This is a genomic window from Kutzneria sp. NPDC052558, from assembly GCF_044547355.1.
Classification (GTDB): domain Bacteria; phylum Actinomycetota; class Actinomycetes; order Mycobacteriales; family Pseudonocardiaceae; genus Kutzneria.
In genome coordinates this window covers 127,968-239,207 of sequence record NZ_JBIUAG010000009.1, presented here as the reverse complement: position 1 = coordinate 239,207, position 111,240 = coordinate 127,968, and the positions used below count along the sequence as shown (strand labels likewise).

Here is a 111,240-nt window from a genome sequence, read left to right as displayed (position 1 = left end):
GCTGGAGCACGAGGACAACCGCAACGACGTGGTGATCCTCAAGTCCTCGGCCAACGAGGTGCGGCTGCCCACGTACCACTTCGCGCACGCCGTCGACGACCACCTGATGCGGGTCAACCTGGTGATCAGGGCCGAGGAGTGGATCTCCTCGGTGCCCACCCACCTCCAGCTGTTCGCCGCGCTCGGCTTCGAGCAGCCGACCTACGCCCACATCGCCCCGCTGATGAAGCAGATCACCGGCGGCAAGCGCAAGCTGTCCAAGCGCAAGGACCCGGAGGCCTCGGTCGACTTCTACATCGACGAGGGCTACCCGGCCGACGCCGTGCTGTTCTACCTCAAGGGCCTGGCCAACGGCCGCATCGCCGAGATGCCGCTGGCCGAGGCGCTGGCCGCGCCGATCAACCTGGACGAGATGGGCCTGGCCGGGCCGCTGATCGACATGGCCAAGCTGGACGACATCAGCGCCAACCACATCGCCACCCTGTCCGGCGCGCAGATCGTGGCCGCGGTCAAGCAGTGGGCCGCCTCGCGTGACGCCGAGCTGGTGACCGTGCTGGACGCGCACCACGAGCTGGCGCTGGCCGCGCTGGCGGTGGAGCGCGAGGGGGTGGAGAACCCGCGCAAGGACCTGCGCAAGTGGTCGGATTTCCGCACCGCCTATGGCTTCTTCTTCCCCGAGCTGTTCACGCCGGTGACCGCGGACGACTCCCGGATCGAGGGCGTGACGCCGGAGCTGGCCCGGGCCTTCGCCGCCGACTTCGCCGACGGCTACCAGCACCTGGACGACGGCCAGGAGTGGTTCGGGCAGATCCGCGAGCTGGCGGCCAAGCACGGCTACGCCAAGAACGCCAAGGAGTACAAGAAGGACCCGGACGCCTACCCGGGCTCCATCCGCGAGGCCTCGCAGATCATCCGGGTCGCGCTGACCGGCTCCACCCGCAGCCCCGACCTGCACGCCGTGGCCACCACCCTGGGTGAGGCCGAGGTGCTGCGCCGGATTCGCGCCGTGGCTGGCTGAAACCCGGCGGAGGTTGGCAAGGCGGCTCCTTCTTCGATGCGGCGGACGCGATTAGCGTTCGCCGCATCGTCGTTGTCCGGGAAGGAAGTTCCGCCGATGCTGGTGCAGGTCGTGTTGTTCGACGGGTTCGACCCGCTGGATGTCGTTGCCCCGTACGAGGTTCTGGCCGCCGGTCGGCTGACTGCCGAGCTGGTGTCGGCCGAGGGGGCTCGGGACGTGCCCAGCGGCATGGGCCTGCTGTCGTTGCGGGCAGTGTCGCGTTTGGACCCTTCGGGGGCCGATATCGTCGTTGTGCCAGGGGCTTTGGGCTCGATCCCCGACGGCATCACCGAGGCCCTCGGCCGCACCCTCGGCACGCCGCTGCCGGGGCTGCTGGCCGAGGCGCTGAACCGGCCCGATGTCACCGTGGCCACCGTGTGCGGGGGATCGATGATCCTGGCGCTGGCCGGCCTGATCAAGGGCCGCTCGGCCACGACCCACTGGATGGGGCTGGAAGCGTTGGCCGCCAACGGGGTCCAGGTCGTCGACGCCCGGGTGGTGGACGACGGCGACCTGGTCAGCGCCGGGGCCGTGACCTCCGGCCTGGACCTCGCGCTGTACCTGCTGGAGCGGGAATTCGGGTCCCAGGCCGCGATCGAGGCCGAGCGGCTGATCGCCTACGAGCGGCGGGGCACGGTCAGCCGGCGAGACTGAACTTCTCGGCGTGCACCTGGCGGTCCGGCACCTTCAGCTCGCGCAGCCCGGCCAGCACCGCGTTGGTCATGCCGGCCGGGCCGCACACGAACACGTCGCGGGCCCACACGTCCGGCACCAGGTAACGCAGGCTCTCCGGGGTGAACTGCCCGGCCGACGGTCCACTCAGGACACGCATCACCGGGGCCAGGGCGTGGAGTTCGTCCAGCAGCACGGCATCCCGCTCGTCGCGGACCCGGTAGAGCACGACCACGTGGCCCTTGATCTCCTCCAGCAGCGCGCGGATCGGCGTGACGCCGACGCCGCCGGCGATGAGCAGGGCGTGCGGGTGCACCTGGTTGGCCGTGGTGAACGCGCCGTAGGGGCCTTCGGCGTAGACGCGCGTGCCGACCTTGAGGTCGCGCAGGGCGGCGCTGGCGGCGCCGACCGCCTTGGCCGTGAGCCGCAGGTAGCGGCCGTCCGGCGCGGCCGACAGCGAGAACGGGTTGGCGCGGTGCCACATTCCCTTGGCCAGGAACCGCCACACGAAGAACTGGCCGGCCCGGGCCGGCAGTTCGTGCAGGTTCCGGCCCTCGATGTAGACGGAGACGACGTCCGGCGACTCCTGCACGATGCCCGCCACCCGCAGCTGGAAGCGGCGGTTGCGCAGCAGCGGGCGGATCACCCGGCCGGTCAGCAGCACCCCGATCGCCGTGCCCCACAACAGGATCCAGTAGATCCGGCCGCCGGTGGAAGCGATGGTCGTGCCGGAGATGAACTGGTGGGTGAAGGCCAGCGCCACGATCGCGTAGGTCAGCAGGTGGATCGCGTGCCAGGTCTCGTACGGCAACCGCTTGCGGGCGATCCGGGCCGAGGTCGCCCCGACCACGACCACCAGCGCGAAGGCGATGATGGCCAGGAACACTCCCGTGAACGACTCGGAGAGCACGAAGATCTCGGCGATGACGTCGTGGGCGTCGTGCTGGGCGTAGCCGGCGATGATCAGCACCGCGTGGGCCAGCAGTGCCCACATCAGACTGATGCCGTTCCAGCGGTGGTAGGCCGTGAGCCGGTCCATGCCCAGCCGCTCGTCCAGCCACGGCACGCGGGCGATGAGCAGGAACTGGAAGGCCATCAGCAGGCCCGCGACCAGGCCGGCGATCCGGCCCAGCGTGATCATCAGGTTCGGCGAGGCCCCGGTCGCCACCACCAGCGCGGCGACGATCAGCACGTTCACGCCCAGCGCCGCGAGCAGCGCGATCCGCGCCGTCGAGCGGCGGTCCGGCGCCGTGGGCGCGGCGGCCTGGCGGTTCTGGATGGTGGTCACGGGGTCCCTCCCGGGGATTTCGGCTCGTCCCACACACGAGCCGCGGCCGGTTCCGGTTCACCCGACTTCTCGCGGGTTTCCGCCATGGACACCGCGCCCGGCCCGTTCGGTCACGAACCGTCGTTACGCTATGGCCGTGGGTGACTCCAGCGCCGGACCGCGACGCAACCGCGTCACGCCCATCGGCGACATCGAGGCGTTTCCCTTGCGTGGGGCCTGGACCGGCAACCGTGGCGTGATCCACCGCGGCCACGACATCGTCCGCTTCCACGCCGGCGACCTGTGGATCACCTGCGCCCTCGAGTTCCGCGGCCGCTGGCGCGAGCAGTGGCTGCCCAACCGCTGGACCCACCTCTACTTCCACGACGAGGCCGTCTCCTTCGCCGCCGGCCACCGCCCGTGCGCCGAGTGCCGCCGGGCCAGCTATCTGTCCTATCGGGACGCCTGGGCCGCCGCCGTCGGGCGCCGCCCCTCCGCCACCGAGATCAACCGCCAGCTCCACGCTGAACGCCTTTTCCGCGGCACCCACCGTCGCCGCCTCCACCAGCTCCCGTGGTCCTGCCTGCCGGCCGGAGCTTTTGTGCTGCTGGACGAGACCCCGGCGCTGACTCTGGCCGACCATCTGGCGCTGTGGAGCCGATCCGGCTACCAAGGCCGCAAACCGCTACCGAAATCCGGTGTCGCCACGGTCATCACGCCGCCGTCGACGATCACCGTCCTCCAAGCCGGTTACCCGGTCCAGATCGACCCTGCCGCGCTGTGATCCGTCCGCTTTGCCGGTGCTGAAAATCCGTTGTCCCGAAAGAAAAACCGGAGTAGCACTGGGGCCATGCGGCTTCTGGGAGCGATCCTTGCCACGACACTGATGGTCACGCTGGCGCCGACGGCCAGCGCGGCGGAGGGACCAACGGTGACCGGGCCGGTGACGGGCGGTCGGCTCGGCATTCCGTTCAACTCATGGCCGACGCCGTTGGGGTCGGCGGGATACACCGAGCAGGAGTACTTCTTCGGCGGCACGGCCACGGGGTATCAGCAGAGCGGCACGTGGACCGGCGACGGGCGCTGGGCGGCGACGCCGGCGGGGCAGGCCCCGTACGAGACGAGGATGCTGGTCCGCCGCCCGACTGACCCGGCGAAGTTCAACGGCACGGTCGTGGTGGAGTGGCTCAACGTCACGGCCGGCGTCGACCTCGACGTCGACTTCGAGTACGCCAACGAGGAGCTGCTGCGCGCCGGCTACGCCTGGGTCGGCATCTCCGCGCAGATCAACGGCGTCGCGGCGTTGAAGGCGATCGACCCGGCCCGGTACCAGGGGCTGAGCCACCCGGGCGACGGCTTCTCGTACGACATCTTTTCCCAGGCGGCCCAGGCGTTGCGGCATCCGCAGGGCGTGGATCCGTTGCCGGGCCTCAAGCCCAAGGCGTTGATCGCCGACGGGGAGTCGCAGTCGGCCAACCGCATGGTCACCTACGCCAACGCGATCGAGCCGCTCCGCCACGACTACGACGGTTTCCTGATCCACAGCCGGCTGCCGGCCGGCGCGCCGATCAATCCGACCCAGCCGTCGCCGACCACGTGGACGAGGACCGATTCCACCGTCCCGGTGCTGACCGTGGAGACGGAGACCGACGTCCTGGCCCCGCTGAACTACTTGCCGGCCGCGCAGCCGGACAACCCGCGGTTCCGGCTGTGGGAGATCCCCGGCACCTCGCACGTGGACGCGCATCAGAAGGCGTTGGCCCTGGCCGAGGTCAAGCCGTTTCTCCCGAGCCCGCCCGAGGCGCAGTGCGTGCTCCCGTCGAACGACGGTCAGGAGCGGTACGTCATGGACACGGCAGTGGCCCGGCTCAACACCTGGGTCCGCTACGGCATCGCCCCGCCGACGGCCGACCGGATGACGATCGCCGGCGCCCCGCCGGCGATGGCGCGCGACCAGTACGGCAACGTCGAAGGCGGGATCCGCACGCCGGCCCTGCAAGCACCGACCGCGACGCTGACCGGAACCGGCAACAGCGGCACGACCCCGGCCAGCGACTTCCAGTGCAGCCTGTCCGGCACCACGACGCCGTTCACGCCGGAGCAGCTGGCCCAGCTGTACCCGACGCACGCCGACTACGTGGCGGCGGTGGCCCGGGCGGCGGGGCAGGACGTGCTGCGGGGATTCCTGCTGCCGGCGGACGCGGCGGAGATCGTGGGGGACGCCGTCCACTAGCATCGCCGCACGTGATCACCGTCGCGACCTGGAACGTCCTGCACCGCATCCACGCCGAGAACTGGGGCGAGGACGTGGTGACCCACTGGCCGGACGAGTCGAAGCGGGTCGCCGCGATCGCCGGCCGGGTCGCCGAGCTGCCGGCCGAGGTCGTCGCGTTGCAGGAGGTCAGCGGGGACCAGCTGGCGGCGATCCGGGCGACGACCAGCCGGACGGTGCACGCGATGCGCTACCGCCGGGTGCCGCGGCCGCGCAAGATGGCGTCCCAGCTCAAGGACGACACCGAGTTCCTGGTGCTGCTGGTCGACGGCCCGAGCCGGGTCGTCGACGAGCTCCAGTTCCACGACGACTGGGGCAAGGGCGGCCTGGCCGTGCGCGCCGACGGCCTCACCGTGGTGGCCACGCACGTCAGCTGGTGGGAGCCCAAGCGGGCCGGCCAGCTGGCCAAGCTCCGGGACCTGGCCACCGCGCCGGCGGTGCTGATGGGCGACTTCAACGCCGACAGCGACACCGTGCTCGCCGACCTCGGCGAGGGCTTCCGGTCGGCGGAGATCCCGTCCGGCGCGACCACCCAGGGGGAGCAGGCCATCGACCACGTGATCGTGCGCGACGCCACGGCCACCGACGCGCGGGTCCTCGACAACGAGGGCCTGTCCGACCACCACCCGGTGCTGGCGACGATCAGTTGGACACCGGAAACCGCTCGTGACCCAGGACGCTGAGCAGCTGGAGCTTCTCGTTGCCCTCGCTGCCCGGGGGAGCGGTCAGCACCAGCAGCGCCTGCGACTGGTCCTCGGTGAACAGCGCCTGGCAGTCGACCTCGATCGGCCCGAGCTCCGGGTGCAGCAGCGTTTTGTGGTCGGCGAACCGCTGCGCGACCTCCTGCCGTTCCCACAGCTGAGCGAACTCCGGGCTGGCCTTCTCGAGCACGGCCACCAGCTCGCCGGCCCGTGACCTGGGGCCCATCTGCCCGTACGCGAAACGCAGGTTGGCCACATTGGCCCGGCTCTGGCGTTCCCGGTCGTGCTCGGGATAGATCAGCCGCTGGGCGGGGTCGGTGAACCAGCGGTAGATCTCGCTGCGGGCCAGGCCGGTGTACCCGGAGCTGTCCCCGTACAGCGCCTTGGCCATGCGGTTCTGCACCAGCACCTCGCCCAGGTTGGACAGGATGAGCGCCGGCGTGTCGTCGAGCCGGTCCAGCACCCGCAGCAGCGCCGGGGCGACGTGCGCGCCGGTCGACACCGGGGACGGCGCGTTGCGGCCGGCGACCCGGAACAGGTAGTCCCGCTCGTGGTTGGTCAGCCGCAGCGCCCGGGCCAGCGCGGCCAGCATCTGCTCGCTGGGCTGCGGGCCCCGCTCCTGCTCCAGCCGCGTGTAGTAGTCGGTGGACATGGCCGCCAGCGACGCGACCTCCTCGCGGCGCAGGCCGCTGGTCCGGCGGCGGGCGCCGGGCGGCAGGCCCACGTCCTCGGGGCGCAGCGCCTCCCGGCGGGTGCGCAGGAAAGACGCCAGGGCAGCTCGGTCCATACGCCCAGTATCGACGCCGGGCCCGGACGCCAGCCAGGGATCGGCGATCCCCCGATGAGTGCTCTCTGCCCACGGCCGGCGAATCCGGGCAAGGTTGTCGCCATGGACATCAGCGGAAACACCATCTTCATCCCCGGCGCCACCAGCGGCATCGGCCTCGCCCTGGCGCTCTCCCTGGCCGAGCGCGGCAACAAGGTCATCGTCGGCGGCCGCCGGGCCGTGCTGCTGGACCAGATCCACGCCGAGCACCCGGAGCTCGACACCGTCCGGATCGACACCGCCGACGCGTCGAGCATCCAGCAGGTGGCCAAGGAGGTGTTGGCCCGCCACCCCGAGCTGAACGTGCTGATCGCGATGGCCGGCATCATGCAGGTGGAGGACTGGCACAAGCCGGAGGGCTTCCTGGCCTCGGCCGAGGCCATCGTCACCACCAACCTGCTGGGGCCGATCCGCCTGGTCGCGGCGTTCGTCGAGCACCTCCAGACCCGCCCGGACGCCACCATCGTGACCGTCTCCTCGGGGCTGGCGTTCACCCCGCTCAAGGTCACGCCCAGCTACAACGCCACCAAGGCCGCCATCCACATGCTCAGCGAGTCGCTGCGGCTGCAACTGGCCGACACCACGGTGAAGGTGGTGGAGCTGGTGCCGCCGGCGGTGCGCACCGCGCTGCTGCCGGGCCAGGAGACCAGCGACTTCGCCATGCCGCTCGACGAGTTCGTGGACGAGGTCGTGACGCTGCTGGAGACCCAGCCCGACGCCAAGGAGATCCAGGTCGAGCGGGTCAAGTTCCTGCGCTACGGCGAGGCCCGCGGCGACTACGACCAGGTCGTGGCCACCGTCAACCACAGCGACCCGCACGGCAAGTGACAGAATCCGTGGGGTGGGGGAATTCCGGAGTTTCGACGGACTGAGGATCGCGTACCAGGAGCTGGGGGAGGGCCGGCCGGTCGTGCTGCTGCACGGCGTGATGGGGCTCGGCTCGCAGTGGATCGACCAGGGACCGGCCCGGATGATCGCCGACAGCGGCTTCCGGGTCATCCTGCCCGACCTGCGGGGACACGGGGCGAGCGACCGCCCGCACGACCCGGCCGCCTATCCGCCGGACGTGCTCGCCGACGACGGGCTGGCCCTGGTCGAGCACCTCGGCCTCGACGACTACGACCTCGGCGGGTACTCGCTGGGCGGCCGCGTGACGCTACGGATGCTGGCGCGCGGCGCCCGGCCGAGGCGGGCCGTCATCGCCGGCCAGGGCCTGGACGTGCTCGAGGGCGTGACCAGCCGCACCGGTGGCATCAAGGGCACGCTGGCCGCGATCGTCAACGGCGGCGAGCTGGATGCGGCGGCGCGGCAGACGGCGTACTGGCTGGAGCAGGTCGGGGCCGATCCGCACGCCCTGGTGCACGTGCCGGACACGCATGTCGCGACGCCGGTCGAGGCGCTGCGGGAGATCCAGGCGCCGACCCTGGTGGCGATCGGCGACGCCGACCATGCCCGCGCCGCTGCCGACCAGCTGGCGGCGGCCCTGCCGGTGTCGCGGTTCGTGCGGTTGCCCGGTGACCACTGGACCGCTTTCACCAGCCCGGAATTCGGCACGGCCATCGTCGACTGGATTCGAAACCTTTCGCCGATGTAAACGGTAACATCCCGGCTCATGCGAGGTGACGCTCCAACGCTGGCGGAGATCGCGAAGGCGGCCGGGGTGTCCACGCCGACCGTGTCGAAAGTGCTCAACGGCCGGTCCGACGTCGCGCCGGCCACCCGGGCCCGCGTCGAGGAGCTGCTGCACCGGCACGGTTACCGGCGCCGGGCCGGCGGGCCGCCGTCGCGGCTGTTCGACCTCGTGTTCCACGAGCTGGAGAGCGCGTGGGCGATGGAGATCATCCGGGGCGTGGAGAACGTCGCCCGGGAGGAGAAGCTCAACGTCGTGCTGTCCGAGGCCGCCGACCGGCACTCGCCCGGGCAGTCCTGGGTCGACGGCGTGCTGGCCCGCCGGCCTACCGGCGTCGTGCTCGTGCTGTCCGACCTCGACGCCGCCCAGCGGGCCCAGCTGGCCAGCCGGGAGATCCCTTTTGTGGTGCTCGATCCCGCCGGCGACCCGGCCGAGGGCGTGCCCGCCGTCGGCGCCAACAACTGGCACGGCGGGCTCAACGCCACCCGGCACCTGCTCGACCTCGGGCATCGCCGCATCGGCGTCATCACCGGCCCGTCCGGCATGCTGTGCAGCCGGGCCCGCCTCGACGGCTACCGGGCCGCGCTGGAGACCGCCGGCGTGCCGCTGGACCCGAAACTGGTGCGGGAGGGCGACTTCCACACCGAGGCCGGCTACAGCTGCGGCCGCGACCTGCTCTCCCGGCCTTCGCGCCCCACCGCCGTCTTCGCCGGCAACGACCTCCAGGCCCTCGGCGTCTACGAGGCCGCCCGCGAGCTCGGCCTGACCATTCCCGACGACCTCAGCGTCGTCGGCTTCGACGACCTGCCCCTGGCCCGCTGGGTCGGGCCGCCGCTGACCACCGTGCGCCAGCCCCTGGTCGCCATGGCCGAAACCGCCGCCCGCCTCGCTGTGCGGCTGGGCCGGGGCGAGCAGCCCGCCTCCACCCGCGTCGACCTGGCCACCTCGCTGATCGTCCGCCACAGCACCGCCGCCCCCGCCCTTTGACGTCATGAAGGGCCCCTTCCTCTCACTGAACGTCAGGAAGGGTCCCTTCACCACGTCCGGCGTCATGAAGGGGCCCTTCCTGTCACCCAACGTCAGGAAGGGTCCCTTCACCGCGTTCGGCGCACCGGTCGAAACCTTTCGACCGTTGACGTCGTCCATCGGTGCTTCTACAGTCTTGCGAACCGGTTCGCGAACCGGTTCGCGACAAGGAGGCCGCGGGTGAACATCGGTGAGATCGCCAGGCTGGCGGGGGTGTCCCGGAGCACGGTCTCGTACGTGCTGAGCGGGAAGCGGCAGGTCAGCCCCGAACTGCACGAGCGCATCACCCGCGTGATCGAGGAATCCGGATACCGGCCCAACGCCACCGCGAGGGCGCTGGCCGAGGGATCGACGCGGACGATCGGGCTGGTCATCCCGCCGACGGGCCCGCACCTGTCGGTCGACCAACTGCACTTCGTCGGCGCGGTGGCCGAGGCGGCGGCGGAACGGGACTACGACGTGCTGTTGTCGCCCAGCGGCCCGGAGCGGTTCGACCGCATGATCACCGAGCGGCGGGTCGACGGCGTCATCCTGATGGAGACGGTGCTGCGCGACGCCCGCGTCACGGGGCTCGTCGAGCAGGGCTTCCCGTTCGTCACCATCGGCCGCACCGGCGCCGACGACGCCCACGGCTGGGTCGACCTCGACTACGCCGGCCTCGTCACCGAGGGTGTTCGCCGGCTGCATGCCTTGGGGCACAACAGCATTGCCCTCGTCAACCGTCCGCAGGAACTGCTGGACCACGAGTACGGCCCGGCCTTCCGGGCCGCCGACGCCTTCGAGAAGGCCACCGTCGAGCTCGGCGGGCTGGCCGTGTGTTGTGATGACAACGACGACGCGGCCGCCGGCTGCCTGGCCGCGATCCTCGCCCAGGCCCCCGACACCACCGCCATCCTGACCATAAACGAACGCTCGCTCGCCGGCATGGTCGCCGCCCTTTCCGCCGCCGGCAAGGACATTCCCGCCGACATGTCCGTACTGGCGATCACCTCCGTCCGCAACGCGACGGCCGTGCGCCCCCAGATCTCCGCCGCCGACGTCCCGGCCGCCGCCATGGGCGCGGCCGCGGTGGACGCCCTCCTGCGGCGCATCGGCTCCGCGGCCGAGCCGGCCCCGAACGTCTTGCTGGCCCCCGAGTTCGTCGACCGCGGCAGCATCGCCCCGCCCCGCCGCTGATTACTCCCGTTGCCCCCTCCGCGAAGGAGCCTTCGCCATGAGGAAACTCGCGCTCGCCCTGGTCACGGCGACCGTCGCGCTGGTCACGACCGGGTGCGGCGGCTCGTCGGCCGCCGACGGCTCGACGCTGTCCGAAATGGACTACTACAACACTGATCCGCTGGTGTCGGCGTTGCCGAAGCTGCTGGACAGCTGCGCCCAGAAGGCCGGGGTCACGGTCAAGCGGCAGGTGGTGCCGGACCTGCGGACCAAGGTGCTGCAACTGGTCGGCAGCCATGACGTGCCCGACCTCGTGCTGCTGGACAACCCTGACCTGCAACAGATCGCCGCCACCGGCGCGCTCGCGGACCTCGGCTCGCTGCCGACCGACGGCCTCTATCCGAACGTCGTCGCCGCCGGCCGCTACCAGGGCAAGCTCTACGGGGTCGCCCCCGGCGTAAACGCCTTGGCCTTGTATTACAACACCAAACTGGTCTCCACCCCGCCGAGGACCTGGGACGAGCTGACGGCCGCCGCCGCGAAGCTCACCGCAGGGGCCCAACACGGCATCGGGTTTGCCGTGCCGGCGACCGAGGAGGGCAGCTTCCAGTTCGAGGCCTTCCTGCTCAGCGGCGGCGGCTCACTGTCCACTTTGAACTCACCCCAAGCCGTAGCCGCCCTTCGGCTGCTCACCGACCTGGTGGCCGGCGGGGCCGCGCCGAAGGACGTGCTGACTTGGACCCAGGCCAATGTCGAGGAGCAGTTCGCCAACGGCAGCCTGGCCATGATGGTCAACGGCCCGTGGCAGCTGCCGCAGCTGGCCAAGGCCGCCATGACCGACTTCGCCGTCGCGCCCATGCCGGTGCCCGCCGCCGGCGGCAAGCCGTCCAGTGCGCTGGGCGGCGAGGTCTGGGCCGCCGGCAACGGCCCCAAGTCGGCCAAGGCGACCGAGGTGATCAAGTGCCTCACCGCCGCCGACAACAGCCTGTCCTGGTCCAAGCTCACCAACTACGTCCCCAGCAACCAGCAGGCTGCGCAACAACTCGCTGCCGGCAACCCGCAGTTCAAGTCCTTTGTGGACGAGATCGGCACCGCTGCCGGTCGTACCGCCACCCTCGGCGTGAACTACCCGAAGTACTCGCAGGCCCTGTGGACTGCCGTGCAGTCCGCCCTGACCGGCCGCGCCACCCCGCAAGCCGCCCTGGATGCCGCCCAGAAGCAGGCGACCGGGCAATGACAGTCGAACACGAGGTGATCGGCGATCGGCCACGAGCTGCCGCCGGCCGCGTCCCGGCGGGTGCGCGCCGACGGCAAAGCAGTTGGGGTTCGGTTGGTCGGCAACTTGGGCTCGCCCGACTCGGGTTCGTGCTGCCAGTGGTCCTCTATCTGCTCCTGTTCTTCCTGTACCCGCTGATCGGCAACCTGGTCCTGTCGTTCCAGGACTTCGGCATCCAGTCCGTCTACAGTGGACAAGCGCCGTTCAACGGCCTCGACAACTACGCCCACCTGTTGCGGGATCCGGTGTTCGGGACGGCCGCGCTCAACACGGTGGTGTTCGTGGTGGGCTCGCTGTTCTTCCAGTTCACGATGGGGCTGGCGCTGGCGGTGTTCTTCAACCGGGCGTTTCCGTTGGGTGGGCTGATCAGGACGCTGCTGCTGGTGCCCTGGCTGTTGCCGTTGGTGGTGACGGGCACGGTGTTCCGCTGGATCCTGGACACCAGCAACGGGGTGCTCAACCACGTGCTGCTGGCGTTGCACGTGGTCGCGGAGCCGGTGCCGTGGTTGAACAGCGTCCGCACGGCGATGGTCGGCGTGCTGCTGTGCAACGTCTGGATCGGCATCCCGTTCAACATGGTGATCCTCCACGGCGGCCTGCAAGCGATACCGGCCGATCTGCACGAGGCGGCGGCGCTGGACGGGGCATCGGGGCTGAAGCGGTTCCGGCACATCACTTTTCCGCTGCTGCGGCCGGTGGTGGCGGTGGTTGTCACCTTGGGTCTGATCTACACGATCAAGGTGTTCGACGTGATCTGGGTGATGACCAAGGGCGGCCCGGCCGACGCCACCCAGACCGTCACGACCTACGGCTACCAGCTGTCCTTCGGCGGCCTGTCGCAGTTCGGGCTGGGGGCGGCGGCCAGCAACCTGCTGATCGTGGTGGCGCTGGTGTTCGCCGTGTTCTACCTGCGCTCGACCCGGGCCGAGACGGAGGTGGCGTGATGCGGACGGCGATCGCGCTGGTTCTGCTCGCGGTGATGCTGTTCCCGCTGTACTGGATGGTCGACGCGTCTTTTCAGACCAACCAGCAGATCGCCGACCGGTCGCCGCACTGGCTGCCGCTGCCGGGAACCCTGGACGGCTACCGGGATGCGTTGGGACAGCAGGGCGGCCACCTGGCGGTGTCGCTGGCGGTGGCCCTTGGCACGGTCGCGCTGACGCTGCTGATCGCGGCCCCGGCGGCCTATGGCTTGTCGCGCAATGCAACGCCGGGTTCGAGACCGCTGTTGTCCATGTTGTTGATCGTGCAGCTCATTCCGGGCATCGTGATGGCGAACGCCCTGTACCGCTTGTTCGCCACGCTCGGCGTGTTGAACTCGCCGGAAGCGTTGGTGCTGGCCGATTCCACGCTGGCGGTGCCGTTCGCGGTGCTGATCATGCGGGCGTTCATGCTGTCGGTGCCGAGGGAGCTGATCGAAGCGGCCGGCCTGGACGGGGCGGGCGCGCTGCGCACGTTCGTGACGATCGTGCTGCCGGTCAGCCGCAACGGCGTGATCACCGCCGGTCTGTTCGCGTTCCTGTTCTCCTGGGGCGACTTCATGTTCGCCTCCACGCTCAACCTGGGCGCTCCACAATGGACACCGATCACCGTCGGGCTCTACGACTTCATCGGCGCCGGCACCAACACCACCAGCTGGAATTCGGTGATGGCGACCGGGGTGCTGGCCTCGCTGCCGGTGGCGGTGCTGCTCGTGATGGCGCAGCGGCACGTGTCGGCGGGCCTGGCCGCCGGCGCGGTCAAGGACTGAGGGGATTGCCGTGACAGAACTGTGGTTCCGCACCGCCGACCACGTGGTGTGCGCGCAGCCGTGGGGCGCGGACAGCATCCGGGTCCGCGTCGGCCGCAAGGCGATCGTGCCGGACATCCCCGGCGCGCTGGAGCTGCCACCGGCCGAGGTGCCCGCAGTGGCGACGGAAACCTCGCTGACGGTAGGCCGGCTGCACCTCGAGGTGGCCGATGGCCTCCTGACGTTCAGCAAGGACGGCCGGGAGCTGCTGGCCGAGCAACCCGGGCACTTCGCCTGGCCCGGGCCGAGGTTGTTCGCGCCCAACGGGGACGGCTACCACCGGCTGGAACAGCGGTTCCGAGCCTATCCCGACGAGAAGATCTTCGGGTTGGGCCAGCACCAGCACGGGCGCCTCGACCAGAAGGGCATGGTGCTCGATCTGGTGCAGCGCAACGCGGAGGTGACGATCCCGTTCGCGTTGTCCTCACGGGGCTACGGCCTGCTGTGGAACCTGCCGGCCGTCGGCCGCGTCGAGTTCGCCGAGAACGGCACCCGCTGGGTCGCCGACTCGGCCCGGCAGATCGACTACTGGGTGACCACCGGCGACACCCCGGCCGACCTTCTCGCCCACTACGCCGACGCCACCGGCCACGCCCCGGCCATGCCGTACTGGGCAACGGGTTTCTGGCAGTCGAAACTCCGCTACCGCAACCAGGACGAGCTGATGGCCGTCGCCCGCGAGCACCGCGACCGGGGCCTGCCGCTGGCCGTGATCGTCGCCGACTACTTCCACTGGACCCACCTGGGCGACTGGCGGTTCGACCCGGCCGAGTGGCCCGACCCGGAGGCCATGGTCAAGGAGCTGGACGGCCTCGGCGTCAAGCTCATGGTCTCGGTGTGGCCCTCGGTCAATCCGCTCAGCGAGAACTACCAGACCATGCGGGACAACGGTTTCCTCATCGGCGCCGAGCAGGGCCTGCCGCTGCACCACATCTTCCCCGACAAGGGCTTCGGCGACCACAAGCACGGGGTGGCCTTCTACGACGCGACCGACCCCGCCGCGCGCGAGTTCGTGTGGTCCCGCCTCAAGACCGGCTACTACGACCACGGCATCCGCGTCTGGTGGCTGGACGCCTGCGAGCCGGAGATCTTCCCCGAGCAGTTCGCCAACCTCCGCTTCGCCGCCGGCCCGGGTAGGGAGGTCGCGAACCTCTACCCGCGGGAGCACGTGCGGGGAATCTACGAGCACGCGCTGGCCGAGGAAGAAGACATCCCCGTGAGCCTGGTCCGCTCGGCCTGGGCCGGTAGCCAGCGGTTCGGGGCGGCGCTGTGGTCGGGGGACATCGCCTCCACCTTCGCCTCGCTGGCCCGGCAGATCCGGGCCGGCCTGAACGTCGCGGTCAGCGGGATCCCGTGGTGGACAACGGACATCGGCGGCTTCCACGGGGGCGATCCGTCCTCGCCCGAGTATCGGGAGCTGGTGATCCGGTGGTTCCAGTACGGGGTGTTCTGCCCGCTGTTGCGCCTGCACGGCCATCGAGAGCCGCGAATCGGCTTCGGGGCCGGGCATTCGGGCGGCCCCAACGAGATCTGGTCGTACGGGGAGGAGGCGTACGAGATCATCGCCGAGCAGCTGCGGCTGAGGGAAAGGCTGCGCGGCTATGTGACGGAGCAGCTGGGGGAGACCGCTCGGACCGGGATTCCGTTGCTGCGGCCGCTGTTCGTGGACTACCCGGATGATCCATCCGCGTGGACGGTCGAGGACGAGTTCCTGTTCGGCCCCGACCTGCTCGTCGCGCCGATCACCGAGCTCGGCGCGCGGTCCCGGCCGGTGCACCTGCCGGCCGGCGGCACCTGGATCGACGTGGCCACCGGCGTGGAGCATGCCGGCGGCCAGAGCGTTGAGGCCCAGGCCCCGCTGGCGCGCATTCCCGTGTTCCGGCGCGCCGGCAGCACCCTGCATGTGTAGACCGACGAAGGGTCAACGATGACCACGTCCCTGCTCGCCACGGCCGCCCTGCTGGCCGCCGCGGCGATTGTGCCCGCACCGCAAGCAGACCACACCATCACCGTCGACCTGGGGACCGCCCTGGGCGCGCCGACCGGGGTCGGCTCCGGCTTCCTCTACGGCCTGAGTCAGGACGGCAGCGCCCCGGCCGACTCCCTGCTGGGCCCACTCAACGTGAAGTCCGGTCGAGGCGGCGGGGCCAGGATCGACGGCCACGGCTGGATCGGCGACGGCATGACCGCCGGCAGCGGTTACCGCGTCCGGATCACGTCGGCGCTGGACCAGGCCCGGCGCCTGAGCACCTACCACGCCGGCTACGACCTGCTGGTCAGCGACCTGTTCGGCGCCGACACCACACAGCCGTCGTCCACGGTTTACCCCTGCACGAACGGGGATTGCGCGAACTGGATCCGGTTCATCGACCAGGTCGTCGGCGACGTCAGGGCGTCCGGGCTGACCGTGAACTACGACGTCTGGAACGAGCCGGACGGCACCGCCTTCTGGCCCGCCGGCCTGAACTCCCCGCAGTACTTCCAGATGTGGGACACGGCGGTGCGGGAGATCCGGCGGCTCGCGCCGGACGCGTCGATCATGGGCCCGAGCCAGTCCGGCTGGAATCCCCAGCAGCTGGGCACTTTCCTCGATCACGCCCAGTCCGCCGGCACCGTGCCGACCTACCTGAACTGGCACTTCAGCCCGCACCCGGTGCAGGACGCGCAGACCGCCCGATCCCTGTTGTCGGCAAGGGGAATCAGCGGCGTGCAGCTGGCCGACAACGAGTACCTGTTCTCCGGCGACCAGCACGCCGGCTACCAGGCCTGGTATCTGGCCGAGCTGGCCAAGTCCGGGATCAGCCTGGCCGATCACGCGATCTGGACCGACTGCTGCGTCACCGGCAGCCTGGACTCGACGCTGGTCGACGGCCAGCCGACCGGCCAGTGGTGGGTGTACGAGGCGTACGCGAAGATCACCGGGCAGCTGGTGTCGGTCGACAACGGCGGCGCCAGCACCGACGCCGTCGCCGCCAAGGACCAGTCGCTGCGGCGGGCGACGGTGCTGCTCGGCGACTCCGCCAACAACACCGGCACGATCACCCTGAGCCTGAAGAACCTGCCGTCCTGGCTGGCCGGCAGCTCCGGCGTTCAGGTTGCCGTGCAACGGATCCCGGACCAGAACCCACTGTCGCAGCCCGTCACCGTCAGCACCACGCTCGTCACCGGCGACTCGACCGTGCCGATCGGCTGGTCCGCTGGCGCCGACGCCTACTTCGTGACGCTGTCGCCGGCCACCGGCCCGATCACCCAGATCGTCGACGGCACGGTCACTTCCGGCCCGAACTACTTCCAGTACGGGGCGAACTGGGGCCAGACCAACGGCGTACCCGACATGTACGACGGCACCGCCAACTGGAGCTACACCCCCGGTTCGGTGGCGCAGTTCCACTTCACCGGCAGCCAGGTCGCCCTGCACGCCGTGCGGGACTTCGACCAGGGGCAGATGCTGCTGTCACTGGACGGCGGGCCGGCGGTCACACTCGACAACTACGCCCCCAGCCGCAACGCCTCCGGTGTGGTGTGGACCAGCCCGAAGGTCGCCACCGGATCGCACACGCTGACGATCACCGTTGGCAGCGGCCAGAACCCGGCCAGCGCCGGCCGCAACATCGCCATCGACCGGGCCGACGTCAGCTGAGCAGCCGGGCCGCGAACGGCAGCGGTCACACCGGGACAGCATGACCCCGATCGACCGGCGTGTACACGGCCAGGCGCACGGCGGCGTCGTCATTGGACTGGAACGTGGCGTAGTCGTAGGCGACCACGCCACGTTCCGGGTGGTGCAACACCTTGCGACCGGAGCCGCTGCCGACGGCGATGCCGTGGTCGTCCCACCAGGTCGAGAACTCGGGGCAGCCGGCGGCCAGCCGCGCGGCCAGCTCGGTGAAGGCCGGATCGCCGGCCCAGACGTCGTGGGCGGCGCGGAACTGGCCGACGGTGTGCCGGGCCCGGTCGGCCCAGCCGGGGCCGAACAGCCGCCGTGCGGCCGGGTTCAGCAGCAGGTAGACGAGGATGTTGCGGTCCTCGAAGGGAAAGCCGCTGAACAGCTCGACGGCGGCGTCGTTCCAGGCCAGCACGTCCCAGCGCCGGCCGGTGGCGTACGCGGGCTGGCTCAGGCCCTCGATCAGGGTTTTCACCGACGGCGGCACGGTTTCCGGCTCGAACGCCGGCCGCCGGGTCTGCTGGGCCAGCACGGCGAGGTGCGCCCGCTCGGTGTCGTCCAGCCGCAGGGCCTCGGCCAGCGCCTCGACCGTGGCCGTGGAGGGGCGGACGGTTCGGCCCTGTTCGAGGCGGACGTACCAGTCGACGCCGATGCCGGCCAGCTCGGCGACCTCCTCGCGGCGCAGGCCGGGCGTGCGGCGACGGCGACCCGGGCGCAGGCCGACGGATTCCGGGGTCAGGCGCTCGCGCCGGGACCGCAGGAACTCGCCGAGTCCGGTCGGCATGGCACGCCTCCATGGGTGTGGCTAGTCCTAGGATAATACCAGGTCTGGTTACCCGGCCAGGATCCTTGTTGGATCGGTGGCATCCGTCGAAGGGAACCACCGATGAAAGCCGCTGTGCTCACGAAGTTCGGCGCCCCGCTGAGCGTGCGGGAGGTGCCCGATCCCGTGCTGGGGACCGGAGAAGTGCTGGTCGACGTGGTCGCCGCCCCGGTCCTGCCCTACACCGGCGAGGCGCTGGCTGGCGACCGCGGCTTCCAACTGGACCTGCCGGTCACCATCGGCATCGGGGCGGTCGGCCGGGTCCGTGCCGTCGGTCCGGATGCGACCCGCCTGGCGGTGGGGGACTGGGTGCTGTGCGATCCGACGCTGAGGTCGCGTGATCATGCCCTGACCCCGGACATCATGTTGCAGGGCTGGAGCGCCCGCGGCGAAGGCGGCCTTCGTCTCCAGCGGCCGTACGGCGACGGCTCGTTCGCCGAGCAACTGCTCGTCCCCACCGAGAACGCGATCCCGCTCGGGCCGATCGATCCGGCCAACGCCGGGCGGTGGGTGGCGGCGACCGTGGTGAGTCTGGTTCCGTACGGTGGTTTTCTCGCCGGCGAGCTCCGGCCGGGGGAGACCGTGGTGATCAGCGGCGCGACCGGCAACTTCGGCAGCGCGGCCGTCGCGGTGGCGCTGGCCATGGGCGCGGCCCGGGTGGTCGCGCCCGGCCGTGACGAGAAGATGCTGGCAGAACTGGAAAAGCGATTCGGTAGTCGCGTTAGGACGGTCGTGTTGACCGGCGATGAGGACACCGATCGGGAGGCCATGGCCGCAGCCGGGCCCGTCGACCTCGTCCTGGATCTGCTGCCGCCGTCGGTCGGCGGCGGCCCCGTGCGGGCCGCGGCGATGACCGTCCGGGAGTACGGCCGGATCGTGCTGATGGGCGGTGTGCAGGACGACTTGTCCTTGCCGTACCGGTGGTTGATGCGCAACGGGATCACCGTTCGCGGGCAGTGGATGTACCCGCGCTGGGCCAATCTCCGCCTCATCGAGCTGATCCGCTCCGGGCTGCTGGACCTGAACCAGTTCGAGGTCACGGAGTTTGCCCTCGACGACGTCCACGCGGCGATCGAGCACGCCGCCGCGACCGGCGGCAAGTTCCACGCAACCGTGCTCAGGCCGGGCAATGACACCAATCCGGTGCGATAGGCCAAGACCACGATCTGCACCCGGTCCCGCAGGTCGAGCTCGGGACGGCCGGGAAGAGCGGCGATTCGCCGCGGGCGCCAACACTGTCACGCCGAGGGCCAACTCGTGGTCCCGCAGGCGCAGCACCCTCGGCATGGGCGTTGCGGCAGGCTGCTGGACTACTGGAGCCGCCACGCCACCAGTTCCACCGGTTGACCGATGCTCAGCCGCACGTTCACGAACCCCGCCGCCTCGGCCTCTTCGCGCAGCCGCGCGGGCCGGAAGTCCAGGACGTGCCGGTGCACGGTGACCACCAGCCGGCCGCCGGGCCGCAGCACCCGGTGGATGTCGGCGAACCCGGCCGGCCGGTCCCACAGCATGACGTTGTTCACGGAGATCGCCGCGTCGATGCTTTCGTTGGCACAGCTGGTGTTCTCCGCGCTGCCGGGCCGCACTTCGAGATCCCCGGAGCGGATCCACTGCACGCAGCGCTCGGCGGCCATGGCCCGCATCAGCGGGGACGGGTCGACGCCGATCACGTGGCCGTTGGGGGACACCGCCTCGGCGGCCAGCGCCATGCCGACACCCGGCCCGTGCCCGATGATCAGCACCACCTCGCCGGAGCTCAGCGCGGCCAGGCCGATGGCCGCCCGCTCCTGCTCCCGGTTGCCGAACGCCATGATCGAGCCACCCATCCGGCCGGCGACGCCGCGCGGGTGGCCGAACGCGGCGTCCAGGGCTCGCCTCAGCAACGTGGGCATGTCCCAAGGTCACCACGGATACCGCCGGAACGCCATACGGACCCACCGCCAGCAGTATGCACGTCTTCCTGATGGCTGTGTGTCGAGCGGCCCGATCGGGCCGGGCCGGGCAGACTGGGCCGCGTGAGCAACGAGGGACACCAGCGCACCGGGATGACGGCGTTGGCGGTGAGCGCGCTCGGCGTCGTGTTCGGCGACATCGGCACCAGCCCGCTGTACTCCATCCAGACGGTGTTCGCGCTGGACAACGGGGCGATCCGCCCGGTGGCGGACGACGTGTACGGCGTGATCTCGATGGTCTTCTGGGCCGTGACGATCATCGTGTCGATCAAGTACGTGGTGTTCGTGATGCGGGCCGGCAACGACGGCGAGGGCGGCATCATGGCGCTGGCCGCGCTGATCCGGCGCAGCGTGGCCGGCCGCACCACGATGGTCGCGACGGCGGTGCTGCTGGGGGTGATCGGCGGGTCGCTGTTCTTCGGCGACAGCGTGATCACGCCGGCGATCTCGGTGCTGTCCGCGCTGGAGGGCATCGAGGTGGTGGCGCCGGACGTCAAGGACGTGGTGCTGCCGATCAGCGTCACCATTCTGGTGCTGCTGTTCCTGGCCCAGCGCTTCGGCACGCACCGGGTGGGCCGGTTCTTCGGTCCGATCATGCTGCTCTGGTTCGTGGTGATCGGGCTGCTCGGGATCCCGTGGGTGGTGGCCCGCCCCGGCATCCTGCTGGCGCTGTCCCCGACCTCGGCGATCTCGTTCTTCGTGGACCGGCCGTTCCTGGCGTTCGTGGCGATGGGCGCGGTGGTGCTGGCCATCACCGGCGCCGAGGCGCTCTACGCCGACATGGGGCACTTCGGCCGGGCGGCGATCAGCAAGGCCTGGTTCTTCGTGGCCTTTCCCGCGCTGACGCTGAACTATCTCGGCCAGGGGGCGCTGATCCTGAGCCGGCCGGACGCGGTGTCGAACCCGTTTTTCATCCTGGCGCCCGGGTGGGCCCAGATCCCGCTGATCGTGCTGGCCACGGCGGCGACGGTGATCGCCTCCCAGTCGGTGATCTCGGGCGCGTTCTCCATGGCCCGGCAGGCGGTGCAGCTGGGGTTCCTGCCGATCCTGACCGTCCGGCACACCTCGCGTGAGGAGAGCGGGCAGATCTACGTGCCCGGCATCAACTGGCTGCTGCTGGCCGGCGTGCTGATCCTGGCCGTGACGTTCGGTTCCTCGCAGTCGCTGTCCACCGCCTACGGCCTGGCGGTCACCGGCACGCTGCTGCTGACGACGTCGCTGTTCCTGGTGCTGGCCGGCGCGGCGTGGCACTGGAAGTGGTGGCAGCTGACGCTGGTCGGGGTGGTGTTCGGCGGGCTGGAGCTGTCGTTCCTCGCCGGCAACCTGACCAAGGTCGTGCACGGCGGCTGGCTGCCGCTGCTGCTCGGGGCCATGGTCGTGACGGTGATGTTGACGTGGCAACGCGGGCGTCGGGTCGTCACCGCGCGGCGCACCGAGATCGAGGGCTCGATGGTGGAGTTCGTGGACGAGCTGCGTGACGGCGGCGCGGTGCGGGTGCCGGGGACGGCGGTGTTTCCCCACCCGCACAAGGAAACCGTGCCGCTGGCGTTGCGGGCCAACTTCGAGTTCAACGGCGTGGTGCACGAGCACGTCGTGGTCGTGACGGTGACACCGGAGAACGTGCCGCACGTGCCCCGCACTGAACGGTTCAGTGTGGATTCGCTGCACCAGACCGACGACGGCGTCGTGCACCTGACCGTCCGCTTCGGATTCCAGGACGACCAGGACATTCCCGGCGCGCTGCGGGACGCGTTCATGCTGACGTCCGAGCTGGAGGTCGACCCCGACTCGGCGTTCTACTACCTGTCCCGGGTCAGCATCGAGGTCGGGCCGGACAGGAACATGCCGCGCTGGCAGAAGATGCTGTTCATCGGCCTGGCCCACAACGCCGCCAGCCCGGCGGTGTACTTCCGGCTGCCGGTGGAGCGCACCGTGGTGATGGGCACCCGGGTCGACATCTAACGGTGGTGGGGTATGCCCAGGACCGCGTGGTCGGCGTAGCCCAGCGCCTCCTCGACCAGGCCCGACAGGTGGTCGCTGGTGACGCGGTACAGCATGCGGCGGCCGTCCCGCCGGGCCTGCACGAGCCCGGCGAGGCGGAGTCGGCCCAGGTGCTGGGACACCGAGGACCGTGACGCGGGGACCTGCTCGGTCAGCGTGTTCACGTCCTGCTCGCCGTGGTTGTCGCCGAGTAGGTGCAGCAGGTGCAGGCGGGTCGGGTCGGCCAGGTGGCGCAGCACGTCGGCGGCGATGCTCAGGCGTTCGCCGTCGACCTGCTGATGCGAACCACTGGCACCTGCCATGTTCTTGTGCGCGCACATGCTTGCATATTGCTCCTGAGCAGCGCATTCTGGCAACCATGAGCCATCAACACGGGCATGGTCATGGGCACGGGCATTCGCGGTGGGGGCGGTTGCGGCATGTGGTGAAGCCGCACAGCCACGACTCGGCGGATCGCGTGGACACCGCCCTGGAGACCAGTCGGCAGGGGCTGCGGACGCTGCTCTGGTCGTTCGTGCTGCTGTTCGCCACCGCTGTCGTGCAGCTGGCGGTGGTGCTGCTCAGCGGGTCCGTCGCGCTGCTCGGCGACACGATCCACAACTTCGCCGACGCGCTGACCGCCGTGCCGCTGGGCATCGCGTTCCTGCTCGGCCGCCGCGCCGCGACCCGTCGCTACACCTACGGTCTGGGTCGGGCCGAGGACCTCGCCGGCGTCGTGGTGGTGATGATCATCGCCGGGTCGGCGGTGATCGCGGCGTGGCAGGCGATCGACCGGCTGATCCATCCGCAGCCCGTCGGACACCTGCCGGTGCTCGCCGCCGCCGGGCTGGTCGGCTTTCTCGGCAACGAGATCGTGGCCCGCTACCGGATCCGCGTCGGCCGGCGCATCGGCTCCGCCGCCCTCGTCGCCGACGGCGTGCACGCCCGCACCGACGGCTTCACGTCACTGGCCGTCGTGCTCGGCGCCGGCGGAGTGGCCGTCGGGATCCCGCTCGCCGACCCGGTCATCGGCCTGGGCATCACCGTCGCCATCCTGTTCGTGCTGCGCGACGCGGCACGGGAAGTGTTCCGCCGGCTCATGGACGCCGTCGACCCCGGGGTTCTCGACCTTGCCGAGCGGACCGTGATCGGGGTCGCCGGCGTGGTTGGCGTGGGGGACATGAGGATGCGGTGGATCGGACACACCCTCCGCGCCGAACTCGCCGTCACCGTCGACGCGTCGCTCACCGTCGAGGAAGCCCACCGCATCGCCCACGACGTCGAACACCAGCTGGTGCACGCCGTTCCCCGGTTGGGGGCGGCGACGGTGCATACCGAGCCGGCGGTGCGGGCGGCGGTTGCGCATGAGGCGCTTGCGCATCACCGGTGAGTTGTGGGTTTGAGGGTGGCTCGGGGGTGGTTTCGTTTTGGGAGGTCCACCCCCGCCCGGTGACCGACCGTCCACGTCGGACCTCACGTCGTGATGTCGGCCCTCCATGCCATGCTGGACAGCAGTCCTACGTGGACCGGGCCGCAGTGGCAGCCGGGACACATGGTCTCCTCGGCGGCCGGCGACTCGCACGGGTGACCCCCGTGGCTGTAGAAGGAAAAAGTGTCCCCTTCGGCATCGGTCACATGGGTCACCTGGTAGACGTCGTCCGAGTGCTCGCCGCACCGGGCGCAGGTGAACCGATACCGTTCGACTACCCGCTCCGAGAACATGCTGCTTCACCTCTTCGCTGTCGAGACGCGCAGCCCTCGTGATCGATGCTACGCCGGTGCGACTGGCCCGAACGGGTCGATTCCGTCAGCGGCGACGCAGGTTTTCCCGTGACAGCCCGACTTTGTCGGAATTGACCGGCATCGGGCAGACTCGTGCGATGGCGACCTTGGTGGCGTTCCACGCCCATCCCGACGACGAGGTGCTGCTGACCGGCGGCACGCTGGCCCGCGCGGCGGCGGAAGGACACCGGGTGGTGATCGTGGTGGCGACCGACTCGATGGTCGCCGCCGACGAGGGGCAGCCGCAGCGGATGCTGGAACTGCGGGCCAGCGCCCAGGTGCTGGGCGTGCACCGGGTCGAACACCTGGGCTACGCCGACAGCGGCCACGGCCCGGTGCTCTACCCCGACCCGCCGGACCGCCAGCGCTTCGCCCGGGCCGATGTCGAGGAGGCGGCCGGCCGGCTGGCCCGCCTGCTCCGGGAGGAACGAGCCGATCTGCTGCTCAGCTACGACGTCAACGGCGGCTACCGGCACCGCGACCATCTCAAGGTGAACGTCGTCGGCCGCCGCGCCGCCGAGTTGGCCGGCGTGCGGGTGCTGGAGGCGACGGTGCCGCGCGATTTCGTGGTGCGGATGATACGGCTGGGCCGCCTCCTGCGGGTGCCGTTCGGGCACGACCCCGACCTCTGGTCGTCGGCGTTCAGCCCGTCCGACGCGATCACGCACCGGATCTCCGTGCGCAAGTACGCCGCGCAGAAGCAGGCGGCGCTGGGCATGCACCGGTCCCAGGTCTACGGCGGCGGTCGGCTGTCGGCGGTGATGCGGCTGCTGGTGGAGATGCCGACGACCCTGTTCGGCCTGATCCTGGGCTACGAGTGGTTCGTGGAGGAGGCCCGCGCCGACCGGGCGTAGACGGCCCAGCCGATGACCGCCAGGCCCAGCCACGTGATGGCCCGGTAGAACAGCACGATCGCCCCGGCCGGCGCGGCGGCGATGCCGGCGCTCAGCAGCACCCCGAGGAGCCCGGTCTCGGCCAGCCCCGCGCCGCCGGGCAGGATCTGCAACGCGATGCTGCCCTGCACGATCAGGAAGCCGACCACCAACGCCGCCCAGGGGATCTCGACGTCCACGGTGAGCACGCTGGCCACCAGCGTGACGAAGTCCAGCACCCAGGTCAGGAGGGCCACGGCGACCAGCGCCAGCCACTCGCGGCCGCTGGGCCGTAACGAGGCGACGTCGTCGGACAGGCGAAGCACCGCCGACTCGGCGCGGGAAGCCCAGCGTCGAGGCATGATCCACAGCAGTCCCCGGCGGAGCACGCCCGGATGGGTCAGCAGCTGCCACGCGCCGAAGGTCCCGCCGCCGACCACCACGGCGATCGGCACGGCCACAACGGCCGGCAGCTCACCGGTGACGGCCAGCCCGAGCGCTCCGATGACGATCAGGGAGACGCTCGTGATCAACCCGGCCATCAGCACCGACCAGGCCGCGACCGGCCCGCTCACGCCCCGGCGCCGCAGCTGCTGGATGCCGTAGCCGAGCGACCCCGCCCCGCCGACCACCGGCACCGTCGTCGAGACCGCGTTCTGCGCGAAGTTGATGCCCTGGACCGTGCCGGAAGGCAGCGAAACACCGCCCACGACCAGGAGTTTCCGGTGCAGTTCGCCGTACACTGCCAGCGCGCCCGCGCCGCTCAGCACGGCCACCAGCAGCCAGCCCCAACGCACGGTCTCCAGGTGCACGCCGGTCTCGGTGAACTGGCTGACCATGCCCGGGATCCGCCACGCGACCCACCCCAGCGCGGCCCCGACCACGGCCCAGTGCACAACCGCGCGCCACGGGAACGGCCCCCGTTCCCCCCAGCTGATCGCCGCCATCGCCGCCTCCCCTGTTCACCCAGGTCAACGGCGGTGCCCGAAAATCAATTTCCGGAAACGCCGCGATGTGGCCGGTGTCTCGCGGATCAGGGCACGTAGTACGTCAGCAGGTCGGCCGACACCGGCGGGAACAGCGCCGTCATCAGCTCCACCTGCGGCCCCGGGTACACGTCGGGGTGCCGCTCGGCCAGCAGAGCGCCGATCTGGGCGAGGTCGGTCGGCTGTGCGGCGCGCAGCGTCAGACCATCGGGCAGCGACTGGCTCATCGCCGGACCACCGCCCGACGGTCCACCGGATTTCACGCGCCTGCTTGCGCGCGGCCCCCGTTCTCGCGCGGCGAGAACGGGGGCCGTGGGTCCGCTCAGCAGGCCCCGTTGTCCTGCCAGATGTTCCAGGCGATGGCCGAGCCCGGCGTCACGCCGGTGGACCAGTACAGCGAGGTCCACTTGTGGCTGTTGTAGGAGACGACGTTGCCCGGCACGTACGCGGTGGTGGCGTTCCACGCGGCGATGCCCGAGCAGCTGCCGCCGCCGGGCGGCGTGGTCGTGGTGGTGGTCGTCGTGGTCGGCGGGGGCGTGCCGCCTCCGCCGCCTCCGCCGTTGTAGGAGTCGAAGATCTTGCTGAAGTCCAGTTTGGACTGACTGATGTTGGTGCACGACGGCAGGCCGCTCACGCCGCCGCCGCAGGGCTGGTCGCGGTCGACCGACCAGAAGGCCAGCCGGCCGATCCCGTTGCTGTTGGCGAAGTTCACCACGGCCTGGGCGTCGGACTCGGTGAAGATCTCGGCCGCGTCGTCGTTCTGGCCGATCATCGGGGTGATGCCGATGTTGCCGTAGGTGTCCGACGACCACAGGGTGCGGGCCAGGTTGAGCGTGGCGGTGGCGGCCTGGGTGGCGTAGGACCCCATCTGCGGGTTGCTGTCCCAGCTGCCGTAGTAGTCCATGGTCATGATGTTGATGACGTCCAGCCGCGCGCCGTCGGCCTTGGCCGCCTGGAGGAACGCCGTCCCGTAGTTGTCGGGCCCGGTGGGCAGCACCGGGATCGTCACCGACACGACCAGCCCGGGATTGGCGCTCTCCAGGCTCTTGATCGCCGCGAACCGCCGGTTGACCGAGGCGGTGTCGGCGATCGCCGCGCCCTCCACGTCGAAGTCGATGTGGTTGACGTGCAAGGTGTTCACCACGGTCTGGTAGGCCGAGGTGAGCGAGGTGGCGTTGGTGCAGGACTGGGCCAGTTCGACGCCGCCGGCTCCGCCGAAGGAGACGATCGCCTGCGCCCCGGCCGACTGCGCGGCCGAGATCTCGCCGTTCACGGTGGGGTCGTTGGTGACCGGCAGCGTGTCGCCCCAGATCGGGGTGCAGCCGCTGCCGATCACGAACGCCGCCGTGAACGCCTTGAGGCCGGCGCCGCTGATCGCGGCGTTCAGCATCGGTTCCTGGTTGTTGGTCATGTCGACGTACGGCGCGACGCCGTAGCCGGTGGCGGCCGGGGCGGCGGCCGCCTGGGTGGTCACGCCGGCGTAGCCGACCATACCGAGGGTGAGCAGCAGGCCCGCGGCCGCCGCCGGCCAGGCCGCCTTGGGGCGTAAGGATCTCATCGCGACACCTCGCAGGGATTCAGTACCGAACGATGATCTTGGTGAAGTCGTACGCGCCCTGCGTGATGTTGCTACAGGTGCCGGGCGCCCAGTTCTCCGGCACGCCGGCCGGGCACTGGAAGTCGCGGTTGACCGACCAGAACGAGAACCAGGCCGGGTGGTTGGCCTGGGCGAAGGCCAGCAGCTGGGTGAAGGTGTCCTGGGTGAACAGCTCGCTGGGCTGGTCGCTGTGCCCGTTCATCAGCTGCAATCCCAGGTGGGCCCAGGCGGTGGCGGTGCTCCAGCCGTAGATCGAGGCCAGCTGGGCCGCCGCGGTGGTGGCGATGTTCTCGGTCTGCGCCACCTCGGTGCCGCTGGTCAGGCCGGTGTCGAAGTCCATGATGTTGACGATGTCCAGCCGCGCGCCGGCGGCGACGGCCTGGCGGATCTCGTCGGTGCCGCTGCCCGGGAAACCGACCGTGGTCATCGGGATCGTCAGGGAGACGACCAGGTTCGGGTTGTTGCGCTCCAGGATGGCGATGGCCCCGAAGCGGACCGCGGTGTTGGCGTCCAGCGCGCCGTTCTCGTAGTCGAAGTCGACGTGCTTGAGCTGGTACTTGGTGATCACCTGCTGGTAGGCGGCGGCCAGCGCGGTGGCGCTGCCGCAGGTGCTGCCGAGCTCGGTTCCGTTGTAGCCGCCGAAGGACACGGCCGCGTCGCCGCCGGCCGCGCGGATCGCGTTGATCTGCGCCGCCACCGCGGTGTCGTTGGACACCAACTGGCTGGCGTTGCCGTCCCATGCCGGCGTGCACCCGCCGGAGTCCAGCACGAACGCCAGGTTGAACTCCTTCTCCCCGGAGCCGGCGACGATGGCGCTGATCGAGGGCGGGGTGTTGTCCAGCGGCATCAGGTACACCGGGTGGCTCCAGCCGGTGTTGGGCGGCGGCGCGACCGTGGTGGAGGTCGTGGTCGTCGTGGTGGTGGTGCTGGTCGGCGGGGTGGAGCCGCCCGGGCCGGTGAGCGTGACGTCGTCGGCGTAGTAGGTGGGCTGGCCGTACCAGCCGTGCACGAACACGGTGACCGATGTGGTCGACGCGCCGGTGGTGAAGGTGGTGCTGAGCTGTTGGTACGACGGTGCGGACTGGGTCCAGGTGCTGGCGTTGACGCCGGTTCCGGTGGCGCCGAGGTAGACGTAGGAGCCCTGGACGAACGCGGTCAGGGTGTACGCGCTGTTCGGGGCGACGCTGATCGTCTGCGTGCACTGGGCCGTGGCGGCGGCGCTCGGCGTGCCGGCCAGGGCGTGGGCGCCGGCGTGCACCGGCGTGGACACCGTGGTCGCGATGCCGGCGTCGCAGGTCCAGCCGGTGAGGCCGGACTCGAAGCCCGCGTCGGCGACGAGGTTGGTGGCCGCGGTGGCCGTGGGGGCCAGGGTGAGCGCGGCGGCGAGCAAGGCCGACATGGCGGCGGCCAGGCCCACCGCGATGGCGAGGCGGATGCGTGACAGGGACGGCATGTGTTCCCTCCAACGGGCGGCCGCGGAGTGCTCATCTGAAAGTGGACTAGACCACCTGTCGCCGTCAAGGGCTGCCGCCTGGGAACTTCGACAGGGGCGGACCACCGGGCCCGGTGGTCCGCCCCGAAGTCGGGCAATTGCCCGAAAAATCACTATCCACAGTGGACTATGGCAGCGTCCACCGCTGGTTCGCGCCGCCGTCGCGGTCCCAGATGATCAGCTGCGAGCCGTTGTCGGTGGACGCCCCCGGGTCGTCGAGGCACTTGCCGGTCCGCGATGAGGCCGACGTCCTCGCCGCGGTCGGCTACCTGGTCAAGGACAGCCCGCGAGCGGTTCTTGTCGACGGTGTGCGCGCCACCGCGCGCGGCGAGACGGTGCTCTCGCCGACCGTCGCGTCCACATTGGTCAACCGGATGTGGCGGCCCACGGCTCGGTGGCGCACACCGGTTGCGAGGTGGGAAGATCGGCTGACGCCGAGTCGATCTGGGGGTTCGATGCCGGGCAGTGTCCGGTCGCTGCGGGAACCGGTGTTCCGGCGGTGGTTCCTCGGCCAGGTCCTGTCGGCCTCCGGCGGCACGACGCAGGCGGTGGCGCTGGCCTGGCTGGTGGTGCAGCTGACCGGCAGCGGCCTCGACATCGGCCTGATGACGTCGTGCTCGTTCCTGCCGCTGTTCCTGCTCGGCCCGTACGCCGGCGGCCTGGTCGACCGGATCGGCCCGCGACGGGTCCTGATCGCCACCCAGTCCCTGCTGGCGGTGCTGGCCGGTCTGCTGGCGGTGCTGGCGGCGACGGGGACTGTGCAGATGTGGATGCTGTTCGTGATCGCGGCGGCGTCCGGTTCGGTCAGCACCTACGACGGCACCGCCCGGCAGGTGTACGTGGTGGACCTGGTCGGTGCCGAACGGGTGAGCAACGCGGTGGCGCTGAACGAGGTCGTGGTCAACGGATCGCGGGTCCTCGGGCCGGCGGTCGGCGGCGCGGCGCTCGGGATCTGGGGCGCGGCGGCGTGTTGTGCCGTCAACGGCCTGTCCTTCCTGCCGTCGCTGATCGTGGTGGTCCGGCACCGCGTCGAGGCGTCCGCGCATCCGCCGCGACCCGCTCGGGACGGCGGATTGCGTTATGCCTGGCGGAATCCGGCGATCCGGGCGTGCCTGCTGCTGGCGGCGGCCTCGGGCATGGTGTTCCACCTCGACGTGCCGATCCCGTTGCTGGCCTACGGAGTGTTCCGCCTGGACGGCACCGCCTTCGGTCTGATGATGGCGGCCTTCGGCGTCGGCTCCATCCCCGGTGTGCTGCTGGCGGCGTCCGGTCCGAGCCGGCCCAGCGGCCTGCGGGTGGCGATTCTGGCCGGTGCCACCGGAATCGCCGTCCTGGGCGCCTCGTACGCCCCGACCGTGCCGTTGGTGTTCCTCGGCATGGCGGTGACCGGCTGCCTGTCGATCTGGTTCATCTCGCTGGCCAACACCTTGGTGCAGCTGGAATCCGACCCCGGCATGCGGGGCCGGGTGAACGCGGCCTGGACCATGGCGCTGCCCGGCTGCATCCTGGTCACCGGGCCGTTCATGGGCTGGGTCGCCGGAGTGGCCGGCCCGCGGCTGGGGTTCGGCGTGGCCGGGCTGGCGATGCTGCTGGCGGCGGCCGTCGGCTGGCGGGCGCTGACCCGCGCCCGGCTACCGGTCGGCCAGTGAGTCCAGGTATGCCCGGCAGGTGGCGCGCATCCGGTCCACGGTCATGTTCTTCGAGCCCAGCAGCACCTGGATGGCCAGCCCGTCGATCATCGCGACCACGGTGTTGGCCACCAGCACCGGATCGCCGCCCCTGAGCAGGCCCTGGTCCTGCGCGTCCCGGACCAGGCCGACCACGGTCCGCCGCCACTCGCCGTAGATGCTCTCGTTGAGCTCCTGGAGTTCGGGCTGGCGCAGGCCGTGCACCCACAGCTCGGCCCACACCCGCCACGCGGCGACGCTCTCGGCGTCCAGCGGCGCGTACGACTCGACCAGGCGGGACAACAGGTCCAGGGGATCGCCGCCGCTGGCCAGCACCGCGGCCCGGCGTTCCAGCGAGTGCCGGAAGTTGTGCTCGAAGGCCGCGTGCAGCAGGGCCTGCTTGCTGTCGAAGTAGTAGTGGATGGTGCCGGAGCTGACGCCGGCCCGCTCGGCCACGTCGGTCAGCCGCAGGTCGTGGATGCCGGCGTCGGCGATCACCGCGCACGTGGCGCGCAGGATCTGCGCCTTGCGCTCGGCCTCGACGCTGGGACGCGGCACGGTCACTCCTCCCGATGGGTGTGACCGCGAGTATAGATAACTGGCTCGCCAGTCAGAGATGACGGGAGATCACCAGGCGCATGATGTCCGAGGTGCCCTCCTCGATCTCCTCCAGCTTCACGTCCCGCATCCACTGCTCCACCGGGAACTCCCGCGAGTAGCCCCAGCCGCCCAGCGTCTGCACGGCCGCCCAGGTGACGAACATGGCCGTCTCGGACGCGGTCAGCTTGGCCATCGCGGCCAGCCCGGTCACCCGCTCGCCGGCGTCGATCTGCCGGGCGGCATGGTGCACCAGCAGCCGCGCCGACTCGATGCGGGTGGCCATGTCGGCCAGCCGGAACGCCACCGCCTGGTGCTCGATGATCGGCGCCCCGAACTGCTTGCGGTTGCGGGCGTAGTCCAGCGCGAACTCGTAGGCCGCCCGCGCCGCGCCGACCGCCGCCGCGCCGAGCACCACCCGGGAGATGTCGAACGTGCCCATCAGGCCGTGGAAACCGCGGCCCTCATCGCCGAGCCGGTCGCTCGCCGGCACGAAGACGTTGTCGAAGAACACCTCCCGGCAGACGATGGCCCGCTGGCCCATCTTGCGCATCGGCTCGCCGAATCGCAGCCCCGGCGCGTCGCGCTCCAGCAGGAACGCCGTCACGCCGGCGGATCGCTTGCTGCGGTCGGTCTTCGCGAACACCACGTAGTACCGGGCGGCGCCGGCGTTGGAGATCCAGGTCTTCTGGCCGGTGAGCTCGTAGCCGCCCTCGACCCGGCGGGCGGTGGTGATCATCGACGCCGCGTCCGAGCCGGCGTTGGGCTCGGTGGTGGCCAGCGCGGTCATCGGCGCGTCCGGGCCGGTCAGCGGGGTCAGCCACCGCCGCTTCTGCTCCTCGCTGCCCAGCTCCAGGATCGGGTCGGCGTAGAAACCGTTGGAGCACAACAGGTTCCCGATGCCCGGATCGCCCCAGCACAGCTCCTCCTGCACCAGGCACTGGGTGAACACGTCGGTGAAGCCGCCGCCGCCGTACTGCTCGGGCAGCATGAAGTTGGTGATGCCCACCTCGCCGGCCAGGGCGAACAGGTCGACCGGCGTCACCACGTCGGCCTCGTCCACCGCGCGGGCCCGCGGCCGGATCTCCCGCTCGGCGAAGTCCTTGCACAGCTTGACGATCTGGCGCTGCTCGGCGCTGAGCGGCCAGGCCGGGAAGTGGGTGGTCATGCGCGGCGAGCCTCCTGACGGGCTAGGGGGAAGATCAGGGCGTCCACGGCCAGCGGCCCGTCCGGCCCGACCCGGACCGGGTTCAGCTCCAGCTCGCCGACCAGCGGCGAGGCCGCGACCAGCAGCGACACCCGGTGCACCAGGTCGGCCAGCCCCTCGACGTCCACCCCCGGGCGGCCGCGCCAGCCGCGCAGCAGCGGGGCGCAGCGCAGCCGGCCGAGCATGGCCCGGGCCGAGGCGGGGGAGACCGGGGCCAGTTCGGTGGCGATGTCCTGGTGCAGCTCGGTTTCCGTGCCGCCGGCGCCGACCGCGACCAGCGGGCCGAAGTCGGGGTCGCGGCGGGCCCCGACCAGGATCTCCACCGTGTCCGGGCGGGTGTCCTGCTCCTCGACGACGTAGTCGCCGGGGCCGAGCCGGTCGGTCATCTCGTCGTACGCCTTGGTCAGCTGGTCGACCGTGGCCAGTCCGGTCCGGACCCCGCCGGCCTCGCTCTTGTGCTCCAGCCAGGCGGCTTTCAGCACGTACGGGGCGGTGAGGCGGGCGGCCCTGGCCAGCTCCGCCCGGGCGCGGACGACGAGGCCCCGGGGGAAGGCGACATCGACCAGCACCTGGCGAGTCTCCCAGTAGCCCTCCGGCAGCGATTCGAGGGGCCGGGCCTGGCCGGGCAGCGCCAGTTGGGACGGCAGGGCCAGCTCAGCCGGCCGGCCGAACGCGACCAGACCGCGCAGCGCCGACAGGGCCGTCTCGATCCGGTCGTAGGTCGGCACGCCGGCCGCCCACAGCGCCCGTGCGGTGTCGCCGTCGGGGCCCATCGAGTGCACCACCACCGGTTTGCCGGCGTTCGCCGCTGCCGCGCCGATCCGTTCGGCCACGGCGATCTCCCGGTCGCCGATGGCCGGAATGTCCAACCCGTACCGTCCGAAGTAGCCGGTCAGCACGGCGGCGTCCACGTCGTCGGACCGCAGCACGGCCTCGGTGATCCGGGCGTAGTTGGCGATGTCCTGCTCGCCGGCCCCGGCCAGGTCGACGGGATTGTGCGCGGCGGCCCCGGCCGGCAGCGTGACGCCGATGTCGTGGGAGAACGCCGGCACCGTCAGGTGATTCGTGTGGGCCACGTCGGCGGCGATCCCGCACTGCCCGCCGCTGTCGCCGATGATCGCCACCCGGTTGCCGCGCGGCGGGCGAGCCGCCAGCAGCGCCCGGGCCACGTCGATCAGGGCGGACGGCGTGCTCACGCGGGCGACGCCGGCGGCCCGGCAGGCGGCGTCGACGACGTCCAGCGGCGAGGTCAGGGAACCGGTGTGCGAGCGGGCAAGGCGGGTGCTGGCCGCGCTGCCGCCGACGGTCAGCAGCAGCGTCGGCTTGCCCACCTCCCGCAGCCCTCGCAACGCCCGCAGCAGCAGCGATCCATCGGTGAAGTTCTCCAGGTAGACGGCCACGACCTCGGTCGAGGCGTGATCGGCGAGGTCGGCCAGCAGCTCGGTCGCCGTGACGTCGGCGGCGTTGCCCAGCGAGACGAACCGGGAGATGCCCAGCCCGTGCCGCTCGCCCAGCAGCGCCAGCTCCGAGCCGACCTGCCCGCTCTGCGACACGATCGCCAGCGGCCCGGCGGTGAAACTGCCCCAGGCCAGGCACAGGTCGCTGGCCGTGTCCACGATGCCGAGGCTGTTGGCGCCGACCAGCCGGGCCCCGCCGGCCCGGATCTGTTGCGCCAGCTCGGGTTCGTCCGGCACGCCGGCGGTGATGCCGAGAAAGCCCTTGACTCCCAGGGAAAGTCCCTCGGCCACGACCTCGGGCACGTGTGCCGCCGGCACGCAGAGCGCGACCAGGTCCGGGACGTCGTCCAGGCCGTGCAGGCTTGTCGCGCACGGCTGCCCGCACACGGTGCCCCCACGCCGGTTGACCAGGTGCACCCGGCGGCGACGGGATCCGGTCAGCGCCCCGGCGGCCAGCCAGTGGCCCCATTTGGAGCGGTCCTCCGACGCGCCGACCACCGCGACCGAGGTGGGGTCGCGGAACACGCCCAGTCCGTGCATCGCCGCTCCATAGATAACTGGCCCGCCAGTCAGTTATCGTGAGCTCGACGACAATGATTGTCAACTTTGCCGAGTGTCAGGCCGTGGCCATGGCCGGCGGGGACACCACCTGCGCCCAAGAGGTGAGCTCCCGCCCTTGCTCCGACCGGGTGCGGTAGTCGGCGCTCATCCCGGACAGCACGGCCACTTCCTCCCGGCGCAGGAGGTAGCCGAGCCGGTCGGCCATGACCCGACGCTAGTACAGCGGCTTGCGGCCGATCGCCCCGTAGGCGCAGCTCAGCTCCGGGTGCTCGTCCACGTCCTCCGGCGACTCCGGCCGCCACAGCGGCACGTAGACCACACCCGGCTCGACCAGCTCCAGGCCCTTGAACAGCCGGGTGAAGCGCTCGCGGTCGCGGGGCGTGAACGGGCTGTCGGTCTCGTCGTACAGTCGGATCACCCGCTCGACCTGACCGCCTTCGGTCTCCTGCGTGCCCTGCGAGATCATCATGTAGCTGCCCGGCGCGATGGCGTTGCGGTAGCCGGCGACGATCGACTGCGCCTCGGCGTCGGACTCGACGAAGTGCAGCACCGCCGACATCAGCACCGCCACCGGCTTGGACAGGTCCAGCAGGCCGGTGACCACGTCGCTGTGCAGCACCTCCCGCGGCTGCCGCAGGTCGGCCCGCAGCGCCGCGGCGTGGTCGTTGTTCTCCAGCATCAGGGCGGCGTGCGCGATGGCCACCGAGTCCCGGTCCACGTAGACCACGCGTGAGCGCGGGGCGGCCGCGTGGGCGATCTCGTGCACGTTGCCGGCGGTCGGAATGCCCGAACCCAGGTCCAGGAACTGGGTGATGCCCTGATCGAGCAGATAGAGCACGGCCCGCCGCAGGAACCGGCGCGAGGTGCGCAGGACCAGCGGCAGGTCCGGCATCGTCTTCTGGGCTCGGTGCGCGAACTCCCGGTCGACGGCCAGGTTGTGGTAGCCGCCGAGGAAATAGTCGTACACCCGGGCGGCACTGGGCACATCCGGATCCAGTCCCGTCGGCATCCACGCGGATTCGTGCACCAGATCGACCTCCCGGACAACCCCCTGATTCGCCGCCGAAATCCTAGTACAACCTCACGCCGTCGCGGTGACGACAAGGGTGGGCGGTTTTCGGAGATAATCACCGAAGTGCTCCGCGTCGGCGGTCGGCGAGCACAGCGGATCCCACCACGTCACCTGCCGGAAGCCGGCGTCGAGCAGGGCGCGCTCCTGTGTGGCCCGCGACCAGTAATGCGGCGTCACATCGATGAGGCCGCCGAGGAACTCGCTGCGCAGTCGCACCGGATCGCCGTCGCGAAGTTCATCCGAAGAGGCTATCAAGTCGAATCCGTAGCGCGTGTAGTAACCGGGATCGGTGGCGAAGCCGGGATTGATGGTCACGGTCACGAACCTTTTCCCCGGCCCCGACAGCGCGGCCCTGGCCGTCGCGCACATCGCCGTGAACGCCTCGACCGTTTCCGCGTAGGGCAGCAGGTGCACGGCCAGCACCACGTCGAAACGGCCGGATATCGGCTCCGAGGCGTCCTGGAGGGCGAAGGTCGCGCCGGACGGGTCCTCCTGCTCGCGCCGCCGGGCGTAGTCGACCATGCCGGCGGCGCCGTCCACCCCGACCACCGGGCGGGCCCCCAGCTCGGCCAGCCACCGGGTGTACGAGCCGGCGCCGCAGCCCAGGTCCAGGGCGGCCAGCCCGGCCACGTCGCCCAGCGCCACCCGCACCGAGTGCTGCTCCACGTCCCGCCGGTACGGCCACACGTCGAAGCTGCGCTCGTACAGGTAGGCCAACTCCTCGAACTGGCTTGCCGAACTGGTCGTCATCAGCGCTCCTCACCAGGTCACGGGCAGCTGCATCGGGCGGGTGAAAATGCGGTTGCGGTCCCAGGGCAGCTCCCGCTCGCTGACCGCCAGATCCAGCGTCGGGAACCGGGTGAACAGCCCGGAGATGGCTTCCTGCAACACGACCCGGGCCAGCTGGGAGCCAAGGCAGTAGTGCGGCCCGGCGCCGAAGGTGGCCGATCCGTCGGTCTCGCGGTGGATGTCGAACCGCTCCGGCCTGGCGTAGTGCAGCGGATCCCAGGTGACGGCCTGCATCGGCACCACCACCGCGTCGCCGCGACGGATCAGCGTGCCGTGCAGCTCCACGTCCTCGCGGGCGATGCGCGGGAAACCCATGCCGCCGTTGTGGAAGTAGCGCAGCACCTCCTCGACCGCCTTGGGCCACAACGCCGGCTCGGCCAGGCACTGCCGGAGTTGCCAGCGGTGCAACATGAGGATCATCGGCCCGGTGGCCAGCGGCGCCACCAGCGGGTCGAACGAGGTGACGAAGATCAGGAAGACCGTGCCGAACAGCTCGGACTCGCTGATCACGCCCTCCGCGCGGGCCTCGAGCAGCATGTGCACGGGGGAGCCGGGCATCGGGTCGGCCCGGTGCGCCGCGATCAGCTTGGCGATGAACCGCTTGGCCGCGTCCGTCTCGGCCGCCACGGCCTCCGGTGTCGAGGACATGTCCAGGGTCATCGGGTACGTGCGCCGGCACTGCTCGGCCAACTCCGGCGGCACGCCCATCAGCTCGCCCATGGCGTCCAGCGGCAGCACCGCCGAGAACGACTCGACGAGGTCGACCGGGTTCGGCCCGTCGGCCATCGCGTCCAGCAGCCGTCGCACGTGGCGGGCGACGAGCGGGCGGTGGGCCTGCACGGCGCGCCGGCTGAACCAGCCGCTGAGCACCTGCCGCACCCGGCCGTGCTCCGGCGGGTCCAGGTTGAAGATCGCGTCGTCTACCGAGGTGAGGTCCTCGCCGACCATGCGGGGCGACCCCGGCTCGGCGAGGTTGCGGCTGAACCGGCTGTCGGCGAACACCTTGGCCACGTCGTCCTTGCGGGTCAGCATCCATCCGGTGACGCCGCTGGGCAGCCGCACCGGGCAGACCGGCTTGTCGCGCTGCGCCCATCGGGTCAGCGGCGGCAGCGCGCCGGTTTCACCGAGGGGAAATGGATAGTGCAGCGGAAGCTCCGGTTCTGCCGTGCTCGTCATGATGTGCCTCCCGATAGTCGACGACTGCCCAGCCCTGTCCGGGGTCCACGGTGATGGTCGAGCTGCCGCTCGCGATCTCCGTCATGAGGGGCGTGACACGGTGGTACACAAAAACGCTGTCGGTCACGCCGAAGAGGCTCGGGCCGTCCGTGAGCAGCGGAATTTCGGCAATCACATAGCGCACGCCCGTGTCGATATCCTCGGCCGTGACCTCGCGACCCTCGGCCGAGTTGCGCACCACTTCCGCCGCTATCTCCCGGCAGGCCCGGCGCAGGGGCTGGTCGGTCAGATACGCGGCGCGCGAACGGACGAGCGACTCCCGGTACGCGGCGGTCGCGTGTAACCGGGTCCAGCTCATCACGTGCCGCTGCGGGTCGGGGACCCCCAGGTCGGTGAGGGCTCGGACGGCCGGGTTGTGCAGCTGGCGGTAGGCCCGCCGGGCCCGGTGCACCGCCTGCGCCGGCGCGTGGCCCGCCGCGATCAGCGTGTATGCCGCCTCGAATCCGGGAATGACCACGTCCATGGACCTGAATCTGGGATGCAGCCAGAAAATCAGCTTCCTTATGTATTCGGGCTTGTAGCGGGCGTTCTGCGGGCTCAGTCCGACCAGAACATGGTCCGAGTGGTCCCTGCCATCGAGTGACTGCGCGATTGTGAACACGATGGAGCCCCTCCCATGCCCGTGCGGCATGATGCCGACGGACCGGACAAGATACGCGACTAGGCATTGTGCATGGCCACATCTGCAAATTTCGGGACAAGTCTAGGTGGTGCCCCTACACCACGCACAGAACTAGTTCGTGTGAATAACCAATTACTGCCCGCGTCCGCCGTTCACTCCCAAGAGTGGCCAGCTACCCCGTCCGGGGCGCGGCGGTGCCCGTGTCGGTGGGTCTCCCGGCCCGCCCGTCGGCGACCCCTACCGTGAATCGCGCGCACCATCAGGTGATGCCACCAGGCTTCGAACGGGGGACCGGCGACCCGGGCGGCGCGCGGAGCGCGACCTTCAGCCCGGGCATTTCTGTGCTGGCCGTAGCGGTGGAACTCCAGCCGACGCGGATCGGCACGGTCGGCGGCGTCACCGGCGAACCGGTGGACTTCTCCTGGCACTGCCAGTCCGGCGGCCGACGGGGTGTCGGCCGCCGGACCTCATCGGGTCAGGCCTGCGCGGTCTCGGCCCGCTTGGGCAGCTTCCAGCCCGGGCGGACGAAGTGGCAGGTGTAGCCGTTCGGGTAACGCTGCAGGTAGTCCTGGTGCTCCGGCTCGGCCTCCCAGAACGGGCCGGCCGCCTGCACCTCGGTGACGACCTTGCCCGGCCACAGGCCGGAGGCGTCGACGTCGGCGATGGTGTCCTCGGCCACCCGGCGCTGCTCGTCGCTGGTGTAGAAGATGGCCGACCGGTAGCTCAGGCCGATGTCGTTTCCCTGGCGGTTCTTCGTGCTCGGGTCGTGCACCTGGAAGAAGAACTCCAGCAGGTCGCGGAAACTGGTCACGCTCGGGTCGAAGACGATCTCGACGGCCTCGGCGTGGGTCCCGTGGTTGCGGTAGGTCGCGTTGGGCGTGTCGCCACCGGAGTAGCCGACCCGGGTGGACAGCACGCCGGCCTGCTTGCGGATCAGGTCCTGCATGCCCCAGAAGCATCCGCCGGCCAACACCGCGGTCTCGGTCGTGTTGCTCATCGCTCCCTCTCTCGGTCCTATCCCCCCGGCCGATACAACACCGGTCAGGACGGTTTTGGTCCCGGCTGTGACGGGCGTCCGCTCCAGCGTAAGCACCGGGTAAGGACTCACGCCCCCTGGTCATGCGACCGGCCGGCGACCGACAGCACGATCCGCCTGGCCGGCGCCATGAGGCCGGCCGTGGCGACCACCGCCGCCACCCACATCCCGGTGTTGGCGACGTTGGCGATGTCGATGGCCCGCGTGACCTCGGAGAGCGGATAGGAGTAGAGGACGTCCGCCTGGACGGCCGAGCCGATGATCAGGATCAGGCCGATCGCCCCGGTCTGCGCCCGCATCGCGAGCCGGTACCGGGGCTCTTCGCGCCAGGCCGTCTCGAAGGCCGCCGCCCGGACCGGATCGCCGAAGCTGGCCAGGGACGCGGTGCTCACCGCGGTCATCGGTCGCTCGCGCAGCAGTGTGGCCAGGCAGAACAGCCCCCCGATCGCCACATAGACCGGGCCGCGAACAGCGGCCACACGGGGATCCCGCGTGATCAGCACAAGCGCGAGCGAGGCGGCAACCTCGAACAGCACCAGCAGGCCCACCAGGTCGATCCGTCGTCGGCGCACCGTCGCGATGACCGCGACGAGCGCGACGCCGAAGCCCGGCGCCACCAGCGACCAGAAGGCGTCGACACCAACGGCGCGCAGCGCGTAGTAGCCGCCGATCGAGACGACGAGCTCCGCCAGCGCTGACAACAGGCCGCCGACCCGTGGTTGTTGCGCTGCCATCGGATCCCCCGATCTGAATAGGACGTGACGGACTAGTACGCTACAGACTATGAAAAGTCGCGGGCAACTGTCGCCGGTCGTGATGGCGGTGCTGGCGCTGCTGGCGGGGGAGCCGATGCACGTCTACCGGATGCAGCAACTCATCAAGGAACGCGGCGTGGACATGGTGGTCAACGTGCGCAACCGCTCCGGGCTCTACGCGGCCATCGAACGCCTGGCCCGGGATCGGCTGATCGACGTGCACGCCGTGGAACGCGACACCCGCCATCCGGAGCGCACGGTCTACGAGCTGACGCGGCAGGGCCGGGAGGTGTTGTTGGCCGGTCTGCGGGAGGGGTTGGCCACGCCGAACCCGGAGTTCCCGCTGTTCCCCGCGGCGGTCTCGTTCCTGCACCTGCTCTCGCCGCAGGACGCTCGCCGTCAGTTGGCCCTGCGTGCGGTCGAACTCGAGAAGCGGCTGGCCGGGACGCGGCTGCTGCTCTCCGAGTCGGAACGCCACGGCGTGCCGCGGCTGTACCTCCTGGAACACCAGTACACCGAGGGGCTGGTCAACGCGGAGCTGAACTGGATCCGGACGGTGTGCTCAGACCTGGACACCGGCGCCCTGACCTGGGAGAACTAGAACGAACTTGTTCGTAACGAACATGTTCGTTATGCTGAGCCCATGACGACCACAACGCTGATGGCGTTGCACGGCGGCCCGGGGCCGCGATCGGTGCGGCCGATCGTGGACCGCTTCGGGCCGGCCGGCCGGGTGCTCGCGCCCGTCCACGCCGGCTGGGACGGCACCGCCCGGCCCGACTGGTACGAAGGCCCGGACGATCTCGCCATCGAGTACCTCGACCTGCTGGAGGACGAGGACCTTGAGGACGTGGTGCTGGTGGCGAGCTCCTTTGGCGGCTGGATCGCCGCGGAGATGGCCGTGCGCGACCGTGGCCGGCGCGTCGGGGGCCTGGTGCTGATCAACGTGATCGGGCCGGAGATCCCGGGTTTGCCGGTGAGCATGCCCTCGTTCGACGACCGGGCGCAGCTGCCGCCGGCCATTCGCGACAACCTCGGGGTGCTGGCCGGTTACCTGACGTCGCATCCGCAGGGGGACCCGCGGCTGCCGCGCCGGGTGGCGCGAGTGGACCTGCCGACGCTGTTCATCTGGGGCGAGGACGACCGGGTTGCCCCACTGGCGTACGGCCGGGCCTATGCGGAGTGCTTTCCCCAGGCGGAGTTCGTGCCCCTGCCCGGCGTCGGCCACGCCCCGCTGATGGAATCCCCGGAGCGCACGCTGGGCCTTGTCGCCGATTTTCTGCGCTCCTGACGAACATGTTCGTCACGAACGTGTCCGTTAGGCTCGGCCGCATGTACAACCGACGGGAACGGCCGGCCAAGCCGGCGCTGACCAGGGCGGGCATCGTCACCATCGCGGTGGACGTGATGCGGCGGGAAGGCATGGGCAAGGTCACCATGCGGCGGCTGGCCACGGAGCTCGACACCGGTCCGGCCTCGCTCTACGTCTACGTCAAGGACACCGAGGAACTGCACGCCGCCATGCTCGACGAGCTGCTCGGCGAGGTCGACCTGGACCCGGGCGACTCGCCGGAGTGGCGCGAGCGGCTGCACAAGGTGATCACCTCCTACCAGCAGGTGCTGCACGACAATCCGAGCCTGGCCCGGGTCGCCCTGGTCACCCGGCTCAGCGGGCCGAACTACCTGGCCGTGGTCGAGGCCGTGCTGGGCCGGCTGGCCGAGGGCGGCATGCCCAAGGCCCAGGCCGGCTGGGCGGTGGACATGCTGCTGCTGGTCGCCACCGCCAGCGCCGTGGAGCACGGCACCCGGCACGAGAACCCGTCCGTGGCCATGGCCGACCACGAGCAGCTCGAACGAGTGGTGGCCGCCGCCCCGGCCGACACCTACCCGAACATCGCCGCACACTCCAGGGAACTGATGGCCGGACCGGTCGAGAGCCGGTCGCGCTGGATGTTCGACGTCCTGGTCAGCGGAGCACTCGGCACCCCGGTGCCGTGATTGGAGAACCGCCATGAAGATCACCATTGTCGGCGGCGGACTCGGCGGCCTCACGCTCGCCCGGGTGCTGCGCGTGCACGGCGTCGAGTCCACCGTGTACGAGCTCGACGGCTCGCCGACCGCCCGCGACCAGGGCGGAACCCTGGACATGCACGGGGAGTCCGGGCAGCGGGCGCTGCGTGAGGCCGGTCTGTTCGACCAGTTCCGGGCCGTCGCCCGGGACGAGGGCGAGGCGATGCGGCTGATGGACGGCAAGGGCGTCGTCTACGTCGACGACGTCGCGCCCGAGCCGGGCGGCCGGCCCGAGGTCGATCGCAGCGCCCTCAAGCGGATCCTCGTCGAGTCGCTGCCGGCCGGCGCCGTGCGCTGGGGCGCCAAGGTCACCGCCGTGACGCCGTCCTCGGTCACCGTCGACGGCGAGATCATCGAGTCGGACCTCGTGGTCGGGGCGGACGGGGCGTGGTCGAAGGTCCGGCCCCTGCTGTCGGACGCCCGGCCCGTCTACTCCGGGCTGTCGTTCGTCGAGCTCCATCTGTCCGATGTGGACGCCCAGCACCCCGACGCCGCCGCCTTTGTCGGCCCTGGCTCGATGTTCGCCCTGGACCACGGCAAGGGCGTGATGGCCCAGCGCAACGGCGACGGCCGGATCCGGGTCTATCTCGCCATTCGCGCCGAGGACGAGGGCTGGGTCGCCACCGAGCTCGTCGACCCCGCCGACCCGGTCCAGACCCGCCTGCGGCTGCTGGAGATCTTCGACGACTTCGCCGCCCCGCTGCGGGGTCTCATCGCCGACGCCGACGAGGCCTTCGTGCCGCGGGCCATCCACGCCCTGCCCGTCGGCCACCGCTGGCCGCGCGTCCCCGGCGTCACCCTGCTCGGCGACGCCGCCCACCTCATGTCCCCCTTCGCCGGCGAAGGCGCCAACCTGGCCATGCTCGACGCCGCCGAACTCGCCCTCGCCCTGGCCGCCACCGGCACCACCGGCGCCGTCGAGGACGCCCTGGCCACCTACGAGGCCGCCATGTTCCCCCGCGCCGAGCAAGCCGCCTACGCGTCCGCGACCAACCTCGTCGAGTGCTTCGAACCCGGCGGCGCCCAACGCCTGGCCGGCTTCATGGGCGGCTGACCAACCAAGCCGGCCGCCAACCCCGCCCACCCCCTCGGGCCAGACCGATCCCCTCGTGCCGGCGCCGCTGCCTTCGCGACACTCGGTGTCTGTGGTGCTTCCGACGGCTGGCCGGTCAGGTCAGCATCCAGCCGCCGTCGATGTTCAGGTCGTGGCCGTTCATGCCGCCGTTGCGCAGCAGGAACTCGGTGGCCTCGGCCACCTCGTCCATCGTCACGAGGCGGCCGATCGGGGTGTGGTCGATCGCCGGGTGCGTGTCCTTCATGGCGCTCCACTTCGGACTGTCGCCGACCACGCCGGAGTGCAGGGCGTTCACCCGGAACGGGGCGATCTCGCGGGCCAGGGTCCGGATCAGGCCGGTGACGCCGGCGTTGATCGTGGTCACCATGGTCGAGCCGGGGTAGGGCCACTGTCGGGCCAGGCCGCCGAACAGCACGACCGAGGCGCCCGGCCGGAACCGGTCGTGCAACACCCGCACCGTCTCGGCGTAGCCGACCAGCTTGATCGTCGCCGAGCTGATCGCGCTGGCAACGTCGAATTCCTTGATGTTCTGGGTGGTCTGCTCGATCGCGGTGATCACCAGGTGGTCCACCTCGCCGACCCCGGCCAACCCGGCCTCGATGGTCGCCGGGGCGGACAGGTCGAGCCCGAGGCCCGTGGTCGCCCCGCCGATCTCGCCCGCCACCGCCCGCGCGCGCCCCTCGTCCCGGCTCGTGATCACCACGGTCTCGCCCCGCCCAGCAGCGCGCTCCGCGATCACGCGGCCGATCCCGTTGCTACCGCCGACGACTACGGTTGTTCCCATTCCCCCATCCTGTCACGGCAATTCCGCCCCCGTGCCCGATTCTGGCCGATTGGGCAAGTCAGTCGAAGTCCGCCCCGCGGGACAGCTTTTCGTGCTCGCGGAGCTCCGCCAGCGTCGCCTCGAACTGGGCTGTCGCCGTCTCGTAGCCTGCGTTGCCGAGCACCAGGCGGTGCGGCGGCTCGGCCTGGCTCATTGCCTCGATCACCGCCCGCGCGCCCCGGTCGGGGTCGCCTGCCTGCTTTCCGTCGTCCGCGACGAAACTGTAACGACGCTACCCGTCGCTGTCGATGACATGTGCGGTTCGCATGTGCCTTGGGGAGGCGTCAACGACGCGAATGTGGCGCACGAGGGTCAGGCGGTGTCGGACTCCGCGGCCTCGTTGAGGGCGTCCATGGCCTCGGCCATCTGGTTGAGGGCGGCGGTGTCGAGGCGCTTGAGCAGGCGGCGTTTGTTGTTGCGGCCGGCGTCGCGGAGTTCAGCGAGCATGGCGGATCCCTTGGCGCTCAAGTAGATCCGACGGATGCGGCGGTCGTGGGGGTCGACGGCGCGGCGGATGAGGCCGCGGGCGGCCAGGCGGTGGGTGATGCCGGTGACGGCGGCGAGGCCGACGCCGAGGCCGCGGGCGAGGTCCTGGCCGGAGGCGCCGTCGGCGAAGGACACGAGAAGCAGCGCCTGGAGTTGCCGCATGGTGAGGTCGGTGGCGGCCAGCGGACTGGCCCCGCCGGCCGAGGTCAGGCGCAGGAACCGGTCCTCGGCCTGCTCGATCCGTTCGATCAGCCGATCCCTGTCGTCCACTCGCGCCTCCTCGGAAGACCTGGCGGCGATAGTTTACGGCATGCATACTGTTCACATCATGTGAAGTATTTCCGCGTCACGGGGAGGGTGACATGGACGTGCCGGTGTTGATCGTCGGGGGCGGACCGGTGGGGCTGTTCCTGGCCGCCGAGCTGCGGCTGGCCGGGGTGACGCCGCTGATGGTGGAGCGGCTGGCCGAGCCGGACCGGGGCAAGAGCGACGACGACCGCGGGCTGACGGCCCGCACCATGCAGACGCTGGACCTGCGTGGACTGGGCGATCCGGTGCGCGCGCTGACGGCGACGGCCCTGCGCCGCCTGGCCGGTCTCAGCGAGCAGACGGCGGGGGAGGATCCGGGCGACCTGACGGAGCTGATGGCGGCCCTGGGCATGGCCGACTTCAAGGGCGATTTCGCCATGCTGCCGTTCATCGACCACGACGGCGAGCTGGCCGACCTGGCCCCGCCGCTGATGGTCATGCAGGGCGAGTTCGAACGACTGCTGGCCGACCGGGCCGCCGAGCTCGGTGTCGAAGTCCGCCGTGGCCTCGACCTGGTGTCCATAGAGGACGAGACGACCGCCATTTTTGCCGATGGCGCCAGGATTTCCGCCGACTGGCTGGTGGGCTGCGACGGCGGGCGCAGCACGGTGCGCCGCCAGGCCGGCTTCGACTTCCCCGGCACCGATCCGTCGATGCTGGCCCGCACCGGCGTCGCCGCCTACGACGGCGAACTGCCGCTGGCGCCCGGAATGCACCGGCTTCCCGGCGGCGTCCTGGCCGTGGCCCCGGCGCCGACCCCGAGCATGACCATCGAATTCGACCCGGAGCCGTTCGACCGCGACTTGCCCCTGACCGCCGAGGAGTTCCAGGCCAGCCTGCGTCGGATCAGCGGCCACGACTTCACCGTCACGGCCATCGACCAGCCGCTGCGGATCACCGACAACGCCCGCCAGTCCTCGACCTACCGTCGCGGCCGGGTGATCATCGCCGGCGACGCGGCCCACGTGCACTCGCCGATCGGCGGCCAAGGCCTCAACCTCGGCCTCCAGGACGCCGCCAACCTGGGCTGGAAACTGGCCCTCGTCGCCCGCGGCCTGGCCGATCCCGAGCTGCTCGACACCTACACCGCCGAGCGCCATCCCGTTGGCGCGCAAGTGCTTCGCGACAGCCGCGCCGAGTCGGCCCTGATCCGCACCGACCCCCACACCGAGGCCCTGCGCGGCGTGCTCGCCGAAACCCTGGACGCCCGGGCCATGCTGGAACTGAGCCACGGCCTACGCATCCGTTACGGCGACGACAAAACCCCGCTCGTCGGCACCTTCGCCGCCGGGACCCGACTCCTCGACGGCCGGGCCCGCTACCTCGGCCCGGACGTCGAAGTCGTTGCCCCATGGGCGGATCGCGTCACAGTCGAGGCCGCACACGGCGAAGGCGTGCTGATCCGTCCCGACGGCTACGTTGCCTGGGCCGGCGGTGACGGGCTGGAGGCCGCGCTGCGTCGGTGGTTCGGCGCACCGTCAGCGGCCTGATCGACACCGACGTCTGCGCCGAGCCCGGCGACAGCGGCGCGATGGTCGACGGCGACACGGCCCTGGGCCTCACCTCCGGCGGCAGCGGCGCTGAGCGCGTACGGCCTGAGCCTGCCCTGATCCATCCGCCCGAGAACCATGTGCTCAGTAACGTGTAGAGGACGGCCGCCGGGCTCCGACCAAGCGGTGACAGCGCACGACACGTGAAGGAGCGCAGCGATGAAGTACCTGCTGATGATCTACGGCAACAAGGAGAAGTGGGACTCGCTGCCGGCCGAGCAGTGGCCCGAGGTGATCGCCGCGCAGGAGGCGTTCAACAGCCGCTACCGGGAGACCGGGGAGCTGCTCGGCGCCTACGGCCTGGCCGACGCCGAGCAGGCCAGGCTGGTGCGCCGGGTCAACGGGGCGGCGGTGGTCACCGACGGCCCGTACCTGGAGACCAAGGAGTACATGGCCAGCTTCTACCTGCTGGACGTGGCCGACGAGGCCAGGGCCCGGGAGATCGCCGCGGACATGCCGAGCGCCGACCAGGACCCGGTCGAGCTGTGGCCGGTGCCGCACGAGTCGGTGTGAGACGCCAGGCGGCGGGGGCTCGCCCCGGAGCCCCCGCCGCTCGGTCTCACGGGCGGTCGGTGAGATAGCCGCCCATCGTCCTGAAGTAGTCGTTGGCGGCCAGCTCGGCGCCGTCGGCGGTGCGCACCCGCTCGATCACCAGGCCGGGGAAGGTGCCGCGGCGGGCGTCCGGGCCGGCGACGATGACCACGCCCTCGCCCTCGCGGTAGAAGATCCGGCCGGGCGTGCCGCCGTAGTGGCCCTGCGACACGGACGCCTTGACGATGCGCAGCTCCTGCCCGCGGTGGTAGGTGAAGGCGTTCGGGTACGGGTCGGACTGGGCCCGCACCAGCCGCTCGATGTACTCGGGCGTCCAGTTCCAGTCGATCAGGCTGTCCCGCTTGGCCCGCTTGTGGAAGAAGCTGGCCTTGGACCGGTCCTGTGGCGTCGGCTGGAAGCCCTGCTCGATCAGCTTGATCGCCTCGGCGGTGATCGGCGCGATCAGGTCCACGGTGCGGTGGAACAGGTCGGCCGAGGTGTCCTTCGGCCCGACCGGCACCGACCGCTGCAGCACGATGCCGCCGGCGTCCAGCTCGCCGTCCATCATGTGCGCGGTCACGCCGACCTCGGGCTCGTCGTTGAGCAGCGCCCAGATGACGGGGGAGAAGCCGGCGTAGGCCGGCAGCAACGAGTCGTGGATGTTGAGCGTGCCGTGCCGGGGCAGCTCGAACACCTCCGGCGGCAGCCAGGTCCGCCAGTTGTTGGCCACGATCAGGTCCAGGTCGGCCGCCTTGAGCTCGGCCAGCAGCTCGGCGTCGTCCGGCCGGTCCCGCAGCAGCACCCGGATGCCGTGCTCGGCGGCGAGGTCGGCCACCGAGTCGGCCCAGATCCGCTCGTAGGCGTGGTCGCTGCGCGGATGCGTCACGACCAGCGCGACCTCGTGGCCGGCGTCGATCAGGGCACGCAGGGTGCGGTGCCCCCAGGTCTGGTAGCCGAACATCGCGACGCGCATGCGCAGGTGCCTTCCGTGGGCTGACGAGTAGGTCAGCCTAGCCTAACTTAGGCCAGGCTGACCTACTCAAGTGCCCGGACGGCGTCAGTTCTTGGTCGCCGTGTAGTTCTTGAACAGCAGGTAGGTGTCCAGGATGTCGGAGCTGGCGCTCTGCACCGACCGGTAGATGCCCCACTTCGGCCGCACATAGTCGCCCTGGTCGGGGATGGTGACATTGGTCAGCCGGCCCTGCGCGGCGATTGGCGCGCTGCTTCCCGCGCCACTGCGGATGATCGCGCCGGCCACGCCCTTGGAGCCAGGGGTCAGCGTCAGCGAGATGTTGATCCACTTGTCCCGCAGCGGGGCCAGATCGGTCTTGGCGATCGCCGGCGAGCCGGAGTTGGCGTAGGCGCGGGCCTGGATGATCTCGGTGCTGCCGCTGCGGCTCAGGTCGATCGTCACCCACGGGCCGCCGTTGGTCGAGGGTGTCTTGGTCTGGAAGATGTGGGTGAACTTGCTGGTGCCGTGCAGGGACGACGGCATGTACATGTCGTACGAGATCGTCCAGGTCTCGCCGTTTGTCATCTTCAGGGCGGCGCCGTTGTGCACCATGCCCTTCGACTCGGTGCGCTGGCGGTCGCCGCCGCCGGTGGTGTCGCGGTCGTCCTTCCAGATGTTGAAGCGGTAGTGGTCGCCTTCGACCACGACGTACTTGCGGTCGGGGTGCTTGCCGCCGCGGTCGGCCTCGATGCCCTCGAACGCCTTGAGTCCGTCGGTGGCGGGGTCGGGGTGCCAGAGCGTGGTGGCCGCCGGGGCGGCGAAGGCGGAGGTCAGGGGGTGCAGCGCGATCGGCGCGGCGAGCGCGGTGACGGCCAGCGTGCGCAGGGCGGTCCTGCGGGAGAACTGCGGCAGGGATTCCGGCATCGTCGGTGTGTCCTTCCTGGCGGCGAACGACAGGGGTACACATCGGGCGGCGGGAGAACGGCCCCTTGTGGGCCAGAACATCCGATGTCTTGCGGCACCGACCTTAGGACCGAGGCTTCCGCGCTGTCAATGGAAACCATTTCATCCGATGGGTCCGAAAACTTGCGACAACGCCGTGATCGGGCCGCTAGCGTGCCGGCATGCAGCTGGGGATCGCGGTGTTCGGCGGATGCGATGGCCTGACGCCGCCCGAACTCGCCCGCGCGGTCGAGGAACGCGGCTTCGAGTCGCTCTGGTACGCCGAGCACACCCACATTCCCGTGGCCAGTCGGCGTGACGACAACCGTCCGGCCCGCGACTACGCCGCCAGCTGCGACCCGTTCGTCGCGCTCGCCGCCGCGGCCGCCGTGACCACCACGCTCCGCCTGGGCACGGCGGTCTGCCTGGTGCCGCAACGGGATCCGATCATCACGGCCAAGGAGGTCGCCAGCATCGACCAGATGTCCGGCGGCCGCGTCGAATTCGGCGTCGGCGCCGGCTGGAACCGACTGGAGCTCGCCAATCACGGCACCGACGCCCGCCAGCGCATGGCCGTGCTGGCCGATCGGGTGCGAGCGATACGGGCGATCTGGACCGCCGATGAGGCCGAACACCACGGCCCGCACGCCGACTTCGATCCGCTGTGGTCATGGCCGAAGCCGGTGCAGCGGCCGCATCCGCCGGTGCTCGTCGGCGGCAACGGTCCCGGCGTCGAGGACCGCGTCCTCGCCTTCGGCGACGGCTGGCTGCCGCAGTGCGGGCCGTTGGCCTCGCTCACGGAGTTGGCGAACCGCATAGCCGAACTGCGCCGACGGGCCGGTCACCGGGTGCCGGTGACGCTGTTCGGCGCGATCCCGGAGGCGCCGATGCTGCTGGCGTTCGCCGACGCGGGCGTGGATCGCTGCCTGTTCACGCTGACCTCGGGTCCGGGCGATCTCGACCGGCTCGACGGCTGGGCCGGGCTGCTCGACCGGCGGTGACCGCCCGCAGGCGCTGGATCTCCGCGGCCGCAGCCGGGGTGTCATCGACATTGCCGTCCACAATGGACCGTACGCATCGGCGACGGCCGAGGTTTCGGTCATCAGGTCCCGCCACGCGGCGGCTGTCGGCCGCACGCGGCGCGCCGGCGGCGTCCACCAGCGTCGGCGACAGGCGAGTGATGAACACCATTGCCAGCGCGTAGTTTCGGATCTAGGGGACCGGGGGAGTGCCGTGCGTGTGGAAGGACTCGATGGTCTTCAGCCCCCACGCCTGTCCCTTGGCCCGTTCGGCCTGGGTCCAGCTGATGGGCCGCCAGTCGGGGGCCAGGATCAGCCGGGTGAGCGGGTTGCACAGCTCGACGCGGTTGCCGCCGGGCTCATAGACGTACAGGAAGAAGGTCTGCTGGATGGCGTGCTTGTGCGGGCCGGTCTCGATGAACACGTTGTTGTCGAGGAAGATGTCGGCGCCGCGCAGGATGTCCTCGCGGGTGTCGGTGGCGAACGCGATGTGGTGCAGGCGGCCGGTGCTGCCCGTCCAGTCGTTGGTGTAGACCAGGTCGTAGGACTTGTTGCCGAAGTGCAGCCACGACGCGGCCACGGCCCCGTCGTCCAGCACGATCTGCTCGGTGACCTCGCCGCCCAGGGCGTCGGCGACGAAGCGGCTGCTGGCCGGGACGTCGGCGGCCAGGAAGTTGACGTGGTCGAGCCGCCGGACCCCGATGCCCCGGCCGGGATAGGCCTGCGGCTGGTTCTTCAGCGACGGCTTGAGGTCCGGCGGCGCCTCGAACCAGGTGGTTTCCCAGTACAGCTGGATTTCGTGACCGTCGGGATCGGCGCACAGATAGCTGGGGCCGATGCCGGCGCCGGCGGGCAGCCACCGGCCGCCGGGGATCGAGGCGGCCAGCCGATCGAGCGCCTCCTGGCTGGAGGTTCGCAGGGCGGTGCGGCGGATGCCGGAGGTCTCACTGGCGGTGAGCACCAGGCTGTACTGCTCGTAGTCGTCCCACGTGCGCAGGAACACCGAGTCGCCGTCGCGGCCGTTCTCGGTGAGCCCCATCAGCTCGGTGAAGAACCACAGGCTGCGCTCGGGTTCCGGGGTGAGCAGCTCGACATGCCCGATGTGGGCGACATCGTGCCGGGGAGTCATGCGAATTCTCCTTGCTATCGCGGGAAAACCGTGCCGTCGAACAGCATCCGGGCGGTGCGCACGACGCCGCTGCGCCGCACCTTGCCGGCCGGGTCCAGTTCGACCTCGACGTGGAGGTGGCCGGTGGGGTGCTCGACGTCCACTCTGGACGAACCGACGAACAGCTCGTGGCCGACGGCCCCCTCCATCAGGAGCGCGGTGGCGACGCTGACCGCGCCGAGCACGCCGATGGACGTGTGCAGCTGCACGGGGATGAACGTCCGGGTGCAGATCGAGCCGCCGTCGGCCGGCTTGGCCACCAGCGTGGTCTTCGGCACCGACGTGGTGTCCCGCAGACCCATCAGCGCCGCCGCCTGCATCCGCAGCCGTTGCACGCGATCACGCAGCGCGAGGTCGTCCGAGAGTTGGGACACCGTCTCGTAGCCGGTGATCCCGAGATCGGTCGCGCGGGCGACCACCACCGGCATTCCGTTGTCCACACAGGTCACCGGCACGCCGTCGATCAGGTCGACGAGGTTTCCCGTCGGCAGCACCCCGTTCGGCCCCTCGGTGTCGTCGAAGTCCAGCACCACGCCGGGGGCGACGCCGGGAACCCCGGAGATGGCGACGTCCTCGGTCGGGAACCGGGCGGTGGCCACACTGTCCGAGTTGACCATGCGGATCCGCACGGGCTGCCCGCTCGGCGCCAGCCCCCGGGCGACGGCGAACGGCCCGACGCCGGCCAGCAGGTTGCCGCAGTTCTGCTTGTCGGAGACGGTCGCCTCCTGCACACCGAGTTGCAGGAACAGGTAGTCGACGTCCACGCCCGGCCGGGAACTGGGCGACACCACGGCGACCTTGCTGGTCAACGGGGTCGCACCGCCGATGCCGTCGATCTGGCGCGGATCTCCGCTGCCCATGATCCGAATCAGCAGGTCGTCCCGCTCGGCCGGGTCCGCGGGCAGGTCGGAGGCGAGGAAGTAGGCGCCCTTGGAGGTGCCGCCCCGCATCAGCACGCACGGAACGCCGGCCATCATCGGGTTCCGTACTCTGCGGCCGTCATGTAGCGGACGCCCAGCGCCGCCAATTTGTCCCGTAATCCGTACCGGTCGAGGCCGAGCTGCCCGGTTCGGAACGCCGCCCGCGCCGCCTCTTCCTTGTCCACCCGGGCCTGCGCCAGTTCGATCGCCCCGGCCACCTCGTCCCGGGGCACGCAGAGCACCCCGTCGTCGTCGGCCAGGATCACGTCGCCGGCCCGGATCGTCTGCGTCCCGACGACGATCGGCACGTTCACGGCGCCGGCCGTCGACTTCACCGTGCCCTGCGCGCTGACCACCCGGGACCACACCGGGAACGCCATCTCGTGCAGCTCGGCGATGTCCCGCACGCCGGCGTCGATGACCAGCCCGCGAACTCCCCGGGCCTGCAACGACGTCGCCAGCAGCTCGCCGAACATGCCGTCCGTGCAGGGGGAAGCCGTGGTGACGACCAGCACGTCGCCGTCCCGGCACTGCTCGACCGCCGCGTGGATCATCAGGTTGTCCCCGGGCCAGCACAGCACCGTGACCGCCGAGCCGCCGATCCGGCGGCCCAGGTGCGTCGGCCGATGACCAGGACCCAGGAATCCGGTGCGCCCCAACGCCTCGTGCACCGTCGCCACCCCGTAGCCGGCCAACCGGTCGATCGCGTCGAGCGGCGCCCGGGGGACGTCGGTCACCACCACCGTGTCCATGTCTACTCCGTTTCCTCGAGTGCCGTGATCACGCTGCGCAGGTGCTCTCGGGCGGCCCGCTCGGCGGCGTCCGGGTCGTGCCGGGCGATCGCGTCGACGATCGCCAGGTGCTCCGGCAGCGACACGTGGGTGCGCCCGTCCCGCATCGCCAGCCGGAACTGGTGCCGCACCAGCTGCCCGTGCAGGCGTTCCAGCAGCTCGGCGGCCACCGGCTGGTCGGCGATCTCCCGCACCAAGCGATGCAGCTCGCGGTTGAGCGCCGAGTACTTCATCGGCTCGCCGTCCGCCACCGCCGTCCGCATCTGCTCGCCGATCTCCAGCAGCGCCTCGACCTCGTTGTCGGTCGCCTTCTCGGCCGCCTTCGCCGCGCACAGCCCCTCCAGCACCATGCGGCACTCCGTGATCGCCACCGCCTCCGCGACGGTGACCACTCGCACCCGCGCCCCGCGATTGGGGATCCGCTCGACCAGCCCCTCGCCGGTCAGGTCGATCAGCGCCGCCCGCACGCTGGCCCTGGTCACCCCGAACGTCTCGGCCAGCTCCGTCTCGACCAGCCGCTGCCCGGGCACCAGATCGCCGGCCATCAGCGCCGCCCGCACCGCCGCCACCGCGGCCTGCCGCCCGGCCTCACCCTCCTGCGGCGCATCGGCTTGGCCGGCCCGCGACACCCGGGCCTGGACCAGTTCGCCGGCCTCGTCGGACCGCCGCGTCGTCGCTGCCCGCTCGGCGGGTTCGTTCTTCCGCGGCGTGCTCGACATGGGCGGCTCCCTTCCTCGACAACGGACGCTAAGCATCTCACACAAGATTGTCAACAATTCTGTCGGCAACACTTGTGACAATCGTGTCGACGGAGCTACGGTGCTGAGCCATCCCCTCGAGGACGTGGGCAACGCCCTGGTTCGCCTGGTCGACAGGCGGTCGAAGCACGTGATCCGCGAGGGCGTGGCGGCTCCGAGAAACCGACCGTATCCGGGACCGCCGAGGCGAGGGGTCCGTTCGGTGACGCGGCAGCGCAGACCGAGGGAGGATTCATGTCCAGCAGCGCACACACGCTGACGATGGACCTTGCGACCGCGCTGGCGGGTCCGGATCGAGTGCCGCGACGAGCCGTGAGTTACGCGGCTGTCGGCATCGTCTCATGGGCTCCTTCCTGGTGTTCTTCGGCTTCATCTCGTCGGTGCCACCGACCGTCGTGCTGTCCGTGGAGAGCTCCCCGACCTGGGTGCGGTCGGCCGGCTTCGGCTTGGTCGACGGTGTCGGCGTGCTCGGCGGCGCGACCGGCGTGGTGGTCGAGGGCCCGCTGCTCGCCCGTTGCCGGCGCTGCTGCTGGTGTCGAGCTTCGTGAGCGTCGCCGCGGTACTGGCTCAGTTCACGCCCCGCACCCGTAATCGCGCACTGGAGGAACTGTCACCGTGATCATCGACTGCCACGGCCACTACACCACCGTGCCCGCCGCCCACACCAACTGGCGGGAGCGCCAGCTCGCGGGCGACCGACCGACCTACCCGACCATCAGCGACGACGAGATCCGGGAGTCCGTGCGGCAACAGCTGCGCATCATGGACGAACGCGGCATCGACCTGACCATCTTCTCGCCGCGGGCCTCGGCCATGGCCCACCACCGCGGCGACGAGTCGACCAGTCTCGCTTGGGCTCGGGCGTGCAACGATCTGATCCACCGGGTCGTGGAGCTCCACCCCGACCGGTTCGTCGGCGTGGGCCAGCTTCCGCAGTCCCCGGGCGTGCCGATCGAGCGGTCCATCGGCGAACTGCGGCGCTGCGTCGAGGAGCTGGGCTTCGTCGGCTGCAACCTGAATCCCGACCCGAGCGGCGGCCACTGGACCGCCCCGCCGCTCACCGACCGCGAGTGGTATCCGTTCTACGAGGCCATGATCGAGCTGGACGTGCCGGCGATGGTGCACGTGTCGGCGTCGGCGAATCCGGTGTTCCACGCCACCGGCGCCCACTACATCAACGCCGACACCGCCGCCTTCATGCAGTTCGTGCAGGGTGATCTGTTCGCCGACCTGCCCGAGCTGCGGCTGGTGATCCCGCACGGCGGCGGCGCGGTCCCGTACCACTGGGGCCGCTACCGCGGGCTCGCCGACATGCTGGGCCGCCCGGAACCGGCCGAACACGTGCTGGCCAACGTCTCCTTCGACACCTGCGTCTACCACCAGCCCGGCATCGACCTGCTGTTCGAGGTGATCGGCGCGGACTCCGTGCTGTTCGGCTCGGAGACACTGGGCGCCGTCCGCGGCGTGGACAGCCGCACCGGCCACCACTTCGACGACACCCGTCGCTACGTGGACGCGGCCGCACTGTCCGATGTGGACCGGGCCAAGGTCTATCAGCACAATGCCCTCCGGGTGTATCCGCGGCTGGAGGCGGTCATCGGTCGGCCATCGCGGCGGTGAGCGACTGCCGGGACGCCCGGAGCGATGGCAGCAACGCCGCGAGGGGAGCGGCCAGCACGGCGGCGGCCAGCAGGATGCCGAGCCGGGACCACGGCAACGTGAACAGCACGGGCTCGGCATCGGTGGAGGCGACGTGGGTGAGCAACCACGCCGACACCACACCGACCAGCAGGCCGCACGCCGCGCCGAGCAGCGCGACGAACACCGATTCGGCCATGACCGACGCCCCCAGGCCGCCCCGGGTGAGGCCGAGCGCCCGCAGCAGGGCGGACTCCCGGGAGCGTTCCAGCACCGACAGCGACAGCGTGTTGGCGATGCCGGCGAACGCGATCACCACCGCCAGCGCCGTCAGCGCCCACAGTAGGTTGAGCGTGCCTCGCAGCGGCGCGGTCATCTGCGCCTTGATGTCCGCGATGCTGTTGAGCAGGGCCAGCGGTTGCGCGGCCAGCGCCCGTTCCAGCGACGGCCGCACCTGGTCGGCGTTCGCATCGGGAGCCAGCTTCACCAGCAGGCTGCCGTCGTAGCCGACACTGCCGCGCAACGTGATCGCGGTCATCTGCGCGATGTCGACCAGCGCCAGGCCGAGATCGACGCCAGGGGCGTTGACACTGTCGTAGACGGCGACCACGCGCAGGGGCACCCTGGCGTGCACGATGTCGCCGACCGCGAGGCCGGCCTCGGTCGAGAGTTGCTTGCTCACGGCGATCTCGCCCGGGCCGAGGTGGTCGAGCCGGCCGGACAACACCACCGGTCGCACCAGGCTGCCCACGGCGTCGCCACTGATGGCGGCCATGCCGTAGGCGCCGCGCGAGCCGAGATCGCCGGAGAAGGACACACGCTGCGCGGTGGCGGCCACTCCGGGTACGTGGCCGAGCGCGGTGGCCAGGCTGTCGGGCAGCGGCCGGGTGGCAACGGCGCTGGTGACGGTGAAGTCCGCGGCCAGCTGGTGGTCGACGCCTTGGCTGCGCCCGCCCTCGATCCCGGCCGTCACCGTGGTCACCAGCGTCACCACGGCGAGCCCGATGGTGAGCGTGGCGGCGCTGGCCGCGGTGCGCCTGGGGTTGCGGCCGGCATTGAGCGCGGCCAACTTCGACGGCTGTCCCAGCACTGGGGCGAAGACACTGCTCAGCACGCGGACCACGGGTCCGACCAGCACCGGGCCGATCGACAGCGCGGCCAGGAGCAGCGCCACCATGGCCACGACGGCCAGCGCCGCTCCGGTGTCCACGTCGGTGGAGGACAGTGACAGGGCACCCGCCCCGACACCCACCGCCAGCGCCACCGCCGACATGACGGCGCGAAGCCTGCCGGCACGGGCCGACGTGCCCTCGACGGGCGCGCGCAGGGCTTCCACCGGCGCGACCCGGGTTGCCGCTCGCGCCGGCACCGCGGCGGCCAGCACCGTCACCAGCACACCGATCGCCAGCGACTCGACAGCCGTCCTGACCGTGAGCGGCACGTGCACACCGGAGGGATTTCCCAGTTGGAGCAGCGCGGCGACGCCGAGCCCGGCGAACAGGCCCACCACCGAGGCAAGGGCTCCGACAACGGCAGCCTCGATCAACACGCCGCCGAACACCTGCGACCGGCCGGCCCCGACACAGCGCAGCAGCGCCAGCTCGCGGGCTCGTTGGGTGACCAGGATGGTGAACGAGTTGACGATCACCAGGCCCGCCACCACCATCGCCAGCACCGCGAACGCCGCGAAGAACTTGGTCAGGTTGGCCGAGTCCGGGGCGGCGGTGCTCAGCAGCTGCGCCGCCGCCTGTTCGCCGGTCGCCACCTCGACACCCGGCAACGCCCGCGCGATGGTGTCCCCGAGTTGACGGTCGTCCACCCCGGGCGTCGCGCGGACCACGATCTCGCTGAAGCCCTGCTGCGGCGCCAGCTGGCGAACCGCGTCGGCCGTGAGCACCAGTTGCGGTGCGCCGATGCCGGCGTCGGTCGGCCGGCTGAAGGCGCCGACCACGGTGTACTGGTGCTGGCGGCCGTCCTGGTCGAACACGGTTGCCCGCTGGCCGGGGGAGAAGCCGACCTCGGTGGCCATCGCGACTTCGTCGGCCTTGGCCGGCAACCGCCCGTCGGCCAGGTCGAACGGCCGCAGGTGGTCGTCGGCCGGCAGCGCCATCGCACCCGCGTCGCGGGCGTGGCCGTCCTTGAGCAGCGGGGCGCCGATCCACGCGCGGCCCTCGGCCGCCGCGACACCGGGCAGGTGCTGGACTGTGTTCAGGACGGACTCGTCCAGATCTCCGCGCTTCACGGTGATGTCCGCGTCCACGCCGCGCAGCTGGTACGCGACCGCGGCGCGCACGCCGGCACGCGCGGCGTCGGCGAGGATGAGCGACCCGGACACGAACGCCACGCCCAGCGCGATGGCCAGCGCGGACAACAACATCCGGGTCGGCCGGGCCGTCAACCCGGCGAAAACGGTGCGCAGCATCATGCCCCCAGGGAGGTCAGCGCGGACAACACGGTGTCGGCGGTCGGCCGTTGGAGATGCGCGGCGACCCGTCCGTCCGCGAGCAGGACGCCGTGGTCGGGCACCCGCACCGCCGTCTCGCCGCGGCCGTGCACCTTCACCACATCGGTCACCTCGGCCGCCATGGGACTGTCCACTGTGCTCTCCTCGCTCGACGCGCTGTCCGGACGATCGTGCCGGGCGGAGGCTGAACGGCGGCTGAAGCAACCTGAAGTTCTCTTCAGGAACGGCCGGACGGATCTGGGAGGATCGAGCCATGCGAGTACTCGTCGTGGAAGATGAGAGGCGGCTGGCCGAGGGCCTCCAGTGGGGACTGGAGGCCGAGGGCTACGCCGTCGATCTCGCGCACGACGGGGTCGAGGGGCTCGAACTCGGGCTGGAGCACCACTACCAGGTGATCGTGCTGGACATCATGCTCCCCAGGATGAACGGGTACAAGGTGTGCCAGGAGTTGCGGACGGCCGGCGTGACCACGCCGATTCTCATGCTCACGGCCAAGAACGGCGAGTACGACGAGGCCGAGGCGCTCGACACCGGCGCCGACGACTTCCTCAGCAAGCCGTTCTCGTACGTGGTGCTCAAGGCCCGGCTGCGGGCCCTGGCCCGGCGCGGCCGGGTCGGCGCATCGACCGTGTTGACGTTCGGCGACCTCTCGCTGGATCCGGCCAAGCGGATCGTCCGGCGCGCGGGGCAGGCGGTGCGGCTGACCACGAAGGAGTTCGCCGTGCTGGAATGCCTGATGCGCAACGGCGGCGAGGTGGTCGCCAAGTTCGAGATCCTGGAACAGGCATGGGACATGGCCTACCGCGGCGAGCCGAACATCGTCGAGGTGTACATGAGAGCCCTGCGCCGCAAGCTGGACGTCCCGTTCGGGCGGCACACCATCGAGACGGTGCGAGGCATCGGCTATCGGTTGGCGCACGATGAGTAGATGGTGGCCGGCGTCGTTCCGGAAAAGCATGACCCTGGTGGTCTTCCTCGTGTGCGGGGGCCTGTTCGCTCTCGGCGCGGTGGTCATCCGGTCGTTCGTGGACCTGCGGATGTCCAATGACGACGCCAACGCGGCCCGTGGACAGCTGAGCCAGCTGGCGCTGGCCTATCAGCACGGTCTGCCCGGCGCCGATCGGGCGGCCGGGTTGAGCGGCGACGCGATGTACGTCGTGGTCGGCGCCTCCGGGCAGGTGGTCGTGGCCAGCGAGAGCATCACCCGTCTGCATCCACAGTGGACTCCACCGGGGCCCGCGCCCGCCGGGGCTCCAGCTGACTGGCGTGCCACCGTCGACGTGACGCTGCGCTCGGCCGAGCATCCACTGTGGCGGGAGTTCCGCACCTACCGCGCGCTGGGCCAGGTCGTCGATGACGCCCAGGGAAACCGGTTCACGGCGTACCTGTTCGTGTTGCCCTGGAACACCGTGAGCACCCTGCGGGTGTTCGACGACACCATGGTGTTCTTCATCCCGCCGGCGGCGCTGGTCGCGGCCCTGGTGGCGTGGTTCGCCCTGCGGAAGACGCTGCGCTCGGTGGAGGCGATCCGGCTGGAGCTGTCCGGGGTCAGCGGCAGCCGGCTCGACCGGCGGGTGCCGGTGCCGCGGTCCCGGGACGAGATCGCCCGGCTCGCGGCCACCACCAACGACACCCTCGAACGGCTCCAGCGGGCCCATGACCGGCAGGAACGCTTCGTCGCCGACGCCAGTCACGAATTGCGCAGTCCGCTGGCCAGCCTTCGCACCGGCCTGGAGGTGGCGCTGGCGCATCCCGACCGGGCGGACTGGCCGGCCGTGGCCGAGAGGTCGCTGCTCGACGTGCAACGGCTCCAGCGGGTCACCGCCGACCTGCTCCAACTGTCCGTGGAGGAGGCGGCCCCGGCGTCCGAGGTCGTGGACCTGGCCGACGTGGTCATGGAGCAGGTCGCCGAGCGGTCGGTGGGCGGCGGGCCGACCGTGCGGTCCTTTGTGGATTGTCCGGCCCTGGTCCACGGCGAGCTCGTGCAGTTGGAGCGGCTGCTGCGGAACCTGCTCGACAATGCCGTGCGGCATGCCGCGTCGACTGTCGCGGTGCGGTTGTCCGTCGGTCGTGAGGTCGTGTTGGAGGTGATGGACGACGGTCCTGGCGTTCCGGTCGGTGATCGGGAACGCGTGTTCGACCGGTTCGTGCGGCTGGACGACGCCCGGACCCGGGATGTCGGCGGCTCGGGGCTGGGGTTGACCCTGGCCCGGGACATCGCGGTCCGCCACGGCGGCTCGCTCCAGATCGAGAACAGCGCCATCGGGGCCAGGTTCGTGGCGCGCTTGCCGGGTGCCAGGGCCTCGCCGGGGTTACCGTGAGCGGGTGGCGAGCCCGGTGGAACTGGACGTCGACGGCTTCCCGGTGCGGATCTCCAACCCGGATCGGGTCTACTTCGCCGCCCGCGGTGAGACCAAGATCGACCTGGTCCGGTACTACCTGGCCGTGGGACCCGGCATCGTGCGGGCGCTGCGCGAGCGGCCGTGCATGATGCACCGGTTCCCGACCGGGACCAGTGGTGAGAAGGTGCACCAGAAGCGGGTGCCGGCCGGCGCGCCGCCGTGGCTCGAGACCGTGCGGGTGCTCTTCCCGCGCTACAAGAGGCATGCCGACGAGCTGTGCGTCACCAAGCTGGCCGACGTGATCTGGTCCGTGCAGATGTCGACCGTCGAGTTCCACCCGTGGAACTCACGGCGGGCCGACACCGAGCGCCCCGACGAGTGGCGCATCGACCTCGACCCGATGCCGGAGTGCGGCTTCGACACCGTGCGGCTGGTCGCCGGGGTGGTGCGGGAGCTGCTCGACGAGCTCGGCATCGTCGGCTACCCCAAGACATCCGGTGGCCGCGGCCTGCACGTCTACGTGCGGATCCGGCCCGACTGGGAGTTCAGCCAGGTTCGCCGGGCCGCGCTGGCCTTCGCCCGTGAGGTCGAGCGGCGGGCGCCGGACGTCGTCACCACCACCTGGTGGCGGCGGGAACGGGACCCACGCACGCTTTTTGTCGACTACAACCAGAACGCCCGGGACCACACCATCGCCAGCGCCTACTCGGTCCGCGGCGTGCCCGAGGCCACCGTGTCCACCCCGATCCGGTGGGACGAGCTCGCCGACATCGAGCCGCGGGACTTCACCATCGCGACCGTGCCGGCCAGGTTCGCCGAGCTCGGTGACCTGCACGAGGGCATTGACGATGTCGCCCATTCGCTGGAGCCGCTGCTCGAGTGGGCGGACCGGGACGAGCGAGCCGGCGCGGAAGACCCGCCGAGCGAGGACGAACAGGACAAGGCATGAGCGAGGAAGGGAGGGGTGGCCGTAGGTAGGGCAGGACGGTGGGAACGGGCAACGCCTTCGGTCAGGCTCGGCGAGTGGACAGGTCGGGCTGGCGGTCGGGGTCCGGTGGGTAGGCGGGCACGACCGGGAGCCGGTCAGCAGGTGCTCGAGTTGCAGGGTCGGCGGCTGAGGGCGTCGAAGAACACGGCGCGGAAGGTGGCGGCGTCCAGGGCCTGGTAGGCCTTGCCGCCGGTGACCGCGGCGATCTGGTTCAGCACCGGCATGTCGGCGTCCGGGCCGAGGCCGATGCTAATGATCTCGACGGGGCGCGTGGGGTCGGCCTCGGCGCGGAGACGAGTGAGCAGGGAGGTGAGGCTCAGGCCGCCGGAGCGGTCGTTGCGGCCGTCGGTGATGAGGACCACGGCGTTGACCTTGGTGGGGTCGTAGCCGGTCTTGAGGGCTTCGAAGCCGGCCAGCGCGGTGTCGTACAGGGCGGTGCTGCCGCCGACTCGGGCCGGCAGGGTGAGGCCGGCCCGTTGCAGCGCGATCCGTTGGGGGACGCCGTTGTCCAGGCCGCCGAGCGGGCCGAGTGGCACGAGTTCGCTGGTGGTGAGGGAGAACGTCCACAGGCCGACGGAGGTGGTGTCGGGCATCAGCGACAGGCCGGCCAGCGCGCCGTCGCGGGCGACGTCGATGCGGTGCTGGCCGCCGGGCATGGGCTCCTGCATGGAGCCGGAGGTGTCGATGACGGCGAGGGTGCGGCCGTCGAGATGCACGACGTTCCATGCCCGCATGACCGTGGTGACCTGGTCGGCGGTGGGGGCGGGAATGAGCTTCGGGGTCTGGGAGCGGACACCGTCCTTGCCGCCCCAGGACGCGGAGGCGACGGCGTTCGGGTCGCGGAAGCCGGCGGCGCTGAGGATGCCCATGGACCGGGCCGAGCGGAGTTCGGCCTCGAAGGCGATGGCCGCGGCGTTGGTGCCGGTCGGCTCGTTGGCCGTGGTCACGCGGACCACGGGGTAGTCGAACAGGACGCTGCCCTCGGTCGGGTAGACGGCGACGGCCTTGCCGGCGGTGGACGTGCTGCCGGCGGCGGACGCGTTGTTGGCGACGATGGACTGCTCGGTGGCGGTGAAGACGGTGTCGGGATGTTGGCGCAGGGTGGTGAACGCGGAGGCCGTGCTGTCCACGGTGGAGTTGCGGAGCTTGAGCAGCACGGCGATGAGCTGGGGCGGCGGGGTGCCGGTGGAGGCGGGGGCGAGGCGCTGCGCGAGGGCGAGGGTGGCGATGCCCTCGGTGTTGCTGAGCGGGTCGGCGATGGTGACGTTGCCGGCGACCAGCTGCTGCCAGCTGTGGAGCTTGCTCGCCTGCTGCGGGGACGCGGCGATGACCAGCGGCGAGGAGGCGATCGAGGGGTGCTCGGTCAGGCGCGGGGTGGGGCCGCTGACCTTGGCTTCCAGCTGAGAGGCGGTGGGGACCCACAGTGCCGAGTCCGGGATCCACAGGGCCGGCGGGTCGATGGGGTTGACCGGCAGGTCCTGCACGACCTGGGCCGCCGGCTCGGCGGTGACCTCCACGGTCGCGCAGGGTCCGTTGACGTCGACCGAGTCGTGGTTGAAGGCGGCGGCGATGTCCTGGACCGGGGCGAGCATGGCCGGCGTGACCGCGACCCGGAGCGGGATGGTGTCGCCGTGGCAGTGCGGGGAGGCCACCTCGTTCGCGACGACCACGCCGGTGACGGCGAGCGAGGCGACCAGTGCCGGGAGGAGGAAGGGCCGGAGTGGGTGCTGCGGGGAACGCGAGTGCTGGTTGGCCGCCATGTGCCTCTCCCGATCCGTGTCAGGACGTGGGTCGCCATGCTCTGATACGCGGGGGAGCCGCGGCGGGTTCAATCGAGGATTGCCAACGGCGCGATTGCCCCCGCGTCAACCGGTTCGGGATCGGGGAGAAGCCGCCGAGCACCGTCCAAGCGGGACGTCCCGGGGCACATCGCGGCGGCGTTCGACCGGCGGCCGGCGACCGTCGTCCTCGACGACGGCATCGACGGCTTTCATGCGGCCGTGGAGAACTCGATGCCGCCGTGTGTGGCTGAGTGGATCACCCATGCGGAAGGACGAGGGCGTCGGCGAGCACTGCCACGTGGGTGCGACGGCCGTGTGGACGAAGCTGTGGCCGATCACGGGACTGCCGCCCTAGCGGGCGTCGGTTGTGGCCTGCCGGTTGCCGGCGGCCCACAGTCTGGAGGAGCCGTCTGCCGTGGACGGTCAGCTGGGTGTTGGAGTGGGACACGAGGACCTCTGCGGTGATGGGTGGGCTGGGCGCCGCCGTCGACCTCCACCGCCAAGCCGCCTGGCCCTGCCGCGGGGGACCTCGTGAGGCTGTGGGCGAGACGCGCGAAACCGGGATGCTTGTCGCTGCTGTAGCGGTGATGGAGACGTGCGCCGTTGTACGTCGCCCTCGGGCCGTTGAACGGCGCGAGGGCGGCATGGGGTCAGTTCACGTGCTTGTCGAACCACTCGACCAGCTGCTCGGGGTGCTCGGAGAAGTAGTTGTAGCCGTCCCAGCGGCGGGTGCTGCCCTCGATCCAGAACAGCTTCTTGTCGCTTGCGGGGACGGCGTCGAAGATCGCCTGCACGTCGGATGGCTTGGTCAGGGCGTCATCGTGCACCTGGGTGATGAAGGTGGGCGCCTGGCAGTTCTTGGCGTACTCGATCGGCGACACCTCGTCGATGGTGAAGCTGAGGTTCAGCTCCACCTCCCGGTCGACGGCCTCGAACTGGTCCGGGATCCCCATCGCCTCAAGGTTGCGCTCGACCATCGCGCGCATCGAGATCGGCTGGATGGCGACCAGGGCGCGCACGTTCGCGAAGAGCTCCGGATGCCGGGTCATCGCCATGAACGTGGCGTTGGCGCCCATGCAGCGGCTGAGCAGGCCGAGCTTCATGGTGGCCGTGTCGGGTCGGGATGTGGCGTACCGCAGCGAGCCGGCCACGTCGCGGGACTCGAACTGGCCCCAGGTGAAGATGAAGCCGTTGGCGTCGCCGCTCTGGCCGTGGTTGCGTGCGTCGTAGGTCAGCACGTGGTAGCCGGCCTCATGCAGGTGCTGGTACTCCCGCATGTAGTTGACCTCGATGGTGTTGCCGGGAACGAACTGCCACGGGGGCAGGTGCGAGGGAAAGCCGTAGCGGTTCATGGGCATCGGATGGTTGGCGATGATCAGCTTGTCCGAGCCTGGGCAGGGGATCCACCACGCTTCCAGCGGGGTGCCGTCCAGGGACGGGAACGTGAGGTCCTCGTACGCCATCCCGTACTCGTCCGGCGTGTGCAGGATCGGCGCGCGCACCGGGCTGCTGAGGCCCTTCGCCAGACCCTTGACCATCTCAGAAATATCCGCCATGACAGTAGCTCTTTCTGTTTCGTGGTGAGATCGTGTCGCATTTCCTTCTGCCATGAGAACGTAACTTTCGGGCTGGGGAGAAGCCACTGATGAAGGGTGCACTGGCAGGGCACCCCTGCATACGGAGTGGCTCCGGGATGTCGTCCTAACCTGGAAGCCGTGGACAATGCAGCCGAGACCCGGGAGTTTCTGACCTCCCGCCGCGCCAGGATCAGCCCGCAGCAGGTGGGGCTGCCCGCCCATGGCCCCCGTCGGGTGCCGGGACTGCGGCGCGCCGAGGTCGCATTGCTCGCCGGGGTGAGCGTCGAGTACTACGCGCGGTTGGAGCGCGGTGACCTGTCCGGAGTGTCGGACCAGGTCCTTGACGCCCTCGCTCGGGCGCTGCGGCTGAGCGAGGACGACCGCACCCATCTGGAGGATCTTGCCCGCGCCGCGGGTCCGGGACGTCGACGCCGACGCCGGGCGGCCGCCGCCTCGGTGCGGCCGAACCTGCGGCGTCTCCTGGACTCCATGGCCTGCCCGGCGTTCGTCCTGAACGGCCGTGGTGACGTCCTGGCCGCCAACAGCCTCGGCCGTGCCCTGTACGCCCCCATGATCGAAGCCGCCGGGGGCGCCACCCCCAACCATGCCCGGTTCATATTCCTGGACCCCCGCTCCCGCCAGTTCTGGGGCGACTGGGAAAGCGCCGCCGACAACCTGGTCGCTCTCCTGCACGCCCAGGCCGGCCGCGACCCCTACGACAAGGACCTCACCGACCTCATCGGTGAGCTGTCCACCCGCAGTGACGATTTCCGTGCCCGCTGGGCCGGCCACGACGTCCGCCAGTACCACCAAGGCGCCAAGGTCATTCACCACCCCGTGGTCGGCGCCCTTCACCTCGCCTACGAATCCCTCGACCTGCCCGCCGACGGCCTCATCCTGTTCGCCTACGACGCAGAGCCGGGCAGCGACTCCGAAGACGCGCTGCGCATCCTGGCCAGCTGGGCCGCCGACCACGTCCCCGAGCCGGCCGAGCGCTCCCCCGGCGGGACGAGCGACGTCTGGCGGCCCGGTGTTCAGCAAGACACCCCTCGTGCCGACGGCCGACCGGAACTGTGACGGCAGGAACAGCGGCCATCAGGAGAGGACGGGAACGATGCGCAGCAAGGTGTTCACCGCGGACAACGCGGCGCTCGTGGTTGCCGGCATCACGACCGAGGTCGCCGAAGGGAACCTGACTGGCGCGCCTGGTTGGATCGCGATCACTGCCAACAACGCTCGTGGCCAATACACCTGGACGCCGGTGTGATCAGCAGCCGCGTGGCCGGCGGCCCAGGTGCGGTCGGCGGCCATGCGGCGCGAAGTGCTGGTGTGGTTGGATTTCTGCCGCGCAGGCGGCCCGCGTGGTCGGTGGGCATTCGGGACGAGATGCTGGCGTGGTCGACGGTTGGGCTGCGCGGGCCGCCGGCGTGATCAGCAGTCGCGGAGTTCGGGGCTCTGGTTGAGCAGTTGCCCGCGCGGTGACACGAACGCCCGGTAGCGTCGACCGTCCACAGCGGACGGTCGGAAGACGGCGACCCGGTGGCAGTTCTGGAAAGCCAAGGTCACGCCGAAGTGGCGCTCCAGTCCGCCGCGGATGGCATCGGAGGCCAGGGCGCGGAGCAGCTGGCCGCGTTCGGTCTCGCTGGGCGGGGGCGTGGCGTTGTCGGCGAAGTCGGAGTCGCCGAGGTCGGCGACCACGCCGCTGATCACCTGCCAGGCGTAGGGCAGGGAGTCGCGGACACAGGCGACGAATTCGTCGTCGGTGACGTCGCCGCTGGTGGCGCGGGCGAGCAGGGCGGCGGGCACGTCCAGGGACATGGGATTCGACCTCCGAAGGTGGGCTGCTACCGTTCTACTGAACATCGAAATCATTATCAACAGGGGTCACCCGAATGAAGATCGCCTTCGTCGGCAAGGGCGGCAGCGGCAAGACCACGCTGTCGGCGCTGTTCACCCGTCGCCTGATCGCCGGCTCGGCGCCGGTGCTCGCCATCGACGCCGACATCAACCAGCACCTGGCCGCCGCGCTCGGCGCCTCCGACGAGCAGGTGCTGACGCTGCCCACGCTCAGCGCCCACCTGCCGTTGATCAAGGACTGGCTGCGCGGCAGCAACCCCCGCATCCCGTCGGCGGACAAGATGATCAAGACGACCCCGCCCGGCACCGGCTCGCGGATGCTGAAGGTGGTGGAGGACAATCCGATCTACGCCGCCTGCGTTCGGGAAGTGGACGGCGCGCGGCTGGCGCTGACCGGGCCGTTCACCGACGACGACCTGGGCGTGGCCTGCTACCACTCCAAGGTCGGGGCGGCCGAGCTGCTGCTCAACCACCTGGTCGACGGGCCGGGCGAGTACGTCGTGGTGGACATGACCGCCGGCGCCGACTCGTTCGCGTCGGGCCTGTTCACCCGGTTCGACCTCACCGCCCTGGTGTGCGAGCCCACGCTGCGCAGCGTCGGCGTCTACCGGCAGTATCTGGGCTACGCCAAGGACTTCGGCATTCGGGTGGCGGTGATCGGCAACAAGGTCTGCGACCAGGACGATCTGGACTTCCTGCGCGACGAGGTCGGCGACAACCTGCTGTGCTGGCTCGGCCGCTCGGGGCACGTCCGGTCGGCCGAGCGGGGCCGGGTGCTGCCGATCACCGAGCTGGAGCCGGACAACCTCGCCGCCCTCGACACCATCCGGGCCGAGCTGGACGGCACCGTCCGGGACTGGGCCGCCTACCAGCGGCAGGCCGTCGAGTTCCACCTGCGCAACGCCCGGGCCTGGGCCGGCGAAGACCTTGCCGCGCAGGTGGATCCGGGCTTCGTGCCGGCCGCCGGATGAGGTGACGGGCCACCCGACCGGGGGTGGCGCGAAACACGGGCGCCGGTCGGTCGGGCCGGGCGTAGCGTGGATGGCGGGGGCTCGGAGGAGGAGCCGCGGATGGCTGCCTGGGCGGATCTGGTCCGGTTCATCGACCGCGAGTACGACGTGACGCGGCGGGAGGCGGACGAGGTGAGGGTGCGGATCCATTACAGCGGCGAGGATGTGGACGACGACGAGCGGACACAGATCGCGGTGGTGGCCCGGGAGGAGGTGGACGGGCAGGAGTGGGTGCAGATCGCGACGCCGTTCGCCCGGGTCGAGGAGGTGGACGTGGCGCGGGTGCTGGCGTCCATCGGGGCGACGACGGTGGTGGGCGGCGCGGTGATCATGGGGGAGTACCTGGTGTTCCGGCACTCCCTGCCGTTGCGGAACCTGGACGCCAACGAGTTCGTGGAGCCGTTGGAGCTGGTGGCGGGCTCGGCGGAGCTGCTGGAGGAGCAGTTCACCGGCGGCGACTACTACTAGGATCGCCGACGTGACCGACACCGAGGTGCTGCGCAAGGACAACCGGTACGAGCTGCGGGTGGACGGCCGGCTGGCCGGCTCGGCGGCGTTCGTGGACCGGGACGGGCAGCGGATCTTCCACCACACCGAGATCAACCAGGCGCACCGGGGCGAGGGGCTGTCCACTGTGCTCATCGAGCGGGCGCTGGCCGACACGACGGCGTCGGGGATGCGCATCGTGCCGGTGTGCCCGGCGGTGAAGGCCTACCTGGACAAGCACGACGACTTCGCGGATTCCGTGGACCCGGTGACGGACGAGACCATGGACTGGCTGCTGGCCAAGTTCGACAAGCGCTGACGGCCGATCCGCCGGCGGGCGACTGGGGGGTGGCCGGGTTCGGCTTGTTGTCGGGCCGGCCGGGGACTGGCACGGAGCGCGGGGGCGGCCAGCTCGTCGGTGAAGCCGGCTGGGACCGGACGGTGTGCGGGTCCGGTGGTCGTCGGGTGTTGGGGTCGGTCGGGTGCCGATAGGCTCGGGGCGGTGGGCAGTCGCCGGGCGCGGAAAGGAGCTCGATGGGCGTCGGGATCAGGCGGGTGGTCGTGCGGGTCAATCGAGGGGTGGACGGGCTGCGGCGGTCGAGAGTCCTGGGGCCGGTGCTCGGGCGGTATTTCACGGCGGTCAGCTATACGGGAAGACGGTCGGGACGGGTGTTTCGGACGCCGGTGGGGTATCGGCGCGAGGGGGACGTGGTGACCATCCTGGTGATGTTCGCGGACGCCAAGAGGTGGTGGCGCAACTTCACAGGGGAGGGCGGACCGCTGACGCTGGAGCTGCCGGGCGGAGATCGGACCGGGCACGCGGTAGCCGAGCGCAGCGGACGGAATCGGGTGACGGTGACCGTTCGGCTGTGAACTGACCGTCCGGGAAGGCCGTGCTCGTCGTTCGGACGTGAGACCGGGTGGGGTGGTGGGGTTTCGACCCGGTTGTTGTCCCGCCGGACCGTTCAGACGCACGTCTCGCACATCCTGGCCAAGCTCGGCGCGCAGTCCCGCGTGGAGATCGCGCGCCTCGCCGGCCAGCGGTCAGGCTGAGAAGTAACCGGAGACGTCGACCACGAGGTCGGTGGTGGCGCTGGCGTAGAAACTCTCCGGCGCCACCGCGTTCGGCCCCGACTGCACCTGGGCCAGCACCAGGTTGGGCACGGTCCGGCCGGCGGTCCAGTTCAGGTTGGAGGTGTTGGGCGGCGTGCTCCCGGAGAACACGGTCAGATAGCCGTCGCCGGTGGTGTTGGTGACGGTCGCGTTGAGCACGATCGCCTTGCACGCCGCCGGGGCCAGGCGCGCGATGCCCTTGGTCAGGTCGTAGGACTTGGTGCTGTGACCGGGAATCGGCCCGCCGCTGGTGCGGGTGTCGACCTGGCGGACCGGGGTGACCGGCACGTAGACGGCGGTGCCGTGGGTGGAGAACCGACCGGACAGGTCGACGATCAGGTCGGTGTTCGCGTTGGCGTAGAAGGAGATCTTGCCGTCCGCCCCGACCGGCACGATGACCGCGTTGGCCACGGTCTGCCCGGCGGTGAAGTTGAGGTTGGACGCGGCCGGAATCGCGCCGCCGCTGGGGAATGCGGTGACGAAGCCGGCCGCCGCCGGGTTGGTGACGGTGACGTTGAGGGAGACGGCCGAGACGTCGCCGACGTCCAGCGACAGGGTGTGCCCGCCCAGCAGCGGGTTTCCGGTGGCACGGGTGTCGAGCAGTCGCCTCGGCGTCACCGGGCTGTAGCTGTTGGCGCCGCCGACCGTGAAGTAGCCGGTGACGTCGGCGATCAGGTCGATGTCGCCGCCGACGTTGTGCAGGTCGACGTAGCCGTTCGCGCCGACCGGGGTGATGGTCATGTTGGGCACGGTCTGCCCGGCGACGTAGTTGACGTTGGAGGTGTCCGGCTGCGGGGTGCCCTCGGCGTACGCGGTGACGTGGCCGGAACCGTTGGCGTTGGCGACGGTCAGGTTCAACGCGACGGCCTTGACGTCGGCGGGGATCGTGCCGTTCCCGCCGACCTTCAGCCGCACGCCGCCGCCGGCCGGAATCCGGGTGCCGACGGCGCGGGAGTCGAGCAGGCGGACCGGGCCGTACGGCGTGAAGTTGGTGCCCTCAGTGGTGAATGTGGTGGCGGCCGTGCCCTTGTCGCCACCGGCGTCGGTGACGGTGGCGGTGATCGTGTAGGTGCCGGGCTTGGCGTAGGTGTGGCTGTTCTGGCTCACCGCACCGGTTCCGTCGCCGAAGTCGACGGTGGTGGACGTGATGTTCCACGGGTCGTTGCCGGTGCCGATAGCGGTCTCGACGGTGAGAGCCCCGGTCGAGGTGGCGGCGATGCTCGGGGTCAGACTCCCGTTGTCCGGCACCACCCTGACGGTGTTGGTGTGGTTCTTGCTGATGCCGCCGCTGTTGTGGGCCTTGGTCCTGATGCTGTACGTGCCCGGCGTGGCGTAGGAATGCGTCGCCTGGCAAGGCGAAGCGGTCGTGGACTGGCCGTCGCCGAAGTCGATGTCACACGTGAACGGCAGATTCCAGGCGCTGGTGAGATTGCCGCTGACGGTGACGTTGCCGCCGACCGGGGCCTGGGTGGCCGACACGGTGACGTCGTCGGCGGTCACGCTGTCCAGGAACTCGTACGCGCCGCGATCGTGGAAACCGTTGCTGCCGTTGGCAATGGTGGGGTCGTCGACCCGGTGGCTGCCGTTGATGTCGGTGTCGAGCTCGCCGGGCGCGGCGGCGTCGGCGGAGTCGATCGCCGGCGAACCCTCGGTGAGCGTGTTGCCGTTGCCCAGCTGCGGGTCGGAGTTCAGGTCGTGAGCTCCCTGTCCGGTCGCCGCCGTCAACGTCGCCGCGTCGGCGTAGTTCTTGTCGGCCCATACGTACGGGTCGATGCCGCCGTCGGGGTGCACGAGGTTGTAGTCGGCGGTCACGCCGGGAGCGGCCGCCGCGTCGACCTTCACCGCCGCGGCCGGACCGGCCGGGCACTGGGCCGTGGTGCTGCCATGGAGCTGGCTGATGAGGTTGTTCTCCACGTGCACGCCGGGCGACGCGCCGGTGATGTTGACGGCCTGGCCGCACTGCCCGACAAAGGTGTTGCCGGTGACCGCGATGTCGGTGCCCAGTTCCAGGCTGAAGCCCATGCCGCCCGAGCCGCCGAACACGTTGCCGGCGAACACGCCGTTCTTGTCGCCGTGGCTCAGGATGTGCTCGCGGCGGTAGTCGTCGATGGCGTTCCTGGTGAAGGTGAGCTGGTCGTTGTGAACCAGGAACAGGCCGCCCCCGCCGGCCGCGTCGCCCTCGAACGTGTTGTGGTCGAAGGTGACCCGGCTGGTGTTGCTGCCGATCACGGCCCACCGGCCGTTGCTGACGGGGATGTGCAGGTTGCGCAGCACCACGTCGTGGCTGCCGACGACGAACAGCGGGGTGTTGTCCCCCAGGGTCGGCCCGCCCAGGCCGTCGTCGTCGCCGGCGCCCTCGACGATGATCGGCGCGTCCGGCGTGCCGGAACGCTCCAGCTGCATCTCGCCGGCATGGCCGGTGATCCTGATGGTCTGGCCGGGATTCACGACCCGGGCGGCCGCCCAGGCGGTGCAGAACGGCAGGGCCGCCGAGCCGCCGTCAGTGTCCGAACAGGACACTCCGGTGGCGTCGACGTACAGGATGTTCGACGGCGCGGCGGCCGCCGTCGCGGGAATGGTCAGCCCCAGGCCGACCACGGCCGCGACGACGGCGGTGAGTCTGCGACTCATGTGATGTCCTCCCCTTGATCACATGTGGACAAGCGTCAGCCGGCGTAGGTCGCCGCGAAGTAGCCGGACACGTCCACCACGAGGTCGGTGGTGGAGCTGACGTAGAAGTACTCCGGCGCCACCCCGTTGAGGGCGTTGAGCATCTGGGCGATGGCCAGGTTGGGCACGGTCTGTCCGGCGGTGGAGTTCAGGTCGGACGAGGCCCGAGCGGCGGACCACCAGCGGGCCTCCGCTGCCGGTGATCTTCACCGTCTGGCCGGGAACGGCGATGTCGGCGGCCTTCTGGGCGGTGCAGAACGGCAGCGCCTCGGTGCCGGGGTTGCTGTCCGAGCAGGTCGACTGGTACCCGCCGTCGACGTAGAGGGTGTCGGGCAGGTCGGCGGCGGCGATGCCGGGGGCGAGGGCCATCAGGCCTAACGCGGCTACCCCGATCGCGCGTCTTCTGGGCACGCAGCGTCCGCCCATGTGATTCCCTCCCCTTGATCACATGCAGTCCTGGACGGGAGAGTAGTGCTCAGCTGAGATGCTCGGCAACCGGCCCGAGGGTGACAAGACCGCTGCCGGCCCCGGCAAGTTCGGTGGCGGCCGGGGCGACGCGGGCGCGCAGCGTGGCCAGTAAGGGCCGGTCGTCGACCGCGCGGGCGGCGATGATCTGGAGACAGCACAGGAGTTCGTACATCAGGTCGGCCGGCGGCTCGGGCGCGGCGTGCAGGGCGTCGCGGGCCGCAGTACGATCTCCGTTGTCCAGCAAGAAGAACGGCTCGATCCACGGTCGGTACGGGCCCCAGTCGGCGTCGGGATCGGCCTGTTGGTCAAGGGAGAACAGGGCTAGGGGCAGCAGGCCTTGCTCCACGCCAGGCATTCCGGTGCCGTGCAGTAGCTCGGCGGCTGACCGGTAGGCCGAGGCGGAGCGGGCGCGCATGGCTCGGAACCAGGCCGTGAACACGCCGACAAGTGGCAGTTCGTGTTGCTGCGCAAGGTGATCAGCGGCCGCGGCGTGGTCGGCGGCGGTGTCGAAGTCGGCCAGCGCGCCGCGGGCCTGGACCCGGATGAGGTGGCCGAGCACCGCGAAGGTCGGGAGGTCGTGCCGAGTGGCCAGGTCGAGCACCTCGACGCCGATGGCGTCCCGTTGCCGGGCGAGGCCGGCTCGGGTGCAGGACTGTAGGAACCGGCCGTTCAACGCGAACGCCAGCAGTGCCGGATCCCCGAGTTCCCGGGCGATTTCCTCGGCCTCGCCGGCGGCTTCGGGTCCGCGCGGCGAGCGGGCGCCCCGCATCTCCACCGCGATTGTCGTCAGCAGACGGCAGCGGGCGGCGGGATTGTCCTTCACCACGGCCAAAGTGCGCTCGGCGGCGGCGACGATCCGAGCGGCGGCAACGGGATCGTCGCTCCGGGTCCAGATCGCCGGCACGTCGTAGGCGCCGATCACCCGGGCCGTCAACGACGGATCGCCGAACTCCTCGGCGGCGGACACCGCCGCGAGCCGATGTTCCTGCGCGGCATGAAGACCGCCGGTGACGGCCAGTGTCCGAAGTAGACCGACGGTCGACTCCAGCCGGGCCCGGGAACCGGCGGCGACCGTTCGCTCGTACGCCTCAGCCGCCCGGGTCCACAGCCCGGCCGGATCCAACCGGGGATCCTGGGCCAGCACATCGGCCTCCAACTGCCGCAGCCGAGGCCCGGGGTCGAGGCCCAACTGATCGGCCAGCATCGCCCGGGCCCGCCGCAGCACCGCCAGCGCGTCCGCCTGCCGGCCGGTCTGGTACAGGGCCAGCGCCAGCAGCCGCCAGCCCTCCTCCCGCCACGGATGTTCCGTCACGTGGGCGTCCAGATCGGGCACGGCCCGGGCCGCCGCGCCGCCGGCGATCCATTGCCCGGCAAGGCGTTCGACGACCTGAAGCCGCAGCTCGGCCAGCCGGGACCGCTCGGCCGTGGCCCACGCCTGCGACGCGAACTCGGCGTAGGCCGGCCCGCGCCACAACGCCAACGCATCCGAAAACGCTGACCCGGCAAGGGATTCGAACTCCCAGGCGTCCACATCCGTGGCCAACAGGGCGTATCCGGGCCCGTCGGTGACCAACAGCCGGGACGGCGTCCGGGCCAGACGCGACGGTTCCAACACCCGCCGCAAATCCCCAACGAACGTCTGCACGGCGCTCACCGCCCGTGCCGGCGGCTCCTCCCACAGGTCCGCCACCAGCCGCGCCATCGGCACGACCCGGCGGCGGGCCAGGACCAGCCGGGCCAGCACGGCCCGGTGCCGAGGCCCCTTCAACGCCAGCGGCCGGCCGTCGGCCCAGGCGGCGACCGGTCCGAGCACGCCGAACCGGAGTTGCTGATCGGATGCTGATTCGCGGCCGGCAGGGTCGTGCACATGACCACTATCCCCGGCTTCGAATCCCGGCGCATTCCGGTCGCCGACGGCGTGTCCCTGCACGTGGCGGTGGGCGGCCGCGGCCGGCCGATCGTGCTGCTGCACGGGTTCCCGCAGACCCACCTGAGCTGGCGGCACGTGGCCGTGGACCTGGCCGCCGACCACACGGTGATCTGCCCCGACCTGCGCGGCTACGGGGCCAGCGACAAGCCGGCGCACGGCTACGACAAGCGGACCATGGCCGCCGACATCGTCGCCGTGGCCGCCGCGCTCGGCCACCGGGAGTTCGCGCTGGCCGGCCACGACCGCGGGGCCCTGGTCGCCTTCCGCGCCGGCCTCGACCACCCCGACAAGATCACCCACCTGACCTGCCTGGACGTGCTGCCCACAGTGGACATGTGGGACGTCCTGCACGGCACCGCCGCCGCGGTCGGCTTCCACCTGTACCTGATGGCCCAGCCGCCGGGCCTGCCCGAGCAGCTGATCGCCGCCGCCCCGGACGCCTTCTTCGGCCACTTCCTGGACGCGTGGGCCCGCGATCCCGCCGCCATCCCGCCCGAGATCCGTGCCCACTACCTGAAAGCCAGCCGCGACGCCGTGCCGTCCATCGTGGCCGACTACCGCGCCTCGGCCACGATCGACGTCGAGCACGACGAACGAGACCGGGGCCGGCAGCTCCAGATGCCCGTCACCGTGCTGCAACAGGACTGGGGCTTCGGCGGCGAGGAGCGCTGGCGGGCCTGGGCCCCGAAGCTCGACCACCGCACCGTGGGCTGCGGGCACTTCATGGCCGAGGAGGATCCACGGCTGATCGCCGACGTGCTCAGGGCTTGACGGCGACGCCCGCGTAGCCGGCGTTCGGGATGTCGAACCGGGGGCCGGCGTCGTTCGGGTCGGGGCGCCAGTCGGGAATCCACACCACGCCCGGCTCCACCAGGTCCCAGCCGTCGAACAGGGCCTCGACCTCGGGCTGGGTGCGCAGGCGGACCTGGGCCACCGACTTCTCGTACATCTCGCGAGCCCCGTGCAGGTGCTCGTCCGGCATGTTCTCAGTGTCGGGGCTGCCGTGGGCGATGGCCAGCATGCTGCCGGCCGGCAGGGCGTCCCGGAACCGGGCCAGCACCCTGGCCGGATCGTCCTTGTCGGGGACGAAGTGCAGGATCATGATCAGCATCAGCGCCACCGGCCGGTCCAGGTCCAGGGTGCCGTTGAGCTCGGGGCTGTCCAGGATCTCCTCGGGCTCGCGCAGGTCGGCCCGCAGCACCGCGGTCGTGGGGTCGCCGGCCAGCAGCTGCCGGGTGTGGCTGACGGCCACCGGATCGGTGTCCACGTAGACCACCCGGGCCCGCGGGTCGGCCGCGCGGGCGATCTCGTGCACGTTGCCGACGGTTGGGATGCCCGAGCCGATGTCCAGGAACTGCGTCACCCCGGCGGCCGCGCACACCCGCACCGCCCGCCGCAGGAATGCCCGGCTGGCCTGGGCCATCCGCGGCCCCTCCGGCATCAGCCGCAGCATCTGCTTGGCCACCTCGCGGTCCACCGCGAAGTTGTGCGATCCGTCCAGGAACCAGTCCCAGATCCGGCTGATGCTGGGCTGCTCGATGTCCACGTCCGGCGGGGCCCAGCTGGGTCGCTCCATGGCGGCCACCCTAGCGCTCGATCACCGCGATCGGCTCGGCGATCGGCCGTGGCGGCGACCTCCGTGTGGCCCAGCGAAAGCGGTCACTGCGAGCGGCCGTCCGCCGACCGTGCGTGGTCGTTGCACAACGGTGCCCACTTTCGGTCGACGATGCCCGGCCGCCTCGGTACCTTCTGTGTGCCGACGCGCGAAACGTCGAGGCGACTGGGGGATTGCCCACCGGACACCGTTGTCCGGCACGTCTCGCGCGGGCCGCCCCGATCGCTGCACTGCGCCGGTGCGATGTCCACGAGAAGGAGACGCCACGTTGTCGCCGGTCAACTCGCCTGCCCCAGTTGCCATCCTGTCCTCCCTGAGACCGCTGCGTGACGGCTTCGACACGCCGCGTTCGCAGCCGATCGACGCCGGCCTCGTCGGCGACGACTCGATCCTGCGCCGCTACTGCGCGCCCTGGCTGCCCGCCGTGCTCGGCGGCTGGTCGGCGTTCACCACGCTGGTGCTGATCGACCACATGCGACAGTCCATTTCGATGGCGATGGCCCGCCGGGCCAACTTCAACGAGTTCCGTCAGCTCACCCGCGGCATGCTGGTGGCCATCTTCGGCGACACCGAGCAGGTCGAGGCCCAGCGCAAGGGAGCGTGGGAAGCGCATTCCCGGCTGCGCGGGGTGGACGCCGACGGTCGCGAGTGGACGGCCAACGACCCGGACCTGACCACCCGTGTCTACACCGTGTTGGTGTGGCATCTGCTTGCCGCGCAGGAGAAGCAGCTCGGCCCGCTCGGTGAGTCCGAAAGGGACGAATACTGCGCGGACGCGGTGCGCACGGTCGGCTACGTCTTCGGCACCCCGCCGGCCCTGCCCACCACCTACGCCGCGCTGGCCGCCGAGTACGCCGGCATCATCGCCAACGAGCTGACGGTGACGCCGGAGGCGCACGAGGTGTTCGAGGAGAACCGGGCGCTGCGGGTGAAGGACATCCCGATGGAGGAGCTGGTGGCGGCCACCGCCGACCTGCTCGACCCGGAGGTGGCCGCGGTCTTCGGCATCGACCGCACCCAGGTCGTGGACCTGCCGCGGCTGGACCTGGCCACGCTGACCGAGGAGGACCTGCTGCCGATCGCCGTCCTCAGGCGCTGACGTCCGTCCCCCAGTCGATGTGGTGCAGGTGCAGCCAGTCGGCCTCGGGGTGGTGGACGCGCCGGGTGACGGCCCGGTCGCGCAGCAGTCGCCGCAACGGCCCGGGCAGGCGCGGCCCGAGCCGGCGGAAACCCGTGCGCACGACGCGTTCCACCCGCTCGCGGCGAAGCCGCTCGTAGGCGTGCAGGGCGGCGGTGGTGTCGGGGATGTCGCGCAGGCACATGGCCAGCGTGACGCCGTCCTCGATGGCCATGGACGCGCCCTGCGTGGTGGACGGCGACGCCACGTGCAGGGCGTCGCCCACCAGCGTCATGCCGGCACGGGACCAGGTCGGCACGGTCGGCAGCTGGTAGCAGGCGGTGGCGGTGATCCGGTCGTCGGCGGTGGCCCGGATCGCCCGCACGGTGTCGATCCGGTCGCCGGCGAACAGCTCGCCGAGCCGCTGACGCAGCTGCGCGGGCGTGGCTCCGGCCAGGTCCCGCTCGCCGCACGGCACGTTGGCGAACCACCAGGTCTCGCCGTCCGGGGTCGTGATGTGCCCGCAGGTGGCCCGGCGGCCGAAGTACATGAAGTAGCTGTCCCGGTCCTCGGCCGGCTGCTCGTCGCGGACCCCGCCCATCACGATGTTCCAGCCGGTGTACGTCGGCTGCGGCGCGTTCGGGTCGATCAGGGACCGGGTCGTCGAGCGCACGCCGTCGGCCCCGATCAGCAGGTCCCCGCCGACGCGGCTGTCGTCGGTGAAGAACGCCGTCACGCCGCCGTGGTGGCGCACCCCGGCCAGCCGCTTGCCGTGCTCGATCTCCACGCCGCGACGCAGCGCCTCGTCGGCCAGCGCCCGGTAGAGGTCGGCGCGGCGCATCGTGCGCGGGCCCCGGTCGGGATCCGGCGTGGGGATGGTGAGCACGCCCAGGCCGTGGTCGCGGTTGTTGCGCATGCGCACCTGTCGGGAGGCGAAGGACTGCTCCAGCACCACGTGCTCGGCGTCGACGGCGCGCAGCGCGTCCCGGCCGTTGGCCATGATCGTCAGGAACGCGCCCCGGCCGTCGGCGGTGTCCGGGTGCGCCTCGTAGACGCTGGCGTGCAGGCCGGCGTGGCGCAGGGCGATGGCCGTCGTCAGGCCGGCGACACCGCCGCCGATGACCAGAATTCGACTCACTGCGGCACCTCGCTGGCGCTCGGTGTCCGCGTTCGCGGCGACACCGCGCTGAATGACTCGCTCGCAAGCTCGCTCATGCCGCCCGCAGTTCTCTTGACAGGGCAACCAGTTCGCGGACATCGGACTCCAGGCCCCCGTCGGGCGGCACCGCGAGCGGCCGGGCCTCGGCCGAGTCCGGCGCCGACCGGTCGCCCAGCGCGCGCCGCAGCCACGCCGCGAGCGCCGCCGGATCGCCGGGACTGTCGGCGCCCAGCCGGCCGCTGGCCCGGACCAGGCCGTCCCGGCACTCGATCACCCGGCGGTAGAAGCGGCGGTTGACCGCCCGCACGCTCAGCACGTCCCGCCAGGCGCTGGCCGGCGCGCGGTTGAGCGCGTCCTCCGGGAACGCCTCGTGCAGCATCATCCACAGTGGACGCAGCCGGTGATAGTCCCGCAGGTGCCGCCACCACACCTTGGCCGCCACCCAGCGGACCCGGGCCCCGGGCACGGTGAAACCGGCCAGGATCACCAGATTGCCGACGGCCACCACCGGCGTCGGCAGTTGCAGCGCGATCGTCGAGTCCGGCCGGGCCAGCTGGATCACCATCGACACCGCGATCAGGGCCGAGCCCAGCGCGATGATCACCTGCCCGACCGAGGACACCGTCAGCCCCAGGGCCAGCCAGCGCTGGGTGATCCGGGTGTGCCGGAACATCCAGACGATGCAGGTGATCACGCCGTAGACGGTGTAGGCGTTGGCGACGAAGCGGAACGCGTCCAAGGTGGCCGGCGGGTAGTCGTCCGGGGCGAGCGACTGCGGCACGGTCGCGGCCAGCATGCCCAGCACCGCCAGCGTCAGCGCCAGCCGCACGGCCTCCCGGACCGCCTGCCGCCAGGCCTTCCGCCCCTGCCCGGCGGAGAAGACGAACACGCAGATCAACGAGTACAGCATGGTCAGCAGCAGCGCGTTGCCCAGCCACATCAGCCAGATCGGGCCGGCGCCGGACACCCCGGCCTCGATGCCCACGCCGGCCTGCGGCTGCACCGCGAAGGCCATCGCCGACAACAGGAAGCAGGCCACCACGAACCACAGCGAGATCCGCCGCGGCGTGCGGGCCAGCTGGGCGCCCTTCCAGACGCCCAGGGCGGCGGCCGCGCACACCTGGAACGAGACGTCCGGGGTCACAGCCAGCCCAGCCGGTCGCTCAGCGCGGCGTCGACGCCCTCGGCCGCGTCGGAGCTCTGCGGGATGCGCATCGCGTCCAGGATCGACGCCCACTCCAGGATGATCGTCGCCACCGTCTCGGCCTCCCGCTCCTCGCGCTGGTCGTACGCGGTCCGGCAGCGCAGCGAGTCCGGCGGCTCCGGCAGCTCGGCGGCCGGGCCGGCCAGCAGCTCGGACAGCTCGCCCGCGCCCTCGTCGGACGGGTGGTCGGCCAGGATGTGGCCGACCTCGTGCAGGATGATGTGCCGCTGGTGGGGCTTGGTGGTGTGCTCCTGGTAGACGATGAAGTCGGCGTTGCGGCCCTTGAACCACAGCCCGAACGGCCCGTCGGCCCACAGCGGGTAGGGCACCAGCTTGATCGGCCGGCCGCGCACCACCGCCAGCCGGGCGCAGAACTCGTGCACGTCCAGCGGCGGCTGCACGTCCAGCTCGCGCAGCAGGCCGCGGCAGCGGCGGCGCAGCTCACGCTCGCTGGACCCGTGGTCGCGACGGGGCAGGCGCATCGGCGGCCTCAGCCTCCGGCGCTGGGCAGCGGCTCGCCGCCGCCCGGGTCGATCACTTCGATCATCTCCACCAGCATGCGCAGCCGGTCCGGGCTCATCCGGCCGGCCCGCATGGCGATGGCCCGCACCTGCTCGGCCCGCTCCGGCAGCGCCTGCTGGCCGGTCGCCTGCTCCTCGGCGTCGTCGTCCAGCAGCCAGGCCGCGGTCACCCGGGGCGCGCCGTCGGCCCGGTGGTCGTCGAAGAACTTGGCGATGGCCCGGACCTTCTCCATGGTCGGATTGGCCTTGCCCTCGCGGACCTTCCACAGCGTGACGCGGGAGATGGAGATCGGGTGCGACGGGTCGTCGGTGATCGCCGCGGCGACCTCGGGCGTGGAGTAGCGGACCGGCCGGCCGCGCTTGTCCACGGCCTTCACGGTGGTGTTGAACAGGTGGTTGAGCCGGCGGGCCAGGGCGAACTCCGGCTGCGCAGCCCCCTCGCTGCCGTCCACGGCGCCTCCCTCGTTACGTGGAACGAGGGCGATGTTAACCAGGGAAGCGGATCGTCAGCTAGGGGACTAGGCCATCCGAGTGAACGGCCTGGGAATCGGTTAATTATATTGTAGCGTGAGTGGCGTTCGGGCCGTCCGGGTTCACTCCCGGGGGACGGGCGGGCTCCCTGGGGGCGAGCCCGCCTTCGGGCGGCTCCGCGCGCACCCGGCGCTTCGGGGGGAAGCCGCCGGTTGGGGAGGAGGCGCGCGGGGCCGCCGCTACACCTCGGCCGGCCCTCGGCGCAGGCGAAAATCGGCCGATTCCCAGGGCGGTGTGCTATCCCTGTTCCGGGGGTGGGAGACATGGTCGTAGCGGAGTCGCCGCCGGACGTGAGGATCCGACGGTTTGCCGTGCCGGTCGCCGTCGTGTTGCTGGCCCTGACCGTCGTGCGGATCCCGCCTTCGTCGCTGCCGGCCTACCTCTACTTCGTGGCCGTCGGCGTCGCGCTGGCCGTGATCGACCTCGAACGCCGTCGGCTGCCCAACCTCGTCGTCCTGCCCTCGTACGCCGTCGTCGCCGCCCTGCTCGCCGTGTCCTCCTTGTGGCGTCACGACTTCTGGCCCCTGGCCCGTGCCGGCGTCGGCGCCGTCCTGCTGCTCGTGTTCTTCCTCGTGCTCGCCACCGTCCAGCCCTCGGGCCTGGGTCTCGGCGACGTCAAACTGGCCGGCCTCGTCGGCATCGCCCTGGGCTACCTGTCGTGGTCCGCCCTGCTGTTCGGCTGCTTCACCGGCATCCTGCTGGGCGGCGTCGCCGGACTTGCTCTGACCATCCGCGGCCGGCGGAAGGCGACCATTGCCTACGGCCCCTTCCTGATCGCCGGCGCGCTGGTGGGGATGCTGCTGTTCTAAAGCACGACGAGGGCGAACACGTCCGAGTAGGCGGCGGCGTAGAGCGTGCTCTCGGGGTGGAACACCCGCAGCGACAGGCGTGCCGAGACCTCGAAGCTGACGTCGATGGAGAAGGCGCCGTTGGGGCGGCAGCCACCGGTGGCCACGGTCACCCACGCGCCGGCCCGCAGCTCCTGCACGACCAAGGTCTCCGAATCGGCGGCGGCCGCCCGCGCCGAGTCGTCGATCCGGCCCTTGATCTGGGTCTTCTCGCGCTTCTTGACCTGGTCCTTGACCGGCTTGGCCTGCACCTTCATCTTGTGCTTGGCCGGGGCGTGGACGGCGGCCGGGGCGGCGGAGGCGGCGACCGGCATGACGGTGAACGCCGCGCAGCCCACCGTCAGCGCGGCGAGGGTGCGGGTCAGTCGTGGCATACGCATGCCCGTAGTGCAGCGCATGGCCGTGAGCGCTCACAGCCCCCACGCCGAGCAAGATCGTTTGATCAGCCGGTCGGGTGATCCGCCGCGAAGGGGCCGCCGGGGGTGAAGGCGTGGTCGGCGAAGCGGGCGGCGATGAGGCGGTGGGTGGCGGCGTCGGGGTGGAGGTCGTCGGGCAGCTCGGGGTCGGAGTCGGCGTGCAGGGCGAGGCCGTCGAGGTAGTGCAGGTTGGGGTCGTCGGCGGAGCGGAGCTTGACGATGCGGGCCAGCTCGTCGCGGATGACGGTGAGGGTGAGCTTGCCGGGGGCGGGCTCGCCGGTGGCCTGGAAGCGGAGGACTCCGTCGGTCAGCACGGGCATGACGGGGCCGGGGGTGTCTTCCTGGATGGGGCAGTGCAGGGGGGACACGACCAGCATCGGGGTGGTGGGGTGGCCCTCGCGGATGGTGTCGAGGAAGCCGTGCACGGCGGGGCCGAACGCCCGCAGGCGCATGACGTCGGCGTTGGTGAGGTTGATGCCGATCTTGAGGCTGATCAGGTCGGCGGGGGTGTCGCGGATGGCCCGGGCGGTGAACGGGTCGAGCAGGGCGCTGCCGCCGAAGCCGAGGTTGACCAGCTCGACGTCGCCGGCCGCGGCGGCCAGGGCGGGCCAGGTGGTGCTGGGGCTGGCGGCGTTGGAGCCGTGGCTGATGGAGCTGCCGTGGTGCACCCACACCCGGCGGTCGCCGAGCGGCACGGGGGTGACGGGGGCGTCGGTGCGCAGGGCAACGAGCTTGGTGATCTCGTTGTGCGGCAACCAGATCGCGACCTGCTTGGACCCGGCCGGCAGGTCGAAGCGGACGGTGCCGACCGGCCCGGGCTCGAGTTCGGCGCCGCCGGTGGCCATGTTGATCACCAGCACGTTGCCGCCGGGCACGGTGGCCTGCGCGGTGAGCGCGCCGTCGACGATCAGGTCGTACCGGCCGGCCGGGCGGGGCGGCGCGCCGGCGTAGGAGTTCTTGGTGGCCAACGCGTCCAGCTCCACGACGGTCGCCTCGGTGCGGAACACCAGCCGCACCCCGGAGGCCTGGGCCTCGGCCATGGTCAGCTGCTGGTCCGGCACCTGCGCCCGGGCCCGCGCCGGCAGCCGGTGCGGTTGCAGCCCTTGCGGCGTCTCCTCCAGCTCCAGCGCCCCGCGCAGCAGCTCGGCGGTGATCGGCGTGGTGATCAGGTCGGTCATGTCTTCACCTTAGGTCGGCGCGGAAAAGTGGACGCGTCGCACTGGAACTGGCCAGAGGAGTCGACCGACAGGGGGCCGGCATCACCGAGGTGTTCATGGACGGCGTCATCGAATACCGGGGCCAGACCGCCGCGCCGCTGGCGATGGCGGCCAGAAACGCGTTGCTGGCCACCGGTGTGTCGGCCAACCGGCGGCACAGCCACGCCGCCTGCGGCCACGACTGACCGTTGGTCGACGCGGACGGGCCGCTGACCGGCGGAAAGGAACCGTTGGGCAGGCGGCGTGCCCGAAAGGCTAACGATCAGCGACACGACGCCGACTAGTCCCGTAGCCGGGATTCCCACAGGCTCGACCCGGTGCCGCGTGGTCCCCCTGTCACCCCCGAGCGGGGGGATCACGTCGGCCGGAAGAACTCCCGGACCGCCTCGGCCACCAGCTCCGGCTGCTCCTCGGGCAGGTAGTGGTCGGCGGGCAGGGCCCGGCCGTTCACCTCAGCTGCGTACTCGCGCCAGACATCCAGCACAGCATAGGTGTTGCCGACGAAGCTGTGCTCGCCCCACAACACCAGCAGCGGACACGCCAGCAGCCGGCCGGCATCGGCCCGGTCGTGCACCAGATCGATCCCGGCGGCCGCGCGGTAATCGGCGCAGGACGCGGCGATCGCGGCCGGATCGGAGAAGCAGCGCACGTACTCGTCCACCGCGGCCGGGTCGAACGGGGCGCCGCCGTGGCGCCGCGAGTTCATCCGTGACCGGATCCAGAAATCCGGCTCGGCGGCCAGCAGCCGCTCGGGAATCCCGTTGCCGGCGGCCAGAAAGAACCAGTGGAAGTAGCCCAGCCCGAACGCGGTGTCGGCGTGCTCGAAGGTGTGCCGGGTGGGCACGATGTCCAGCACGGCCAGGCGTTGCACCGCTTCCGGCGCGTCCAAAGCCATTCGGTGCCCGACCCGGCCGCCGCGGTCGTGGCCGACCACGCCGAACCGGTCGAAACCCAGCGACCGCATCAGGCCGACCTGGTCGGCGGCCATGGCCCGTTTGCTGTACTCCACATCGTTTTCGGTCGGCGCGGGCTTGGAACTGTCGCCATATCCCCGCAAATCGGTCAGCACGACGGTGAAATCCGTGGCCAGCAACGGTGCTACCCGACGCCAGATCAGATGGGTCTGGGGATAGCCGTGCAACAGCAGCAGCGGCGGCCCGTCACCCCCGACGGCGCAGTGGACGCGCACGCCGTCGACCTCGATGTCCTGATAGGCAAAGCTTTCCGACAGCAGGCTCACAGGAACTCCAGCAGGACCTTGGTGAACTCCTCGGTGGTGGCGCTGCCGCCGAGATCGGGCGTGCGCACGGGCGACTGCGCGAGCACGGCGGCGATGGCCCCTTCCACCGAGGCCGCGGCCTCGACGTGACCGAGGTGGTCGAGCATCATGGCTGCGGTCCAGATCGCCCCGAGCGGATTGGCCACGCCACGGCCGGCGATGTCCGGCGCGGAGCCGTGCACCGGCTCGAACATCGACGGGAAGTCCCGCTCCGGGTTGAGGTTGGCCGCCGGCGCGATGCCGATGCCGCCGGCCACCGCCGCGGTCAGGTCGCTGAGGATGTCCCCGAACAGGTTGGAGCCGACGATCACGTCGAACCGGGCCGGGTCGAGCACCAGCTTGGCCGCCAGCGCGTCCACGTGCTCGGACCGCCACGACACGTCCGGATGGCTGGCGGCGACGCCGGTCACCACCTCGTCCCAGAACGGCATGGTGTGCACGATGCCGTTGGACTTGGTGGCCGAGGTCAGCACGCCGCGCCTGCTCTCGGCCAGCGTGAACGCGTACTCGGCGATCCTGGTCACGCCGGCGCGGGTGAACACCGACTCCTGCACGGCCATCTCGTCCGGGAAGCCGCGGTGCAGCCGGCCGCCGATCTCGCCGTACTCGCCTTCCACGTTCTCCCGCACCACCACCAGGTCCACCTCGCCGGGGCGGGCCGTCCGCACCGGGCTGGGCAGGCCCTCGAACACCTTGACCGGGCGCAGGTTCACGTACTGCCGGAAGCCCCGGCGGATCGGGATCAGCAGGCCCCACAGCGAGACGTGGTCGGGCACTGAGGGATCGCCGACCGCGCCGAGGAAGACGGCGTCGTGGTGGCGGATCCGGTCCAGGCCGTCGGCCGGCATCATCGCGCCGGTCTCGTGGTAGCGGGCGCAGGACCAGTCGAACTCGTCGTATTCGAACCGGACGCCGTGCCGCGCGCCGACCGTGTCCAGCACATGCCGGGCCGCCGGGGTGACCTCGTGGCCGATGCCGTCGCCGGGGATGAGCGCGATCCGATGGGTGACCATGCCCTCGATCACAGCACCGCCGCCGTCCCCCGGTCCAAGACCAGAACCCACCCCGACACATAGGCATCGCCTATGAACCCCCCGTGGGTCTGCCTGATTCCTACATTCGGCCTGTCGCTAGGCGGGACTCGCGGGGGTGGCGGTGGTGAGGAAGGCGTGGGCGGCCGGGGACAGGGGGGTGGTGGGGCGGGTGGCCAGGCAGATGTGGAGGTGGGCGGCGGGTTCCAGGGGGAAGACGAGGGCGCCGCTGCGGGCGGCGAGGCCGGCCCAGGAATCGGCGAGCACGGCCATGCCGACGCCGCCCAGCACCAGGGGCAGGATGGCCTCCCGGTGCTCGGTCTCGACCACGGTGGCCAGGTCGACGCCGCTGTCGCGGATCCGGTCGACCAGCCCGCGCATGCCGCTGCCGGGCTGCCCGACGATCAGGCGTTGCCCGGCCAGGTCCGAGTGCTGCACGACGTGCCCGGGCGGGAAGGGGCCGTCGGGCGGCGTGACCAGCACGAATCGCTGGCGTCCCAGGGAGGTGAAGCGCAGTCCGGCGGCCCGCGGCTGCTCGGCCGAGGCCAGCAGGGCGATCTCGACCGTGCCGCTGCGGACGAGATCCATGGCGTTCTGCGCGGTGAAGGCGGCCCTGATGGCGACCGAGATGCCCGGATGCACGGCCGTGAACGCCCGGATCATGCCGGCCAGCGGCTCGACCGCCTGAGACGGCGTCGCAGTGATCTCCACCCGGCCGACCGCCAGCCCGGCGACCGAATCCACGCTGGACCGGGCGGTGGCCAGGCCCCGCACCACCTGCCGGGCCGGCTCGACCAGGGCCCGGCCGGCGTCGTTGAGCACCAGGCGGCGGCCGATCCGGTGAAACAGCGGCTGGCCGAGATCCCGCTCCAGGGTCCGCAACGCCTGCGACAGCGAGGGCTGGGCCACGTGCAGGGCGGCCGCGGCCCTGCTCATGCCGCCGTGGTCCACCACCGCCAGGAAATACTCCAGCTGCCGAGCGTCCACAATGGGCAGCATGCCACGTCACCCGTTCCGGGGGCTGCGGGCGTGCCGGACGTGATCACTAGGCTGAACGGGGACTCAACGACGAAGAGGTGGCAACGGGTGGAGCGACCGGACTGGGCCCCCAAGGAAGTCGACATCGAGAAGGCCAGCGCGGCCCGGCTCTATGACTACTTCCTCGGCGGCAGCTACAACTTCGAGGTCGACCGGGCCCTGGGCCGGCAGATCGAGCAGGCCGCGCCGGGGGTGCCCGAGTTCGCCTTCCTCAACCGGGCCTACCTGCGGCGGGCCGTGCGCTACATGCTCAGCCGGGGCGTCGACCAGTTCCTCGACCTCGGCTCCGGCATCCCCACCGCCGGCAACGTGCACGAGGTCGCCCAGAACATCAATCCGGACGTCCGGGTCGTGTACGTGGACAACGAGCCGGTCGCGGTGGCGCACGCCGACCTGCTGCTGGAGGACAACCCCAACGCCGTGGCCATCGAGGCCGACCTGGCCGACACCGCCTTCGTGCTCGGCCACGACAAGACCCGTGGCCTGCTCGACTTCAGCCGGCCGATCGGCCTGCTCGCGGTGGCCGTGCTGCACTTCCTGCCGGCCGGGGTCGACCCGAACGCGGTGCTGGCCGAGTACCGGCGGGCCATGCCGGCCGGCAGCTTCTTCGCACTGTCGCACCTGACCCACGAGGTGGACAGCGACCAGGTCGACCAGATCATCCGGCTCTACAGCCGGTCCCAGAACCCCATCATCTCCCGGGGCCGGGACGAGATCACCGGCCTGTTCACCGGATTCGACCTGGTCGAGCCGGGCGTGGTGTTCACGCCGCTGTGGCACCCGGAGTCGCCCGAGGACGTCGGCGAGCACCCCGACCGCAGCGGCGCCCTGGTCGGCGTCGCCCGCAAGCCCTGACCGGTCCCCGTTGCGCGGTGACGTGAAGGGGCCATGCCCAGCGTTGGGCCCCATCATGCCGCCATAAGTGGCCGCTACACCGCAATGTTGTGCTGGTGCACCAGGAATCGGTTCACCAGCTCGACCTGCTGGTCGCTGAGGTCGCCGTCCACGTACACGGCCGCGGCGACCAGGCCGCTGAACACGCCCAGGCCGTCGTTCACGCTGCCCAGCAACGGCCGCGCGAACTGGACGTCGCCGTTGGCGTCGCGGCGGCGGGTCTCGTAGCGCCGGCCGTTGGCCCACAGGTCGAGGATCCGCGCGGGCGGCGCCTTCGGGTCGGTGGGATCGGGCCGCTTGCCGTAGCGGGCGGCGTAGACGACCCACTCGCTGGACGAGCCGGCCTGGGGCGCCTGGAGCATGTTCATGGTCCAGTACAGGCCGTAGCGTTGCAGCGCGGCCTTGCCGGGCGCGGTGTCGACCAGCGGATTCCCCTTGGTGACAAGGAAAAGCGTGGCGCAGCCGGTGGTCCCGGTCATGGACTGGAACTGGTACCAGCCGTTGCCGTCGAAGCGCAGCGCGGCCCGCCCGTTGACCTGATTGGACAGATAGATCGGCGCGGTCCGCACGGCCGCACCGTCGTTGTGGGCGTTGGAGAGGTCGTTGAGCGACGGGATCGCCTCGCCCTCATTGGGCATCCGCTTGCCGCCCTGCTCGGCCGGCAGCCGCACCTGCTCCGCCGAGTAGTAGCCGATCAGCCCGGGCAGGCCCGGAATCGGGTCGACCGCCGGACGCGGCACGGTCAGCGCCGGCGGCACCGGGCCGTTGAGGCCGATACGGGCCGAGGCCCCCGGCCACGCCGTGGTCATCACCAACTCGGGGCTGGCCGGCACAGGCCCGGTGAAGGTGCCCTGCCACAGCGGACCGTCCACCGCGACGATGGCCGTCGCGCCGCGGTCGAAGAAGGTGTTGAAGGACCGTTCGATCGTGCACCACCCGCGGTTGCGCGACGGCGTGGCCAGCCCGGCGTTGACGTCGCCGCTGACCAGCCGCACCGCGACCGCCTGCGGGCCGGCGGCGCCGACCTGGCAGTCCCGGAACACCAGCTGGGTCGGGCCGATGTCCGCGCCGAGCGAGGCCCAGAAGTAGCTGTCGCTGGGCAGGTTCGCGGTGGTGCTCTCGAAGTCGACGGTCCAGGCGTCGAACTGGCCCGCGCACTCGTACATCCGCACCACGGACTCGCAGGAGGCGGAGTCGGTGACGAAGATGTCGCGGGTGGACAGGGTGGAGCGGACCGCCTTGAGCGCGGAGTTGCCGTAGTAGGACAGGCCGACCCGGTCGGCCCGCAGGATCTGGCCGTAGGAGTAGATCGCGGTGTCGGTCTGCCAGCCGAACTGGCACCGGCTCAGCTCGACCGGGTAGCTGACGCCGAGGTTGTAGGAGCTCAGGCCCTGCGCGCCGAAGGTCACCGTCACGTCGTCCAGACGGAACGAGTAAACCATGCCGACGGCGATGCCCTGCCCGTAGTTGGTGGCGCCGGCGAACGGATGGCCGCAGTCGACGGTCAGGCGCTCCATCGCGTTGCCGAGGATGGTGTCGCCGTTGGAGAGGTCGGCGGAGACGAACAGGCCGAAGCCGAGCGGGCCGCTGGGCGTGCTGACCCACGGCACCTGGAGGTCGGGCAGCTGCGGCCCGTCCTTGGTGACCGGCTTGTTCATGGTGGGCGGCTGGTCCATCGGCAGGCAGGCGAAGACGCCGGGCGACACCCGCCACCACTCGGCGTCGGTCACCTCGGCCCCGGCCAGGGTCCGCTGCGCCGGCTTGTCGTCGACCGCGTACTGGAGGGTGGACGACAGCCGCATCGCCGCGAACGTCAGGTCGGCCAGGTTGGCCAGGCCGCCCGGCAGCAGGCCGGCGGCGCTGGCGCCGTTGGACAGCGGGGAGATCGTGCCCAGGTTGAACGGCGCGTACCGGTTGCGGCGCAACGACATCGGCCGCTTGCCCCAGCCGTCGTTGACGAAGTCCAGCAGCGGCGCGACCCGGCTGTGGTTGATCCACGTCGCGACGGCGCCGGTGGTGAGGTCGAGCTGGATCGAGCAGCGCAGCACCGACTGGCTCGGGTCGGCGATCGGCACCCGGATCTGCCGCCACAGCCCGTCGTCGGTGACGAAGTCGAACAGCAGCACAAAACCGCCGAGGCCGGTGCCCAGCCAGACCGCGAACGGGGCCGGCCGGCCCTCGTTGTCCACCGAGCCGAACAGCGCGGTGGCGCTGCCCGGCCACGCCCCGCCGTTGTGCGACACGGTGAAGTCCAGGGTGAACTGGCTCAGGCCGGTCCAGCCGCGCGGCCCGTTGGCCGGCCCGAGCGAGAACGGGGTGGCCGGCAGCGAGACGATGGCCCGGTCGGCCGGGCGCTGCTCGCCCGGCGCGGGCGTGATCACCGGGACCATGGTGCGGTAGCCCCACTTCGTGCCCGCCGGCTGGTCGGGCAGGATCTCGTGCAGGTCCTGCCAGTGCGCCGGGCTCATCGGGCTGTTGTGCAGGCCCCGGTGCACGCCGAAGATCAGCGGCGGGATGCACAGCTGGGACCGCAGCACCGTGGTCGTGGTGTTCTCGCCGATGAAGCGGACGTTGGGGCGGTCGACGATCACCGATCGCCGGAACAGGTACGCGTCCGGCCCGGCCGGGATCACCACGGTGCCGCCGCGGACCGGGTCGAGCGCGTCGACCGCGTCGCGGAACGCCTGGTAGCAGTCGACCACGCCGTCGGCGACGGCGCCGTGGTCGCGCACGTTGACGGTGGTGACGGGGGGAGCGGGGGTGGTCATGTCCGCCAAAGGTAGGAAAATGCCCCGCCCCGGAGGACGGATCGGCGCGAGCCCCGCCCGAAGAGGCGGCGATCAGTCCAGGTTGGCGTGTCGGAACTTGTGCCGGTAGCTGCGGGCGGTCGTGCCGACGTGGCGCTGGAAGTTGCGGCGCAGCGTCTCCGGGGAGCCGAAGCCGACCGCGACGGCGATCTCGGCGATGGGCCGGTCGGTGGTCTCCAGCAGCATCCGGGCCCGGTCGACCCGCTCCCGGTTGACCCACTCGAAGATGGTGTCGCCGGTGGCGATGCGGAACTTGCGGACCAGGCTGCGCTCGCTGATGTAGAGCTCCTCGGCGACCCGGGGCAGCGACAGCGGCTCGTGCAGGTGCTCGCGCAGCCAGCCCATCACCACGGCCATCGGCTCTTCGCCGTCGCGCCGCGCCCTGATGCCGGCGCGGGGCGCGGCGATGACCGCCCGGCCGACGGCCTCGGCGCGGGCCCGGCCGACGTCGAGGGACAGCAGGTGCAGGGCCAGGTCCATGCCGGAGAGCATGCCGGCGCCGGTGTGCACCCGGTCGTCGTCGACGTGCGGGGATTCGGTGTCCAGCCGCGTGGACGGGAAGTGCTCGCGGAACTCGCGGGCATGCTGCCAGTGGGTCGTCGCCCGCCGGCCGTCGAGCACGCCGGCGTGGCCGAGCAGGAAGGCCCCGGTGCCGAAGGCGACCATACGCGCCCCGGCGGCGTAGGCCGCGCGCAGCGCGTCGATGACGGCGACACCGCGTTGTGCCAACGGATTCTCCACGCCCGGCACGATCACCGTGTCGGCGGTGATCAGCGTCTCCAGGGGCGCGAGCTCGTCGCGCTCGCCGCACGGCACGACCTCGTACAGGGCGGCGACATCGGCCTCGGGCGCGGTCCGCGGGCCGAAGACCTGCCGCACGGTCGCCACGTCCTGGCCGATCGCGTCGCCGGGCACGAGCACCGCGATCACGTGTCTGAACCGGCCTCGGGACAGCGTCGGCCGGGCCGTCGGCGGGATGTCGTCAAGCATGCCGCGAACGTAGCCAGCGTGGCGGGGAACGAGCATCCGTCATCTGACGACAAGTGGGTGCGTCATCCCACGGACTGGCGGGATCCGTGGGATGGGACGCCCCGCCGGCCGTCAGGCCGCCCGCTGCGGCAGCGGGCTGAGCACCACGATCAGGAAGGTGGCGATGGGGCCGAGCAGCAGCGAGAGCAGGAACCAGTTCAGGCCGCTGCGGCCCTTGCCCTGCGCGAGCCCGGCGTTGATCAGGGTCAGCGTGCCCCAACCCGCGTAGTACTCGGTGTTCATGCTCAGAACCTCCTGGCGCTCCGGTGATCAGCCGGCAGCGTAGCGGGTCCGGAGTGGACGGTCAGTCCAGCAGGCCGTGCAGCTCGCGGCCGAAGTTCTGCTCAAGGTCGCCGCGCTGTTGCAGGCCCTTCTCGAACAGCTTGGCCACCCGCTGCTTGGTCTCCGGCCAGGTCAGCGCCGCCCCGAACACGGTGGCGGTCTGCACCAGGTGGCCGGGGTCGGGCAGGGTGACCCGGTCGAGCAGGTGCTTGGCCGCGGCCATCGGCCGGCGGTCGAAGGTGGCCACGCGGCGGGCGAAGTCGTCCACGAACGCGTCCAGTTCGGCGTCCGGCACGGCCCGGTTGACGTAGCCGACGCGCTCGGCGGTGCGGGCGTCGTAGTCGTCGGAGCCGAGGATGATCTCCAGCGCGGTGGCCCGGCCGACCAGGTGGGCCAGCCGTTCGATGGCCCCGCCGCCGGGGATCACGCCCGCGCCGACCTCGGGCTGGCCCAGCACCGCCCGCTCCTCGCTGGCGTAGCGCAGGTCGCAGGCCAGCACGAACTCGCTGCCCACGCCCCGGACCCGGCCGCGGATCTTGGCGATGGTCAGCACCGGCGCGGCCGACAGCCGGGTTAGCAGGTCGGTGATGGCCGGCAGGTTGGTCGGGCCGTAGGCGCGGACGGCGTCGGTGGATCCGCCGCTCATGTCGAAGTGGGCCAGGAAGTAGTCCTCGTCGGCGCTGTCGAACACCACCACCCGCACCTGCTCGGATGCCTCGATGCGGTCGACGACGGCGGCCAGGCCGCGGATGATCGCGCCGTCGAACACGTTGAGCGGCGGGTTGTCCAGGGTGACCTGCCAGTAGGCGGGCGTCACCTCGTGCACGCGGACGGGCTGCTGCTCGGTCATGGCCGTGCTCCTGTCTGTCGGTCCGGCCACGACCGTAGCAGCTGGATTGCAAAACTGTACTCAGCCGCCTCGGTGGTCGCTGTCACAGGGCAGCTGAGTTGCGATGCTGTAGTCAGGGCGTATCGTCGGCGGGATGACAGAGCAGGTGCCCGACGACCTGCCGGCCTGCTCGATCGAGCGGAGCCTCCAGGTGCTCGGCGAGCGGTGGACCTTGTTGGTGCTGCGCGAGATCTTCGCGGGACGGCGCCGGTTCGCCGAGATCCGGGCGGCGCTGGACATCGCCCCCAACCTGCTCAGCGCCCGGCTCAAGACGCTGGTCGCCGCCGGCGTGCTGGAGGCCCGGCCGTACCAGGAGCCCGGCAGCCGGCAGCGGCACAGCTACCACCTCACGCCGGCCGGCCGCGATCTCCGCCTGGTGCTCGGCGCGTTGCAGCAGTGGGGCGACGAGCACCGTCCCCGCACGGTCGGCCCGTCCGCGCTGCGGCAGAACAAGGCCGGCGATTCCGTGCACGTCGCCTTCGTCGACGACGACGGCGTCGAGGTCCCCGCTCGCGACGTCCGGTTCGTGCTGAACCAGCCCTGATCACCTGGGCAGCGCGCCGGGGCGGATGAGATCCCGGTTTTCCCGGTACCAGGCCACGGTCTGGTCGATTCCGTCCACATAGGACGTCGCCGCCTGGTCGGGATGGGCCGTCAGGTCCTTGCTGCGGCTGACCGCCCGGTCTAGTCGACCAGCTCTCGTTCCGACAGCCGCACCTCCTCGATGTCCAGGCGGGACTGGATCTGGCGCAGCACGGTGTCGTCGATCTGGTTCTCGTCGCGGAGGCGGACCACGGTGGCGCGCTTGCGGGCCAGCAGGGCCAGGCGCAGGGCGGTGTAGTGCTGGTCGTGGCGCAGGGCGGGCTCGTCGTCGGCGTCCTCGCCGTTGGAGTGCAGGGTGTGCAGGTGTTTGCGGTACTCGCGGTCGAGACGGTCGACGACGTCCGGGTCGGTGCCGAGCTCGGCGGCCACCATGGGCATCGCGGCCAGGGCCTCCTCGGTGGCGGTCCGCTGGGCCAGTTGCCGTTCCTCGACCATGGCGGTGTCCTCGGGCAGGTGGGCCCAGCGGACCACGCTCGGCAGCGCGATGCCCTGCGTCACCAGGGTGACGATGATGACGCCGGCGGTGACGAACACGATCAGGTCCCGGTCGGGGAAGGCGGCCCCGCCGGCGATCGTCTCGGGCACGGCCAGGGCGGCGGCCAGGGACACCGCGCCGCGGAAACCGGCCAGGCCGCTGACGATGCGGCTGCGATGGCTGACCCGCCGCAGCCGCTGCGATGGCCGGCGGTCCACGGCGCGGATCACGTACACGGAGACGAACAGGAACACGATCCGCACCACGACCAGCACCACGCACACCAGGGCGACGGCGATCAGCCCGCGCACCAGGCTGGCGCTGGCCAGGCCGCGCACGGCGGCGTGCGACTCCAGCCCGACCAGCACGAACAGCGCGCCGTTGAGGATGAAGGTGGCCAGGCCCCAGAACGCCTGCGACACCTGGCGGGTGGCCGCGCTGAGGATGCGCGGCGCGACCTGGCTCATGATCAGCCCGACGGTGACCACGGCCAGCACGCCGGAGGCCTGGATCGCCTCGGCCAGCAGGAAGGCCACGAACGGCGTGAGGATCATCGCCACGTTGGCCAGCAGCGGATCGTCCAGCCGCCGGCGGATCGGGATCGTCACCGCCGCGGTCACCACCCCGGCGGCGATGCCGCCGGCGTAGGCCAGCAGGAACAGGCCGCCGACCCGCACGGCCCCGAGCTGCTCCTGGCCGACGGTGACACCCACGGCCAGGGCGAAGATCACCAGCGCGGTGCCGTCGTTGACCAGGCTCTCGGCCCGCAGCGTGGTGATGAACCGGCGCGGCAGCATCCGGGCCAGCACGCCGACGGCGGTCGCGTCGGTCGGGGCGACCGCCGCGCCCAGCACCCACGCCGGCCCCCACGGCATGCCCAGCCAGTGCACGGTCACGGCCACCGCGCCGGCGGTCGCGACCACGAGCAGCGTGCTCACCAGCACGATTCCCCGCAGGTTGCGGCGAATCTCGCGCAGCGACGTGGTCAGGCTCTCCCAGTACAGCAGCGCCGGCAGGAACAGCAGCAGGACCACTTCGGACGGCAGGTGCACGTCCAGCACCGCGGGCACGAACCCCAGCAGCACGCCGCAGGCCAGCAACGCCACCGGCGGCGCGACACGGAAGCGCTGCGCGATGAGGCCGGAGACCAGCACGGCCACCCCGAGCGCCACGACGAGTTCCAGACCGAGCACGTCGACCTCCTTAAGACAGCGGTAATCATGCCGTCTGCCGACGTTTTTGCCAGCACCTCAGCGAGTGCTGGCCCGCTGGGTCAGCCGCGGCGCGAGCAGCCGGGTCTCCGGCAGCCCCGGCCGCACGGTCATCCGCACCGCCAGCTCGGCCAGTTCCGCCACCGGCACCGCGATCGAGGTCAGCGGGACCGGGCCGCCGGTGGCCAGGGCGTCCCGGCAGACCGCGACCACCGCCAGGTCCTCGGGGATCCGACGGCCCCGGTGCCGCAACTCGGCCAACACCATGGGCAGCGCGGCTTCGTTGTGCACGACGACTGCCGTGGGCTCGGCGGCCAGCGCCTCGTCGAGGCAGGCGTGCACCGCGTCGTAGGCGGGCCCGCAGTCGTGGGTCGTGGTCCGGACGTCCCGAATCCGGCCGGTGGCGGTGAAGCCGAGCCGGAATCGCTCGGCTACCGCGAGATCCGGCCGCTGGGGGCCGATCAGCGCGACGGCACGATGCCCGAGGCCGGCGAGATGCTCGACGCAGCAGGCCCCGGCGGTGGTGAAGTCCAGGTCCACCGCGGCCAGGCCGGTCGGCTCGGCCGGCTCGCCGATCAGCACCACCGGCCGGCCCAGCGACAGCAGCGTCGGGACGCGGGGATCGGCCCGCTCCACGTCCATCACGATCACGCCGTCGGCCAGCGCGGTGGACGCGACCCGCCGCAGCGCCGCCGGACCCTCGTCCTTGGTCAGCAGCAACAGGTCCTGGTCATGCCCACGGGCGGCGGCGGCCACCGCGGCCACGAACTCCATCACGCCCGGGCCGTTCAGCTCCTCGCGCAGCGGCGCCATCAGCGACAGCACGTTGGTGCGGCTGGTGGCCAGCGACCGGGCCCCGGCGTTGGGGTGGTAGCCGAGCTGCCGGATGCTCTGCTCCACCACCCGTCGGGTCCGCGGCGATATCGAGCGTTTCCCGCTCAGCACGTAGGAAACCGTGCTCGGCGCGACGCCCGCGGCCCGCGCGACATCCACGATGGTCACCACGGTTGTATTCGTCCCCTCGCGCGGTCGGTAACGCGTAAACGACGTTAGAGCACGCCATACCGTTCCGGCAAGAATGCGATTCTCTTTCCGAAACATTCGAAAACAATGCTCACTATTGCCGTTCGAAAGTATCGAAAGCGCAGGTAGGGGACTTCTGTATCGATTCAAGAACTCGACTGTCGAATGGTCATACGTCTGCCCGGGAAATGGGCCGGCCGGGTCGTCGCCCGGCCGGCCCCTCCGGTCACGGTGAGCTGGGCAGATAGGTCGGCGCGCGACGGGCGCCGCTGATCCGCTCGAACGCCGCGGCCAACGCTATGAGCCGCGCGTCGGAGTTGCGGCCGGCCATGAAGGACACCCCGATCGGCAGCGGGCCGGCGAAACCGGCCGGCACCGTGACGTCCGGATAGCCGGCCACCGCGGCCGGCGTGGACGAGCCGAGGTCGGACGTGTCGCCGGTGGCGTAGTCGGTGACCCAGGCCGGGCCGTTGGTCGGCGCGATGATCGCGTCGAGGTGGTCGGCGGCGATCAGGTCGTCGATCGAGTGCCGGGCCAGATCGGTCGCGGTGGCCCGCTGCTGGAGATAGGCAGGGTCGGTGATCGGCGGCGCGGCCTGCGCCGCCTCGAAGATCTCCTGCCCGAACTCGGACAGCTCCACCGGGTCCTTCTCGTTGAAGGCGACCAGGTCGTCGAGCGTCCGCGGCACGCCGGGCCGAGTGGCGAGGTAGGCGTTGAGGTCGTGCTTGAACTCGGTGACCAGCGCCGGCAACTCGTTCTCGCCGATCGTGTCCTGGTTGGCCGGTGTCACGTCGACCAGCACCGCGCCCGCCTTCTTCAGCGTGGCCACCGTCTCCTGCATGACCTTGTCCACGCCGGCGTCCGTGCCGGCCATCGCCCACACGCCGATCCGCTTGCCCCGCAACGAGGTGCTGGGCGGCGTGTAGTCCTTTCCGGACAGCACCGACAGCGTGATCGCCGCGTCCACCACGTGCCGGGCGAACGGGCCGGCCGTGTCCTGCAAGTGCGAGATCGGCACGATGCCGTCGCCGCTGACCACGCCCAGGGTCGGCTTCACCCCGACGATCCCGTTGACGCCGCCGGGGCAGACGATCGAGCCGTCGGTCTCGGTGCCGATCGACACCTGGGCCAGCGACGCCGCCACCGCGGCCGCCGAACCCGAGGACGACCCGCACGGATTGCGGTCCAGCACATAGGGGTTGTTGGTCTGGCCGCCCACGCCCGACCAGCCCGATGTGGACTTGGTCGACCGGAAGTTGGCCCACTCCGACAGGTTCGTCTTGCCCAGGATCACCGCGCCCGCGGCCCGCAGCCGGCCCACCAGCTCCGCGTCCCGCGTGGGCTTGGCCGCCAGCAACGCCCGCGAGCCCGCGGTCGTCGGCAGGTCGGCCGTGTCGATGTTGTCCTTGAGCAGCACCGGAATCCCGTCCAGCGGCCCCAGCCCGTGACCGGCGCGGCGGCGCTGGTCGCTGGCCTTGGCCTGGCTCAGCGCGGTCGGGTCCAGGAAGAGGATCGAGCGCACCTTCGGGTCCAGCTCCCGGATGCGCCTGAGGTAGGTCTCGGTCAGGCCGACCGCCGTCAGGTGGCCTTTTGCCATCTGGGCCTGGAGTTCCGGGATTGTCGCCGCGTCAATGCTCACCGCGTCCACTGTAGGGGCGGCGCTCGCGACGACGGGCGATCCGGCCACCGAAGCGGCCAGCGCCAGGATCAACGTGGCAAGGCTCAGTCTGCGCACGCCCCCACCGCACTCGCCTCGGCCGCCGCGGTCAACCCCTCGAAGGTCGGGCTTCGCGCAGCTGCCGGAAGTACTGCCCGGTTGACGGCAGCCACATCAGCACGGCCGCCGCCACGAGGGGGACGACGACCAGGAGCAGCCCGAGCAGGACCGGCCCGGCACCGGCGTCCTCGCCGAGCGCGACGACGCCGGAGAACGCGGGGACCAGCAGGAGCACGGCGGTGGCGGTGAGCACGTAGCGCGCGCCCCGCCGCCCGGACCGCAGGAACACGGCCCCCAGACCGATCCACAGGGCCAGGCCCAGCGAGGCGGGCAGGCTTGTGGTGCGGGACGCGAAACCGATGAGCAGGAACAGGGCCGCCATCCAGGTCCACAGCCCCACCGACCAGCGAAGGCCGGCCGGCCGCCGGGGCTCGAAACCCTCGTGCTCGTTCATGCGAGCACGGTAGCGGCGGTGGCCCGGGACCCATCCCGAAACGGAAACCGGGCCGGCCGCGCGAGGCGACCGGCCCGGAATCGGGGACTGACGATCAGACGTCGAAGCGGTCCAGGTCCATGACCTTGGTCCACGCCTTCACGAAGTCGGCGACGAACTTGTCCTTGGCGTCGTCGCTGGCGTAGACCTCGGCCACCGCGCGCAGCTCGGAGTTGGAGCCGAACAGCAGGTCGACCCGGCTGCCGGTCCACTTGACGGCGCCGGAGGCGTCGACACCCTCGTAGGTCTCCTCGTCCGCGCCCTTGCGCCACTGCACGCCCATGTCGAGCAGGTTCACGAAGAAGTCGTTGGTCAGCGTGCCGACGTTCGACGTGAACACACCCTGCTGGGACTGCTGGTAGTTCGCGCCCAGCACCCGCAGGCCGCCGACGAGCACGGTCATCTCGGGGGCGGTCAGGGTGAGCAGGTTGGCCCGGTCGACCAGCAGGTACTCGGACGGCAGGCGGTTGCCCTTGCCGCGATAGTTGCGGAAGCCGTCGGCGGTCGGCTCCAGCGGCGCGAAGGACTCGACGTCGGTCTGCTCGGCCGTCGCGTCGGTGCGGCCCGGCGTGAACGGCACGGTGATGTCGTGGCCGGCGGCCTTGGCCGCCTGCTCGACGGCGGCCACGCCGCCCAGCACGATCAGGTCGGCCAGCGAGACCTTCTTGCCACCGGCCTGGAACGCCGACCGCACGCCCTCCAGCGTCCGCAGCACCTGGGCCAGGTTGTCGGGCTCGTTGACGTCCCAGCCGCGCTGCGGCTCGAGGCGGATGCGGGCGCCGTTGGCGCCGCCGCGCTTGTCGCTGCCGCGGAAGGTCGAGGCCGACGCCCACGCGGTGGTCACCAACTGCGAGACCGACAGGCCGGAGTCGAGGATCTGCGCCTTGAGGGCGGCGATGTCGGCCTCGTCGACCAGCTCGTGGTCCACGGCCGGCACGCGGTCCTGCCAGAGCAACTCCTCCTGCGGCACCAGCGGGCCGAGGTAGCGCTGGATCGGGCCCATGTCGCGGTGGGTCAGCTTGAACCAGGCCCGCGCGAACGCGTCGGCGAACTCGGCCGGGTTCTGGTGGAAGCGGCGGGCGATCGGCTCGTAGATCGGGTCGAAGCGCAGCGCCAGGTCGGAGGTGAGCATCATCGGCGTGCGGTTGAGCTCGCCGGTCTCCGGGTCCGGGATGGTGTTCGCGCCCGCGCCGTCCTTCGGCTTCCACTGGTGGGCGCCGGCCGGGGACTTGGTCAGCTCCCACTCGTAGCCGAAGAGGTTGTCGAAGAAGCCGTTGCTCCACTGCACCGGGGTGGAGGTCCAGGTGACCTCCAGGCCGCTGCCGATGGCGTCGCGGCCCTTGCCGGTGCCGAAGCTGTTCTGCCAGCCCAGGCCCTGCAACTCCAGCGGCGCGGCCTCCGGCTCGGGGCCGACGTTGGCGTCGGCGTCGCCGGCGCCGTGGGTCTTGCCGAAGGTGTGGCCGCCGGCGATCAGCGCGACGGTCTCCTCGTCGTTCATGGCCATCCGGCCGAAGGTGTCGCGGATGTCGCGGGCCGAGGCCAGCGGGTCCGGGTTGCCGTTGGGGCCCTCGGGGTTGACGTAGATCAGGCCCATCTGCACGGCCGCGAGCGGGTTCTCCAGGTCGCGGTCGCCGCTGTAGCGCTCATCGCCCAGCCAGGTGGTCTCCGGGCCCCAGTACACGTCCTCGTCCGGCTCCCACACGTCGGCGCGGCCGCCGGCGAAGCCGAAGGTCGTGAAGCCCATGGTCTCCAGGGCCCGGTTGCCCGCGAAGATCATCAGGTCGGCCCAGGAGACCGACTTGCCGTACTTCTGCTTGACCGGCCACAGCAGGCGGCGGGCCTTGTCCAGGTTGACGTTGTCCGGCCAGCTGTTCAGCGGCGCGAACCGCTGCATGCCGGCGCCGGCGCCGCCGCGGCCGTCCTGGATCCGGTAGGTGCCGGCGCTGTGCCAGGCCATCCGGACCATCAGGCCGCCGTAGTGGCCGAAGTCCGCCGGCCACCAGTCCTGCGAGGTGGTCAGCACCGCGTCGACGTCGCGGGCCAGCTCGTCCAGGTCGACCGTGGCGAACGCGGCCGCGTAGTCGAACTCGCCGCCGAAGGGGTCGGCCGCGGCCTGGTGCTTGCGCAGGATCTTCAGGTTGAGCTGGTTGGGCCACCAGTCGCTGTTGACGCCGCCCTCGGTGGGGTGCTTGAAGCGCCCGGTGACCGGGCACCCGCCAGCGTTGAGGTCGTTGACCTCGCCAAGAACGGCGTCGGGCTTGTCAGACACGGGAATCCTTCCTGGGTTCTTACGAGGGAGCGGCGGTCAGGAGCGCAGTGCCGGCGAGCAGTCGGAGCACTGTCCCCAGTAGATGACTTCCGCCTCGTCGATCGTGAAGCCGTGATCGTGCGAGGCCGTCAGGCAGGGCGCCGAGCCGACCGCGCAGTCCGCGTCGGCGATGACGCCGCATGCCCGGCACACGACGTGGTGGTGGTTGTCCCCGACCCGGGACTCGTAGCGGGCCACGTGTCCGGCCGGCTGGATGCGCCGGACCAGGCCCGCGGTCGTGAGGACCTTCAGGACGTCGTACACGGCCTGGTGCGAGACCTCGCCCAGGTCCGCCCGCACCGTGCCGAGGATCGAGTCCGTGTCGGCGTGGGGGTGGGCGTGCACCGCGGCCAGCACCGCCACCCGGGGCCGCGTCACCCGCAGCGCGGCCCCGCGCAGCAACCGCTCGAAGTCCGTGGTGGTGGGCACGGTCGGAGTCTGGCCCATTTTCTGGAATCAATCAAGTTTTGGATGCTTTCGCGCAGGCCGGTGGGCGTGTCGCCGTGACGTCAAGATCGATCTGTCCGGGGATGGTGCCAGACCGCGGGGCGGTGGCGGTCGGCGGGGCGCGCCGATCGGGCCGATGTCGACGGCGGATGGCGCGGGGCGCACGCCGCCGGGAGTCGACCGGTTCTCGGGTCCGAAGGCCTCTGGCGCGTCCCCGTCCCTATTAATCCGTCGCCGGGAAATGCGATCTTGTCGCGTGCCGGCCGTGCCGGAAATGGTCTCGGCGATCGCTGTAATCGGGTCGGCCGGGTGGGTGTACGGATTCTTCTTGTCGTGGCTGAAATCGTTCGATCCGCCGGTCGGGCCGGCGTCCCGTCATCCGATGAGCCGCCCTCGCGTTTTTACTCCGTTCAGTGGCCCTCTCGGCAACCGTCAATACTCTAGTGTCGAGCCCGCCAGTGCGACCCGATTGTCGCGCAATTCGGAGGGAATTATGCGTGCAGCGTTGGCCATAACCGGCCTCGTCCTGTCGTTGTTCACACCCATGACCGATACGCAGACATCGTCGCCGCCGCAGGGAAAGATCACGCTCGACATCAAGACCATCAACGGCTCGGGCTGCCCGGCCGGCACCGCCGACGCCTCGGCCGACGTGTCCGACGACAACACCTCGTTCACCGTGACCTACAAGAACTTCGCCGCGAAGACCGGGGCCAGCACCACGGCCATCGACCAGCGCAAGAACTGCCAGATCAACGTCCTGGTGCACGTGCCGGCCGGCTGGACCTACGCGGTGGCCGAGGCCGACTACAGCGGCTTCGCGCACCTGGCCGCCGGCGCGACCGCGCTGGAGCAGGCCAACTACTACTTCACCGGCACCTCGCCCACGGCCCGGGTGCCGCACACGCTGAGCGGGCCGTTCGACGGCGAGTGGCAGACCAGGGACGCGGCCGACGTCCTGGTGTACGCGCCCTGCGGCCTCGACCGGAACCTCAACATCAACGCGGAGCTGCGGGCGAGCGCCGGATCCTCGGACGGCAGCACCACCAGCTTCATCGAGATGGACAGCTCGCACGCCAGCGTGACGACGGTGTACCAGTTCGCCTGGAAGCAGTGCTGACCTGACCGGGCAGAGGTGACCCGGCGGGGGTGCGCGCCCCCGCCGGCGCCGAAATAATCCGCCGGTGACCGAGAACAACGAGCGGCATGCCGGCTGGCTGGAGCTGTTCTACGACCTGCTGTTCGTGGTGCTGGTGGCCCAGCTGGCGCACTCGATGGTGGAGGAGCCGGGCTGGCCGGCGGGCCTGCGGCTGCTGGTGCTGTTTCTGCCGGCGTGGTGGGTGTGGGTCGGCTCCACCCTCTACACCAACCTGACCGGCGAGTACGGCGCGCAACGCCGGCTGGACACGCTCGGCCAGATGGCGATCGTGATGGTGATGGCCGCCTCGGCCACGCAGGCGGCCGAGGGACATCCGGCGCTGTTCGCCGGCGCGTACGCCGCCTCGCGGCTGGCGGTGCTGGTGTTCCGGGCCGTGGCCGGGCGGAAGTGGCCGGCCGGCGGGGCGAACTGGCCGCTGCTGGTGTCGGCGGCGCTGTGGATCGGCTCGATCTTCCTGGCGCCCCCGCTGGCCTACGGGCCGTGGCTGGTCGGCCTGGCCGTCGAGGTGTACGGCGTGGTGCGCCGCCGGTCCGGCGGCTCGTTCGTGCGGCAGCGGCTGGCCTCGGGCGGGATCTCGCTGAGCCACCTGGTTGAGCGCTTCGGCGCGTTCATGATCATCGTGTTCGGCGAGGCCATCGCCCAGATCGTCGGCGCCATCGCCGGCGAGCACGGCACGCCGCTGGCGGTGATCACCGGCCTTGCCGCGTTCTCGGTGGTGGCCATGCTGTGGTGGCTGTACTTCGACTACGGCTCGGCGGTGGCCGAGCGGACCATGGGCGGCCGCCCCGAGGAGTCCTACCGGCTGACGGTGCTGATCTTCGTGGTCGGCCACTTCGTCCCGGTGGTGACCCTGGTGGCGTTCGCCGCCGGCCTCGGCGGCCTGGTCACCGCCGGCGCGCAGGGGGCCGACGGCGGCGAGCTGCTCCGGCTGTGCGCCGCCGCGCTGGCCGGCTACCTGGTGAACAACGCGATCATCGGCCTGACGGGGATCAGTCACCCGATCCGCCAGGTCCTCGGCTGGCTGCTGCCCAACCTGGCCGTGTTGGCGGCGTTGGCCGTCTTCGCCGATGTGCTGCCGCCGGCCGCCGCGCTGCTCCTGATCACCCTCGTGCTCGGCGCCGAGACCCTGCCGCGGGCCAAGCGCCGGGAGAAGGCGTCAGCCGGCCAGTAGCGGCAGATACCCCAGCCGCTGCCCGGAAGCGTTGGGGTGGAAGGAACCCGAGACGTCGAGCAGGGTCACGCCGTTGATCCACGCGTCGACGGAGCAGTACCCGTGCCCGGCGAACGCCGGCCGGGCGTCGACGAACCGCGCCCCGGCCCTGGCCGCCTGGTCCCGCGTCACGGCCGCGAGCTGGTCGGAGCCCTCGTTCAGCGCCTGCCGTTTGGCCGTGCTCAGCGAGCACGGGCCGTCGGCCTCGACGACGTGCGGATAGCCCAGCACGACCAGCTGCGCGTTGGGGGCCTTGGCTTTCACGGCCGCGAAGACCGTGGCCAGGTTCCCGCCCAGCGGCCCGTTGACCACGTCCTCGGCCTGCCGCACCCGGTCGACACAGGCCGCGTCGCCGCCGAGCACGCACGCGGTCATCACGTCGGAGAAGCCGGCGTCGGTGCCGCCGACCGTGATGCTGACCAGCGAGGTGCCGGGGTTCAGGTCGCCGAGCTGGTCGGCGACGACATCGGCGGTGCTGGCCCCGCTGCACGCCCGCACGTGCGCGTTGGCCAGCCCCGTCTTCGCCGCGTACAGGAAGGGATAGGCCTCCCGGCTCTGTCCACACTGGCCGGTGGAGCCGGCCGTGCCCACGCCGGCGGCGTAGGAGTCGCCCAGCGCCACGTACTCGGGCGCGAACGACTCCTGCCCGCCGACCAGGAGCAGGGAACTGAGCAGCACTGCCGTGAGTCCGGGCATGGAATGTGAGTACCACACACCATGTCAACCGATCCGGTGAATCTGCCCGTCCAGATCGCGCAGCGCGTGCGGGAAGGACTCGGAGAAGGTGGGGAAGGGCCGGATGACGTCCAGCATCACCTCGTCGGCCATGACGGCTCCCTACTTCTGCTCGTCCACCATGTGCTGGGCGTACCAGCTCGGCCAGTCGGCGTCCTCCTGGCCCAGCTGCTTCTCGTGCTCGCCGTGGGCGGCGGCCGCGCGGCGCAGCGCCTCCGCCAGCTCGGCGGCGTTGTCGTAGCTCGTGCTCACGGCCGGCCACTGCCGTCCGGGCAGCCGGGTGGTGATCTCCTGGAGCACCCACTCGTTGCCGTCGGGGTCGCTGAACGCCGCGAACGAGGAGTAGCTGCGGCGCTCCGGGTCCGGGCCGGCGACCTCCTTCTCGCCGTTGGCGTGGTGGAACACGCCGTCGGCGTCGTGGAAGATCTCGCCGATCGCGACGCCCCGCTCCGCCAGCTCGGCGTGGGCCTTCTCGATGTCGGGGACGATCAGGTGCAGGCCCCGCGCGGAGCCGGGCTCGGCCCCGCTGACCTTGTTGCCGAAGATCACCGAGGCGGCCGACCCGGGCGGGGTCAGCTGGATCACGCGGAAGCCGTCGGCGCCGGGGAAGTCGGCGTCCTCGCGCCAGCCCAGCCGCCGGTAGAAGTCCTTGGCCCGGTCGACGTCGGAAACGGGCAGGACCACGACCTCGAGCTTCATGTCCATCGTCGTCACTCCTTGTCTCGGGTCATCCGCTGATGACCGCTGGCACAAGGGTGCGTCCCGGGGACAGCCGCTCGAACCCGTGGAACACACTGGTCCCCGGGGCCCAGGGTGCCTAGTCGACGGCGCGCCGGAGCAGGTCGCGCAGCACCACCCGCTCGGCGGGGGTGAGGTTGGCCAGCGGCTCGCTCGCGAACGGCATGCGGGCCCGCAGGTCGGCGATGACGGTCAGGCCGGCGTCGGTGGCGGCGACCAGCTTCCCCCGCCGGTCGGCCGGGTTGGGGCGGCGCTCCAACAGGCCGTGCTCGACGAGGCGGTCCACGACGGGGGTCACGTTGGACGGCTCGGCGTGCAGCATGTCGGCGATCCGGCGCATGGGCACCGGCGTGCGGGCGGCGAGCAGGGCCTTGGCCTGCATGGCGGTCAGGCCGTGCGGGGCGGCGGCGGCCTGGGCCTCGGCCGCGTAGCGACGGTTGATGGCGCCGAACAGGGTCACCACTTCGGCGGCGATGTCCTGGGTCACATCGTCATCGGCCATGGTTATGGAGTATAAAGGTTATGAACCATAACTACTGAGGTGGGGAAGACATGACCGACACCGTTCTCGTCACCGGCTCGTCCACCGGCATCGGCCTGGCCACCGCGGTCGCGGCCGCCAAGGCCGGCTGGCGTGTGGTGGCCACCATGCGGGACACCGCCAAGTCGTCGGCGCTGCTCAAGGCGGCCGCCGACGCCGGCGTCGCCGATCTGGTCGACGTCCGCCGGCTCGACGTCACCGACGCCGAGGCGGCCGCCGCCTGCGTCGCCGACGTGGTGCGCGACCACGGCCGGCTCGACGCCGTGATCAACAACGCCGGCGCCGGCAGCGTCGGCACCCTGGAGTACAAGCCGGTGGACGAGATCCGCCAGGCCATGGAGGTCAACTTCTTCGGCGTGCTCAACGTGTCCAAGCCGGCCCTGCCGCACCTGCGGGAGTCGGCCGGCCGCCTGATCACCGTCACCAGCGTCGGCGGCGTCGTCGGCCAGCCGTTCAACGAGGCCTACTGCGCCGCCAAGTTCGCGGTCGAGGGCTACCTGGAGTCCCTCGCCCCGCTCGCCGCCGCCCACGGCGTCCGCGTCACCGTCGTCGAGCCCGGGGCCGTGGCCAGCGAGTTCGTCGCCAACATCGGCTTCGACCCGGCCGACATCGACGCCGTCGGCCCGTACGTCCCGCAGCTGCGGGGCTACCTCGCCCGCGTCACCGGGGAGTTCCAGAACGCTCAGACCTCCGAAGGCGCCGCCGCCGCCATCATCGAGGTCCTCACCGCCGAGCAGCCGGCCTTCCGCGTCCAGACCTCGGAGGCCGCCCGGAGCTTCGTCAGCGCCAAGCTGACCGACCTCGACGGCTCCGCCGTCCAGTCGCTGACCTCGGGCTGGGTCGCCTAGCCGGTGCGGCGTTCCCGCGACCGCGGCTGGTGGTGGCGCACCGCCAGCCGCACGATCTCCACCACGTGGGGGTCGTCGACGAGGTAGATCTGGCGCTTGCCGTCACGGCGGGAGCGGACCAGGCCCGCCAGCTTGAGCTTGGCCAGGTGGTGGCTGACGGTGGCCACCGACTGGCCGAGCTCGGCGGCCAGCGTGCCGACGTCGCGCTCGTCCTCGGCCAGCAGCCACATGATGTGCAGGCGGGCGGTCGCCGACAGCAGGCCGAAGGTCGCGGCGGTGCGTTGCAGCAGATCGGCGGCCAGAGGTTCGTCGGGCAAGCCAGGGTCCTTCCGGAACGGGACCCCTAGTGTGACGAAGGCCGTAACACTTGCGCAAGTGTTTGAATGTCGGGTCTACTGGGCACGGCGATCGACTCGAGGAGGTGCATCCGGATGACCGGCGACGGAAGTAGTCCCGCCGACGCGGCGGCCCGGGTGCTGGCGAGCTAGCGCCGGGCGGGTCCGCGTCACGACGGCCGATGCCCGCCCCAGTGACAGGACCAGGTCCGATGGTTCCCACCTTTCCCCTGCCCGACCGCCTGCGCGAGCTCGCGCAGGCCCCGGTGCTGCCGCTGTTCCGCACGCTGGACAGCACCCCCAAGGGGCTCACCGAAGCCGAGGCCACCGCGCGGATCGAGCGGTTCGGCCCCAACGAACTGCCGCCCCCGGCCACGGCGAACCGCCTGCGGGACGCGGTCACCAGCCCGTTCGTGGCGCTGCTTTCCGTGCTGTGCTTGACGTTTCTCATCGTCGGCGACCTCCGTGCCGCGCTCACGGTGGCGATCATGGTGGTGCTGAGCGTGCTCCTGCGGCACTGGCAGAGCGCCCGGTCCGACCGGGCGGTGCGGGCGCTGCGCGGGCAGGTCACGACCACCGCCACGGTGCGCCGCCGCGCGGCCGACGGACACGAGGCCTTCGACCGGGAAGTCCCGGTCGAGGACCTGGTGCCCGGCGACATCGTGGTGCTCGCGGCCGGCGACCTCGTGCCGGCCGACGTCCGGCTGCTCAACGCCGTGGACCTGCTGGTGGACCAGTCGGCGCTGACCGGCGAGACGCTACCGGTGACGCCGACGACGCTGTGCTTCACCGGAACCGCGGTGGTCGGCGGCGGCGCGACGGCGGTGGTCGTGGCCACCGGGGCCGAGACCTGTTTCGGCGCGGCCGGGCAGGGTGAGCGGCCCGAGTCCAGCTTCGACGTCGGCGTGCGCGCGGTGGGCTGGACGCTGGTCCGGTTCATGCTGGTGATGGTGCCGATCGTGTTGGCGGTCAACGGAACCATCACCGGCGACTGGGCCAGGGCGGCGATGTTCGCGCTGGCCGTCGCGGTCGGGCTGACGCCGGAGATGCTGCCGGTGATCGTCACCACCAACCTGGCCCGGGGCGCGGTCCGGCTGGCCCGCCACCAGGTGATCGTCAAGCGGCTCAACGCCGTGCAGGACCTCGGCGGCATGGACGTGCTGTGCGTGGACAAGACCGGCACCCTCACCGAGGACCGGGTCGCCTACGCGCACAGCGTCGACCCGCTGGGCCGGCCCGACGGCGAGGCGGCCGAATACGCCTATCTCGCCGTGCACTTCCAGGTCACGCCGCTGAACAGCCTGGACGAGGCGATCGCCGAGCAGTTGGCCGAGGAGTCCGAGGACCTGCTCTACGACACCATGTTCGACAAGGTCGAGGAGCTCGCCTTCGACCACGACCGCCGGCGCTGCACCGTGATCGTCCGCCAGCACGGCGGCGAGCACCTGCTGATCACCAAGGGCGACCCGGCCCGGGTGCTGCCGCTGTGCACGCAGGTCCAGCGGGACGGCGAGGTGATCGAGCTGTCCCCGGCCGCCGCCCGGCACGCCGAGGACGTGGTGCGGGCCTACGCCGAGCACGGCATGCGGGTGCTGGCCGTCGCGGCCAGGCAGGATGCTCGTCGCCCTGGGGAAAACGACCTGGTGTTGGTGGGTTTCGTCGGGTTTGTGGACCCAGTGCGGGCCAGTGCCGCCGATGCCGTACGGCAGCTGACCGACCACGGCGTGGCCGTCAAGATCCTGACCGGCGACAACCAGCACGTCGCCGCGTATGTGGCTGCGCAGGCCGGAATTTCGGTCGGCGAGATCGTGCTGGGGGAGGACGTCGAGGCCGCCACCGACGATGAGCTTCGGTCCTTGGTGCACCACACCGTTTTCGCCCGCCTGACCCCGGCCCACAAGTCCCGCGTCGTCACCGCCCTGCGGGCCGACGGCCATGCGGTCGGCTTCATCGGCGACGGCGTCAACGACGCGGCGGCGCTGCGGATCGCCGACGTCGGCATCTCCGCCGACTCGGCCACCGGCGTGGCCAAGGAGGCCGCCGACCTGCTGCTCACCGACCGGGACCTGACCGTTGTGGCGCAAGGGGTCGTGGCAGGCCGGCGGACCCTCGGCAACACCATGAAGTACGTCCGGATCACGGCCAGCTCCAACTTCGGCAATGTGTTCACGGTCCTGGCCGCCAGCGCCTTCCTGCCGTTCCTGCCCATGCTGCCGATCCAGCTGATCGCCCAGAACCTGCTCTACGACTGCGCCCAGCTGGCCCTGCCCTGGGACCGTGTGGATCGCGAGTACCTGCGCCGGCCGCGCCGGTGGGACGCCCGCGACCTGGCCCGGTTCATGCTGGTGTTCGGCCCGGTCAGCTCGCTGTTCGACCTGGCCATGTTCGGGGCCCTGTGGTGGGCGCTGGATCTGGGCGGCCGACCGGAGCTGTTCCAGACCGGTTGGTTCGTGGAAAGCCTGCTCTCCCAGGTGCTCGTGGTGCTGGTGCTGCGCGGCTGGGGCCGGCCATCGGGGCCGGTGCTCGGCGCGGCCGTGGCCGTCGGCGCGATCGCGCTGGCGCTGCCGCTGACCGGCTGGCTCGGGCTCGGGCTCTTGCCGCCGGGCTATTTCCTCTGGCTGGCGGGGATTCTCGCCGCCTACACGGTCACCGTGCGGCTGGTGCGATCGCTGTACCGGTAGCCGCAGCACCGCTTTCCTGAAGGGACCCCTGTCGTGGCTCTGCTGCGCACTTTTCCCTCGCGCGAGGCCCTGGCCCGCCCGCGCCAGGGCTTGATCGACCTGGCCGTGCTGATCGGCGCGGCCGCGCTGGTGTGGACCGTGGTCCGGCTCTGGCACGGCGTCACCGTGCCGTTCGACCAGGCCACCGCACCGTCCACTGTGTCCACTGATCCGTCCGAACTTCCTTACTACGCAGCGAGGTCGCTGCTGCGGATGTTCGCCGCGCTGGCCCTGTCGGTGGCGTTCACCCTGGTATACGCCACCGCCGCGGCCCGGCTGCGGCGGGCCGAGAAGGTGCTGCTGCCGGTGCTGGACATCCTCCAGTCCGTGCCGATCCTGGGTTTCCTGTCGGTCACCATCACCGGCTTCATCGCCCTGTTCCCAGGGTCCGAGCTGGGCCTGGAATGCGCTTCTGTCTTCGCCATCTTCACCTCGCAGGCGTGGAACATGACCTTCGCCTTCTACCAGTCGCTGGTCTCGCAGCCGCGCGACCTGGACGAGGCCGCCCGGCTGCTGCGGCTGTCCAAGTGGCAGCGGTTCTGGCGGGTGGACGTGCCCAGCGGCATGATTGCGTTGGTCTGGAACGGGATGATGAGCTTCGGCGGCGGCTGGTTCTTCCTGGTCGCCTCCGAGGCGCTGAGCGTGAACAACCACAGCTACGCCCTGCCCGGCATCGGCGCGTACGTGGCCACCGCGACTCAGAACGCCCAGCTGGACCGGGTGCTGCTGGCCATCGGCGTGATGATCGTGCTGGTGGTCGGCGTGAACGTGCTGTTCTGGCGGCCGCTGACCGCGTGGGCCGAGCGGTTCCGGGTCGAGGACTCGGAATCCGCGCAAGCCCCGCGCAGTCTGATGCTGGATCTGCTGCGCCGGTCCCGAATTCCGCGCCGGCTGCTCCGGGCGCTCGGTTGGCTGGTGGCCCCGCTGGACCGGGCCATGGCGGTGTTCGGGCTGGCCGAGCACCCGCTGCGAACCTCCCCGGCCCGCCGCCGCCTCGGTGACGTGGCATTCGCCGTGGTCGTGCTTGGCGGCGTCCTGTATGGACTGTCGAGAATGGTTGAGTTCATTGTGGACACTGCTGGCTTCGCCGAGGTGGGGCACGCTTTGCTGCTCGGCCTGGTCACCTTCGGGCGTGTGATCGTCCTGGTCATCGTCGCCACGGTCATCTGGGTGCCGGTCGGCGTGTGGATCGGCCTGAACCCGCGGATCGCCCGGCTGGCCCAGCCCGTGGTGCAGGTGCTGGCCTCGTTCCCGGCCAACTTCCTGTTCCCCCTGGTGACCGGGGTGCTGGTGGCGACCGGCGTCAGCCTCGACTGGGGCGGCATCCTGCTGATGGCGCTGGGCGCGCAGTGGTACATCCTGTTCAACGTCATCGCCGGCGCCAGCGCCATTCCCAACGACCTGCGCGAGGCCGCCGCCAACCTGCGGCTGCCGCGAATCCTGTGGTGGCGCAAGCTGATCCTGCCGGCGATCTTCGCCAGTTACGTCACCGGCGGCATCACCGCCGCCGGCGGGGCGTGGAACGCCTCCATCGTCGCCGAGGTCGTCAGCTACGGTCCGACCACGCTCACCGCCACCGGGCTCGGCGCGTACATCGCGCAGGCCACCGGCAGTGGCGACGCCTCGCGCATCCTGATCGGCGTAGCGGTGATGAGCCTCTACGTCGTCGGCCTCAACCGACTGTTCTGGCGGCGCCTGTACGCGTTGGCCGAGCGCCGCTTCAGCCTCTAGGAGTCTCCCGTGTCGGACACACTGATCACCGTCGACAACGTCAGCAAGAGCTTCACCGGCGCGGCCGGCGACGAGCTCCGGGTGCTCGACGAGATCACCCTCGAGCTTCGGGCCGGCGAGATCGTGGCGCTGCTGGGCCGTTCCGGCTCCGGCAAGTCCACGCTGCTGCGCACCATCGCCGGCCTCATCCCGCCCACCGCCGGCGCTATCCGCTACCGGGGCCGGCAGCTCAACGGCGCGAATCCCGGCGCCGCCATGGTTTTCCAGTCGTTCGCGCTGATGCCGTGGCTGACCGTGCAGGACAATGTCGAGCTCGGCCTTGCCGCGCAAGGAGTTCCCGTGGGGCAACGGCGCGAGCGGGCCCTGGCCGCCATCGACCTCATCGGCCTCGACGGCTTCGAGTCGGCCTATCCCAAGGAGCTCTCCGGCGGCATGCGGCAGCGGGTCGGCTTCGCCCGCGCGCTGGTGCTGGAGCCCGACGTGCTGCTGATGGACGAGCCGTTCTCCGCGCTGGACGTGCTCACCGCCGAGAACCTGCGCACCGAGCTGATGTCGTTGTGGGCCGGGCAGAAGTTCCCGACCAAGGCCGTGTGCGTCGTGACCCACAACATCGAGGAGGCCGTGCTGCTGGCCGACCGTGTCATCGTGCTCGGGGCCAACCCCGGCCACATCCGCGCCGAGGTCCCGGTCGACCTGGAGCGCCCCCGCGACCGCAAGTCGCCCACCTTCGCCGCCCTGGTCGACCGCCTCTACGACCTGCTCACCGGCCGCGAGCCCGACCGTCACGAGCCCGCGGCCACGCCCACCGCCCGCCCCCTGCCCACCGTCTCGGTCGGCGGTCTCGCCGGCCTCGTCGAGATCGTGCACGCCCAGGGCGGCCGGGTCGACCTCCCCGACATCGCCGCCGACCTCAACTTCGAGATCGACGACCTGCTGCCGTTGGTCGACGCCGCCACCATGCTCGGCTTCGTCGAGGTCGAGGGCGGCGACCTCACCCTGACCCCCGTCGGCAAGGACTTCACCACCGCCGACATCCAACGCAGCAAGCAACTCTTCGCCGCCCAGGCCCGCCTGCTCGCCCCGCTCGTCCGCACCGTCTGCCGTGCCCTCGCCGCCAGCGCCGACGGCCGCCTCCGCTCCACCTTCTTCCTCGATCTCCTCCGCCGCGGCTTCTCCGCCCCCGACGCCCAACAGCAGCTCGACACCGCCATCGACTGGGGCCGGTACGGCGAGCTGTTCGACTACGACACCTCCACCGACACCCTCACCGCCGACCCCGCCGCCGCCCTCCTCTGATCTCCGGGGGGGATGTCATGAAGGGCCCCATCCTGACGTTGAACGAGAGGATCGGTCCCTTGATCTTGGTGGGGATGGTGTGAAGGGGTCCTTCCTGACGTTGAACGAGAGGATCGGTCCCTTGATCTTGGTGGGGATGGTGTGAAGGGCCCCATCCTGACGTTGAACGAGAGGATCGGTCCCTTGATCTTGGTGGGGATGGTGTGAAGGGGTCCTTCCTGACGTTGAACGAGAGGA

At 71.0% G+C, this 111,240-nt stretch carries 112 protein-coding genes and 1 pseudogene (1 of these 113 cut by a window edge); 52 read left to right on the top strand and 61 right to left on the bottom strand.

Going from position 1 to position 111,240, the window contains the following annotated elements; translation table 11 throughout:
• On the top strand, positions 1-1,018 hold the 3' portion of the coding sequence (locus ACIG5F_RS19035; RefSeq protein WP_396519039.1) for a glutamate--tRNA ligase. Its footprint begins 623 nt before the window's first position; 1,018 of the gene's 1,641 nt are visible here — the last part of the coding sequence; its start codon lies off the left edge, out of view; its stop codon occupies positions 1,016-1,018.
• A gap of 96 nt (positions 1,019-1,114) precedes the next feature.
• Positions 1,115-1,711: a DJ-1/PfpI family protein gene (locus ACIG5F_RS19030; RefSeq protein ID WP_396519038.1), complete on the top strand. Its 597-nt coding sequence runs from the start codon at positions 1,115-1,117 to the stop codon at positions 1,709-1,711.
• Here the strand turns inward: ACIG5F_RS19030 and ACIG5F_RS19025 are convergent.
• Positions 1,695-3,017, bottom strand: coding sequence for a ferric reductase-like transmembrane domain-containing protein (locus tag ACIG5F_RS19025; protein WP_396519037.1), 1,323 nt, complete (start codon positions 3,015-3,017; stop codon positions 1,695-1,697). The genes ACIG5F_RS19030 and ACIG5F_RS19025 overlap by 17 nt on opposite strands.
• Positions 3,018-3,153: 136 nt before the next feature.
• Between ACIG5F_RS19025 and ACIG5F_RS19020 the strand changes: the two genes are divergently transcribed.
• The 3 genes from ACIG5F_RS19020 to ACIG5F_RS19010 all read left to right on the top strand — a co-directional run bounded on the left by ACIG5F_RS19020 (position 3,154) and on the right by ACIG5F_RS19010 (position 5,951).
• Entirely contained in the window at positions 3,154-3,780 is a 627-nt protein-coding gene (locus ACIG5F_RS19020) for a hypothetical protein (protein ID WP_396519036.1), read from the top strand.
• Between the two features lie 66 nt (positions 3,781-3,846).
• On the top strand, positions 3,847-5,229 hold the full coding sequence (locus ACIG5F_RS19015; protein ID WP_396519035.1) for an alpha/beta hydrolase domain-containing protein: 1,383 nt from the start codon (positions 3,847-3,849) through the stop codon (positions 5,227-5,229).
• Positions 5,230-5,240: 11 nt separating this feature from the next.
• A complete protein-coding gene (locus ACIG5F_RS19010; RefSeq protein WP_396519034.1) occupies positions 5,241-5,951 on the top strand; it encodes an endonuclease/exonuclease/phosphatase family protein in 711 nt (236 codons plus the stop codon).
• Here ACIG5F_RS19010 and ACIG5F_RS19005 read toward each other — a convergent pair.
• A complete protein-coding gene (locus tag ACIG5F_RS19005) occupies positions 5,911-6,756 on the bottom strand; it encodes a helix-turn-helix transcriptional regulator (protein WP_396519033.1) in 846 nt (281 codons plus the stop codon). The two genes, ACIG5F_RS19010 and ACIG5F_RS19005, sit on opposite strands and share 41 nt — an antisense overlap.
• Before the next feature lie 102 nt (positions 6,757-6,858).
• Between ACIG5F_RS19005 and ACIG5F_RS19000 the strand changes: the two genes are divergently transcribed.
• The 9 genes from ACIG5F_RS19000 to ACIG5F_RS18960 all read left to right on the top strand — a co-directional run bounded on the left by ACIG5F_RS19000 (position 6,859) and on the right by ACIG5F_RS18960 (position 17,311).
• Positions 6,859-7,623: an SDR family oxidoreductase gene (locus tag ACIG5F_RS19000; RefSeq protein ID WP_396519032.1), complete on the top strand. Its 765-nt coding sequence runs from the start codon at positions 6,859-6,861 to the stop codon at positions 7,621-7,623.
• A 13-nt stretch (positions 7,624-7,636) separates the two neighbouring features.
• Positions 7,637-8,389, top strand: a complete 753-nt coding sequence (locus ACIG5F_RS18995) for an alpha/beta fold hydrolase (protein ID WP_396519031.1) — start codon at positions 7,637-7,639, stop codon at positions 8,387-8,389.
• An 18-nt stretch (positions 8,390-8,407) separates the two neighbouring features.
• Positions 8,408-9,412: a LacI family DNA-binding transcriptional regulator gene (locus ACIG5F_RS18990; protein ID WP_396519030.1), complete on the top strand. Its 1,005-nt coding sequence runs from the start codon at positions 8,408-8,410 to the stop codon at positions 9,410-9,412.
• 219 nt (positions 9,413-9,631) lie between these two features.
• Complete coding sequence (locus ACIG5F_RS18985; RefSeq protein WP_396519029.1) at positions 9,632-10,627, top strand: LacI family DNA-binding transcriptional regulator; 996 nt, start codon at positions 9,632-9,634, stop codon at positions 10,625-10,627.
• Positions 10,628-10,664: 37 nt separating this feature from the next.
• A complete protein-coding gene (locus ACIG5F_RS18980; protein WP_396519028.1) occupies positions 10,665-11,843 on the top strand; it encodes an extracellular solute-binding protein in 1,179 nt (392 codons plus the stop codon).
• A 128-nt stretch (positions 11,844-11,971) separates the two neighbouring features.
• Entirely contained in the window at positions 11,972-12,826 is an 855-nt protein-coding gene (locus ACIG5F_RS18975; protein WP_396519027.1) for a carbohydrate ABC transporter permease, read from the top strand.
• On the top strand, positions 12,826-13,632 hold the full coding sequence (locus ACIG5F_RS18970; RefSeq protein ID WP_396519026.1) for a carbohydrate ABC transporter permease: 807 nt from the start codon (positions 12,826-12,828) through the stop codon (positions 13,630-13,632). Before ACIG5F_RS18975 ends, ACIG5F_RS18970 begins: the two co-directional genes overlap by 1 nt.
• Positions 13,633-13,642: 10 nt before the next feature.
• Positions 13,643-15,580 carry a TIM-barrel domain-containing protein gene (locus ACIG5F_RS18965; protein WP_396519025.1) on the top strand — a complete coding sequence of 646 codons (1,938 nt, stop codon included), beginning with the start codon at positions 13,643-13,645 and terminating at the stop codon, positions 15,578-15,580.
• A gap of 18 nt (positions 15,581-15,598) precedes the next feature.
• Positions 15,599-17,311 carry a hypothetical protein gene (locus tag ACIG5F_RS18960; protein WP_396519024.1) on the top strand — a complete coding sequence of 571 codons (1,713 nt, stop codon included), beginning with the start codon at positions 15,599-15,601 and terminating at the stop codon, positions 17,309-17,311.
• A gap of 25 nt (positions 17,312-17,336) precedes the next feature.
• On the opposite strand, the gene ACIG5F_RS18955 is transcribed toward ACIG5F_RS18960, so the two are convergent.
• Positions 17,337-18,119 (bottom strand): helix-turn-helix transcriptional regulator, encoded by a 783-nt coding sequence (locus ACIG5F_RS18955; protein WP_396519023.1) that lies wholly within the window; start codon positions 18,117-18,119, stop codon positions 17,337-17,339.
• 102 nt (positions 18,120-18,221) lie between these two features.
• Here ACIG5F_RS18955 and ACIG5F_RS18950 point away from each other — a divergent pair, with 102 nt between their 5' ends.
• Positions 18,222-19,310, top strand: coding sequence for a zinc-binding alcohol dehydrogenase family protein (locus ACIG5F_RS18950; protein ID WP_396519022.1), 1,089 nt, complete (start codon positions 18,222-18,224; stop codon positions 19,308-19,310).
• Between the two features lie 158 nt (positions 19,311-19,468).
• Here the strand turns inward: ACIG5F_RS18950 and ACIG5F_RS18945 are convergent, their stop codons facing one another.
• Positions 19,469-20,050 (bottom strand): class I SAM-dependent methyltransferase, encoded by a 582-nt coding sequence (locus ACIG5F_RS18945; protein ID WP_396519021.1) that lies wholly within the window; start codon positions 20,048-20,050, stop codon positions 19,469-19,471.
• 123 nt (positions 20,051-20,173) lie between these two features.
• Between ACIG5F_RS18945 and ACIG5F_RS18940 the strand changes: the two genes are divergently transcribed.
• Positions 20,174-22,072 (top strand): potassium transporter Kup, encoded by a 1,899-nt coding sequence (locus ACIG5F_RS18940; protein WP_396519020.1) that lies wholly within the window; start codon positions 20,174-20,176, stop codon positions 22,070-22,072.
• Here ACIG5F_RS18940 and ACIG5F_RS18935 read toward each other — a convergent pair.
• A complete protein-coding gene (locus tag ACIG5F_RS18935; protein WP_396519019.1) occupies positions 22,069-22,413 on the bottom strand; it encodes an ArsR/SmtB family transcription factor in 345 nt (114 codons plus the stop codon). The two genes, ACIG5F_RS18940 and ACIG5F_RS18935, sit on opposite strands and share 4 nt — an antisense overlap.
• A gap of 56 nt (positions 22,414-22,469) precedes the next feature.
• Between ACIG5F_RS18935 and ACIG5F_RS18930 the strand changes: the two genes are divergently transcribed.
• Together ACIG5F_RS18930 and ACIG5F_RS18925 are read left to right on the top strand one after the other, a co-directional pair.
• Entirely contained in the window at positions 22,470-23,480 is a 1,011-nt protein-coding gene (locus ACIG5F_RS18930) for a cation diffusion facilitator family transporter (protein WP_396519018.1), read from the top strand.
• Between the two features lie 490 nt (positions 23,481-23,970).
• Positions 23,971-24,726: a PIG-L deacetylase family protein gene (locus ACIG5F_RS18925; RefSeq protein WP_396519017.1), complete on the top strand. Its 756-nt coding sequence runs from the start codon at positions 23,971-23,973 to the stop codon at positions 24,724-24,726.
• On the opposite strand, the gene ACIG5F_RS18920 is transcribed toward ACIG5F_RS18925, so the two are convergent.
• The 5 genes and pseudogenes from ACIG5F_RS18920 to ACIG5F_RS18900 all read right to left on the bottom strand — a co-directional run.
• Positions 24,684-25,691, bottom strand: coding sequence for a YbhN family protein (locus ACIG5F_RS18920; protein ID WP_396519016.1), 1,008 nt, complete (start codon positions 25,689-25,691; stop codon positions 24,684-24,686). The two genes, ACIG5F_RS18925 and ACIG5F_RS18920, sit on opposite strands and share 43 nt — an antisense overlap.
• 86 nt (positions 25,692-25,777) lie before the next feature.
• On the bottom strand, positions 25,778-25,957 hold the full coding sequence (locus ACIG5F_RS18915; RefSeq protein WP_396519015.1) for a hypothetical protein: 180 nt from the start codon (positions 25,955-25,957) through the stop codon (positions 25,778-25,780).
• A 95-nt stretch (positions 25,958-26,052) separates the two neighbouring features.
• A complete protein-coding gene (locus ACIG5F_RS18910) occupies positions 26,053-27,288 on the bottom strand; it encodes a chitinase (protein ID WP_396519014.1) in 1,236 nt (411 codons plus the stop codon).
• A gap of 19 nt (positions 27,289-27,307) precedes the next feature.
• Complete coding sequence (locus ACIG5F_RS18905) at positions 27,308-28,780, bottom strand: carbohydrate binding domain-containing protein (RefSeq protein WP_396519013.1); 1,473 nt, start codon at positions 28,778-28,780, stop codon at positions 27,308-27,310.
• Between the two features lie 166 nt (positions 28,781-28,946).
• Positions 28,947-29,009 (bottom strand): annotated as a pseudogene (locus tag ACIG5F_RS18900) (hypothetical protein); the annotation flags it as partial.
• Between ACIG5F_RS18900 and ACIG5F_RS18895 the strand changes: the two are divergent.
• The gene (locus ACIG5F_RS18895; protein WP_396519191.1) at positions 28,993-30,468 is read left to right on the top strand and encodes an MFS transporter; all 1,476 of its coding nucleotides are present in this window, start codon (positions 28,993-28,995) and stop codon (positions 30,466-30,468) included. The pseudogene ACIG5F_RS18900 and the gene ACIG5F_RS18895 overlap by 17 nt on opposite strands.
• Here the strand turns inward: ACIG5F_RS18895 and ACIG5F_RS18890 are convergent.
• The 10 genes from ACIG5F_RS18890 to ACIG5F_RS18845 form a co-directional block, all read right to left on the bottom strand.
• Positions 30,451-31,044 carry a TetR/AcrR family transcriptional regulator gene (locus ACIG5F_RS18890; protein ID WP_396519012.1) on the bottom strand — a complete coding sequence of 198 codons (594 nt, stop codon included), beginning with the start codon at positions 31,042-31,044 and terminating at the stop codon, positions 30,451-30,453. The genes ACIG5F_RS18895 and ACIG5F_RS18890 overlap by 18 nt on opposite strands.
• Before the next feature lie 52 nt (positions 31,045-31,096).
• The gene (locus ACIG5F_RS18885) at positions 31,097-32,251 is read right to left on the bottom strand and encodes an acyl-CoA dehydrogenase family protein (RefSeq protein WP_396519011.1); all 1,155 of its coding nucleotides are present in this window, start codon (positions 32,249-32,251) and stop codon (positions 31,097-31,099) included.
• A complete protein-coding gene (locus ACIG5F_RS18880) occupies positions 32,248-34,287 on the bottom strand; it encodes an acetate--CoA ligase family protein (protein ID WP_396519010.1) in 2,040 nt (679 codons plus the stop codon). Before ACIG5F_RS18880 ends, ACIG5F_RS18885 begins: the two co-directional genes overlap by 4 nt.
• 76 nt (positions 34,288-34,363) lie before the next feature.
• Complete coding sequence (locus tag ACIG5F_RS18875; protein ID WP_396519009.1) at positions 34,364-34,513, bottom strand: hypothetical protein; 150 nt, start codon at positions 34,511-34,513, stop codon at positions 34,364-34,366.
• Between the two features lie 9 nt (positions 34,514-34,522).
• Positions 34,523-35,335: an SAM-dependent methyltransferase gene (locus tag ACIG5F_RS18870; RefSeq protein WP_396519008.1), complete on the bottom strand. Its 813-nt coding sequence runs from the start codon at positions 35,333-35,335 to the stop codon at positions 34,523-34,525.
• A 54-nt stretch (positions 35,336-35,389) separates the two neighbouring features.
• Entirely contained in the window at positions 35,390-36,130 is a 741-nt protein-coding gene (locus tag ACIG5F_RS18865; protein WP_396519007.1) for a class I SAM-dependent methyltransferase, read from the bottom strand.
• Positions 36,131-36,139: 9 nt separating this feature from the next.
• Positions 36,140-37,345 carry a cytochrome P450 gene (locus ACIG5F_RS18860; protein ID WP_396519006.1) on the bottom strand — a complete coding sequence of 402 codons (1,206 nt, stop codon included), beginning with the start codon at positions 37,343-37,345 and terminating at the stop codon, positions 36,140-36,142.
• Entirely contained in the window at positions 37,290-38,006 is a 717-nt protein-coding gene (locus ACIG5F_RS18855) for a tRNA-dependent cyclodipeptide synthase (RefSeq protein WP_396519005.1), read from the bottom strand. Before ACIG5F_RS18855 ends, ACIG5F_RS18860 begins: the two co-directional genes overlap by 56 nt.
• Before the next feature lie 496 nt (positions 38,007-38,502).
• Positions 38,503-39,024, bottom strand: coding sequence for a peptide-methionine (S)-S-oxide reductase MsrA (gene msrA / locus ACIG5F_RS18850; RefSeq protein WP_396519004.1), 522 nt, complete (start codon positions 39,022-39,024; stop codon positions 38,503-38,505).
• A 107-nt stretch (positions 39,025-39,131) separates the two neighbouring features.
• The gene (locus tag ACIG5F_RS18845; RefSeq protein ID WP_396519003.1) at positions 39,132-39,797 is read right to left on the bottom strand and encodes a VC0807 family protein; all 666 of its coding nucleotides are present in this window, start codon (positions 39,795-39,797) and stop codon (positions 39,132-39,134) included.
• Positions 39,798-39,846: 49 nt separating this feature from the next.
• On the opposite strand from ACIG5F_RS18845, the gene ACIG5F_RS18840 reads away from it, so the two are divergent.
• Genes ACIG5F_RS18840 through ACIG5F_RS18825 form a run of 4 tightly spaced genes read left to right on the top strand, consistent with a single transcriptional unit; the run spans position 39,847 to position 42,942 of the window.
• Positions 39,847-40,419 (top strand): PadR family transcriptional regulator, encoded by a 573-nt coding sequence (locus ACIG5F_RS18840; RefSeq protein WP_396519002.1) that lies wholly within the window; start codon positions 39,847-39,849, stop codon positions 40,417-40,419.
• A 42-nt stretch (positions 40,420-40,461) separates the two neighbouring features.
• Positions 40,462-41,109 (top strand): alpha/beta fold hydrolase, encoded by a 648-nt coding sequence (locus tag ACIG5F_RS18835; protein WP_396519001.1) that lies wholly within the window; start codon positions 40,462-40,464, stop codon positions 41,107-41,109.
• A gap of 41 nt (positions 41,110-41,150) precedes the next feature.
• A complete protein-coding gene (locus ACIG5F_RS18830; RefSeq protein ID WP_396519000.1) occupies positions 41,151-41,816 on the top strand; it encodes a TetR/AcrR family transcriptional regulator in 666 nt (221 codons plus the stop codon).
• 13 nt (positions 41,817-41,829) lie between these two features.
• Positions 41,830-42,942, top strand: a complete 1,113-nt coding sequence (locus tag ACIG5F_RS18825; RefSeq protein ID WP_396518999.1) for an FAD-dependent oxidoreductase — start codon at positions 41,830-41,832, stop codon at positions 42,940-42,942.
• A gap of 115 nt (positions 42,943-43,057) precedes the next feature.
• On the opposite strand, the gene ACIG5F_RS18820 is transcribed toward ACIG5F_RS18825, so the two are convergent.
• From ACIG5F_RS18820 to ACIG5F_RS18810, 3 genes are all read right to left on the bottom strand, one after another.
• Positions 43,058-43,747: an SDR family oxidoreductase gene (locus ACIG5F_RS18820; protein WP_396518998.1), complete on the bottom strand. Its 690-nt coding sequence runs from the start codon at positions 43,745-43,747 to the stop codon at positions 43,058-43,060.
• A 58-nt stretch (positions 43,748-43,805) separates the two neighbouring features.
• Positions 43,806-43,952 (bottom strand): hypothetical protein, encoded by a 147-nt coding sequence (locus ACIG5F_RS18815; RefSeq protein ID WP_396518997.1) that lies wholly within the window; start codon positions 43,950-43,952, stop codon positions 43,806-43,808.
• A gap of 146 nt (positions 43,953-44,098) precedes the next feature.
• Entirely contained in the window at positions 44,099-44,542 is a 444-nt protein-coding gene (locus tag ACIG5F_RS18810) for a MarR family winged helix-turn-helix transcriptional regulator (protein ID WP_396518996.1), read from the bottom strand.
• 92 nt (positions 44,543-44,634) lie between these two features.
• Here ACIG5F_RS18810 and ACIG5F_RS18805 point away from each other — a divergent pair, with 92 nt between their 5' ends.
• The 3 genes from ACIG5F_RS18805 (at position 44,635) to ACIG5F_RS18795 (ending at position 46,644) form a co-directional block, all read left to right on the top strand.
• Complete coding sequence (locus ACIG5F_RS18805) at positions 44,635-46,071, top strand: FAD-dependent monooxygenase (protein ID WP_396518995.1); 1,437 nt, start codon at positions 44,635-44,637, stop codon at positions 46,069-46,071.
• The gene (locus ACIG5F_RS18800) at positions 46,044-46,229 is read left to right on the top strand and encodes a hypothetical protein (protein ID WP_396518994.1); all 186 of its coding nucleotides are present in this window, start codon (positions 46,044-46,046) and stop codon (positions 46,227-46,229) included. The genes ACIG5F_RS18805 and ACIG5F_RS18800 overlap by 28 nt, the downstream gene beginning before the upstream one ends.
• 61 nt (positions 46,230-46,290) lie before the next feature.
• On the top strand, positions 46,291-46,644 hold the full coding sequence (locus tag ACIG5F_RS18795; RefSeq protein WP_396518993.1) for a YciI family protein: 354 nt from the start codon (positions 46,291-46,293) through the stop codon (positions 46,642-46,644).
• A 46-nt stretch (positions 46,645-46,690) separates the two neighbouring features.
• Here ACIG5F_RS18795 and ACIG5F_RS18790 read toward each other — a convergent pair whose 3' ends face one another.
• Both ACIG5F_RS18790 and ACIG5F_RS18785 read right to left on the bottom strand, forming a co-directional pair.
• Complete coding sequence (locus ACIG5F_RS18790) at positions 46,691-47,635, bottom strand: methionyl-tRNA formyltransferase (protein ID WP_396518992.1); 945 nt, start codon at positions 47,633-47,635, stop codon at positions 46,691-46,693.
• Between the two features lie 84 nt (positions 47,636-47,719).
• Complete coding sequence (locus ACIG5F_RS18785) at positions 47,720-48,538, bottom strand: hypothetical protein (RefSeq protein ID WP_396518991.1); 819 nt, start codon at positions 48,536-48,538, stop codon at positions 47,720-47,722.
• 200 nt (positions 48,539-48,738) lie between these two features.
• On the opposite strand from ACIG5F_RS18785, the gene ACIG5F_RS18780 reads away from it, so the two are divergent.
• The gene (locus ACIG5F_RS18780) at positions 48,739-49,557 is read left to right on the top strand and encodes a TIGR03619 family F420-dependent LLM class oxidoreductase (RefSeq protein ID WP_396518990.1); all 819 of its coding nucleotides are present in this window, start codon (positions 48,739-48,741) and stop codon (positions 49,555-49,557) included.
• Between the two features lie 211 nt (positions 49,558-49,768).
• On the opposite strand, the gene ACIG5F_RS18775 is transcribed toward ACIG5F_RS18780, so the two are convergent.
• Genes ACIG5F_RS18775 through ACIG5F_RS18760 form a run of 4 tightly spaced genes read right to left on the bottom strand, consistent with a single transcriptional unit; the run spans position 49,769 to position 53,173 of the window.
• Positions 49,769-50,704, bottom strand: coding sequence for a VOC family protein (locus ACIG5F_RS18775; protein WP_396518989.1), 936 nt, complete (start codon positions 50,702-50,704; stop codon positions 49,769-49,771).
• Positions 50,705-50,718: 14 nt separating this feature from the next.
• Entirely contained in the window at positions 50,719-51,717 is a 999-nt protein-coding gene (locus ACIG5F_RS18770) for a PrpF domain-containing protein (protein ID WP_396518988.1), read from the bottom strand.
• The gene (locus ACIG5F_RS18765; RefSeq protein WP_396518987.1) at positions 51,717-52,415 is read right to left on the bottom strand and encodes a 4-carboxy-4-hydroxy-2-oxoadipate aldolase/oxaloacetate decarboxylase; all 699 of its coding nucleotides are present in this window, start codon (positions 52,413-52,415) and stop codon (positions 51,717-51,719) included. Before ACIG5F_RS18765 ends, ACIG5F_RS18770 begins: the two co-directional genes overlap by 1 nt.
• 2 nt (positions 52,416-52,417) lie before the next feature.
• Positions 52,418-53,173 carry a GntR family transcriptional regulator gene (locus ACIG5F_RS18760; protein ID WP_396518986.1) on the bottom strand — a complete coding sequence of 252 codons (756 nt, stop codon included), beginning with the start codon at positions 53,171-53,173 and terminating at the stop codon, positions 52,418-52,420.
• A 380-nt stretch (positions 53,174-53,553) separates the two neighbouring features.
• Here ACIG5F_RS18760 and ACIG5F_RS18755 point away from each other — a divergent pair, with 380 nt between their 5' ends.
• Positions 53,554-53,760, top strand: coding sequence for a hypothetical protein (locus ACIG5F_RS18755; protein ID WP_396518985.1), 207 nt, complete (start codon positions 53,554-53,556; stop codon positions 53,758-53,760).
• 67 nt (positions 53,761-53,827) lie between these two features.
• Positions 53,828-54,832: an amidohydrolase family protein gene (locus tag ACIG5F_RS18750; RefSeq protein WP_396518984.1), complete on the top strand. Its 1,005-nt coding sequence runs from the start codon at positions 53,828-53,830 to the stop codon at positions 54,830-54,832.
• Here ACIG5F_RS18750 and ACIG5F_RS18745 read toward each other — a convergent pair.
• Both ACIG5F_RS18745 and ACIG5F_RS18740 read right to left on the bottom strand, forming a co-directional pair.
• Positions 54,807-57,275 (bottom strand): FtsX-like permease family protein, encoded by a 2,469-nt coding sequence (locus ACIG5F_RS18745; protein ID WP_396518983.1) that lies wholly within the window; start codon positions 57,273-57,275, stop codon positions 54,807-54,809. The two genes, ACIG5F_RS18750 and ACIG5F_RS18745, sit on opposite strands and share 26 nt — an antisense overlap.
• Positions 57,272-57,448 (bottom strand): hypothetical protein, encoded by a 177-nt coding sequence (locus ACIG5F_RS18740; RefSeq protein WP_396518982.1) that lies wholly within the window; start codon positions 57,446-57,448, stop codon positions 57,272-57,274. Before ACIG5F_RS18740 ends, ACIG5F_RS18745 begins: the two co-directional genes overlap by 4 nt.
• A 119-nt stretch (positions 57,449-57,567) precedes the next feature.
• Between ACIG5F_RS18740 and ACIG5F_RS18735 the strand changes: the two genes are divergently transcribed.
• The 3 genes from ACIG5F_RS18735 to ligD are packed head-to-tail and all read left to right on the top strand — an operon-like array spanning position 57,568 to position 60,605.
• Positions 57,568-58,242, top strand: a complete 675-nt coding sequence (locus ACIG5F_RS18735; RefSeq protein ID WP_396518981.1) for a response regulator transcription factor — start codon at positions 57,568-57,570, stop codon at positions 58,240-58,242.
• A gap of 28 nt (positions 58,243-58,270) precedes the next feature.
• A complete protein-coding gene (locus ACIG5F_RS18730; protein ID WP_396518980.1) occupies positions 58,271-59,635 on the top strand; it encodes a sensor histidine kinase in 1,365 nt (454 codons plus the stop codon).
• A gap of 4 nt (positions 59,636-59,639) precedes the next feature.
• Positions 59,640-60,605: a non-homologous end-joining DNA ligase gene (ligD, locus tag ACIG5F_RS18725; RefSeq protein ID WP_396518979.1), complete on the top strand. Its 966-nt coding sequence runs from the start codon at positions 59,640-59,642 to the stop codon at positions 60,603-60,605.
• A gap of 134 nt (positions 60,606-60,739) precedes the next feature.
• Here ligD and ACIG5F_RS18720 read toward each other — a convergent pair whose 3' ends face one another.
• Together ACIG5F_RS18720 and ACIG5F_RS18715 are read right to left on the bottom strand one after the other, a co-directional pair.
• Positions 60,740-62,404 carry a substrate-binding domain-containing protein gene (locus tag ACIG5F_RS18720; protein WP_396518978.1) on the bottom strand — a complete coding sequence of 555 codons (1,665 nt, stop codon included), beginning with the start codon at positions 62,402-62,404 and terminating at the stop codon, positions 60,740-60,742.
• Positions 62,405-63,075: 671 nt separating this feature from the next.
• Complete coding sequence (locus tag ACIG5F_RS18715; protein ID WP_396518977.1) at positions 63,076-63,963, bottom strand: alpha/beta hydrolase family protein; 888 nt, start codon at positions 63,961-63,963, stop codon at positions 63,076-63,078.
• A gap of 177 nt (positions 63,964-64,140) precedes the next feature.
• Here ACIG5F_RS18715 and ACIG5F_RS18710 point away from each other — a divergent pair, with 177 nt between their 5' ends.
• Together ACIG5F_RS18710 and ACIG5F_RS18705 are read left to right on the top strand one after the other, a co-directional pair.
• Complete coding sequence (locus ACIG5F_RS18710; protein ID WP_396518976.1) at positions 64,141-65,079, top strand: helix-turn-helix domain-containing protein; 939 nt, start codon at positions 64,141-64,143, stop codon at positions 65,077-65,079.
• A gap of 37 nt (positions 65,080-65,116) precedes the next feature.
• Positions 65,117-65,269 (top strand): hypothetical protein, encoded by a 153-nt coding sequence (locus tag ACIG5F_RS18705; protein ID WP_396518975.1) that lies wholly within the window; start codon positions 65,117-65,119, stop codon positions 65,267-65,269.
• A gap of 164 nt (positions 65,270-65,433) precedes the next feature.
• Here ACIG5F_RS18705 and ACIG5F_RS18700 read toward each other — a convergent pair whose 3' ends face one another.
• On the bottom strand, positions 65,434-65,820 hold the full coding sequence (locus ACIG5F_RS18700) for an SCO5389 family protein (RefSeq protein ID WP_396518974.1): 387 nt from the start codon (positions 65,818-65,820) through the stop codon (positions 65,434-65,436).
• A gap of 74 nt (positions 65,821-65,894) precedes the next feature.
• On the opposite strand from ACIG5F_RS18700, the gene ACIG5F_RS18695 reads away from it, so the two are divergent.
• From ACIG5F_RS18695 to ACIG5F_RS18675, 5 genes are all read left to right on the top strand, one after another.
• A complete protein-coding gene (locus ACIG5F_RS18695; protein WP_396518973.1) occupies positions 65,895-66,830 on the top strand; it encodes an ATP-binding protein in 936 nt (311 codons plus the stop codon).
• A 99-nt stretch (positions 66,831-66,929) separates the two neighbouring features.
• Positions 66,930-67,337 carry a hypothetical protein gene (locus ACIG5F_RS18690; RefSeq protein WP_396518972.1) on the top strand — a complete coding sequence of 136 codons (408 nt, stop codon included), beginning with the start codon at positions 66,930-66,932 and terminating at the stop codon, positions 67,335-67,337.
• Positions 67,338-67,347: 10 nt separating this feature from the next.
• Positions 67,348-67,674 carry a GNAT family N-acetyltransferase gene (locus ACIG5F_RS18685; protein WP_396518971.1) on the top strand — a complete coding sequence of 109 codons (327 nt, stop codon included), beginning with the start codon at positions 67,348-67,350 and terminating at the stop codon, positions 67,672-67,674.
• Positions 67,675-67,889: 215 nt separating this feature from the next.
• Positions 67,890-68,228 (top strand): hypothetical protein, encoded by a 339-nt coding sequence (locus tag ACIG5F_RS18680; protein WP_396518970.1) that lies wholly within the window; start codon positions 67,890-67,892, stop codon positions 68,226-68,228.
• Between the two features lie 72 nt (positions 68,229-68,300).
• Complete coding sequence (locus ACIG5F_RS18675; protein ID WP_396518969.1) at positions 68,301-68,408, top strand: LuxR C-terminal-related transcriptional regulator; 108 nt, start codon at positions 68,301-68,303, stop codon at positions 68,406-68,408.
• Here ACIG5F_RS18675 and ACIG5F_RS18670 read toward each other — a convergent pair.
• Both ACIG5F_RS18670 and ACIG5F_RS18665 read right to left on the bottom strand, forming a co-directional pair.
• Positions 68,400-71,099, bottom strand: a complete 2,700-nt coding sequence (locus ACIG5F_RS18670) for a PKD domain-containing protein (RefSeq protein ID WP_396518968.1) — start codon at positions 71,097-71,099, stop codon at positions 68,400-68,402. The two genes, ACIG5F_RS18675 and ACIG5F_RS18670, sit on opposite strands and share 9 nt — an antisense overlap.
• A 35-nt stretch (positions 71,100-71,134) precedes the next feature.
• Positions 71,135-71,266: a hypothetical protein gene (locus ACIG5F_RS18665; RefSeq protein ID WP_396518967.1), complete on the bottom strand. Its 132-nt coding sequence runs from the start codon at positions 71,264-71,266 to the stop codon at positions 71,135-71,137.
• A 71-nt stretch (positions 71,267-71,337) separates the two neighbouring features.
• Here ACIG5F_RS18665 and ACIG5F_RS18660 point away from each other — a divergent pair, with 71 nt between their 5' ends.
• Positions 71,338-71,460, top strand: a complete 123-nt coding sequence (locus tag ACIG5F_RS18660; protein ID WP_396518966.1) for a hypothetical protein — start codon at positions 71,338-71,340, stop codon at positions 71,458-71,460.
• Between the two features lie 153 nt (positions 71,461-71,613).
• Here the strand turns inward: ACIG5F_RS18660 and ACIG5F_RS18655 are convergent, their stop codons facing one another.
• Complete coding sequence (locus ACIG5F_RS18655; protein WP_396518965.1) at positions 71,614-73,473, bottom strand: BTAD domain-containing putative transcriptional regulator; 1,860 nt, start codon at positions 73,471-73,473, stop codon at positions 71,614-71,616.
• Between ACIG5F_RS18655 and ACIG5F_RS18650 the strand changes: the two genes are divergently transcribed.
• Positions 73,474-74,307, top strand: coding sequence for an alpha/beta fold hydrolase (locus tag ACIG5F_RS18650; RefSeq protein ID WP_396518964.1), 834 nt, complete (start codon positions 73,474-73,476; stop codon positions 74,305-74,307).
• Here the strand turns inward: ACIG5F_RS18650 and ACIG5F_RS18645 are convergent.
• On the bottom strand, positions 74,297-75,112 hold the full coding sequence (locus ACIG5F_RS18645; RefSeq protein ID WP_396518963.1) for an SAM-dependent methyltransferase: 816 nt from the start codon (positions 75,110-75,112) through the stop codon (positions 74,297-74,299). The genes ACIG5F_RS18650 and ACIG5F_RS18645 overlap by 11 nt on opposite strands.
• A 307-nt stretch (positions 75,113-75,419) precedes the next feature.
• On the opposite strand from ACIG5F_RS18645, the gene ACIG5F_RS18640 reads away from it, so the two are divergent.
• A complete protein-coding gene (locus ACIG5F_RS18640) occupies positions 75,420-76,250 on the top strand; it encodes an oxygenase MpaB family protein (RefSeq protein ID WP_396518962.1) in 831 nt (276 codons plus the stop codon).
• On the opposite strand, the gene ACIG5F_RS18635 is transcribed toward ACIG5F_RS18640, so the two are convergent.
• From ACIG5F_RS18635 to ACIG5F_RS18620, 4 genes are all read right to left on the bottom strand, one after another.
• Entirely contained in the window at positions 76,240-77,406 is a 1,167-nt protein-coding gene (locus ACIG5F_RS18635; RefSeq protein WP_396518961.1) for an FAD-dependent monooxygenase, read from the bottom strand. The two genes, ACIG5F_RS18640 and ACIG5F_RS18635, sit on opposite strands and share 11 nt — an antisense overlap.
• 73 nt (positions 77,407-77,479) lie before the next feature.
• On the bottom strand, positions 77,480-78,571 hold the full coding sequence (locus tag ACIG5F_RS18630; RefSeq protein ID WP_396518960.1) for an MAB_1171c family putative transporter: 1,092 nt from the start codon (positions 78,569-78,571) through the stop codon (positions 77,480-77,482).
• Complete coding sequence (locus ACIG5F_RS18625) at positions 78,568-79,113, bottom strand: hypothetical protein (RefSeq protein ID WP_396518959.1); 546 nt, start codon at positions 79,111-79,113, stop codon at positions 78,568-78,570. The genes ACIG5F_RS18630 and ACIG5F_RS18625 overlap by 4 nt, the downstream gene beginning before the upstream one ends.
• A gap of 8 nt (positions 79,114-79,121) precedes the next feature.
• Positions 79,122-79,604 (bottom strand): hypothetical protein, encoded by a 483-nt coding sequence (locus ACIG5F_RS18620; RefSeq protein ID WP_396518958.1) that lies wholly within the window; start codon positions 79,602-79,604, stop codon positions 79,122-79,124.
• A 342-nt stretch (positions 79,605-79,946) separates the two neighbouring features.
• On the opposite strand from ACIG5F_RS18620, the gene ACIG5F_RS18615 reads away from it, so the two are divergent.
• Entirely contained in the window at positions 79,947-80,492 is a 546-nt protein-coding gene (locus ACIG5F_RS18615) for a prepilin peptidase (RefSeq protein WP_396518957.1), read from the top strand.
• On the opposite strand, the gene ACIG5F_RS18610 is transcribed toward ACIG5F_RS18615, so the two are convergent.
• The gene (locus ACIG5F_RS18610; RefSeq protein WP_396518956.1) at positions 80,489-80,911 is read right to left on the bottom strand and encodes a hypothetical protein; all 423 of its coding nucleotides are present in this window, start codon (positions 80,909-80,911) and stop codon (positions 80,489-80,491) included. The genes ACIG5F_RS18615 and ACIG5F_RS18610 overlap by 4 nt on opposite strands.
• A gap of 62 nt (positions 80,912-80,973) precedes the next feature.
• A complete protein-coding gene (locus tag ACIG5F_RS18605; protein ID WP_396519189.1) occupies positions 80,974-82,116 on the bottom strand; it encodes a GDSL-type esterase/lipase family protein in 1,143 nt (380 codons plus the stop codon).
• Between the two features lie 104 nt (positions 82,117-82,220).
• Between ACIG5F_RS18605 and ACIG5F_RS18600 the strand changes: the two genes are divergently transcribed.
• On the top strand, positions 82,221-82,349 hold the full coding sequence (locus ACIG5F_RS18600) for a hypothetical protein (RefSeq protein ID WP_396518955.1): 129 nt from the start codon (positions 82,221-82,223) through the stop codon (positions 82,347-82,349).
• Positions 82,350-82,519: 170 nt separating this feature from the next.
• Here the strand turns inward: ACIG5F_RS18600 and ACIG5F_RS18595 are convergent, their stop codons facing one another.
• The 3 genes from ACIG5F_RS18595 to ACIG5F_RS18585 all read right to left on the bottom strand — a co-directional run bounded on the left by ACIG5F_RS18595 (position 82,520) and on the right by ACIG5F_RS18585 (position 85,473).
• On the bottom strand, positions 82,520-83,404 hold the full coding sequence (locus ACIG5F_RS18595; RefSeq protein ID WP_396518954.1) for an alpha/beta fold hydrolase: 885 nt from the start codon (positions 83,402-83,404) through the stop codon (positions 82,520-82,522).
• Positions 83,401-84,456, bottom strand: a complete 1,056-nt coding sequence (locus ACIG5F_RS18590; protein WP_396518953.1) for a tartrate dehydrogenase — start codon at positions 84,454-84,456, stop codon at positions 83,401-83,403. Before ACIG5F_RS18590 ends, ACIG5F_RS18595 begins: the two co-directional genes overlap by 4 nt.
• A gap of 117 nt (positions 84,457-84,573) precedes the next feature.
• The gene (locus ACIG5F_RS18585; RefSeq protein ID WP_396518952.1) at positions 84,574-85,473 is read right to left on the bottom strand and encodes a LysR family transcriptional regulator; all 900 of its coding nucleotides are present in this window, start codon (positions 85,471-85,473) and stop codon (positions 84,574-84,576) included.
• 87 nt (positions 85,474-85,560) lie between these two features.
• Here ACIG5F_RS18585 and ACIG5F_RS18580 point away from each other — a divergent pair, with 87 nt between their 5' ends.
• Positions 85,561-86,367: an SAM-dependent methyltransferase gene (locus ACIG5F_RS18580; RefSeq protein ID WP_396518951.1), complete on the top strand. Its 807-nt coding sequence runs from the start codon at positions 85,561-85,563 to the stop codon at positions 86,365-86,367.
• Positions 86,368-86,441: 74 nt separating this feature from the next.
• On the opposite strand, the gene ACIG5F_RS18575 is transcribed toward ACIG5F_RS18580, so the two are convergent.
• The 4 genes from ACIG5F_RS18575 to ACIG5F_RS18560 all read right to left on the bottom strand — a co-directional run bounded on the left by ACIG5F_RS18575 (position 86,442) and on the right by ACIG5F_RS18560 (position 91,374).
• On the bottom strand, positions 86,442-89,174 hold the full coding sequence (locus tag ACIG5F_RS18575) for a hypothetical protein (protein ID WP_396518950.1): 2,733 nt from the start codon (positions 89,172-89,174) through the stop codon (positions 86,442-86,444).
• A 72-nt stretch (positions 89,175-89,246) separates the two neighbouring features.
• Positions 89,247-90,203 carry a GlxA family transcriptional regulator gene (locus ACIG5F_RS18570; protein ID WP_396518949.1) on the bottom strand — a complete coding sequence of 319 codons (957 nt, stop codon included), beginning with the start codon at positions 90,201-90,203 and terminating at the stop codon, positions 89,247-89,249.
• Between the two features lie 111 nt (positions 90,204-90,314).
• Positions 90,315-90,485 (bottom strand): hypothetical protein, encoded by a 171-nt coding sequence (locus tag ACIG5F_RS18565; protein ID WP_396518948.1) that lies wholly within the window; start codon positions 90,483-90,485, stop codon positions 90,315-90,317.
• A gap of 61 nt (positions 90,486-90,546) precedes the next feature.
• Positions 90,547-91,374: an enoyl-CoA hydratase/isomerase family protein gene (locus ACIG5F_RS18560; protein WP_396518947.1), complete on the bottom strand. Its 828-nt coding sequence runs from the start codon at positions 91,372-91,374 to the stop codon at positions 90,547-90,549.
• Between the two features lie 133 nt (positions 91,375-91,507).
• Here ACIG5F_RS18560 and ACIG5F_RS18555 point away from each other — a divergent pair, with 133 nt between their 5' ends.
• Complete coding sequence (locus ACIG5F_RS18555) at positions 91,508-91,957, top strand: winged helix-turn-helix transcriptional regulator (protein WP_396518946.1); 450 nt, start codon at positions 91,508-91,510, stop codon at positions 91,955-91,957.
• A 140-nt stretch (positions 91,958-92,097) separates the two neighbouring features.
• Here the strand turns inward: ACIG5F_RS18555 and ACIG5F_RS18550 are convergent, their stop codons facing one another.
• The 6 genes from ACIG5F_RS18550 to ACIG5F_RS18525 form a co-directional block, all read right to left on the bottom strand.
• Positions 92,098-93,684: a Na+/H+ antiporter gene (locus ACIG5F_RS18550; protein ID WP_396518945.1), complete on the bottom strand. Its 1,587-nt coding sequence runs from the start codon at positions 93,682-93,684 to the stop codon at positions 92,098-92,100.
• Between the two features lie 57 nt (positions 93,685-93,741).
• Positions 93,742-94,707, bottom strand: a complete 966-nt coding sequence (locus ACIG5F_RS18545; RefSeq protein WP_396518944.1) for a LacI family DNA-binding transcriptional regulator — start codon at positions 94,705-94,707, stop codon at positions 93,742-93,744.
• Positions 94,708-94,951: 244 nt separating this feature from the next.
• Positions 94,952-96,460 carry an amidase gene (locus tag ACIG5F_RS18540; RefSeq protein WP_396518943.1) on the bottom strand — a complete coding sequence of 503 codons (1,509 nt, stop codon included), beginning with the start codon at positions 96,458-96,460 and terminating at the stop codon, positions 94,952-94,954.
• 31 nt (positions 96,461-96,491) lie between these two features.
• The gene (locus tag ACIG5F_RS18535) at positions 96,492-96,896 is read right to left on the bottom strand and encodes a hypothetical protein (protein ID WP_396518942.1); all 405 of its coding nucleotides are present in this window, start codon (positions 96,894-96,896) and stop codon (positions 96,492-96,494) included.
• 94 nt (positions 96,897-96,990) lie between these two features.
• Positions 96,991-99,204, bottom strand: coding sequence for a catalase/peroxidase HPI (gene katG, locus ACIG5F_RS18530; RefSeq protein WP_396518941.1), 2,214 nt, complete (start codon positions 99,202-99,204; stop codon positions 96,991-96,993).
• 36 nt (positions 99,205-99,240) lie between these two features.
• Positions 99,241-99,672: a Fur family transcriptional regulator gene (locus tag ACIG5F_RS18525; protein ID WP_396518940.1), complete on the bottom strand. Its 432-nt coding sequence runs from the start codon at positions 99,670-99,672 to the stop codon at positions 99,241-99,243.
• 562 nt (positions 99,673-100,234) lie between these two features.
• Between ACIG5F_RS18525 and ACIG5F_RS18520 the strand changes: the two genes are divergently transcribed.
• Together ACIG5F_RS18520 and ACIG5F_RS18515 are read left to right on the top strand one after the other, a co-directional pair.
• The gene (locus tag ACIG5F_RS18520; protein WP_396518939.1) at positions 100,235-100,810 is read left to right on the top strand and encodes a DUF4360 domain-containing protein; all 576 of its coding nucleotides are present in this window, start codon (positions 100,235-100,237) and stop codon (positions 100,808-100,810) included.
• A gap of 64 nt (positions 100,811-100,874) precedes the next feature.
• The gene (locus ACIG5F_RS18515; protein WP_396518938.1) at positions 100,875-102,020 is read left to right on the top strand and encodes a low temperature requirement protein A; all 1,146 of its coding nucleotides are present in this window, start codon (positions 100,875-100,877) and stop codon (positions 102,018-102,020) included.
• Here ACIG5F_RS18515 and ACIG5F_RS18510 read toward each other — a convergent pair.
• The 3 genes from ACIG5F_RS18510 to ACIG5F_RS18500 form a co-directional block, all read right to left on the bottom strand.
• Complete coding sequence (locus ACIG5F_RS18510; protein WP_396518937.1) at positions 102,006-102,755, bottom strand: SGNH/GDSL hydrolase family protein; 750 nt, start codon at positions 102,753-102,755, stop codon at positions 102,006-102,008. The genes ACIG5F_RS18515 and ACIG5F_RS18510 overlap by 15 nt on opposite strands.
• A 141-nt stretch (positions 102,756-102,896) precedes the next feature.
• Positions 102,897-103,499 carry a VOC family protein gene (locus tag ACIG5F_RS18505; RefSeq protein ID WP_396518936.1) on the bottom strand — a complete coding sequence of 201 codons (603 nt, stop codon included), beginning with the start codon at positions 103,497-103,499 and terminating at the stop codon, positions 102,897-102,899.
• A gap of 112 nt (positions 103,500-103,611) precedes the next feature.
• Entirely contained in the window at positions 103,612-104,034 is a 423-nt protein-coding gene (locus ACIG5F_RS18500) for a MarR family winged helix-turn-helix transcriptional regulator (protein WP_396518935.1), read from the bottom strand.
• 50 nt (positions 104,035-104,084) lie between these two features.
• On the opposite strand from ACIG5F_RS18500, the gene ACIG5F_RS18495 reads away from it, so the two are divergent.
• Positions 104,085-104,921, top strand: a complete 837-nt coding sequence (locus ACIG5F_RS18495) for an SDR family NAD(P)-dependent oxidoreductase (RefSeq protein WP_396518934.1) — start codon at positions 104,085-104,087, stop codon at positions 104,919-104,921.
• On the opposite strand, the gene ACIG5F_RS18490 is transcribed toward ACIG5F_RS18495, so the two are convergent.
• On the bottom strand, positions 104,918-105,238 hold the full coding sequence (locus tag ACIG5F_RS18490) for an ArsR/SmtB family transcription factor (protein WP_396518933.1): 321 nt from the start codon (positions 105,236-105,238) through the stop codon (positions 104,918-104,920). The two genes, ACIG5F_RS18495 and ACIG5F_RS18490, sit on opposite strands and share 4 nt — an antisense overlap.
• A 230-nt stretch (positions 105,239-105,468) precedes the next feature.
• On the opposite strand from ACIG5F_RS18490, the gene mgtA reads away from it, so the two are divergent.
• The 3 genes from mgtA to ACIG5F_RS18475 are packed head-to-tail and all read left to right on the top strand — an operon-like array spanning position 105,469 to position 111,003.
• Positions 105,469-107,937 carry a magnesium-translocating P-type ATPase gene (gene mgtA, locus ACIG5F_RS18485; protein WP_396518932.1) on the top strand — a complete coding sequence of 823 codons (2,469 nt, stop codon included), beginning with the start codon at positions 105,469-105,471 and terminating at the stop codon, positions 107,935-107,937.
• Between the two features lie 33 nt (positions 107,938-107,970).
• Entirely contained in the window at positions 107,971-109,707 is a 1,737-nt protein-coding gene (locus tag ACIG5F_RS18480) for an ABC transporter permease (RefSeq protein ID WP_396518931.1), read from the top strand.
• Between the two features lie 9 nt (positions 109,708-109,716).
• The gene (locus ACIG5F_RS18475) at positions 109,717-111,003 is read left to right on the top strand and encodes a nitrate/sulfonate/bicarbonate ABC transporter ATP-binding protein (RefSeq protein ID WP_396518930.1); all 1,287 of its coding nucleotides are present in this window, start codon (positions 109,717-109,719) and stop codon (positions 111,001-111,003) included.
• Positions 111,004-111,240 lie beyond the last annotated feature (237 nt).

Bases quoted from the DNA above. Each gene is read 5' to 3' on its own strand.
- ACIG5F_RS19030 (WP_396519038.1), top strand. From the start codon at position 1,115: ATGCTGGTGCAGGTCGTGTTGTTCGACGGGTTCGACCCGCTGGATGTC.
- ACIG5F_RS19015 (WP_396519035.1), top strand. From the start codon at position 3,847: ATGCGGCTTCTGGGAGCGATCCTTGCCACGACACTGATGGTCACGCTG.
- ACIG5F_RS19005 (WP_396519033.1), bottom strand. From the start codon at position 6,756: ATGGACCGAGCTGCCCTGGCGTCTTTCCTGCGCACCCGCCGGGAGGCG.
- ACIG5F_RS19000 (WP_396519032.1), top strand. From the start codon at position 6,859: ATGGACATCAGCGGAAACACCATCTTCATCCCCGGCGCCACCAGCGGC.
- ACIG5F_RS18990 (WP_396519030.1), top strand. From the start codon at position 8,408: ATGCGAGGTGACGCTCCAACGCTGGCGGAGATCGCGAAGGCGGCCGGG.
- ACIG5F_RS18980 (WP_396519028.1), top strand. From the start codon at position 10,665: ATGAGGAAACTCGCGCTCGCCCTGGTCACGGCGACCGTCGCGCTGGTC.
- ACIG5F_RS18970 (WP_396519026.1), top strand. From the start codon at position 12,826: ATGCGGACGGCGATCGCGCTGGTTCTGCTCGCGGTGATGCTGTTCCCG.
- ACIG5F_RS18960 (WP_396519024.1), top strand. From the start codon at position 15,599: ATGACCACGTCCCTGCTCGCCACGGCCGCCCTGCTGGCCGCCGCGGCG.
- ACIG5F_RS18955 (WP_396519023.1), bottom strand. From the start codon at position 18,119: ATGCCGACCGGACTCGGCGAGTTCCTGCGGTCCCGGCGCGAGCGCCTG.
- ACIG5F_RS18950 (WP_396519022.1), top strand. From the start codon at position 18,222: ATGAAAGCCGCTGTGCTCACGAAGTTCGGCGCCCCGCTGAGCGTGCGG.
- ACIG5F_RS18945 (WP_396519021.1), bottom strand. From the start codon at position 20,050: ATGCCCACGTTGCTGAGGCGAGCCCTGGACGCCGCGTTCGGCCACCCG.
- ACIG5F_RS18935 (WP_396519019.1), bottom strand. From the start codon at position 22,413: ATGGCAGGTGCCAGTGGTTCGCATCAGCAGGTCGACGGCGAACGCCTG.
- ACIG5F_RS18930 (WP_396519018.1), top strand. From the start codon at position 22,470: ATGAGCCATCAACACGGGCATGGTCATGGGCACGGGCATTCGCGGTGG.
- ACIG5F_RS18925 (WP_396519017.1), top strand. From the start codon at position 23,971: ATGGCGACCTTGGTGGCGTTCCACGCCCATCCCGACGACGAGGTGCTG.
- ACIG5F_RS18920 (WP_396519016.1), bottom strand. From the start codon at position 25,691: ATGGCGGCGATCAGCTGGGGGGAACGGGGGCCGTTCCCGTGGCGCGCG.
- ACIG5F_RS18915 (WP_396519015.1), bottom strand. From the start codon at position 25,957: ATGAGCCAGTCGCTGCCCGATGGTCTGACGCTGCGCGCCGCACAGCCG.
- ACIG5F_RS18910 (WP_396519014.1), bottom strand. From the start codon at position 27,288: ATGAGATCCTTACGCCCCAAGGCGGCCTGGCCGGCGGCGGCCGCGGGC.
- ACIG5F_RS18905 (WP_396519013.1), bottom strand. From the start codon at position 28,780: ATGCCGTCCCTGTCACGCATCCGCCTCGCCATCGCGGTGGGCCTGGCC.
- ACIG5F_RS18895 (WP_396519191.1), top strand. From the start codon at position 28,993: ATGATCAGCTGCGAGCCGTTGTCGGTGGACGCCCCCGGGTCGTCGAGG.
- ACIG5F_RS18885 (WP_396519011.1), bottom strand. From the start codon at position 32,251: ATGACCACCCACTTCCCGGCCTGGCCGCTCAGCGCCGAGCAGCGCCAG.
- ACIG5F_RS18880 (WP_396519010.1), bottom strand. From the start codon at position 34,287: ATGCACGGACTGGGCGTGTTCCGCGACCCCACCTCGGTCGCGGTGGTC.
- ACIG5F_RS18875 (WP_396519009.1), bottom strand. From the start codon at position 34,513: ATGGCCGACCGGCTCGGCTACCTCCTGCGCCGGGAGGAAGTGGCCGTG.
- ACIG5F_RS18865 (WP_396519007.1), bottom strand. From the start codon at position 36,130: ATGACGACCAGTTCGGCAAGCCAGTTCGAGGAGTTGGCCTACCTGTAC.
- ACIG5F_RS18860 (WP_396519006.1), bottom strand. From the start codon at position 37,345: ATGACGAGCACGGCAGAACCGGAGCTTCCGCTGCACTATCCATTTCCC.
- msrA (WP_396519004.1), bottom strand. From the start codon at position 39,024: ATGAGCAACACGACCGAGACCGCGGTGTTGGCCGGCGGATGCTTCTGG.
- ACIG5F_RS18845 (WP_396519003.1), bottom strand. From the start codon at position 39,797: ATGGCAGCGCAACAACCACGGGTCGGCGGCCTGTTGTCAGCGCTGGCG.
- ACIG5F_RS18840 (WP_396519002.1), top strand. From the start codon at position 39,847: ATGAAAAGTCGCGGGCAACTGTCGCCGGTCGTGATGGCGGTGCTGGCG.
- ACIG5F_RS18835 (WP_396519001.1), top strand. From the start codon at position 40,462: ATGACGACCACAACGCTGATGGCGTTGCACGGCGGCCCGGGGCCGCGA.
- ACIG5F_RS18830 (WP_396519000.1), top strand. From the start codon at position 41,151: ATGTACAACCGACGGGAACGGCCGGCCAAGCCGGCGCTGACCAGGGCG.
- ACIG5F_RS18825 (WP_396518999.1), top strand. From the start codon at position 41,830: ATGAAGATCACCATTGTCGGCGGCGGACTCGGCGGCCTCACGCTCGCC.
- ACIG5F_RS18820 (WP_396518998.1), bottom strand. From the start codon at position 43,747: ATGGGAACAACCGTAGTCGTCGGCGGTAGCAACGGGATCGGCCGCGTG.
- ACIG5F_RS18805 (WP_396518995.1), top strand. From the start codon at position 44,635: ATGGACGTGCCGGTGTTGATCGTCGGGGGCGGACCGGTGGGGCTGTTC.
- ACIG5F_RS18795 (WP_396518993.1), top strand. From the start codon at position 46,291: ATGAAGTACCTGCTGATGATCTACGGCAACAAGGAGAAGTGGGACTCG.
- ACIG5F_RS18790 (WP_396518992.1), bottom strand. From the start codon at position 47,635: ATGCGCGTCGCGATGTTCGGCTACCAGACCTGGGGGCACCGCACCCTG.
- ACIG5F_RS18785 (WP_396518991.1), bottom strand. From the start codon at position 48,538: ATGCCGGAATCCCTGCCGCAGTTCTCCCGCAGGACCGCCCTGCGCACG.
- ACIG5F_RS18780 (WP_396518990.1), top strand. From the start codon at position 48,739: ATGCAGCTGGGGATCGCGGTGTTCGGCGGATGCGATGGCCTGACGCCG.
- ACIG5F_RS18775 (WP_396518989.1), bottom strand. From the start codon at position 50,704: ATGACTCCCCGGCACGATGTCGCCCACATCGGGCATGTCGAGCTGCTC.
- ACIG5F_RS18770 (WP_396518988.1), bottom strand. From the start codon at position 51,717: ATGGCCGGCGTTCCGTGCGTGCTGATGCGGGGCGGCACCTCCAAGGGC.
- ACIG5F_RS18765 (WP_396518987.1), bottom strand. From the start codon at position 52,415: ATGGACACGGTGGTGGTGACCGACGTCCCCCGGGCGCCGCTCGACGCG.
- ACIG5F_RS18760 (WP_396518986.1), bottom strand. From the start codon at position 53,173: ATGTCGAGCACGCCGCGGAAGAACGAACCCGCCGAGCGGGCAGCGACG.
- ACIG5F_RS18755 (WP_396518985.1), top strand. From the start codon at position 53,554: ATGGGCTCCTTCCTGGTGTTCTTCGGCTTCATCTCGTCGGTGCCACCG.
- ACIG5F_RS18745 (WP_396518983.1), bottom strand. From the start codon at position 57,275: ATGATGCTGCGCACCGTTTTCGCCGGGTTGACGGCCCGGCCGACCCGG.
- ACIG5F_RS18735 (WP_396518981.1), top strand. From the start codon at position 57,568: ATGCGAGTACTCGTCGTGGAAGATGAGAGGCGGCTGGCCGAGGGCCTC.
- ACIG5F_RS18730 (WP_396518980.1), top strand. From the start codon at position 58,271: ATGACCCTGGTGGTCTTCCTCGTGTGCGGGGGCCTGTTCGCTCTCGGC.
- ACIG5F_RS18720 (WP_396518978.1), bottom strand. From the start codon at position 62,404: ATGGCGGCCAACCAGCACTCGCGTTCCCCGCAGCACCCACTCCGGCCC.
- ACIG5F_RS18715 (WP_396518977.1), bottom strand. From the start codon at position 63,963: ATGGTCAAGGGTCTGGCGAAGGGCCTCAGCAGCCCGGTGCGCGCGCCG.
- ACIG5F_RS18705 (WP_396518975.1), top strand. From the start codon at position 65,117: ATGCGCAGCAAGGTGTTCACCGCGGACAACGCGGCGCTCGTGGTTGCC.
- ACIG5F_RS18700 (WP_396518974.1), bottom strand. From the start codon at position 65,820: ATGTCCCTGGACGTGCCCGCCGCCCTGCTCGCCCGCGCCACCAGCGGC.
- ACIG5F_RS18695 (WP_396518973.1), top strand. From the start codon at position 65,895: ATGAAGATCGCCTTCGTCGGCAAGGGCGGCAGCGGCAAGACCACGCTG.
- ACIG5F_RS18690 (WP_396518972.1), top strand. From the start codon at position 66,930: ATGGCTGCCTGGGCGGATCTGGTCCGGTTCATCGACCGCGAGTACGAC.
- ACIG5F_RS18680 (WP_396518970.1), top strand. From the start codon at position 67,890: ATGGGCGTCGGGATCAGGCGGGTGGTCGTGCGGGTCAATCGAGGGGTG.
- ACIG5F_RS18670 (WP_396518968.1), bottom strand. From the start codon at position 71,099: ATGAGTCGCAGACTCACCGCCGTCGTCGCGGCCGTGGTCGGCCTGGGG.
- ACIG5F_RS18650 (WP_396518964.1), top strand. From the start codon at position 73,474: ATGACCACTATCCCCGGCTTCGAATCCCGGCGCATTCCGGTCGCCGAC.
- ACIG5F_RS18645 (WP_396518963.1), bottom strand. From the start codon at position 75,112: ATGGAGCGACCCAGCTGGGCCCCGCCGGACGTGGACATCGAGCAGCCC.
- ACIG5F_RS18625 (WP_396518959.1), bottom strand. From the start codon at position 79,113: ATGCGCCTGCCCCGTCGCGACCACGGGTCCAGCGAGCGTGAGCTGCGC.
- ACIG5F_RS18615 (WP_396518957.1), top strand. From the start codon at position 79,947: ATGGTCGTAGCGGAGTCGCCGCCGGACGTGAGGATCCGACGGTTTGCC.
- ACIG5F_RS18610 (WP_396518956.1), bottom strand. From the start codon at position 80,911: ATGCGTATGCCACGACTGACCCGCACCCTCGCCGCGCTGACGGTGGGC.
- ACIG5F_RS18600 (WP_396518955.1), top strand. From the start codon at position 82,221: ATGGACGGCGTCATCGAATACCGGGGCCAGACCGCCGCGCCGCTGGCG.
- ACIG5F_RS18590 (WP_396518953.1), bottom strand. From the start codon at position 84,456: ATGGTCACCCATCGGATCGCGCTCATCCCCGGCGACGGCATCGGCCAC.
- ACIG5F_RS18585 (WP_396518952.1), bottom strand. From the start codon at position 85,473: ATGCTGCCCATTGTGGACGCTCGGCAGCTGGAGTATTTCCTGGCGGTG.
- ACIG5F_RS18575 (WP_396518950.1), bottom strand. From the start codon at position 89,174: ATGACCACCCCCGCTCCCCCCGTCACCACCGTCAACGTGCGCGACCAC.
- ACIG5F_RS18570 (WP_396518949.1), bottom strand. From the start codon at position 90,203: ATGCTTGACGACATCCCGCCGACGGCCCGGCCGACGCTGTCCCGAGGC.
- ACIG5F_RS18565 (WP_396518948.1), bottom strand. From the start codon at position 90,485: ATGAACACCGAGTACTACGCGGGTTGGGGCACGCTGACCCTGATCAAC.
- ACIG5F_RS18560 (WP_396518947.1), bottom strand. From the start codon at position 91,374: ATGACCGAGCAGCAGCCCGTCCGCGTGCACGAGGTGACGCCCGCCTAC.
- ACIG5F_RS18555 (WP_396518946.1), top strand. From the start codon at position 91,508: ATGACAGAGCAGGTGCCCGACGACCTGCCGGCCTGCTCGATCGAGCGG.
- ACIG5F_RS18535 (WP_396518942.1), bottom strand. From the start codon at position 96,896: ATGAACGAGCACGAGGGTTTCGAGCCCCGGCGGCCGGCCGGCCTTCGC.
- ACIG5F_RS18520 (WP_396518939.1), top strand. From the start codon at position 100,235: ATGACCGATACGCAGACATCGTCGCCGCCGCAGGGAAAGATCACGCTC.
- ACIG5F_RS18510 (WP_396518937.1), bottom strand. From the start codon at position 102,755: ATGCCCGGACTCACGGCAGTGCTGCTCAGTTCCCTGCTCCTGGTCGGC.
- ACIG5F_RS18505 (WP_396518936.1), bottom strand. From the start codon at position 103,499: ATGGACATGAAGCTCGAGGTCGTGGTCCTGCCCGTTTCCGACGTCGAC.
- ACIG5F_RS18500 (WP_396518935.1), bottom strand. From the start codon at position 104,034: ATGGCCGATGACGATGTGACCCAGGACATCGCCGCCGAAGTGGTGACC.
- ACIG5F_RS18495 (WP_396518934.1), top strand. From the start codon at position 104,085: ATGACCGACACCGTTCTCGTCACCGGCTCGTCCACCGGCATCGGCCTG.
- mgtA (WP_396518932.1), top strand. From the start codon at position 105,469: ATGGTTCCCACCTTTCCCCTGCCCGACCGCCTGCGCGAGCTCGCGCAG.